The following is a 109,315-nucleotide window of genomic DNA, read 5'->3' as shown; positions in this document are numbered from 1 at the left end:
GGCGGAAGAAAAATCCACACGGGCAGCACGGATCGCCTTTTCGCGGAATCCACCGCGCCAACACTGGATCCGACCCAAACCCATCTCAGGGCTGGCCAGTCGATTCAACACTGGAATCCTAATAGCCCTTTTTTTTGGTCCGGCTTCGCGACAAGGCACAAGCTACCGCCGGAGGCGCAGACCTAGGATAATCAGCGGCCTGTCCTGCTTCCGTTGCCCGCCCATGCCCGCGCCCGCGTTCGTCACCACCGCCCTGCCCTACGCCAACGGCCATCTGCACCTTGGCCATCTGGTGGGCTACGTGCAGGCCGACATCTGGGTACGGGCACGACGGATGGCCGGAGGTACCGTCCACTTCGTCTGCGCCGATGACGCCCACGGCACCCCGATCATGCTGGCGGCCGAAAAGGCCGGCACCAGCCCCGAGGACTTCATCCGCGGCATGCAGGCCAGCCACGAGACTGACTTCGCCGACTTCGGTGTCCATTTCGACCACTATCACTCGACCCATTCGGACGAGAATCGCGAGCTGGCCAGCCTCATCTACCTCCGCCTGCGCGACGGCAGCCACGGCCCGAAGGCGATCGCCCGGCGCTCGATCCAGCAGCTGTTCGATCCCGAACGGCAGATGTTCCTTCCCGACCGCTATATCAAGGGCGAGTGCCCGAACTGCGGCACCGCCGACCAGTACGGCGACAACTGCGAGGCCTGCGGCAAAGCCTATTCGCCAACCGAGCTCAAGAACCCGCGCTCGGTGGTTTCCGGCGCCGTACCCGAGCTGCGCGACTCGGAGCACTACTTCTTCGAACTCGGAAAATTCGAGGTCTTCCTCCGCGAGTGGATGGCGGGCGACGTCGCCCATTCCTCGGTGAAAGCCAAGCTGGGCGAGTGGCTCGAGGACGGTCTGCGCGACTGGGACATCAGCCGCGACGCGCCCTACTTCGGCTTCCCCATTCCGGACGCACCCGGCAAATTCTTCTACGTGTGGCTGGATGCTCCCATCGGCTACCTGGCCAGCTTCAAGGCCTACTGCGACCGGGGTGGCGCCGACTTCGACACCTTCACCGACGCCGCGCATAATGCCGCTGGCGAGACCGAGATGCATCATTTCCTCGGCAAGGACATCATCAACTTCCACGGTCTGTTCTGGCCGGCGATGCTGCACGGGGCCGGCCTGCGCACGCCGACCGCGCTGCACGTCAACGGCTACCTCACCGTCAACGGCGCCAAGATGAGCAAGTCGCGCGGCACCTTCGTGCAGGCGCGTACCTACCTCGACAGCGGACTCAATCCCGAGCACCTGCGCTACTACTTCGCGGTCAAGACCGGCGCCGGCGTGGTCGACCTCGACCTCAACCTTGACGATTTCGTGGCGCGGGTGAACGCCGACCTGGTCGGCAAGTTCGTCAACATCGCCAGCCGCTGCGCCGGCTTCATCTCAAAGCGCTTCGACGGCCGCCTTGCCGAGCAGCTGCCCGACCCGGCGATGTATGCGCGCTTCGTCGAGGGCGTGCGCGAGGTCGCCGCCAGCTATGCCCGTGACGAGTATGGCCAGGCGATGCGCCAGGTGATGGCGTTGGCTGACGAAGCCAATCGCTACATCGACGAGCGCAAGCCCTGGGTGATCGCCAAGCAAGAGGGCGCCGACGCCGAGCTCCAGGCGGTGTGCTCGCAGGGCCTGAACCTGTTCCGCCTGTTGGCGGCGGCGCTCAAGCCGGTGCTGCCCGCCACCGTGGCTCGCGCCGAATCCTTCCTGCAGGCGCCGGTGACGCGCTGGGAAGATATCGCGGCGCCACTCACCGCCCACGCCATCGCTCCGTTCCAGGCCCTGATGACCCGTATCGACCCCAAGCAGATCGAAGCCATGACCGAAGCCAGCAAGGAAGACCTCAAGCCCGCCACCGCGCCTGAAGGAGGGCCTGTAGGAGGGCCTTCAGGCCCGAAGATTCTGGCGAAGAGCTTCGGGCCTGAAGGCCCTCCTACAGGGGTCGTGGCGGCTGGGGCGGCGACGATTGGCATCGAGGACTTTGCCAAGCTCGACCTGCGCATCGGCAAGGTGCTTGAGTGCGGCTTCGTCGAGGGCTCGGACAAGCTGCTGCGCTTCTTGCTCGACGCCGGTGAGCTTGGCCAGCGCCAGATTTTCTCGGGCATCCGTGCCAGCTACGCTGAGCCCGACCAGCTGGTAGGCCGCTCGGTGGTCTTCATAGCCAACCTGGCGCCGCGCAAGATGCGGTTTGGCATGAGCGAAGGCATGATCCTGTCCGCCGGCTTCGACGGTGGTGCGCTCGCCCTGCTCGACGCCGACGCCGCGGCCGCGCCCGGCATGCCGGTCCGTTAGCCGCGCGATGGAAGACATCGCCCTGCTGATGGTCGGCGCGGTCTTCGTCAACAACTTCGTCCTCGTGAAGTTCCTGGGGCTGTGCCCGTTCATGGGCGTCTCGCGCCGGCTCGACGCCGCCTACGGCATGGCCCTGGCCACCGGCTTCGTGCTTACGCTCTCGGCGGCGCTGGCCTGGGTGGTCCATCACTGGATCCTGCTGCCGCTGGGGCTGGAGTACCTGCGCACGCTCGGCTTCATCCTGGTGATCGCCGCCGTGGTGCAGTTCACCGAGATCGTGATGAACCGGCAGAGCCCGCGCCTGTACCGCGTGCTGGGCCTCTACCTGCCGCTGATCACGACCAACTGCGCGGTGCTGGGTGTGGCGCTGCTCAACGTCCAGGCGCGGCATACGCTGCTGGAGTCCGTGCTGTACGGTTTCGGCGCGGCGCTGGGTTTCGGCCTGGTGCTGGTGCTGTTCTCGGCCATGCGCGAACGGCTGGAGGCGGCGGACGTGCCTGCCGCCTGGCGCGGCGCGCCGATCGCGCTGACGACGGCTGGCCTGATGTCCTTGGCCTTCATGGGCTTCTCCGGCCTGGTGCCGGCTTGAGATGATGGCGACCTGGCTGGTGGTCGTGGCGCTGGCGGCGGCGCTCGGCGCGGTGCTGGGCTGGGCCGCGGTGCGGTTCCGGGTGCAGGGCGACCCCATGGTCGAGCGCATCGACTCACTGCTGCCGCAGACCCAATGCGGCCAGTGCGGTTTCCCCGGCTGCCGGCCTTACGCGCGCGCCATCGCCTCGGGCGAGGCCGACATCAACCAGTGCCCGCCGGGTGGCGAGGCCGGCGTGCGGGCGCTCGCCGAGCTGTTGGGCCGAGAGCCCAAAGCGATCAACCCGGCGTTCGGAAGCACGAAGCCGCCGCTGTTGGCTCGGGTGATCGAGGCCGACTGCATCGGCTGCACCAAGTGCATCCTGGCCTGCCCGGTGGATGCCATCGTCGGGGCGCCCAAGCGCATGCACACCGTCATCGCCGAGCTATGCACCGGCTGCGAGCTTTGCCTGCCGCCCTGCCCGGTCGACTGCATCGAGCTGGTGCCGCCGACACCGCGGCCCGGCGAATTCCGCTGGCCCCGGCCGGCCTGAATTAAAAACGCCTCAGAGGCGTTCGACGGTGTAGCCGGCGTCGCGCAGCATGCTCACCACGCCATCCTCGCCCAGCAAATGCATCGCACCCACCACGACGAGGGTGTCGTCGCTGGTTTCGCTATCAAGCATGGCGCGGATGCGGGGCAGCCAGGCGCGGTTGCGGGCGACGTTCATTCGCTCGTAGAGCTCCGGGTAGTCGCGCTTCATCTCGCCACCGGACATCGCGTACAGACCGTCGGCATCGCCCGCGCGCCACAGCGCATGCATGCGGTTGATGTCCTGCTCAAGGGCGCCGATGTCGTCGAGCGAATCACGCAGCGACTGCAGCTGTTCCGTCGGGCTGAGACTGTCGAACATGGCGAACTGCTGGTCGGCCGTTTCCAGCGCACCCACCGCCTTCCCGTCGGCCACCGCGCGCTCAGCGAAGTGTTTGTCCAGGCCCAAGGAAGCGTCCAGCCCGGCAGCCTGCATTTCGGTGATGGCGATCACCAAACCGATGAACCATGTGTCGAGGCTCTGGAAGCCGTCGAGCGCCATGCCGCGGCGCCCGGCGTATTCGACCAACTGCGCCCAGGTCTCGGCGGGCAGCGCCGATTGAAGGGTCTGGCCGTCCGAACGCTGGGCCGCCAGCGCCATTTTCTGCCCCGACGCCGGATCATTCATCTCTTGGGGCGACAGTTCGAACACCACCCGCTCGGCATCCTCGAGCGCGGCGTAGGCTTTGGGCGAAAGCGGATAGTCGCCGGCCTTGAGCAAGTGGAAGGAGCCGAGCAGATAGACGACGTTGTCGTCGTCGCTGACTTTCCAAAGCAGCGGCTTGGGCGGTTCGGCGAAGGCACAGCCGGCGACTGCGGCCAGCAAAAGGACGGCGAGGAAACGGATCGGCATGGCGGTACGGGCTCTGTCTGGGTCGGGCTTATTCGGGGAAGGGCAGCGGCTTCAATTCGCCGGCTTCGACGCGCAGATCCAGGCGGTTCTCCGGCAATGGCATCGGGCAGGTCGAGTAGGGGGTGAAGGCGCAGGGCGGATTGTAGGCCTTGTTGAAGTCCAGCACGGTGGTGCCGTCAGCCCCCGCCGGATCGGCGTAGACCATGCGCGAAGCCGCATAGGTCTCGTGGCCGCTGGTGCGGTCGGCGAAGGCGAAGAACAATCGGCCATCGCCTTCGTCCACCGCTTCCATCCGGAACGACTTGCCGTCCTTCTCAAAGCTCAGCGTGCCGGGATTGGCCATGGGCTCGATCATGCCCAGGACGTTGATGATCTCGACCGTCTGGCCGGGCGGATGTGCCTCGAAGCGGGCGACGATGCGCATGTCCGGATTGATGTCGAAGTAAGCCAAACCGGGGAAGCGCGTGCGGGTGGGGGCGAACGCGTTGCGCACGCGCAGGCCATAGCGGTCGGCGCGCTTGATCAGCACGAAACTGGCATCGCCCTTGTTGAAGGCCACCGTGGTGGCCGGGCCCGGCACATCCGACGCCAACGACACCAGGGCCACGGCCTCAGGGGCAACGCCGTCAATCAGCACCTCGGCCTCGGCGCCGGGATGGAGCTTGAGCGTGGCGACGCCGTCACGGCGCAGCGTCAGCATGCCCAACTGCTTGGGTCCCACGGCGAGCCGGGTGCCGTTGTCCGAGGCCGAGCCCACGTAGGTGGAGCCCGCCGTAAGCCAGTGCAGGCCGACCAGCGACAGCCAACCGTCGGGGCGCTTGAGCGCGGCAAGACGTTGGTCGCGCCAGGCCAGGATCTCGCCTTCGTAGGCCAGCTTCTCAGCCCGGGCCGCGCGCTCCTCGTTGCGCGACTCGGTCGCCTCGTCGGCGCCACCCCCGCAGCCGGCCAGCATCGCCAGCCCTCCGACCCACAGCATCGTTCGCAGCTTCATCAGCGCCCCCTCAGGAATAAACGGTCGAGTTCGGATTTACTCAGCTGCACCCAGGTCGGGCGGCCGTGGTTGCACTGTCCACTGCGTTCCGTGGATTCCATGTCACGCAGTAGCGCATTCATTTCCGGAAGGGTCAGACGCCGGTTCGCACGAACCGAGGTATGACAGGCCAGCGTCGACAGAAGTTCATTGCGCGCCTCCTCGAGCTTGCGGCTGCTGCCGTGCTCGCGCAGGTCCGACAGCACGTCCAGCACCAGCGCCTTGGGGTCCAGGTCGGCCAACAAGGTGGGCACGCTGCGCACGCTGAGCGACTGCGGCCCGGCGCGGCGAAGTTCGAAGCCGTAGCCGGCCAACGTGTCGGCGTGCTGTTCGGCGATGTCCGCCTCGCGCTCGGACACCGCCAGCGACAGCGGCACCAGCAGCGGCTGGGAACGGATGCCTTCGCCGTCCCGCGCGGACTTGAGCCGCTCGTAGGTGATGCGTTCGTGCGCCGCGTGCATATCCACCAGCACCAGGCCGTATTCGTTCTCGGCCAGCACGAACACGCCGTGCAGCTGCGCCAAGGCATAGCCGAGCGGCGGCGCCTCGGCCTCGTTCGCGGCCGGCATCGGCGAGCCCTGGCTCGCGCCACCGCCAGAGGCACCGTAGAGCGCTGAATAGCCCGCCAGTGTGTCGCGCACCGGCAAGCCCAGGCCGCCCTGCGCCGGCGGCTGCCAGCCCATCCCGAGGCCGGGCACCGCCATCGCTTCGCCGGTCGCGCTGGCCAGGCCCGCGCGCGTGGACGCCAGCGCCTCGTGCAGCGTGCGGTAGATGAACTCGTGCACCAGGCGCTGCTCGCGGAAGCGTACTTCGTGCTTGGCCGGATGCACGTTGACGTCCACCTGGCGCGGATCACACTCCAGGAACAGCACGAAGGCCGGATAGCGGCCGTGGAAAAGTACGTCGGCGTAGGCCTGGCGAACGGCGTGTGCCACCGTGCGATCGCGGACCGCGCGGCCGTTCACGTAGAAATACTGCTGGTCGGCGCTCGAGCGCGCGGCGGTCGGCAGCCCGACCCAGCCCCACAAGCGCAGACCGGCGCCGGCATGTTCAACCTGCAGACACTGCGCAGTGAAGTCCTCGCCCAACGCCTCGGCAACGCGCCGGACGTGGTCACCGGCGTCGCGCGCCGGCTTGTAGTGGCGCGAAAGGCGACCGTTGTGGCTAATCCGCAGTTCCACCTGCGGTCGCGCCAGGGCCAGGGAACGCAGCCACTCCTCGATATGCCCCAGCTCCGTGCGCTCGGCGCGCAGGAACTTGCGGCGGGCCGGCACATTGAAGAACAGGTCGCGCACTTCCACCGTGGTGCCGGTCGAATGCGGATGTGGCTGCGGCGGCGCGAACTTTCCGCCATCCACCTCCAGCCGCAGCCCGTGCGCCTGGGCCGCCGTCCGGGAGCTGATCGCGAACCGACTGACCGAGGCGATCGAAGGCAGCGCCTCGCCGCGGAAGCCAAGCGTAGCCACTTCTTCGAGGTCGTCGAGCGAGCTGATCTTGCTGGTGGCGTGACGCGAGATCGCCAGCGCCAGCTCGTCCGCAGGAATGCCGCCGCCGTCGTCGCGGATCCGGATCAGGCGAATGCCGCCTTCCTCGAGGTCAACATCTACCCGGAGCGCGCCGGCGTCGAGCGCGTTCTCGACCAGTTCCTTGACCACGGAGGCCGGACGCTCGACGACTTCACCGGCGGCGATCTGATTGACGAGGGTATCGGGGAGCTGCTGGATCGGCACGGCGGGCCTCAAGGAAACGAGGCTCGATGATACCAGCGGCGGCGCGCCTTACTCGGGCGCCGAGGCCAGGGTGGGCGGCACCGGAATAGTCAGGCGCTCGCCGATGCGGACGGTGTCGCCGCTGAGCCGGTTGGCGGCGCGGATGCTACTCATCGGCACCCCGTGCCGGGCCGCGATCAGGCTAAGGGTCTCGCCGCGGCTGACCACGTGCTGGCGGTTGCCGCCGAACTGGCCCTGACGCGCCGCATACCAGGTGCCGGGGGGCGCCTGGTCGGCGAAGTAGGTGCGCACGCCGCTGTGGATGGCATCAGCCATGCGCTTGCGGTAGGCGGGGTCGCTGAGCTTGGTTTCTTCGCCCGGATTGGAGATGAAGCCGGTTTCAACCAGCATCGAGGGCACGTCGGGCGAACGCAGCACCACGAAATTGGCGCGCTCGATCTGCGGCTTGTGGGTCTTGCCGAAGGCCTTGAGCGAGGACAATACCTGGCTGGCGACGTCGTCGGAGACGCGCATGGTGGCGTTCTGCGAGAGATCGAGCAGCACCGCCGCGAGATTCTTGTCGCGGGCATCGAGTTCAACGCCACCGACCAGGTCGGCCGCGTTTTCCTGGTCGGCCAGCCAGCGCGCGGCCTCGGACGAGGCGCCACGCAGGGACAACACATAGACCGAGGCGCCGCTGGCCGACTTGTTGTGGGCCGCGTCGGCGTGAATGGAGATAAACAGGTCCGCCTGCGCTTCGCGGGCGATCATGTAGCGCTGGTCGAGGGGAATGAACACGTCGCGATCGCGCACCAGGAACGCACGCATGCCGGGGTCGGCATCAATCTTGGCGGCGAGCTCGCGCGCCATCGCCAGGGTGATGTCTTTTTCGTACTTGCGGGTCGGCCCGATGGCGCCCGGATCCTTGCCGCCGTGCCCGGCATCAATCGCGATCACCAGCTTGCGGTCGCCGGTGCCGATGACGTCCTGCAGCGTGCGCGCGGGCGCCGGCCTGCCGGCGACGGTGTCGCCTTCGTCGCGCAGGTCGAGCACCAGGCGCGAGCCGCTTCCGACATGCTCGATGCGGGTGCGCGGCTTGACGGCGCGGGCCAGGTCCAGCACTACCCGCAGGTCGCCTTCAGCCGGCTGGCCGGTACGAACGCCCGCCACCACGCCATTGGGCGCCGGCGGCCGATAGCCAGCGCCAAGCGTCGTGCCCGACAGGTCGAGCACCAGGCGATCGGGGTTGGCGAGCGTAAACACCTTGTAGTCCACGGCGCCGGTGAGGTCGACCACGGCATGCGTGCCGGCCTCGTCCTCGACGACTTTCATGCCGTCCACCCTCGCTGCCTGCGCGCTAAACGCGGCCAGGCCGAGCAGGGCCGGGACAAAGAGGGCAAGGGCGGGAATGCGACGCATGAGCAGGATTCAACCACCGTCCCGCGGGAATAGCAAGAAAATCCTTTTTAAATCCGGGGCCTGCCGCACCTTCCTGCAAATCTGGTCAGAAGACGCCCGGAGACGCCGTCAGGACGGCAGTCTTGCCAACCAGGCCTTGCCCTCGGGGCTCTCGGCGACCCCGTGCAGTCGGCGTCCCGCGCCGTCCACCGCCAGCTGCAGGCGCAGGTCCGGCGGCGGCAGCCCGCCCAGACCGCGCTCGGGCCACTCCACCAGCCACAGGCCGGCTTCCGCGGACAGCTCGTCCAGGCCCAGGAAGTCCAGCTCGGCGGCGCCGGCCAGCCGGTACAGGTCAAGGTGCGCAGCCTCCCCGCCCGGCACCGGATAGCGTTCGACCAGGGTATAGGTGGGGCTTCGGATCGCGCCCTGCACGCCCAGGGCGCGCAGCAGGGCCCGGGCCAGGGTTGACTTTCCGGCGCCCAGGTCACCCTCCAGGAACACCACCGCGCGCACCGGCCGGGTAGCCGCCAGTTCGGCGCCCAGGGTCTCGGTCGCGCCGGCATCGGCGAGGAAACGATCAAGGCCCATCAGGGGTTCGCCATCCGTCGCAGGTGCGGGAACAGGTCCGAAGGCAGCAGGCCGCGCTCGCCACCGACCCGCGCCGCCGCATCCGCCGCTGCCGAGTGCAGCAGCGCGCCCGCCACCGCGGCCTGGTACAGCGGCAATCCCTGGGCCACCAAGGCCGCGATCACGCCCGAGAGCACATCGCCCATGCCGCCGGTGGCCATGCCCGGATTGCCGGCGTCGATCACCGCAGCGGTCTCGCCGGGCGCCGCCACGACGGTACCTGCACCCTTGAGCACCACCGCGCAGCCATAGCGCTGAGCCAAGGCCTCGGCGGCGGCGAAGCGGTCAGCCTGCACAGCCCCTTTATCAGTTCCCAGCAACCGCGCCGCCTCGCCCGGATGCGGGGTGATGATGGCCTGGGGCACCTCTACCGGCCCCGCGGCGAGCAGGTTCAAGGCATCGGCGTCGAGCACCAGCGGTTTGCCGGACGCCAGCGCCTCGCCGAACAGCGCCCTGCCCCAGTCGCCCTGCCCCAGCCCCGGCCCCACGGCCAGCACCGAGGCGCGCGCCAGCAGCGGACGCAGGGCATCGACGTCTTCCACCGCATGCGTCATCGCCTCCGGCCGGGCGGCCACCAGCGCGGAGACCCCGGACCGTCGGGTCGCGACGCTGGCCAGGCCGACGCCGGTGCGCAGCGCACCTTCCGCACAAAGCCGCACCGCGCCGCCCATGCCCTCCTCGCCGCCGATGCAGAGCACGTGGCCATGCTCGCCCTTGTGGGCATTGGCGTGACGCGGCGCCAGCCAGCGCGCCAGCCCTTCCGGCCGGCACAGCAAAGCGGCCGGCGCGAAATCGTCGAATGCGCCGATCTTGAGGTCCAGGCGGTCTAGCAGCACCTCGCCGTCGAAGTCGCGGGCCATGCCCGTGTGCAGGCCGCGCTTGGCGGCGATGAAGCACAAGGTCACGGTCGCCCGAACCGCGATGCCGGCGGCATGCCCGGTATCGGCATCCAGCCCCGACGGCACATCCAGCGACAGCACCGGCACCCGCGCCGCGTTGATGCGTTCGATCATGGCCTGCGCCGCGTCCGCCGGCGGCCGGGTCAGGCCAATGCCGAACAGCGCGTCCACCCAGACCTCGACGTCGGGCAGCATGCCGTCGAAGACCGCGACGCGACCGCCGGCAGCCCGCCAATCCGCCAAGGCCTGCCTGGCCTGGCCACTGCGCGGGCCGGCGCCAGGCGGGGCCACCACCTGCACCTGCAGCCCCGCCGCCTGCGCCATCCGCGCCACGACATAGCCATCGCCACCGTTGTTGCCCGGTCCACAGGCCACGCCCAGCGTGCGGGCATGGGGCCAACGCTGCTGCACCACCCGCCACGCAGCGGCGCCCGCGCGGCACATCAGCTCGTAGGGCGGGACGCCCAGCTCGCTGGACGCCAGCGCGTCCATCTCCCGTACCTGGGACGTCCGGTAAAGCGGCAACTGTTCGCTCATGCGGAGATTCTATACTTGCGGCGATGCCGGACCTCGCCGCCCTCACCGATCGAATCAAGACCTGGAGCCAGGAACTGGGTTTCCAGCAGCTGGGCATCGCCGGGATTTCCTTGGGCGAGGACGCCGCGCACCTGCAGCGCTGGCTGGATGAGGGCCTGCACGGCCGAATGGAATACATGGCCCGCCACGGCGACAAGCGCGCCCGCCCGGCGGAGCTGGTGCCGGGTACCCTGCGGGTGCTGTCGGTGCGCATGGACTACGGCACCGGCGACGATGCCGCGGCCTGGGACACGATCGCCGACGGCACGCGTGCCTACGTCGCCCGCTACGCGCTGGGTCGCGATTATCACAAGGTGATGCGCAATCGGCTGCAGAAACTGGCCGATCGAATCGCTACCGATATCGGGCCTTTCGGCTACCGCGCATTTGTGGATTCAGCGCCGGTGCTCGAACGCGCACTGGCGCGCGACGCCGGACTGGGCTGGATCGGCAAACACAGCTGCCTGATCAACCGCGACGCCGGCAGCTGGTTCTTCCTTGGTGAAATCCTCACCGACCTGCCGCTGCCCGTGGACGCGCCCGCCAGCGCCCACTGCGGCACCTGCAGCCGCTGCATCACCGTTTGCCCGACCGACGCGATCATTGCGCCCTATCGCGTGGACGCACGCCGCTGCATCAGCTACCTGACGATCGAGCTCAAGGAATCAATCCCGGAGGAACTGCGGCCGCTGGTGGGCAACCGCATCTTCGGCTGCGACGACTGCCAGCTGGCCTGCCCCTGGAACAAGTTCGCGGTGCGGCACGAACAGCCGGATTTCCAACCGCGCCACAGCCTGGACGAGGCCGGCCTGGCCGAACTCTTCGCCTGGGATGAAGCCAGCTTCCTGCAGCGCACGGAGGGCTCGGCGATCCGCCGCACCGGGCACGCCGGCTGGCTTCGCAACATCGCGGTGGCGCTGGGCAACGCCCCGACCACGCCGGCGGTGATGGCGGCACTGGCGTCGCGCCGGGATGATCCCGACCCCATGGTGCGTGAGCACGTGGCCTGGGCGCTGGCCCAGCACCCGAAACCGGTCAGCGGCGCGCGCGGATCTCGCCCAGCAGTCCCTGGGTAATCGCGTCCCCGGCCTGGACCGCGTCGTCCGACAAGGCCGGCAACAATTCACCCGCGATGCGCTTGCCCAGCTCCACGCCCCACTGGTCGAAGGCGTTGATGCCCCAGAGCACCGACTGTACGTAGACGCTGTGCTCATAAAGCGCCAACAGCGCACCCAGCGAGTGCGGACTGAGCTCGTCAAGTAGCAGCAGGGTCGAGGGCCGGCCGCCGGGATAGCCCTTCTGCGCATCGTCAGACGGCCAGCCGGTGCCCAGCGCTTCGATCTGCGCCAGCAGGTTGGCCAACAGCACCTCGTGGTGGTGACCGTGCAGGTGCGCAGGCCGCACCACGCCCAGGAAGTCCGCCGGCACCGTTTCGGTGCCCTGGTGAAGCGCCTGGAAAAAGCTGTGCTGGACATTGGTGCCAGCCCCGCCAAACAGCACCGGCACCGTTGCCGCCAGCACCGGACTGCCGTCGTGGCGTACCGATTTGCCCAAGCTTTCCATGACCAACTGCTGCAGGAAGGACGGCAGCAGACTCAAGCGTTGGTCATAGGGAAGTACGGCGTTGCTGGACAGGCCCAGCCCGTTGCGGTTCCAGACGCCGACCAGGGCGTGCCAGACCGCGAGGTTGTGCTCAGGCGGCGCCGTCAACACGTGTTCGTCGAGCATGGCGGCGCCGGCCAGCAGCTGGGCGAAGCGCTCGCGGCCAATCGCCAGCTGCACCCCGAAACCCACCGCCGACCACAGCGAATAACGACCACCCACCCAATCCCACATCGGCAGCACGCGCTCGGGCGGGATGCCAAAGGCCTCGGCCCGGGCGATGTTGGCGCTCACGGCGAACAAGCGCTGCGAGCCCCCCATCCAGTCGCGCAACAGCGCGCCATTGAGCAGGGTTTCCTGGGTGCCGAAACTCTTCGACACCAGGATGCCGGCGGTGCGCGCAGGGTCCAGCCCGCGCAGCAGGTGCTGGGCGGCGCTGCCGTCGATATTGGTGAGGAAGTGGACCCGGAAACGACCGGCGTGGAAATCGCGAAGCGCGTCCACCGCGAGACGCGGCCCCAGGTCGGAACCGCCGATGCCGACACTGACGATGTCGGTGACGTCGCTGGCTTCCAGCGCGGCGTGCAGCGCGTCCATGCGTTCGCGCGCCGCCAGCGCCAAGGCGCGCGCCTCGCGTGCGGCGTCGGATCGGCCCAGGTCACTGCGCAAGGCCGTGTGCAGGGCCGGGCGCGCCTCCGAACTATTGACCAGCTCGCCCTCCACCAGCGCGCGGAACGCAGCCGGCAGATCGGCGTCGCGGGCCAGGGAGAACAGCGCATCGCGGGCTTCTGCATCCAGCCGCTGGCGCGCGAAACTGGCGTACAGTGGGCCGACCCGAAGCGCGAATTCAGTCGCCCGCGCCGCGTCGGCGGGCAGCAGCGGCGCCGCGCTGATGCGCTGGGCCTGGCGCTGCAGCGCCTGCCAGTGCGAAGGCTCGAGCAGGCGCCGCTCAGTCACCGTCGAACTCGAGGTTGTCGATCAACCGGGTACGTCCCAAGCGTGCCGCGATCAGGGCCACCAGCCCTAGCTCGTCGGGTGATTTCGCGCGCGTGAGATCCTCGCGTCGCACCTCGGCGTAGTCGACGATGAAGCCGGCGGCTTCGAGCCGGGTCACCGCCTCGTCCTCGATGCCGCTGATCGGAAGGCCCTGGCGCGCGGCGTCGCGCATGAAGCACAAGGTCTGGTGGATGCGGGTCGCCGTCTGCCGTTCCTGACCCTGCAGATATTGGTTACGCGAACTCATGGCCAGGCCATCGGCCTCGCGCAGCGTCGGCGCCGGGATGATCTCCACCGGGAAACTCATCTCCCGCACCATGTAGCGAATCACCTGCAGTTGCTGGTAGTCCTTGCGTCCGAACACCGCCAGATCGGGCTGCACCATGTTCAGCAGCCGCGCCACGACCTGCGCCACGCCGTTGAAATGACCGGGCCGGTGCGCGCCGCAGAGAATGTCGGTGATGCCAGGCACGTGCATTTGCACGCAGCCCATGGTGCCGTACGGATACATCTGCTCGACCGAGGGCAGGAACAGCGCGTCGCAGCCGGTAGCTGCCAGGCCCTCGATATCGCTGTCTGGCGTGCGCGGATAGCGCGCGTAGTCCTCGTTCGGCCCGAACTGCGTAGGGTTGACGAAGATGCTCGATACGGTGCGGTCGGCATGCTCGCGCGCCAGCGCCACCAGCGCGTGGTGGCCGGCGTGCAGGTTGCCCATGGTGGGCACGAAGCCAACGCTGGCGCCCTCGCGCCGCCATTGACGTACCTGCGCGCGCAGCGCGGCCAGCGTGGCGTGGGTTTGCATCGGCTCAGTATCCGTGTTCGGCGCTGGGGAAGCTGCCGTCGCGCACGGCCTCGGCATAGGCCTGGAAGGCACCCAGCACCGAACCACCGGCGGCGAGGAAGTCTTTTACGAAGCGCGGGCGGCGGTGGCCGCTGTTCATGCCAAGCAGGTCGTGCAGCACCAGTATCTGGCCGTCGCAGGACGGGCCGGCACCAATGCCGATGGTGGGAATGGCCACGGCGGCGGTGATCTCGGCGGCCAACGCCGAGGGCACGCATTCGAGCACCAGCAGGTCCGCGCCTGCTTCGGCCACGGCTTTCGCATCGGCCAGCAGCTTTTTCGCCGCCGAGGCTTCCTTGCCCTGGACGCGATAGCCGCCCAGGCGCAGCACCGACTGCGGCGTCAGGCCCAAGTGGGCGCAGACGGGGATTTCCCGCTCGGCCAGGAAGCGGATGACCGGAAGCTTCGGGCCCGCGCCCTCGAGTTTGACCATCTGCGCACCGACCTGAAGGCAGCGGGTGGCGGCATCAAGTGCACGCTCCGGGGTCGCGTCGGCCTGGAACGGCAGATCGGCGACCAGGAAGGCAGTCGCCAGGCCGCGGGCGACGCAGGCGACGTGGTAAACGATGTCGTCAACGCTAACCGGCAGCGTGCTGTCGTGGCCCTGGCAAACCATGCCCAGTGAATCGCCCACCAGCACCAGGTCGATGCCGGCAGCGTCAACGCTGCGGGCGAAGCTGGCGTCGTAGGCGGTGATGGAGACGATGCGCCGGCCTTCGGCCTTCATCTTGCGCAGCGCCGGCACGGTCAGGCGCGGCCGCGCGGGAGCATGGGGGTCGTTCGCATACATGGCGTTGGCCCGGGGGAAGTTGAGCCTAAGGTATCGCTTCGATACCCGAGACATCCACCGCGGCGAGCAGCGTCGCCACCTCGCCCCGCCCCGGGATGACCAAGTCCGGGGCGATCTCGGCCAGCGGCACCAGTACGAAGGCGCGCTCGTGCAGGTGCGGATGCGGCAGCGTCAGGCCCGGCTCGTCGATCACCGCGTCGCCATAGGTCAGCAGGTCGAGGTCGATCGTCCGCGGCCCCCAGCGTTCGGCCTCACTGCGCACGCGGCCGAAGCGCGCCTCGATCTCAAGCAGCGACGCGAGCAGCACCGGCGCCGTGATGCGCGTACGCAGCTCGACCACGGCATTGAGGAAGGGCGGCTGGTCAGTCTTGCCCCAGGCCGGCGTACGGTAAAAGGCGGACTGTCGCTGGATGGTGGTTTGCGGCAAGGCGTCCACCGCCCACAGTGCCTCGACCAGGGTGGTCTCGACATCGCCCTCGTTGCCGCCCAAGGCGACGAAGGCGCGAATCGGGTCGTCAGGCCTCACTCGCCGCCGCCCTCGGCCGGCTTGCGCCGGCGCCGACGACGCTTCTTGGGCCCCGCTGCGTCGCCCTCGGCATCGGCATCCGGGGCCAGTTCGGCAGGGTCGCGCTCACGACGCGCGGACTTGGGGTCCAGTCGCTCGGCCAGCTGCTCGGGGGCCTGGACCTGGGCCTCGCGCCAGAACGCGACATCGGCCGCCAGCTCCGGCGCAGCGTCGGCGCGCAGTTCCAGGAAGTCGAACGCGGCGCGGAAGCGCGGATGCGACAGCAGCCGGAATACCCGCTTGCGCACGCGCTGGGCAAAGCGCGGCTGCAGCAGCCAGATCTCCTGCATTGGCAGCGAGAACCGGCGCGGCAGCGCGATGCGCTGGGCCTGATGCAGGGTCACGCGGTCGGCCGCGCGCTGCTGGGCCACCAGCGGGTCGACGCCCGCCTTCTGCAGCACCGCCAGCTCGCGGCAGTAGGCCGGCCACAGCAGGGCGGCGAACAGGAAGGCCGGCGTCACCGGCTTGTCCTGGGCGACGCGCTCGTCGGTGTTGCGCAGCGCCTGAAGGAGCATCTTGCGCAGCGCGCCGCTGCGGTTGGTGTCGATGGCCACGGCGGTTTCGGGGAAGAGCGCCGGAAGCAGGCCGTGGTTCTCCAGCAGCATGAAGCTGGACTCGGCATGGCCGGCCATGAACATCTTCAGGCATTCATCGAACAAGCGCGCGGGCGGCGCCGCAGACAGCAGCGGCGCCAGCTCCGGGATTGGCGCGGCGGCGTCGGGCGCGATCGCGAAACCAAGCTTGGCCGCCAGGCGGGCGGCGCGCAGCATGCGCACCGGGTCTTCGCGGTAGCGTTCGACGGGGTCGCCGATCAGGCGCAGTACGCGGTCCAGGCAATCCTGGTAGCCGCCGCAGTAGTCGCGCACCGAGAAGTCCTCGATGGCGTAGTAGAGCGCATTCGCAGTGAAGTCACGGCGGACCGCATCGTCCTCGATGGTGCCGTAGACGTTGTCGCGCAGCAGCCGGCCACCGTCCTCGGTTTCGCGACCGCCGCTGCCATCGTCAATATTGGCGCGGAAGGTGGCGACCTCGATGATTTCGCGCCCGAACACCACGTGCGCAAGCCGGAACCTGCGGCCGATCAATCGGCAGTTGCGGAATAGCGACTTCACCTGTTCCGGCGTGGCGTCGGTGGCGACGTCGAAGTCCTTGGGGTGCCCGCCGACCAGAAGGTCGCGGACGGCGCCGCCGACCAAGTAGCCCTGGAAGCCATTTTCGCGCAGCTTGTAGAGCACGCGCAGCGCGTTGGGACTGATGTCCCTGCGGGAGATGCCGTGCTCGGCGCGCGGCACGATCAATGGAGTCAGTGAAGTGGCGATGCGCTTTTCCATTTGGGTCGAGGCGGCGCGGGGTCCGTGCGCGGCGGCTTGGGGAACGAGGCGGGAAACAGCTTCCCGACACCGGTAAAGCCCGGTATACTAACGCCCGTTGCATTGCTTCGCCATCCGCGCTCCCTTCGTCTAGTGGCCTAGGACACGGCCCTCTCAAGGCTGGAACAGGGGTTCGAGTCCCCTAGGGAGCGCCACTCTTCAGAAGGCCCGGCCATGCCGGGCCTTCGGTTTTTCCGGCCCCGGCGCCTTCGCCGTGCTGGGCCTCATCGGCCGCTGCCGCTAGAATCAGACCCTTCGTACCGCCTCCGAGTCCTGGCCATGCCCTTTGTCGTCATCGAGAACTGCATCAAGTGCAAGTACACCGACTGCGTCGAGGTGTGCCCGGTTGACTGTTTCCACGAAGGCCCCAACTTTCTGGTCATCGACCCCGAGGAGTGCATCGACTGCACCCTGTGCGAGCCCGAGTGCCCGGCCAAGGCGATCTACCCCGAGGACGACGTGCCGGCCGGCCAGGAGGGTTTCATTCCCCTCAACGCCGAGCTCGCCAAGGCCTGGCCGGTAATCACGACGCGCCAGGACCCCTTGCCTGAGGCCGCCGAATGGGACGGCAAGCCCGGCAAGCTCGATCACCTCGAGCGCTGAGCAAGACCCGGCGGGGGCGTGCCAGACGGATGACTGCCTACTCCCTCATCGGGGAGAGGCAACAAAAAAAGGGCCGGCGAAGATTCCCGCGCAATGCGGGAATTTTCGCCGGCCCCTTTTTTTTAAAACTCAGCCCAGCTTTTCGCGCAGCAGGGTCAGCAGCTCGGCGGGGGCACCGGTGGTGATCGGCTGGCCGTTGGCGCCCAGGGCGACGACCCGGGTACCCGAGGCGGCGGGTTCGGCGCGCAGCAGGAACACGACCCGGCGGTAGCTCACTTCATAGCTGTTGAGCAGCTTGGCGCGATCGGCAATGGTTACGCCCGGGATATCAGCCAGCGACTCGCCGATCCGGCGCCAGGTATTGTCGGCGCTGTCGGCCAGGGTGAATTCGGGGATCCCGGTCACGCCCGACGGGGGCAGGTCATCGGCCGGCGCGGCGGCACCGCCCAGGGTGCTCGGCGGCACGTCGGACACGAGCAGGCCGCCGTTGCCGGTGGCGTCGGGCACCACCACGGCGGTGCCCATCGAGGGGGCGTCCAGGCCGGGCGGCACTTCCAGCGGCTTGCCCTGCTGGCTGTTCTTGTACGCGGCGTCCACCCCGAGCTTGCTGCGGGTCCAGGCGCAGCCGGACTGGGAAACCAGGGCCACGACCAGGGCAGCGAACAGCAGCGGGCGAAGGGAAAGCTTGGACACGGTCATGCGGAATCTCCTGAAGGGCGCTGCGGACAGTCTGTGGCAGGCGCCAATGGTAAGCGGTTCAGGCCAGTTCCTGCTCGACCTGGCGGCATAGCGCGAACATCTGGTCGGCCAAGGCGGCGTGCGGCGCGGACAAAGGCTGCAGCGGCAGGCGCAGACCGTGGCCGACGCCCTGGCGGGCCAGCAAGGCCTTGACCGGAATCGGGTTGGACTCGATGCCCGTGAAGTCATAAAGAGGCTGCAGGCGCTGATCGAGCGCGTGGGCGGCGTCACCCTCGCCCGCCGCGGCCAGGGCACACAGGCGGGCAAACGCCCGCGGCACGACGTTCGAAGCGACCGAGATCACGCCGTCGGCACCGCCCAAGAGGGCGCGCAAGAAGGTCGGGTCGTCACCGCTCAGCAGGGAGAAGTCGTTGCCTGCCAGCGGGTAGAGAGCCTCCCAGCGGGCTTCGTCACCACGCGCTTCCTTCAGGCCGATGATGCCGGGGTGGCGACAAAGGCGCGCTACCGTTTCTGGCAGCAGGTCGCAGCCGGTCCGGCCAGGCACGTTGTAAAGGACGACCGGCAGCCCGCCCTGGGCAGCGACCGCTTCGTAGTGCGCGACCAGGCCGTCCTGGGTCGGCCGCACGTACGGCGGCGTGACCACCAGGGCGGCGTCGGCACCGCCGTCGCGGGCCAGACGGGTTTGGGCGATGGTCTTGGCGGTATTGGACTGCCCGGTGCCAGCCAGAACCTGCATGTGGCTGCCGACCCGCGCGACCGCTGTGCGCAGCAGGGTCATGTATTCATCGTCGGTAAGCGCGGCCGCCTCGCCGGTGGAGCCCGCCACGACGATGCCGCGGCTGCCGCCCTCGCGCTGAGCGTCGAGTAGCCGCGCCCAGGCGTCGAGGTCAAGGTCGCCTGCGGCGGTGAACGGGGTCGCCAAGGCGGTGATGCTGCCTGAAAGGTGCAATGGATGGGCCTTGCCGGGAAGTGGGTCGATGTTACTTGCGGGTGCAAAGCAGCGGCAAGTATGCTGGCTGGGACACTTTCGCGCACGTTCATCCGCGCCGCCACGGAACACCGAATTGACCGACCCTGCCGCACGCCCGACCGCCAACGAGAACTACCTGCTGATCAGCGCCTACACCACGCATCCGCAGTCGCCTCTGTTGGCCGTCACCCGCCGCATTTCCGACAGCGGCTGCAACATGGTCGACGCTCGGCTTTCCACGGTCGGCCGCGACGTTTCGGTGGCTGCGCTGGCCGTGGGTTCCTGGGACGCCGTGGCCAAGCTCGAGGCCATGCTCACGCGGCTCGAGCGCGAGGAAGGTTACAAACTGGTCTGGTATCGCACCGGCCCCAAGGCCCTGCAGTCGAACCTGCTGCCCTACATCGTCGAAGTGGTCGCGGCCGACAAGCCCGGCATCCTGTTCCAGCTCGCCGACTTCTTCGACCGTCAGGGCATCACCATCGAAAGCCTGCACAGCTCGCGCTATCGGGCAATGCAGACCGGCGCCGACATGTTTTCGGCCCAGGTCACCATCGGCATTCCTTCGAACATGCACATCGCCGCGCTGCGCGACGACTTCCTCGAGTTCTGCGACCACCTGAACCTCGATGCCATCATGGACCCCATGAAGTTCTGAGGAAATGAATGATGGACACCGGTGACCGCGTCAGCGACCTCCCGATCACCCTGGGCAAGGGCGGTAGCGCCAATCTCGCCGACTACCGCGGCCAGTGGCTGGTGCTCTACTTCTATCCCAAGGACAACACCCCGGGCTGCACGACGGAAGGCATCGACTTCAACGCCCTGTATCCGAAGTTCCGCCGGCTCAAGGCCGAAATCCTGGGCCTGTCGCGCGACTCGGTGAAATCGCACCAGAACTTCTGCACCAAGCACGGCTTCGCGTTCGACCTGGTCTCCGATGCTGACGAGGCCGTTTGTAATGCCTTCGGCGTCATCAAGGAAAAGAACATGTACGGCCGCAAGGTGATGGGCATCGAGCGCAGCACCTTTCTGATCGATCCCGACGGACGCATCGCCGAAAGCTGGCGCGGCGTGAAGGTCCCCGGCCACGCCGAGGCTGTTCTGGAAGCGCTGAAAAAGGCTACCAAGCCCAAGTGAGCCACCCCCGAGCAAACCCGCACCGCCGTCTCGCCCCGCGAGCCTCGGCGGCGCGTCGCTGTGCCGCGCATGGATGCGCGGAATTCGCCAGCCAAGACGATGCTGACGCCACTGTGTCCCTTCCCAACATGAGAACCCCATGACGAGAAGCAAGCGGATTTACGTTCTGGACACCAACGTGCTGATGCACGACCCGACAGCGCTATTCAAGTTCGAAGAGCACGACGTCTTCATACCAATGATGGTCCTGGAGGAACTCGACAACGGTAAGAAAGGCCATAGCGAGGCCAGTCGCAACGCGCGCCAGGTCAGTCGCTTCCTCAACGAAATCATCGAAGAACACGGCAACGGCAACACCATCGACGACGGCGTAAAACTGGTCCAGCCCAAGGGTCTGCAGCTGCGCGCAACCGAAAGCATTGGCCGGCTGCTGTTCCAGCTCAAGCCCGTTGAGGTCGGCAAGCGCTTCGGCACGGTGATGCCCGACAACCAGATCCTTGGCTCGATCCTGCAGCTGATCGAGGACCATCCCGGCGTGCCGGTGGTGCTGGTTTCCAAGGACATCAACCTTCGCATCAAGGCCTCGATCTGCGGCGTCAGGGCCGAGGACTACGAAAACGACCGCGCGATCGATGACTTCAACCTGCTCTTCACCGGCGCCACCGAGCTGCCGGTTGATTTCTGGGACCAACACGAGGGCAGCCTGCGCAGCTGGACCGAAAAGGGCCGCACCTTTTACGAAGTGCGCCGGCGTGATGACGATGGCTGGTACCCAAACCAGTTCCTGTACATGCCCGGCGCCGATGAAGTGGAAATGAAGGTCGCCCGCCTGGACGACGAGCGAGCGGTGCTGCAAATCGTCGACGACTTCCGCGCACCCCAGCATCAGGTCTGGGGTATCAATGCCCGGAACCGCGAGCAGAACTTCGCCTTCAACGCGCTGATGGACCCGGAGATTGACTTCGTCACCCTGCTGGGCACCGCCGGCACCGGCAAGACCCTTCTGGCCCTGGCCGCGGGCCTGACCCAGACCATGGACATCCAGCGCTACCGCGAAATCATCATGACCCGCGCGACCGTCAGCGTCGGCGAGGACATCGGCTTCCTGCCCGGCACCGAAGAAGAAAAGATGACGCCATGGATGGGCGCGCTCACCGACAACCTCGAAGTGCTGACCCACACCGAGGACCACGGCAACTGGGGACGCGGCGCCACCAACGAACTGCTGGCGAGCCGCATCAAGATCCGCTCGATGAACTTCATGCGTGGCCGCACCTTCCTCAGCCGTTGGGTCATCGTCGATGAAGCGCAGAACCTAACGCCCAAGCAGATGAAGACCCTGATCACCCGCGCCGGCCCCGGCACCAAGATCATCTGCATGGGAAACGTCGAGCAGATCGACACGCCCTACCTCACCGAAACCACCTCGGGCCTCACCTACGCCGTGGATCGCTTCAAGAACTGGGCCCACAGCGCGCACATCACGCTGCGTCGCGGCGAGCGTTCGCGCCTGGCCGACTACGCGTCGGAAGTGCTCTGAGGCCATGGCCGAGCGACTGGCCACCTGGGTATGGGTCGGGGCTTCGGCCCTGGCCCTGGTCGCCGGCATGGTCAACGTGGTGGGCTACCTCGGCTTCGAACACCAGGCCATCACCCACCTCACGGGAAACACCAGCCTGCTGGGTGCCGCTCTGGCCAAGGGAAACCTGGGCGCCGCCGGGCAACTGGCGGCGATGCTGCTGGCGTTCGTCGCGGGTGCCGCACTCAGCGGCCTGTTGATCCAGGACAGCGTGCTGCGCCTCGGCCGGCGCTATGGTGTGGCGCTGACGATCGAAGCGGTGCTGTTGGCCGCGGCCGTACCGCTATTCAGCCGCGGCAGTTTCGCCGGCCCGGTGCTGGCGGCGGTTGCGATCGGCCTCCAGAACGCCATGGCGACCACGTACAGCGGCGCGATCATCCGAACTTCCCACATCAGCGGCATGTTCACCGACCTCGGCATCACGCTGGGCCACGCGCTTCGCGGCTTGCCGGTGGCCCGCCGTCGCCTGTGGCTGTGCCTGGTCATCATCACCAGTTTCCTGATCGGCGGTATCGCCGGCGCCTTCGCGTTTTCCGCTATCGACTACCGCGCGCTGTACCTACCCGCCGTGCTTACTGGCACCACCGGCTTGGTCTATGCGCTCTGGAAACAGCGAATGATGCAGCGCGCCCGCTGATATATTCGATGTCGCGACGTTCCCCGCTCACCTGCCACAGCGCCTTGGTCCCCTACGCATGCCCCAACTACGCCCGATCTCCGTACTGACCATCGCCGGCTCCGACAGCGGCGGCGGGGCCGGCATCCAGGCCGACCTCAAGACCTTCGCCGCGCATGGCCTCCACGGCCTCAGCGCGATCGCGGCGCTGACGGCGCAGCACACGCGCGCGGTGACGGCGGTGCACGTGCCGCCGCCTGAGTTCCTGCGCGCGCAGATAGACGCCTGCTTCACCGACTTCCATATCGGCGCCGTGAAGTTGGGCATGCTGGCCAGCACCGAAGTCATCCACTGCGTAGCCGATGCACTCGAGACGCACCGGCCGGCCTATATCGTGCTCGATCCCGTCATGGTCGCCACCTCCGGCGCCAAACTGCTGGCCGAGGATGCGCTGGACGCACTGCGTACCCGGCTGCTGCCGCTGGCGACCGTGGTCACGCCCAATATTCCGGAAGCCGAGCTGCTGCTCGGCCGCCGCATCGCGACCGACGACGAAGCCGAGGCGGCGCTGGCGCAAATGCTGGCCGAAGGCGCCAGCGCGGTCCTGCTCAAGGGTGGCCACCTCCCCGGCGACGGCGAGATGACCGACCGCTACGGCCACGGCCATGCCCGGGCCGTTTTCACCAACCCGCGCCTGCCCTTGGAAGGTCACGGCACCGGCTGCACCCTGGCCTCGGCGATTGCGGCCAATCTGTGCCTTGGCCTGAACCTGCGCGAAGCCTGCGCCGACGCCACCGACTACGTTCACGGCGCACTGCGCCACGCGTATCGGCCCGGGCATTCACCGGTGGCGGTGCTGCAGCACTTCTGGCGCCTGCGGGGCGATATCACGCCCTGACCCGGCGGGGCGCTGGCGTCGTTCAGGCGGCCTAGGTAGCATCGGCGTATTCCCACGCACCGGAGCCAGGCATGCGCAGCGGCAATCCCGCCTTGAACCAGAACACCTTCCTCGACGTTTCCAGCGGCCAGCTGGTCTCGGGGGCAGGCGGCAACACCATGTCGCTCAACGGCACGGTCAACAAAACCGGCTTCCTGCTGCTGCTGCTGGTGGCCACGGCCGCCTACACCTGGAGCCTGTTCACCCCCGAAAACCCGGGCGCAATGATGCCCTGGCTGCTGGTCGGCGGCATCGGCGGCTTCATCGTCGCCATCGTCACGGTGTTCAAGAAGACCTGGGCGCCGGTCACCGCGCCGCTCTACGCCGCGCTCGAAGGCCTGTTCGTCGGCGGCATCTCGGCCATGTTCGAAGCCAGCTTCCCGGGCATCGTCATGCAGGCCGTGATGCTGACCATGGGCGTGCTGGCATCGCTGCTGCTGGCCTACCGCACCGGCCTGATCAAGGCCACCGAGAACTTCAAGCTGGGCGTGGTCGCCGCCACCGGCGGCATAGCCGTGCTCTACCTCGTGAACATCGGTATGCGCATGTTCGGCATGGACGGCATCGGCTTCATCCACGAGTCGAGCTGGATGGGCATTGCCTTCAGCGGCTTCGTAGTCGTGATCGCGGCGCTGAACCTGGTGCTCGACTTCGACTTCATCGAATCGGGCGTGGAAGCCGGCGCACCAAAGTACATGGAGTGGTACGGCGCCTTCGGCCTCACCGTCACCCTGGTGTGGCTGTACCTGGAGATCCTGCGCCTGCTGGCCAAGCTTCAGTCCCGCGACTGACGCCATGCTGAGCCGGCTCATGACCCTGGTGCGCGCGCTGCGCCAGCGCTTGTGGGCCAAGCCGCTGGCCGCCTGCCTGCTGTCCATTCTGGCCGTTGCCTTGGCGGCGGCCCTGGACGGCTATTGGCAACTGAAGAATCCGCCCGAAATAACGGCGGAATCGATCGAGTCCCTGCTCTCCATCATGGCCTCGAGCATGCTCGTGATCGCCATTTTTGCCGCGGGCGCGATGGTTTCGGCGTACGCGTCGACCAGCAATACCGCTTCGCCGCGGGCCTTCCCCTTGGTGCTGGCCGACGACGTTTCCCAGAACGCCTACTCCATGTTCATCGCCGCCTTCATCTTCGGCGTGGTCGGTTTGGTGGCGCTGGAGAACGGCAGCTTCGGGACCGTCGGCCGCTTCGCGCTCTTCCTTGAAACCGGCCTGGTCTTCGTGCTGGTGATCCTGACCTTCGTGCACTGGGTCGACCGCATCGCCCGCCTGGGGCGGCTGGGCAACACCATCGAGCGAGCCGAGGAAGCAGCAACCGACACCATCCGCCGCCGCCGCCAGGATCCCTATCTGGGCGGCGTGCCGGCCACGGGCCTGCCCGACGGCGCCATCGCGGTCACTGCCACCGAGGTCGGCTACATCCGTCGCGTCGACATCGCCGCACTCGACGACTGTGCCCAGGCCCACGGCCTGCTGGTGGAAGTAGTGGCGATGCCAGGCCGCTTCGTCGCCACCGGCCAGGTCCTCCTGCGCGTTCAATCCGGCCCGGCTGCCGCTGATCCCGATGCATTGGCGCACCTGCGCCGCGCCTTCGATATTGGCCACGATCGCGACTTCGACGATGATCCGCGCTTTGCCCTGGTCGTACTTTCGGAGATTGCCGGAAGGGCGCTGTCGCCAGCCATGAACGATCCCGGAACTGCCATCGACGTGGTCGGTCGCCTGGTCCGCGTCTTCGATCAGTGGTGTCGGACGCTGCCGGCCTCCCCTTCGGCGCCGCCGCGCTATCCGCGCGTACAGGTTCCTGAGCTGCCATCCGCGTCGCTGGTGGAAGATGCCTTCACCGCCATTGCGCGCGACGGTGCCGGCTCGATCGAAGTCATGTGCCGCCTGTTCAAGGCACTGGCGGCGATCGCGTCATTCGATGACCGCACTTTGGCCGAAGCGGCCAGGCATCAGGCGCGCGAAGCCTTGGCAATGGCCCAGGCAAAGCTGCCTTTGCCGTCACAGGTGCAGCGAGTCCGCGAACTGGCGAAATTCGCGGCGGACTGAACCATGCCGAGCCAAATCCGCGGACGTCCCAAGGGCCATCGCCCGCGCGCTCCGGAGCGCGCCAGCCGTTTGCCCAAAGGCTGGCTGGGCCTGGTTTCGCTGCTCGCCTTGGTCGCCGGGACGGGGTGGGCCGGACTGCCGGTCCTGGCGGTGGCCTACGCCGGAATGAGCGCCCTCACCTTCGCCGTCTACGCCTTCGACAAGTCCGCGGCAAAGTCCGGGCGGCAACGAACGCCGGAAAGCACCCTGCACATGCTGGCGCTGTTCGGCGGCTGGCCGGGTGCGATGGCCGCGCAGCACTGGCTGCGGCACAAGTCAGTGAAAACCGCTTTCCTCGGCACTTTCTGGGCCACCGTGCTGCTCAACCTTGGCGCGCTTGCCGTCTGGATCGAGCAAAGCCGTGGCTGATCTCGCACTCTTCGATTTCGACGGCACGCTGACGCGCTGCGAAACCTTCCCGCGCTTCGTTCGCAGCATCGTGCCCGCGGAACGGCTGCGCATGGGCCGGCTGCGGCTGGCGCCCTGGGTGCTGGGCTACCGCCTGGGCCTGGTCAGCGGCACGCGCATCCGCGCCGCCGTGGTCGAGCGCGCCCTGAGCGGCATGGATACCGGGCATTTCGAAGCCGCTGCGCGGACCTGGGCCCTGGACACCCTTCCCGGTCTGCTTCGACCAGAGACGCTGACCCGGCTCCGAATACACCGAGACCGCGGCGACACGATACGGGTGGTCACCGGCAACTTCGAGGCCTTGGTCGGGCCCTGGGCCGAGTCCGAAGGTGTTGTGGCGCTCGGCTCACACCTGGAATCCCACGCGGGTCGCCTCACCGGTCGCTACGCCGGGCCACAGTGCGTGCTGGAAGAAAAAGTCGTTCGGATTCGCGCCGAACTCGAGCCGTCCCGGTTCGCCCGCATCCACGCCTATGGCGACACGCCAGAGGACCGCCCGATGCTGCTGTTGGCCGACGTGGCCCACTACCTGCCGCGTGGCTGGCCGAACAGCCTGGCTCCCCACCTGATCGACTGAGGTTCAGCGTGGCTCGCCACGGCCGTGCGACCATGGCGTCGACCGGCGGCACGCGCCGGACTGGGAGCCTGCCATGATCCGCCACCTCGTTCTTGCCACCCTCGGCCTCGCCCTTCTCGGCGGCTGCGCCAGCACCGACAAGCTCATGCTGGGCGAAGCCCGCACGCCCATCGATCCGTCCGAAGTTCGCGTGTACCGCACGCCGCCGCCGGGCGCGATCGACATCGCCGAGATCGACGCCTCCAGCGCGATTGGCTTTGGCACCAAGGGCCAGGACGCGGCCGTCATGGATCGCCTGCGTCAGGAAGCTGCCTCGCTTGGCGCCAACGGCCTGCTGATGCTGGGCCGCGGCAGCGCCCGCTCACCGGTTGGCATGTCCGTGGGCGGCGCCAGCTACGGCAGCCGCAGCGCGGTCGGCGTCGGCGTCGGCATTCCCACCACGCAGAAGAAAGCCACCGCCGTCGCCATCTTCGTACCGCCTTCGGATCAGACCCGCGCGGACGACTGAGCGCACGCGGGAGGTCGCCCGCCGTGCGCCCTCGCACCGCGCTGCTGCTGCTTCTAGCGGCGGTGCCCCTGGCCTACCTGACGCTGTGGCCGGTGCCGATCGAGCCGGTGCCGTGGCAGGCGCCGGCCGACTTGGGCTACCAGGGCGCGCATGCCCGCAACCACCGTCTGGCCCATCTGCGCCACATCGCGCTGGGGGACGACCACGGCCCGGAGCACGTGGCGTTTGGCCCCGATGGCCGGCTTTACGTTGCGCTGGCCAGCGGCGATATCCTTCGCATGGCGGCCGATGGCAGCGCCCGTGACGTGTTCGCCAACACCGGCGGACGCGTGCTCGGCTTTGATTTCGACGCCACGGGCAACCTGATCGCCGCCGACGCTGAGAAGGGCCTGCTCTCGATCTCGCCCAAGGGTGTCATCCACGTGCTGGCCGATACCTTTGAAACGAAGCCCATTGGCTACGCGGATGCCGTTGTGGTGGCCGACGACGGCCGCATCTACTTCAGCGATGCGTCCACTCGTTTTGCGCCGGCGCAGTGGGGCGGCACCTTCGAGGCCAGCGTGCTCGACATTCTCGAGCAGTCCGCGACCGGCCGGGTATTCGCATTCGACCCCTCGCAAGCCAGCCTGCGCCTGGTCGCCCATGGCCTGTCGTTCGCGAACGGGCTGGCGCTGTCGGCCGATGGCGGCTCGCTGCTGGTGGTGGAAACCGGACGCTACCGGGTCTGGCGCATTGATGTCGGCGCCGATGCCCTGGACGTGCGCGACCCGTCGCCGCTCGCCACCGTGCTGCTCGACAATCTGCCGGGCTATCCCGACAACCTGATGCCTGGGCTGGACGGACGGATCTGGCTTGGCTTCACGAAACCCCGCAGCGCCACGGTGGACGCGATGGCCACCTCCCCGTTCCTGCGCAAGCTGACGATGCGGCTGCCTCGCGCACTCTGGCCCGTTCCCCCGGCCTACGGCCACGTGATCGCCTTCAACGAACAAGGCCGCATATTGGCCGACCTGCAGGATCCGTCCGGCGCCTACGCGGAGACCACGTCGGTCACCGAAACCCGCGATCGCCTCTATATCCAGAGCCTGCACGCCGGTACGCTTGGCTGGCTACCCCATCACTGACCGCTGCATCATTCTCTGGAAGCCCCGCATGGCCATGGCCGAATCCGACATCCTGAAGGGATGGATCTACCGCACCAGCCACCTCCAGGAGCGACTGGTCCTGGGCTGGGACCGCGACGGCCGGGTGGTCTATAGCTCCCGCGGCAAAGACCCCGAACGGGAGTTCCAGAACTGCCACGTGCGCATCACCACGGCCAAGTTCGCCCAGCGCGCCATCGGCAAGCTGCGCGAAGTAGAAGATCTCAAGCCGTATATCGTCGCCAACAAGGCCACCACGGTGGTCGTGCGTTAGTTCGCGGCCAGCGTCCGCAGGCCAAGGCGGCGCTGCCGCAGCCTAGGAACGCACTGATTGGCGGAATCCCGTAGCTGGAAGAAGAGCAAAAAAAAGCCCGGACAAGTCCGGGCCTTTTTCATGACTTTAACTAGCCTGTCACGGAGGCGGCGCCTGATCGACCGTCAGCAGCACCGGCAGCGCAACGCTGGGTCGGACCGGGTCATTGCTGTTCACGCAGACGAAGGCCGCGTAGTTGGCAAATGCCAACCCGGACGACGTCAGGGTGACCGTGGTGGCCTGACTGGCACCCGCGGCAAGCGAACCGCTCGCCGGTGCAATCGCACCGATCCACGGGGCGCCGCACGGCACCAGGCCCGTGACCCGCATGTTCAGGCCGGCGAAGGCGGTATTGCTTGCCCAGACACCCGTGTTGGTCGTGCTGACCGTGAGGGACGCGAAGGAACCGTTGCCCGTGTTCGACGCGAACTGTGCCCACCGGTTGGCGAACGTGCCGGTGGTATTGACCACCAGCCAGTAGGTGCCGGGCGGCAGCACCAGGCTCTCACCTGCAGCCACGAGGTCGAGCGAGAGGAAACCACCGGCCGTGTTGACGCCCGCCGAGTTCGCCGCTGCCGTGTAAGACCACACGGCTGCACCGGCGTTGGTGCTCGGGTTGCCCGCCGGGAACCCGGAAGCATCGGGATAGATCGACCACGTCAGGCTATCCGCCGCTCCAGGGAAGGCCGCACCGCTGACCACGAAGCCTTCGGCGCTCAGAGCCGTCACCTGGGTGCTGACCGCGACCTGGAAGTCATCCGCCGCGTATTGCGCATTGTTGCCTGCGGTCAACGGGTTGGTGTACTGGATGCTGCGGTAGCCGCTGTTGACGACACCGCGGTCCGCCCGGGCGATACTCCCCGAAGCCGTACCCGAGCTCACGACGCTGTAGACCAGCGCGGAACCGCCGGTGTTGCCAACGTCGAAGTTGGCGATCCCGTTGTCACCTTCCGTGACGCTGGCCGACACCGAGGCCGGCAAGGAAAGGACCGGCGGTGCGACGGTGACGGCAATCGGCAGCGACAAGGTGCTGTTGATGCCGGTCTGGCCACCGCTCAAGCGCTGGGTCAACACCAGCTGGCCGAAGTTCCAGGCGTTGTCGGCCGGGATGCTGGAGCTGTCGATGGTCACCGTGACGGCGCGAGTAGCGCCGGCCGGCACCCAAATCAGCGCGCTATCGAGCGTGCCGGTCAGGCCGGTCACGCTCAGCGACCAAAGGCCACCAGAGGTGCCGGGATTGCGGAACGTCCGGACGAACTGGCAGCTGCCTGCACAGTTGGCAAACGCCATGCTCGGAAGATTGAGCGTGTGCGTCTGGCCGCCGGTGCCCGGATTGGCGGCGGTGTAGTTCGCCGTCGTCTCGTTGAGCACCAGGCCCGCCTTGATGGCGCGCTCCAGGCGGATGCGGCCCGCACCGCGCGCGAAGGCATTGGCCGGCGTTACTTCGTCCTCAAGATAGACCTCGGTCGTGGCCGTCATCATTAGCGCCGACTTGATTTCGGCCACGGTCCAGCTCGGACGCGCCTGGCGCATCAGGGCAGCGGCGCCGGCATTGTGCGGCGAAGCCATCGAGGTGCCGCTAATCGCACCGATCAAGTCCTCGGAACCGGAAATCGTTTCGCCCGCCAGAACCGCCAGGATATTAACGCCGGGCGCCGTGATGTCGGGCTTGACCAGGTTGAAGGCGCCGGCCGGACCACGCGAACTGAAGGACGCCAGCGCATCGGCGACGTTGGGGAGGCCCACGGCCGGGAACGAGATCTGGGCGGTTGCCGTGCTGGGGTTCGCACCGACGAAGCCGGCCAGGGCATCGCCGTCAGCCTGGGTGACGCTGAACACGGGGATCGTGGTCCCCGGCACCTGCGGCAGGATCACGCCCGCCTGGTTGTTGGCAATGATTACCGCGATCGCGCCCGCCGCTGCCGCGTTGTTTGCCTTCTCGGCGAACGAGCAGGTTCCGCGCCGGATGACCGCGATCGAATCGATCAGCGAATCGGCGACGAAGGGGGACGGGCTGCAGCCATCATTGGCGCTTGCGACACCCGGACTCACCAGCAGCGGGGTGCTGCCCGGCAGGGTGGCGGAGAACTCAACGCCGCCGCTGCCAAGGCTGAGCACCACCGGCTGGAGACCCGCCGGCACCGGCGCGGGGCCCGTGACCTGCATCAGGACGCCAAAGCCGCCGCGACCGTGCTGCGAAGCCGCGGTCGAAGAAGTCCACGGCTCAAGATGGCCCATGGTGTTGGGACCCGGACCGCTGTTGCCGGCCGAGGTAGCCACGAAGATACCGGCATCGGTGGCGCTCAGGAACGCCAGCGAGGTGGCTTCCGCCCAGGGCTGCGCGCCGCCACCAATGGAATAGTTGATGACGTCGGCGCCGTCGGCGACCGCCTGGTTGATGGAAGCCACCGTCGACACGTTCGGGCACAGACCGCTGCCGCTCGTCGTGTTGGTGTAGCAGGCATCGTAGGCAATGAGGTTGGCGCGAGGCGCCACGCCGGAAATACGCAGGGGCGCGCCGCTGAACACGACGTCGCGGCGGTTGCCACCTGCCGTGGAGGCGGTGTGGCTGCCGTGACCGTTGGTGTCGGCGAAGCCAGGCTCTTCCCGGATATTGGCCACGCCGCACTGGTTGCCGGGCGCGCCGCAAACGAAGTCGTAGCCACCGATCAGCTTGTCGTTGCAACGACCTTCGTCGTCGCCTCCGACCTCGCAGGTGCCCAGATAAACGCCGGCACCGAGCGGATTCATATGGACATAGCCGTCAACCGGGTCAACGGCGGCGAACGACGGGCTGCCGAAGTTGATGCCCGAGTCGATCATCGCAATGATGATGCCTTCGCCCTGGACGGGGCTGGCGCCGGACGGCTGGTTGATGGAACCGGCCCACGCGGCCGGCGCACCGATCAGGGCAGGCCCGACTTCGGTGTCAGCCTCGTATTCGCGGTAGCCCTCCACCAGGCGCACGCCCGGGAGCTTGCGGACGCGCAGTGCTTCCTCTGCGGTCATGTCGACGATGATGCCGTTCACCGCATGCTGCATCCGCTGGCGAACCTCGAGCGGGCGGCCGGTGGCGCTGGCCATGCTCTGCTCCAGCTGCATCTGACGACCCTGCAGGTAGCCCAGGTAGTTTTGCGCCTCGATGCTGTTCAGGTCGATCCGATTCTTGCCGGACTTGCCCAGGTAGCGGGGCGGCATCGTGAGACCTGCCCGTCCGCCCTGGTACGTGGCCAGCGAAGGCTCGTCGAACAGCACGATGAAGGTGCCCATCGCGACGGTCTCGCTGGTGCCGGCGACTTCGCGGGTGTCAGGCGCCGCCGCGGGGCGATTGACGCCGCCGCCGACGTTCAAGGCGGGATCGAAGGCGAACCCGCCGCCAGGCAGCTGATTCGGAGGCATCACGCCCAACTGGGGGCGGACGAACTTGCCGCTGCCGGAGGCCGACAGTCGCGCGGCGCTGTCCTGGAATGCTGCCGATTCGCGGCGCGCCGTCGAGGCGCCTGCAGCGACCCTGCCCGTCTGGACGCCAACGAGCGCGTCGCCCGTCATGTCCAGCTGGCTTTGTTCGGAGGATTCGGACCAGCCCTCGCCAATGACTCGATAGGCGGCCGTGCTGGCCGCTGCAACCAACGCCACTACGGCAAAGGTCGCGCCCCACTTCTTCATGTTCGACATGTCTTCCCCCGAAACTGGTCACTTAGCCAATAAAGCAAATTGTCCCGTACGTGCACTCCCTGCACGCCATCCGTTGGGGGATGACCGAGACTTTCCCCGGCGACCAGAACGACGCGTGTCGTCGGTGGCGAGGGCTTTTAGAGTGTAAGCACAAATTCGGGCGCCACTGTGAAATTATTTACGCCGGCCCGGCTGTGTCACTCGCCTCACCTTGGGGGGGATCCGGCCTCAGAACCTGTCGCGGCGGCCCACGGCCCGGGGTCTGGCCCATTGCGCCGTGGGTGGTGAAGGTTCGGAAAGGCCCGGCCCATAAGCCGGAAGGCGCCCAAGGGCGCCTTCCGGTGGGGTTGCCAGGCGAACCGCTCAGCCCAGCGCGCGCGCCGCGATCGCCTTGGCAAAGGACTGCGTGCTGCCGCTACCGCCCAGGTCGGGCGTAAGGCTGTCCTTGGCCTGCATGGTGTCGATGATGGCCTTGCGCAGGCGGGCAGCTTCCTCGACCTTGCCCAAGTGCTCGAGCATCTGGATCGCGCCCAGCAGCAGGGCCACCGGGTTGGCGATGCCCTGCCCGGCAATGTCCGGCGCCGAACCGTGCACGGCTTCGAAGATCGCCGCCTCGGTGCCGATATTGGCGCCCGGGGCCAGGCCCAGGCCGCCGACCAGTCCGGCGCAGAGGTCGGACAGGATGTCGCCGAACAGATTGGTGGTCACGATCACGTCGAACTGCTCGGGACGCATCACCAGCTGCATGCAGGTGTTGTCCACGATCATCTCGTTGCACTGGATGTCGGGGTATTCCGCGGCCACCTGGCGCGCAACCTTGAGGAACAGGCCCGAGGTGGACTTCAGGATGTTCGCCTTGTGCACCACCGTGACCTTCTTGCGGCCGATGCGGCGGGCCATATCGAAGGCGTAGCGGACGATGCGCTCGGAGCCGCGGCGGGTGACGCGCTGGATCAGGGTGGCGGTCTCGCCGTCGGCAGTGAGGTTCTGGCCTTCGCCGATGTAGGCACCCTCGGTGTTCTCGCGCACCGTGATCAGGTCAATGTTCTCGTAGCGCGACTTCGTGTTCGGGAAGCTGATGGCCGGGCGCACGTTCGCATACAGATCGAAACGCTTGCGCAGCTCGACGTTGATCGAGCTGAAGCCCTCGCCCACCGGTGTGGTCAGCGGCGACTTCAGGGCCACGCGGTGGCGATGGATGGCGTCGAGGGTGGCGGCGGGGAGTAGTTCACCGCCCTTTTCATAGGCGCTCAGGCCGGCTTCGACGAAGTCATAGGTGAGGCCGACCTTCAGGGAGTCGAGCACCTGCAGGGTGGCATCCATGATTTCCGGGCCGATGCCGTCGCCACGGATCACCGCGATGGTCTGGGTCATAAGTACTTGTTCTTCCAAGAGGTATCGGCAGCCGGACGGCCGCCAGAGGCGCCGTATTATGCCAGATTCACACGCCCCCCCGGCCACTGGACCTTGGTCGCAGCCCCGCCGCCCTCAATGCTCGTGGTCAGGCGCCGCCGGCGCATGCGCGCCCTGCCCTTCTAGCTGGTCCAGGAAGTCGACCCCGCGCCGCAGGTGCGGGATCACGATCGAGCCACCTACCACCAGGGCCACGCTGAACGCTTCGAAGAGCTCGTCGCGATCCACGCCGGCCTCCTTGCACTGGGCGATGTGGTAGCTGATGCAGTCGTCGCAACGCAGCACCATCGAGGCCACCAGGCCCATCAGCTCCTTGGTCTTGAGGTCGAGCTTGCCGGCCTTGTAGGTCTGCGTGTCGAGCGCGAAGAAGCGCCGCACCACCTGGTTGTCCTGGCCCAGGATGCGCTCGTTCATGCGCTGCCGGAACTCGGTGAACTCCTTGAGGCGATCGTCCTCGCCGGCGCTCACGACTCCGCCTCCAGCAGCGGCTTGAGTCCACCCTTGCGGTCCAGCGCCACCAGGTCGTCATAGCCGCCGACATGGGTATCGCCGATGAAAATCTGCGGCACCGACGTGCGGCGGGCGAGCGACATCATCTTCTCGCGAGCCACCGGGTCGATATCAATGCGCACTTCTTCCCAGCTGGCGCCACGGGACTTCAGGAAATTTTTCGCGGCCACGCAATAGGGGCAGATCGCAGTGGTGTACATCGTGATGTTGGGCACGTCGGTCCTCCGTTGACCGGTCAAGTTTGGGGGCGCCGGCCCGGCAATGCCAGCGGGGGCTCCGCAACGCTGAAGCGCAGCTGCGGCGTTAACTCCTGATTCACGCCCGGCGCCCGGGGCAGCCGGTATCCTCGGGCATCACCCATCCGGAGTCGCCGTGCGCATCCTGCTCCCCGTTGCCGCTCTCAGCCTGGCCCTGTCCCTGGCCTGCAGTGCCCGCGCCCAGAGCACGGCCCTGCCCGACATCGGCTCGTCCGCCGGCGAGGTGATCGATCCGGGCATGGAGGCGCGATACGGCGCCTATACGCTTTACGAGCTGCGCCGCCTGGGCCTGGTGCTCGACGACCCCTTGATCGACGGCTGGCTGCAGGCCATGGGCTACCGTGTGGCCGCCGCCAGCGACACGCCGCAGCAGTCGTTTACCTTCTTCATGATGCGCGACCGCCAGATCAACGCTTTCGCGACGCTGGGCGGGTATGTCGGCATGAACGCCGGCCTCGTGATCACCGCCGAGACCGAGGACGAAGTGGCGGGCGTGATGGCGCATGAGATCGCCCATGTCACCCAGCGCCACGTGCTGCGCGCGGTCGAGCGCGCCCAGAAGGACCAGATGCCGATCATGCTGGCCATGCTCGGCGCGATCGCGCTGTCCCAGGCCGCTGGCGACAGCAGCGTGCGCTCCAGCGGCGGCAGCCAGTCCAGCGACGCCGCCGCCGCGGCCATTGCCGGCGCGATGGCCTTGATGCAGCAGCGCCAGATCGACTACACCCGGTCCAACGAGTCCGAGGCCGACCGCATCGGCATCCAGGCCCTGTCCCGGGCCGGCTATGAACCGGACGGCATGGCCGACTTCTTCGAGCGCATGCAGCGCAACAACCGCGGCAACAGCGGCGGCTACCAGATTCCGGAATACATGCGCAGCCACCCGGTCACGACCACCCGCATCAGCGAAACCCGGGACCGCGCACGCAAGCTCGCCGAGCAGCCTGCCGCCAGCCCGGTGCGTAGCCCCGGCGGCGGCAGCTTGCTGCTGCCGGGACAGTTCAGTCTCGGCGACACCACCCTGCGGGGTGGCAGCGACGCCTTCCCTTGGGCCCGGGAGCGGCTGCGGGCGCTCAGCGCCGACAGTCCCGCCGCCGCCCTGCGCGAATATCGCGCCTTGGCCGGCGCGCCCGGCGCCCGGGTCAGCGATGCTGAGCGCTATGGCCTGGCCCTGGCGCAGCTGCGCGGTGGCTACCCGGCCGAAGCCGAGGCGACGCTTGAGGCGCTGTTGAAGGTGCATCCGGGCCAGCTTTGGCTGGAGCTGGCGCAGGCCGAGGCAGCGTCTATCGGCGGCCGCCACGCATTGGCCGGCGAGCGCTTCGAAGCCCTGGTCAGCCGCCACCCCGACAGCCGCGCCGTCCGCCTGACCTATGCCGACGCCCTTGCCAAGCAGGCGACGCCTGCCTCCGGACGGCGCGCACAGACGGTTTTGCGCCCACTGATGGCCACCAGCGGCGACGACCCCCTGTTCCAGCGCAGCTTCGGCCGCGCCAGCGAACTGGCGGGCGACACCATCCGGGCCGGCGAAGCCTTTGCCGAGACAGCATTTCTCAACGGCCGCGCCGTGGACGCGCTGAACCAGCTCGACGCCCTCAAGCGCCGGGATGACCTGGACTACTACCAGCGCGCCCGGATCGAGGCCAGAATGGCGGCGATCACGCCGATCGTCCTGGAAATGGAGCGTCAGGGCATGCGCCCCGAGCAGCAAGGGCCAGATCGCCAGTAGCCCGGCCACTGTCACCGGTTGGTAACAATAGTTTTATCTACTTGCACTCAGGCCCACCCGGTGACACGTTGACCCTCGTGCAAAAACGCATCCTGATTGTTGAAGACGAACCCGCGATCCGCGACATGGTCGCCTACGCCTTGCGCAAGGCCGACTACGAACCCGTGCACGCCGGCGACGCCCGCGAGGCCCAGCACGCGATCGCCGAGAATGTCCCTGACCTGATCCTGCTTGACTGGATGCTGCCCGGCGCCAGCGGCCTGGAGTTGGCCCGACGCTGGCGCAAAGACGAACTGACCCGAGACGTACCGATCATCATGCTCACCGCACGGGGCGAGGAAAACGACCGGGTCAGCGGCCTCGAGTCGGGCGTGGACGACTACGTGGTCAAGCCGTTCTCGGCCCGGGAGTTGCTGGCGCGCATCCGCGCGGTCATGCGCCGCTCCCGCGGGGACGAAGACGACGGCTCGGTCGTCGTCGCCGGCCTGCGCATCGACGGCGCCGCCCACCGCGTGTTCGCGGGCGATCAGCCGGTGCACGTGGGACCCACCGAGTACCGCATGCTCCATTTCTTCATGACCCACGCCGAGCGCGTGTATTCACGCACCCAACTGCTCGACCACGTCTGGGGCGGGAACGTCTACGTCGAAGAACGGACGGTGGATGTACACATCCGTCGCCTGCGCAAGGCGCTCGAGCCCTACCGGCTCGACGGAATGGTGCAGACCGTGCGCGGCGCCGGCTACCGCTTCTCCGCCGCGGCCGCCTGACGATGGGCGCGCGCGGGGCATGACCGTATCCCTGCTGCTGCAGCTGGCCTGGCGCCAGTCCCTCATCCGCCTGCTGCTCTACTACGGCCTGGCCCTGGCGATCGGCCTGGCGCTGGGCGAGCCCTGGTGGGCCCTGGGCCTGGCCACGGCGGGTTTGGCGATGCGTGCCTACTGGCGCCTGTACCGGGTGCTGCGCTTCCTGGACTGGCGCAAGCAGCTGCGCACGGTTGACGGGCAAGGGCTTTGGGCCGCGCTGGAAACCCTGATCCACCGCCGCCAGACCGAGAACAGGAGCCGCGGCCGTCGCTTGGTCAGGCTGCTGCGCGCCTATCGCCAGGCCGCTACGGCAATGCCCGACGGCGCCCTGATCATCCAACGTCGCGATGGCCGCCTGGTCTGGTTCAACAAGACGGCGCGCCATCTGGTGGGCCTGAACTACCCGCAAAGCCTGGACAGCTCCTTGCTGGACCGGTTCCCGGACCACGCCGGCGTGCGCGAATGGCTGGCTGCCGGCCAGACGGACGAGCCCCTGCTCGACCTGGCCAGCCCCGCCGACCCGATGCTGCGCATCAGTCTGCGGCTGATCCCCTACTCCGCCACCCAGTGGCTGGTGGTGGTGCGCGACGTGACCCAGCTGATGCGGCTTGAACAAATGCGCCGCGACTTCGTCGCCAACGTCTCGCACGAATTGCGCACCCCGCTGACGGTCGTGCACGGCTATCTGGACATGATCGAACCGGAGGAACACCCGGACCTGGCGGTGATGGTCGAAGAAATGCGCCGACAGTCCCAGCGCATGACCCAACTGGTTGAGGACCTGCTCACCCTGTCCCGGCTGGAGGCCCAGAACCACCTGCCAGAAGAACGGCTGGCGATGGCGCCGATGCTGGTCAACCTGCGCCGTGAGGCCGAGGCCCTGAGCCAGGGCCGGCACGAGATCGTGGTCGAGGATCTGGCGGCATGCGATCTCATCGGGTCCACCAAGGACCTGCACAGCGCGTTCTCGAACCTGGTCGGCAACGCCGTGCGCTATACCCCGACCGAGGGCCGCATCCGGATCCGGTTCGAACGCACGCCCGACCGCGGCGCCCGCCTGTCGGTCCACGACAGTGGCCAGGGCATCCCGGCCCAGCACCTGCCGCGGATCACCGAGCGCTTCTACCGCGTGTCCACCAGCCGATCACGCGAATCCGGCGGCACCGGCCTGGGCCTGTCCATCGTCAAGCACGTCCTGAGCCTGCACCAGGCCTCGCTTGAAATCGACAGTGAGGTTGGCCGCGGCAGCTGCTTCGCCTGTGTCTTCGGGCCGGCGCGCGTGCTGGCACGCGAGGACGACGCGGAGGCCTGACGGCCTGGCTTCAGGCCTTCCGGCGTAAACTAGACGACTTGATTCGCGCCCACCCGCATTCGCCAGCCATCGAAGCCACCATGAGTCCAGAATTGCCCGAAACCACCGACCTGCACGCCCCGGAGCTCTACCTCAACCGCGAGTTGTCGCAGCTGGAGTTCAATTTCCGGGTTCTGGCCCAAGCCCAGGACCCTGCCGTGCCGCTGCTCGAGCGGCTGAAGTATCTGTGCATCAGCTGCACCAATTTGGATGAATTCTTCGAGATCCGCGCCGCCACCGTGCGCACCGCGCAGCAGTTCGGCGGACCGCTGCCGCCCGACGGCATCCCGCCGACGCAGGCGCTTGAGCTGATCCACGACAAGGCGGCGGGCCTCGTCGACGAGCAGTATCGGTACTGGAACGAAACAATGCGGCCCGAGCTCAACGCCGCCGGCATCCGCATCCTTGCCCATTCGTCGTGGAATGCCCGGCAGAAGAAATGGCTGCACAAATACTTCCAGGAAGAACTGCTGCCGGTGTTGTCGCCGCTTGGGCTGGATCCGGTCCATCCGTTCCCGCGCATCCTCAACAAGTCGCTGAATGTGGTCGTGGTACTGGAGGGCAAGGACGCCTTCGGACGCAGCGGCGGCATGGCCATCGTGCGCGCGCCCCGCTCGCTGCCGCGCATCATCCAGCTGCCGCCCGAGGTATCCGGCGGCCAGCACGACTTCGTGCTGCTCTCGGCCGTACTCACCGCCTTCGTCGACGACCTGTTTACCGGCATGAAGGTCAAGGGCGCCTACCAGTTCCGGGTCACCCGGAATTCCGAACTGTTCGTGGACGAAGAGGAGGTTGAGAACCTCGCCAGCGCGCTCAAGGACGAACTCGCAAGCCGTGGTTTCCGACCCGCGGTGCGGCTGGAGATCGCCGAACATTGCCCCAAGCCGATCGTCGCCATCCTGCTGCAGAACTTCGGCCTCACCGAGAACGCCGTCTACCGCATCAATGGCCCGGTCAACCTCAACCGCGTCACCCAGGTCTACGACCTGGTGAACCGGCCCGAACTCAAGTTCCGGCCGTTCCGGCAACGGCCCGCCGACCTCGACGAAGACTCGCCCTTCACCACGCTGCGCCAGCGCGACGTACTGCTGCACCATCCCTACCAAAGCTTCCAGTCGGTGCTGGACCTGCTGCAGAACGCCGCCAACGACCCCGACGTGCTGGCGATCAAGCAGACCGTCTACCGCACGGGCAAGGACAGCAAGGTTATCGAACACCTGATCACGGCCGCGCGCAACGGCAAGGACGTGACGGTGGTGGTTGAGCTGCGCGCCCGCTTCGACGAAGAGGCCAACATACGTCTGGCTGACCAGCTGCAGGAAGCCGGCGTGCAGGTGATGTACGGCGTGGTCGGCTTCAAGACCCACGCCAAGATGATGCTGATCGTGCGCCGCGAGGGGAAAAAGCTGCAGCGCTACGTGCATCTGGGCACCGGCAACTACCATGCCGGCACCGCCCGCGTTTACACCGACATCGGGCTGATGACGTCCGACCCTGATATCGCCGCCGACGTGCACGATATCTTCCACCAGCTCTCGGGCCTGGCGCCGAAGATCAAGCTGCGCCGCCTGCTGCAGTCGCCCTTCACCCTGCACGCGGCCCTGATCAAGAAGATCGGCCACGAGGCCGAACTGGCACGCGCCGGAAAGCCCGGCCACATCATCGCCAAGATGAATGCGCTCAACGAACCCAGTGTGATACGCGCCCTGTATGAGGCCTCGCAGGCCGGGGCGAAGATCGACCTGATCGTTCGTGGAGCCTGCTGCCTGCGTCCGGGCGTACCGGGCGTCTCCGAGAACATCCGGGTTCGTTCGGTGATCGGCCGGTTCCTCGAGCACAGCCGCGTGTACTGGTTCGGCAACAACGGCAAGCCCGAGATCTTCTGCTCCAGTGCCGACTGGATGGAGCGCAACCTGCTGCGCCGCGTCGAAACCTGCTTCCCGATCCTGGACCCGGCGCTGGCCGAGCGTGTCCGTGACGAAGAGCTGGCGAACTACCTGGCTGACAACCTCAATGCCTGGGAGCTGCAAGAAGACGGCCGCTACACGCGCGTGTCGCCCGCTGAAGGCGAGATGCCTTATTCTGCCCAGGGCGCGCTACTCGCCCGTCTCTGTGGATGACACCGGATGCCGACTGAAGCCGAGCAGCCCCTGAAGGATGGCGACCTGTTGGCCGCGGTCGACCTGGGCTCGAACAGCTTCCACATGGTCGTGGCCCGCTACCTTCAGGGGCAGCTGCGCATCGTGGACCGCATCAAGGAAACGGTTCGCCTGGCCGAAGGCCTGGACGGGCAAGGCGGGCTGAATCCCGACGTGATGCCCCGTGCGCTGGACTGCCTGGCCCGCTTCGGCCAGCGCATAGACACCATTCCCGCGCATCTCGTTCGCGCCATCGCCACCAATACCGTCCGGTCGCTGCGCATTCCGCAGGCCTTCCTGATGCCCGCGGAAACCGCCCTGGGGCACGGCATCGAAATCGTCGCCGGTCGCGAAGAGGCGCGCCTGATCTACCTTGGCGTCGCCCACGGCAGTCCGCCCTCGGAGGGAAAGCGTCGATTGGTGATGGATATCGGCGGCGGCAGCACGGAATTCATCATCGGCGAAGGCTTTGAGGCGGTTGAACGCGAAAGTCTGCAGATGGGCAGCATCGCCACCACGCGTCGTTTCTTCGGCGACGGCAAGCTTTCGCTCAAGCGCTGGAAGGAAGGCCGCACCGAAATCACCGCCGAGTTCCAGCAGTTCGCCGCGGCCTATCGCCGGCTCGGCTGGCACGATGCGATGGGCTCCTCGGGCACGATCAAGGCGATCTGCGATATTTCGATCGCGCTCAAGATCACCAAGGCTTCGATCACCGCCGACAGCATCACGGCGATCCGGGAGAAGCTGCTTGGCGCCGGCCGCCTCGAAGACATCCGGCTGCCGGGCCTGCCCGACGAGCGCCGGCTGATCATCGCCGGCGGACTGCTGGTGCTCGACGCTGCGTTTTCGGAGCTGGGCATCGAGCGCATGTATGTCAGCGACAATGCGATGCGCGAAGGCGTGCTGTACGACCTGGTGGGTCGCGCCAGCGAGACCGATCCGCGCGAAGCCTCGATCGTGGCGCTTTGCCACCGCTACGGCGTCGACGCGGCGCAGTCGGCGCTGGTCGAAGCGACGGCGCTGCGGCTTTTCGACCAGGTCGAATCCGCCTGGGGCCTGGACGGCGACAACCGCCGCCTGCTTTCCTGGGCTGCGCGCATCCACGAACTGGGCCTGGCGATTGCCCACAGCCAATACCACCAGCGCGGCGCCTACGTGATCGAGCACTCGGATATCGCCGGCTTCTCGCGTACCGAGCAGCAAATACTGGCCGCCCTGGTTCGCAACCAGCGCCGCAGCCTGCACCTTGGCAGCATCGAGAAGCTTCCCGACCGACTGATCCCGAACACGCTGCGCTGCGCCCTGCTGCTGCGCCTGGCGGTGCTCTTGCACCGCAGCCAGGATCGCAATCCGCAGCCGGCCGCCGACGCCACCGCAGACGGCGACACCTTGACGCTGAGCCTGCCAAAACGCTGGCTGGACGGACACCCGCTGACGCGGGCCGACCTGGACACCGAACGCGAGTACCTGCAGGAAGTCGGCCACGCGCTGGTGCTTAAGATCGTCTGACCGAGGGCGCCGCGCGGGGCGTCATGGGGTTGAAACGGGGCGGTCACGCCACTGGCATGTCGCGCCGGCAGTCTGTCGCCATGGACAGACTGCTGCACATCGAACTGGTCACTGAAACCTACCCGCCCGATGTCAACGGCGTCGCCCTGACCGTGCAGTCGCTGGAGCGAGGCCTACGCCGGCAAGGCCACACGGTCGGCATCGTACGGCCACAGCGCGACGACGAAAGCCCGCGTCCCAATGCCGACCTGCTGCTGGTCGAAGGCGCGCCGATCCCGCGCTATCCCGGCCTGCGTTTCGGGCTTCCGGCCGGCAAGCGCCTGGCCGCACGCTGGTCGGCGCAGCGCCCGGACGCGGTCTACATCGCCACCGAGGGTCCGCTGGGATGGTCGGCCCTGCGCGCCTGCCGGCGCCTGGGCATTCCCGTCGCGACCGGCTTCCACACCCGCTTCGATGACTACGTCGGCCGCTACGGCGCCGGGTTCTTAAGCCCCGTGGTTTTCGCCTGGCTGCGCCGCTTCCACAACAAGGCCGACGCCACGCTGGTGCCAACCCGCGAGCTCGAAAGCGACCTGCGCCAGCAGGGCGTCCTGCACGTACACCGGCTGGGCCGCGCGGTGGACACCCGCCAGTTCCACCCGCGATGGCGCGACGACGCGCTGAGGGCGCGCTGGCTGCCCGCCGACGGCGCGCCGGTGGTGCTGCACGTCGGCCGCATCGCGCCCGAAAAGAACCTGCCGCTGGCGGTGCGCAGCTTCCGCGCGCTCGAGGCCAGGCGACCGGGCGCACGCTTTGTCTGGGTCGGCGACGGTCCCGCCCGGGCCGAGCTGCAGGCGGCGAATCCGGATTTCATTTTCGCCGGCATCCAACGCGGCGATGCGCTGGCACGGCACTTCGCCAGCGCCGACCTGTTCTGCTTTCCGAGCCTGTCGGAAACCTTCGGCAACGTGACCCTGGAGGCCATGGCCAGCGGCCTGGCCACGGTCGCGTTCGACTACGGCGCGGCGCGCGAGCACCTTTGCAACGACGGGCACGGCGCCACCGTGGCCTTCGGCGACGAAGCCGACTTCGTCGAGGCGTTCCTCCGCATAGCCCTGCGCGCGGACCTGGCCACGCTGGGCCGGGCGGCGCGCGAGTCCGTGCTGCATCTTGAACCTGACGAGGTCGCGGCCGACTTCGCGGCACTGCTCGGTGCGCTCAGCCAGTGGCGGGAAGCGGCGTGAGCCCGCGCACCCGCCGCCTCGTGCTTCGCGAGGAAGGCTGGTGCCTCGCCGCCAACCAACTCGGCGCGCGGGCCTGGGTGCGGATGTACTTCCGCGCCATCAGCCGCCTCGGCGACGGCGCCTTCTGGTACGCCCTGATGGCGGCGCTGGTGCTGTTCGACGGCTGGCGCGGCCTGGCGGTATCGGCGCAGCTGGCGGCCACTGGCCTGGTCGCGCTGACCCTGTACCGCAAGCTCAAGCGCTGGACCCGCCGCCCGCGCCCTTTCGCCGCCGACGACCGCATCCGCGCATGGGAAGCGCCGCTGGACGAGTTCAGCTTCCCCTCGGGCCACACGCTGCACGCGGTGTCCTTCACGATGGTGGCGCTGGCGCACTATCCGGCGCTGGCCTGGCTGCTGGTGCCTTTCACCGCCAGCATCGCCGTATCGCGCGTGGTGCTCGGCCTGCACTATCCCAGTGACGTACTGGCCGCGTCGGCGATCGCCACGGCGCTCGCCGCCCTCTCCCTCTGGCTGCTTGCCCTACCCCTGTAGGAGGGCCTTCAGGCCCGAAGCTCTTCGCCGAAGAGCTTCGGGCCTGAAGGCCCTCCTACAGCGAGCGGAGGCAGCAGGCCAGGGGATTTACTGACTCACTTCGCCGCCTGCTCGCCGATCCACGCGTCCACGCGCCGCTCGAGCAGGGCCATTGGCATCGATCCTCCCTGCAACACGAGGTCGTGGAACGCGCGTGCATCGAACTTCGGGCCCAGCGCCGCCTGGGCCTTGCCGCGCAGCGCCAGGATCCGGTTCATGCCGACCTTGTAGGCCAGCGCCTGCCCCGGCATCACAAGGTAGCGTTCGATCTCAGCCACCACGTCGGTCTCGGGCATGCCGGTCTTGTCGAGCATGTAGCCGATCGCCTCTTCGCGGGTCCAGCGCTGGTCATGCATGCCGGTGTCCACCACCAGGCGGACGGCGCGGAACATTTCCGCCTGCAGTCGGCCCAGGTTGTCCAAAGGCTTTTCCTGGAAGCCCTGCTCCCACGCCAGGCGCTCGGCATAGAGCGCCCAGCCTTCCGAGAACGCGGTGAAAGGAAGAATCTTCCGGAAAGTCGGCACCCCGGTCAGTTCCTGCTGGATGGCAATCTGGAAATGATGGCCGGGGATGGCCTCGTGGTAGGCCAGGGTGCGCATGCCGAAGCGCGCGACCTCGGCGGTATTGCGCAGGTTGAGGTAGAACACGCCGGGCCGTGACCCGTCGAACGCGGGTGCGTTGTAGTAGGCGCCCGCCGAGGTCTTCTCCCGGAACACGGGCACCCGTTCCACCACGACGCCCGCGCTCGGGCGCACGTTGAACAGGTCGCCGATACCGGCATCGATCTCTTCGATGATGCTCGTGAAGTCGGCCAGGATTGCCTCACGCCCGGCGTCGGTGTCCGGATAGAGCTGGTCCGGGCGCGCGGCGATCAACTGCACGCGGTCGCCGACGCTGCCGCCCACCAGGCCCTCGGCGACCAGGATCGCGTCCATCTCCGCCTCGATGCGCGCCACCTCGGCCAGACCCATGGCGTGGATCTCGGCCGGCGTCATGTCGGTGGTGGTGTTCTGGCGCACCTGCCAGGCGTAGAACGCCTCGCCGTCGGGCAGCGCCCAGACACCGTGGTTGCCGGTGGTCTTGGGCAGCAGCGCATCGTAGTGCGCGATGTAGCGGCCGTGCGCCGGCTGCACGGCCTCGACGATCGCCTTCTCAGCCTCGTCCAGCAGAGACTGGCGGGTGGCGGCGTCAAGCTCGGTCGACGGCACTTTCGCGAGCTTTTCCGCGAACGAGGTGTACAGGATGTTCTGCCGGGCCGGCGCGTCCGCAAAAGCGCGCATCTCGGCTAGCACCTTTTCAACCACGAAGGTCGGCGGAATGATGCCCGCGGCTTCACGGGCCTCGAGGCCCTCGAGCACCTGCGCCGCTACCACCGGCATCTTGCGCAGGCGAGCGAGGTAGTCCTCCGCCTCGCCCACGGACGCGACCGGATGCTGGGTGGCCAGGAAGGTCGGCAACTGGCTCTGGACCCCGAACATCTGGTTCAAGGGGTAGTCGTGCAGGGCGAAGCGCTCGCCTTCGGCCTGCTGTGCGAGGAAGTACTCCAGCATGTCGTAGGACAGTTGGCGCCCGGGGTCGAGCGCCTCGCGATCGTAGGCGCGCAGCGTGGCCAGGTCGTCGGCAAGCTTTTCCTGGAGCTCACGCTGGCGCGCCAGCGAACGATCGCTCAGGTCGTCGCTGAACCAGTCGGCCCAGGCCGGAAGCATGCGCATCGAGCTCAGCAGCTCCGGATCGTCCACCGCGTATTCGATGAAAACGCGCTCGAAGAACCAGTCGATCTTCAAGGGCTTGGCGTACATCGTATGCAGCAAGAGCCCGGTCGCCAGCACCGCGGTGCCCAGCAGCAGCCAGCTCGTCCAACGCATCAGCGCTTTCATCGGCGTCCTCCCCAGTCCAGGCCGGGAACATAGCAGACCTGAGCAGCCGCCCGGTCGCGGGCCCGGGGCGCTAGACTGGCGGCATGAACTATCGCCACGGATTCCACGCCGGCAACCATGCGGACGTGCTCAAGCACCTGATCCTGGTCGCCCTGCTCGACGCGCTCAAGCGCAAGGACGCGCCCTTCTTCGTGGTCGACACCCATGCCGGCCGCGGACGCTACGACTTGGGCGGCCTCCAGGCCAGCCGGACCGGCGAAGCCAAGGCCGGCATCCGCCGGCTGTGGACACACGCGGCCACCCTGCCCAGCCCGCCGCCCGCCCTCGCCCGCTACCTCGCGGCGATAGCCGCAGCCCAGGCGGAGGCCCCGAACACCTACCCCGGCTCGCCCCTGATCATCTCCCAGGCCCTGCGTCCCCAGGATCGCTTCGCCGCCTGCGAGTTGCTGGCCGAGGAGGCGGCGGCGCTGAAGACGCTGCTCGCGCGCGACCCGCACAGCCACGTGCACGCCCGCGACGGCTATTCCGCACTCAAGGCGCTGCTGCCACCGCGCGACGGCGCGACCAAGTTCGCCCGCGCCCTGGTCCTGGTCGATCCGCCCTACGAGGCCCAGGACGAGGAATACCCGCTGATCACCACGGCCGTGGCCGACGCCCTGCTGCGCTTCCCGCAGGGCATCTTCGCCATCTGGTACCCGATCAAGCAGCGGCCCAGCCTGCATCCCTTCTTTCGCAAGGTCGCCACGCTGCCGATGAAATCGGCGCTCACGATTGAGCTGCTGGTGCGCCCCGACGACTCGCCGCTGCGCATGAACGGCAGCGGCATCCTGCTGCTCAATCCACCCTGGCAGATCGAGAAAGATATCGAGCCCGCCCTGAAGCCCCTCGCCCAGTCCATGGGTGAAGCCGGTGCCTCCTGGCGCCTCACCTGGTTGAAACAAGACAAGGCCTGAGCCATGAAAGCGAAGAAAGCCCAGTACAGCGAGCGCGGCCCGGTACCGCAGGACGTCATCGGCGCAGTCGAATTCGAGCTGCCGGCGCTGACCGCCGGCCACGTGCGCGTGGCCGTGCTGGCGGCGCCCATCAATCCTTCCGATGTGCTGACCCTGACCGGCGAGTACGGCATCCTGCCGCCGCTCCCGGCGACTGGCGGCAACGAAGGCGTGGGTCGCGTGCTCACCTGCGGCGAAGGCGTGGACCAGCCCGCCGTGGGCAGCCTGGTGCTGCTGCCGGTGGGCTGCGGCAGCTGGACCACGCACCTCGACCTGCCCGCCAAGCACCTGGTGCAGCTGCCGGCCGACGTGGATCCGGTGCAGCTGTCCATGCTGACCGTGAATCCGCCCACCGCCCTACTGATGCTCACCGAGTTCGTGGACCTCAAGCCCGGCGACTGGGTGATCCAGAACGCGGCCAATTCGGCGGTCGGCGGTTACCTGGTCCAGCTCGCCAAGCTGCGCGGCATCAACACCATCAACGTCGTGCGCCGTGCGTCCGCCATCGCCGCGGTGAAGGCCAGCGGCGCCGAGCACGTGGTGGTGGACGCCGAGGACCTGCCAAAACGCGTGCGCGAAGCCACAGGCGGCGCCCCGGTGAAACTGGCGATCGACTGCGTCGGCGGCGTCAGCACCGAGAACCTGGCGCGCTGCCTCGACGAGGGCGGCACGCTGGTGAACTACGGGGCGATGAGCGGCGAACGCTGCATGATCTCGCCGCGCTATTTCGTCTTTCGCGACATCACGCTGCGCGGTTTCTGGCTGTCGCAGTGGTTCAAACAGGCGACGCCGCAAAAGCGGGCCGAGGTCTTCGGCCACATCGCCGGGCTGATCGCCGAGGGCAAGCTGCAGGCGCGGGTGCAGGCCACCTATGACATCGACCACATCAAGCAGGCCGTGCAGGCCGCCGCCAGTGGCGCCCGCGACGGCAAGATCGTGATCGAACCGCACGGACCACCGCGCGCGGCGATCTGAATTAGCCAGGGAGGGCGCGGCGAAAGCCGCGCCCTCTCCAATTATTACTCGTAGCGCAGGGCCTCGATCGGATCCAGGCTGGCGGCCTTCGAGGCCGGCATGATGCCGAACACCACGCCGACCAGGGCCGAGAAGCCGGCGGCCGCGATGATCACCCACATCGGAACCGACGCATCCGGGAAGCCGGGGATCATACTGGCCACGCCGACGCCGATACCCAGGCCAAGCAGGATGCCGATGATGCCGCCCAGCAGGGCAAGCAGGCCGGCCTCGAGCAGGAACTGCACCAGGATGTCGCGACGGGTGGCGCCAAGCGCCTTGAGGATGCCGATCTCACGGGTCCGCTCAGTCACCGAGACCAGCATGATGTTCATGATGCCGATGCCGCCGACCAGCAGCGAAATACTGACGATGCCGGCCAGCACGGCCGTCACCTGCCCGGTGATCTGCTCAAACTGTTTGACGAAGGAGTCGGCTGCCTGGATGCGGAAATCGTCCTCCTCGTCGGGCTTGAGCCGGTGTGAAATACGGATGGCTCGCTTGGCCCGCTCGCGCAGCGCCTCGACGTCCTCGAGGCCTTCGGCGGTGAAGGAAATGGACATGCGCGGCTGGATATTGTTGCCGGTCATCGCCCGGCCAACGTCGAACGGGATCAGGACCAGGTTGTCCTGACTGAAGCCCAGCAGTTCGCCGCGCTTCTCCATCACGCCCACCACCTTGAACCACTCGGTTCCCAGCAGGATGTATTCCCCCATCGGATTTTCCGGCAGGTCCAGATCTTCGATCAGCTTGTGGCCGACGACCGCGACGCGCCTGCGGCCATTGTCGTCGCTGGCCACGATGAAGCGGCCGCGCTCGGGATACATGCCCCGCACCGCGGTGAAGTCGGCGGTGGTGCCGATGACCTGCGGGCTGGTGACGCGGCCGCGATAGCCCACCGTGCTCGGCACCATCATCGTCGGCACCACCTGGGCAACGCCGGGCACCCGGTAGCGCAAGGTGTCGACGTCATTGAAGCTCAGGCGGTTTTCCTTGCCCACCGACGCGTCTGCGAATGGCGTGTAGGGCTGCAGCGTCAACGCGCTGCCGCCGAGGTCGGCGAACTGGTCGGAAACCGACTTGGAAAAGCCCTGCACCAGGGCCACCACCGCGATCACCGAAGCGGTGCCGATCAGGATGCCCAGCGTGGTCAGGAAGCTGCGCATGCGGTGGGCCATCAGGCTGGTCAGCGCAGCGCGGAAAGCTTCGAGGAAGGCGTACATCAGTGCACCTCGCGGGGGGGATTGAGGCTGTCTTCGACGATCTTGCCGTCGCTGACGCGCAGGGTGCGCCGGCAGTGCGCGGCGATATCGGGTTCGTGCGTGACCACCACCACGGTCTGGCCGCTGCGGTGGACCTCGTCAAACAGCGCCATGATTTCCGCCGAGGTGCGCGAGTCGAGGTTGCCGGTGGGTTCATCGGCCAGCAGGATCGAGGGCTTGCCGACCAGGGCACGGGCGACGGCCACACGCTGGCGCTGGCCACCGGAGAGCTGGTTCGGGCGATGGCCGAGGCGGTTGCCCAAGCCGACCTGCTCCAGCGCTTCCTTCGCACGAAGCATGCGATCGGCGCGCGGGATGCCGCGGTAAACCAGCGGCTGCATCACGTTCTCGAGCACGGTGAGGCGCGGCAGCAGGTGGAAGCTCTGGAACACGAAACCGATTTCCTGGTTGCGCACCTGGGCCAGCTCGTTGTCGTTCATGGTCGAGGTGTCGCGACCATTGAGCACGTAGCTGCCTTCGCTGGGCGTGTCCAGACAGCCGATCAGGTTCATGAGCGTGGACTTGCCCGAGCCGGAGGGCCCGATCAGGGCAACGTACTCGTTGCGGCCGATATGCAGGTCGACGCCGGCAAGGGCCATCAACTCCTCTTCGCCCATGATGTAGCGCTTGACGATGCCGCTCAAACGAATCATCAGGAGCCGGCCTCTTCTTCTTCGCCTTCCTCGCCGGTTTCGCCGTCTGCGTCCGCGTCCTTGGCGTCTTTCTCGGTCACGCGTTCGCCTTCAATCAGACCGCGCAGGAGCTTGGCAGGACCGCTGATGACGCGATCACCGGCAGACAGTCCCGAGGTGATCTCCTCCCAGCGGTCGTCGGACAGACCGACTTCGACCACCACCCGCGTAGCGCGACCGTCCCGATCAACCCAGACGTGCCGGGTGACCTTCTTTTCTTCGTCTACGTCCGTACCCACCGCTTCCACCGGCACCGCCAGCGTGGTGCTGCCGTCGCCCAGGAAGATATCGGCGCGCGCGCTCATGCCCGAGCGCAGGGCCAGATCCGCCGGCGGCGTCAGGATTGCGGTTACAAGGTAAGAGCGCCCCTGGTTCTCAAGCGTAGGCGCCAGGGCCACCTGCTCGATCCGGCCCGTGATCGCGGTATCCAGGAAGGCGGCGGCGAAAACCTCCACCTGCTGCCCCAGGGCGATCTTGGCGATGTCGGTCTCGTCCACCTTCAGGTCGGCCTGGATCGCCGAGGTGTCAGCGATCTTCATCAGCTGGGCGCCGGCGAAGGCGTTGGTCGATGCGATGGCGGTTTCCCCGACCTTGATTGGCAGGGCTACGATCACACCCGCGATCGGCGCGCGGATGTCGGTCTTGGACAGTTGCTCGCGCGCCTCGTCCAGGATCGCGTCGGCGCGACGCAGCGCCTCTTCACTGCTCTGCAGCTCCACGCGCGCCAAATCCCGGCCGTTGCGAAGGTCGTCGAACTCGCTCTGGCCGATCATTTTTTGCGCCACCAACTGCTCGCCACGCGCCAGCCGCTTCTCGGCCAGGGCCAGCGCCAGCCGCTGGCGCTCGATGCTGATGACGGCCTGGCGACGGGTGGCCTGCTCGCGCTCGATCGCGTTGCGGTAGGTCTCCGGGTCCAGCCGCAGCAGCAGTTGGCCCTTCTCCACCGTGTCTCCTTCCTCGACCAGGATCTCGCGCACCTTGGCCACCAGCTCCGAGGTCAGGTTGACCTCATTGCGGTATGCCAGCACGCCGGACGCGAGGATGGTAGGCCGGATCGCCTGCTCGGCAACGATGGAAATCTCCACCTGCTTGCTCGATTCGCCGCGGGTGAGCTTCACCAGCAAAGGAATGGCGAGCACGGCGACGATCACCGCCAGGACGATGTACTTCTTGTTGGGCTTCATTCTTTTATCCGGTGCGAAGGAGCGATCAAAGCGCTGCGAACAGCGCCATCGTGCCGTAGATCACCACGCTGGGCAGCAGCGAGACGAACAGCGCCTGGCCCCAGCCCGTGCGGTACCAGGTCTTCCAGCCAAGCGCGGCCAGGAACCAGACCCAGAAATTGAGCAGGCTGAAGCTACGTGCCAGCGCGGCCCAGGGATGACCGTTCTCGAGCTGCACCAGCAGCGGGTCGACGTTGAGCAGCTGCATCGACTCCAGCGAGGCCTGCGGCGAGCTGGTGTAGATGCCGACGATGGCGATCACGCTGCCCAGGATCATCGGCATCGACGACCAGGCGGCCAGCGCCAGGCCGTGGCGGAAGCTGGTCGCGTTGCCGGCAACCTTGCCCGCCAGCATGTAGTAGAGCGCATACAGCGCGAACACAATGGCCATGGTGATCAGGATGATCGGACCGGTGATGTAGCCCAGGGTGCGGGCGCCCGGCATGAACTGCTTGGCCTGCTCAAGCTCCGCGGCGCTCATGTCGCGGCCGGCGGCCTGCAGCTGGTAGTTCATGTACCAGTCCGGGTCGACGTTGAAGAAATACAGGACCGCAGCCAGCGCGCCGATCACGCCGACCAGCAGCGCCGGCACCAGGAAGCTGGGCTTGTCCTTGAGCTCGGCGAAGACCTTGGCCGGGTCCAGGAAGATATTGATCAGCTGCGACATCGTGTTTCCCCAAGAAATAAGAAGGTTGTGCGGCGATTCCCCGAATCGCCGGTGAATGGTAGGTGAAGAAGCCGACCCCTGTCCCGTGACAAGTGTCCTGTATCGACCCTTGCTATCCAGACCGCCGCAGGAGGCAAAACGTGACCAACCGGGCTGCAGGCCTTCACGCCGCGCAGCATCAAGTTTGGAAAGATCGGGTAGAACGCCCGCGACAGGATCGCCCACATGCCCCGACCGCCGCGCCAGACCGCCCGCGACTACGACCCGCGCGTGATGCAGCTGTTCGACCAGTACGTGCACGGCTTGATTGATCGCCGCGGCTTCCTGCAGGGCGCGTCGGGGCTGGCTTTCAGCGCCAGCGCGGCGGTCGGCCTGCTGGCCTCGCTGAGCCCACGCTTCGCCGAAGCCCGCCAGGTGGCCACCGATGATCCGCGCCTGGACGTCCGCCACGTCGAGTTTGCCTCGGCCAAGGGCTACGGCACCGGCCGCGGCTACCTGGCCCGCCCGGTCCAGGCCGCAGGCGAGCTGCCGACGGTGCTGGTGATCCATGAGAACCGCGGCCTCAACCCGCACATCGAGGACGTCACTCGGCGCCTGGCGCTGGAGGGATACCTGGCTTTCGCGCCCGACGCCCTGTTTCCGCTGGGCGGCTATCCGGGTGACGAGGACGCCGCCCGCGGCCTGTTCCAGCAGTTGGACCAGGCCAAGACCCGCGAGGACATGCTGGCGGCGGCCGCCTTCCTGGCGGGCGTCGCGGGCGGAAACGGTCGCATGGGCGCGATTGGCTTTTGCTACGGCGGCGCCATCGCCAACTTCCTGGCAACGCGCCTGCCCGACCTGCGCGCGGCCGTGCCCTTCTACGGCAGCGCCGCGCCGCTGCCGGACGTGCCGGCGATCCAGGCCGAGCTGCTGGTGGTGCTGGCCTCTGAGGACGAACGCGTCAATGCCGGCTGGCCCGCCTACGAGGCGGCCCTGGAGGCCGCGGGCAAGACCTTCACCCTGCTGCAACCCGCCGACACCCTGCACGGCTTCCATAACGACACCACGCCGCGCTACGCCCCCGAAGCCGCAAAGCTGGCCTGGGAGGCCTCGCTGGCGCTGTTCGCCAGGACCCTCAGCGGCTGAGGCTCCAGGAACGGAGCCGCTATCGTTCCCTATTTGGAACGATAGCTTGTCGTAAAGACGGATTGATGTTGTTTTCATCGAGTAGCACAGTAGCTCCCTCGCCAGGCGCTTCAGCCATCGTCGGTATCCCACCGACCTGGAGCGCCCCAACACGGAGCCCACCATGCGCCAGCTCGCCCTTCTGTCCGGCCGCCTCGGCCTGTCCCTGATCTTCATCGTCTTCGGGCTGCTGGTGCACAGCGCCGAAGGGGGTGCCCGTTGATCGCCCTGCGTCCGGCCGGAGACCGGGGCCACGCCGACCACGGCTGGCTGGACTCCTGGCACAGCTTCTCGTTCGCCGACTACCGCGACCCCGACCACGTGCACTGGGGCCCGCTGCGGGTGATCAACGAAGATCGCGTTGCGCCCGGCCAGGGCTTCGGCACCCACAGCCACCGCGACATGGAAATCATCAGCTACGTCCTCGCCGGCTCCCTGGGCCACAAGGACTCGATGGGCAATGCCGCCAGCATCGTGCCGGGTGAAGTACAGCGGCTCAGCGCCGGCACCGGCATCACCCATTCGGAGTTCAACCACAGCGCCGACGACAGCACGCACTTCCTGCAGATCTGGATCATGCCGAAGCGACTTGGCGTCAGCCCGAGCTACGCGCAGAAAACCTTTGCCGCCGAAGAAAAACGCGGCCGCCTGCGACTGGTGGTCAGCCCCGACGGCGCCGAGGGCTCGCTGTCCATCCATCAGGACGCGCGGATGTTCGTGGGCCTGTTCAACGGCGACGAGAACGCGACGCTGCCGCTGGCGCCCGGCCGGCTGGGCTATGTGCACCTGGTAACAGGAGAGCTTGAGATCAATGGACATCGGCTCCGTAGCGGTGACGCGCTCAAGCTGCGCGACGAGGACGCCGTGCGACTCCGCGCCGGCCAAAATGCGGAAGTGCTGGTGTTCGACCTGCCGCCACTGGACTGAGGCAGTGCCGGGGCGGCGGGCGCGCGCGCGGGCATAATCGGGCAACGATCACACCGGAGTCTGCCGTGTCCCGAGCCGCCCTTCGTCTCTACGTGCCGCTACTGCTGGCCCTGCCCTCGCTCAGCCTGGCCGATGCCGCGCCCGATGTCGCCCGGGTCGCCGAAGCCACCCGCCAGCAGTTCGACATCCCCGGCATCGCGGTCGCCATCGTCAAGGACGGTGAGCCCGTGTTTGCCGGCGGCTTCGGTATGCGCGAAGCGGGCAAGCCGGCGCCGGTAACGGCCGACACCCGCTTCGCCATCGCTTCGCTTACCAAGGCTTACACCTCGGCGGCGCTGTCGATCCTGGCCGACGAGGGCAAGCTGTCGCTGGACGACCGCGTCATCGACCACCTGCCCTGGTTCCAGATGTCGGATGCCTACGTCACCCGCGAGATGCGCCTGCGCGACCTGCTGACCCATCGCAGCGGTCTGGCGCTTGGCGCGGGCGACCTGCTGTTCTGGCCGACCACCGGGCACGACACCCGTGAAATCGTGCGTCGGCTGCGCTATGTGCCGCTGGCCACCAGCTTCCGTGCCGACTACGCCTACGACAACGTGCTCTATGCGGTGGCACAGCTGGTGATCGAGGACGTGTCGGGCCAGTCCTACGGCGAGTTCCTGCGCCAGCGCATCTTCACGCCTCTGGCGATGGCCGACACCGTGGTCAACGCCGACGAACTGCCCGCCGGCGCCGATGTCGCGATCGGGCACGCCAAGTTCGACTTCAGCGAACTGCGTCCGGTGCCGCCGATGACCTGGAGCAACAACCAGGCGGCGGGCGGCATCTATTCGAGCGTCAACGATCTTTCCAAGTGGATGCGGCTGCAGTTGGCCGGCGGGATTATCCAGACCCGGGCCGACGGCACCGAACAGCGGCTGTTCAGCCCCGAACGCCATCGGGCGATGTGGGAGTTGGTGACGCCGATTCGGGTACCGGTGAAGCCGTCGGTGCCGGCGCTGGCGCCGGCGCTGCCGCAGTTCGCGGGCTACGGCGAAGGCTGGTCGATCAGCGAGTATCGCGGGCAAAAACTTGTTTCCCACACCGGTGGCTGGCCCGGCATGGTGTCGCGAATCACCCTGGTGCCCGGCCTCGACCTCGGCGTCGTGGTGCTGACCAACCAAGAGGTTGGCGCGGCCTTCAACACCGTGACTATGGAAGTGCTTGACCACTACCTGCAGGCACCGGACACGGACTGGGTCGCGGCCTACGCCGCGGCGGTGGACAAGTCGCGCGCCGCCGCCGACGAAAAATGGGAAGGCCACCAGCGCGCCCGCATCCGCGGCAGCAAACCGTCGCTTCCGCTGGCGCGGTATGCCGCCACCTATCGTGATCCCTGGTATGGCGACGTCATCGTGGCGCTTGAGGACAAGCGGCTGGTGATGCGCTTCGCCCACACCGCCCAGCTGGTGGGCGTGCTTGAACACTGGCAGCAGGAGACCTTCATCGTGCGCTGGACAGACCGCGCGCTCAACGCCGACGCCTTCGCCACGTTCGACCTCACCCCGGACGCCAGCGTGCGTGAGCTCCGGATGGAGGCCGTGTCCTCGCTTACCGACTTCAGCTTCGACTTCCATCACCTGCGGCTGGCGCCGGTGCGCTGAGGCCGCACACGGAAAGGCCGCCGCCCTGTCTCTGGCGGCGGCCTCGCTGGCGTGCTTCAGCAGACGCGCAGCAGGCCGTGAACGCGCGCGACGGTATAGCTGCCGTCACGGCCATAGCCGCTGCTGCGGCCGTAGCCGGTGCCGAAGTCACGCTCGCGGTAGCGGCTGTACTGCCGCACGGGCGGCGCGACGGCGGCGGCCGCCTGCGGGGGCTGCTCAGCCCGCACAGGAGCATTCGGGAAGAGGCGGTAGAAGTCGGCGAGGGTTTTCATGGCAGCGGCCTGTGAGTTGGTGTGCTGGTAATCTACAACACCACATCAATAGCACCATGGGCCGGAAGTCAGGGGTCGCGAAAAATATTTATTTCTCTTTATAAACCAGCTGCTTACAAAACTTCTCCCGAATCATGCCTGGCCACGCGTGACCGCGCTCAGACGCCCCACGCGCTGCAGAAGCTCCCGCAGTGAGTCCTCCAGCGCATGACCGCGCACCTTGTAGCTCATCAGCCGCAGCCGCTGCTCGGCCTCGGATTCACGACCCAGGCGCTCGGCCATCAGCTCGGCGGCCGTCATCACCACCTGCGGTGCCTGCGGGTGATCCGGGAAGCGCGCCTCGAAGCCGTCGGCCAAGGCCACGGCCAGCTGCGCCTGGCCGGTCCGGGCCGCCTGTGCCACCAGCCGCGCGAGATCATCAGGCAGCGCATGCGAATACGAGGGCAGCAGGGTACGTTGCTCCACCATCACCGCCAGCGCGCGTTTGTCCTGTCCGGTGGCCAGCAGGCGGCTGATGTATTCGCGACCGTGCTCGGCAAGGCCATCCCCGTCATTCAACTGCTGCAGGTACTGACGATAGCGATCGTGCAGGGCGTCAGACGCGCCGCGGCCGCGGAACATGTCCTGCAGGCGACGCGCGGCCGCGGCCAGGTCACCCTGCTCGGCCAGCGTTTCGGCTTCGGCCACCGCCTCGTCCTCCATCGGATTGGCGTAGCGTGCACGCGGCACCGCCGACGCAATGTCCAGGCCAAGGACCTGGTGCTTGGCGTGGATGACATAGCCGAGCAGGTGATAGCCCGCGACCAGCAGGTAAAGGCTGACGAAACTGGCGGGCAGCAGGCCCATGCTCCCGGGCAGCACCCAGTACAAGAGCACCTGCACGAGTACGGACACCAACACCATCAGTGCCAGCACACCGACGGCCCCGAAATACACACCGCCAAGGCGGGAGATCAGCGGAAACCAGGCCAATGGATTGAGGGCGTGCCCCAGGTTGTCGTCCACCGCCAGCAGCAACACGGCCGCAGGCAGGAACAATACGGCGAACCCGAGCAGGTACAGCGAAAACACCGGATTTCCCCACAGGGCGATCGCCTGGATCGGAAGGAAAACCACCAGCATGAGCATGATCTGGTTCAGCGCCGCGCCGTCGGTCGCCATCATGTCTTCCGCACCCATGGGTTCGAAGCGACCCTGCATGGTGTTCACCAGCGCCTCGACCGCGAGCTTGAAGCCCATCACCCAGAACCCGAGTTCGAACACCAGCCCGAGCAGGCTGGGAAGATGGGACAGCAAGCGCAGCAGGCATAGCGCAGCGATCATCCAAAGCATGGACTTGTGCGCGGGATAGGCCAGGATCGCCGGCAAGCGTTCGGATACGGGCTGGATCGGCGGCGCGTGGGTGGCCATGGTTTTCAGGACTCGGGGCATCGATAGCCCGAGCCTAGTGGCTCACTCGCGCCGACGTCAAAGCAGGGACGGCGGGAATGCGACCCGGGTGAACCCTGCCCCGGACACCACGGCCCCGGACACCACGGCCCCGGGCCGCCGCGAAGGCGGTGCCGGGGCGATCGATTACGGCGCTTTGGCGCGGGGCGTCCAGACGATGTTGATCGACGTCAGGGTATCGGTGCGCTCGAGGCCTGCCGGCGCTTCGGTGTTGTGGCGGGCCTGGAAGGCGGCCTTGAGCGCCAGGGTCTTGTTGATGCTCACGGCGATGCCGATGTCATTCTGCGCGAAGGTGTTGTCCGCCGTCGCCTCGACCAGAAGGGTGTTGAAGAACCGGGTCGAATCGGTGATCTGGTGCTGGTAGTCGGCATAGCCGCGCAGCAGGGCGTCGGTTTCTTCGCCGCCGCCATCGGCAAGCCGCGCATGGCGGATACCGGGACCGCCTTCGAGCTGGAAGCTACGGCCTTCTTCCTTCACCAGCCAGGCACCATAGTTGAGCGCCAGGGTCGACTGCTGCTCGAAGGCCGAGAAGTCGTCGCGCTCGAAACGCGCGGCGAAGCCCAGATACTGGCGCTCGGCCAACAGACGCGCGGTCTTGCCGCCCAGCTCGAAGCGGTTCGCGGTCAATGCGTCGTCGGACTCGGCTCGCAGCGCGGCCAGGAAGTATTCGTGGGTCCAGAGTGCATCTTCGCCCTTGAGCGAGAACTTGCCGTTGGCGCTGGTGGTGTCCGAGTTGCCGGTGGTGTTGACGACGCCGAGTTCGGCATTCGGGGTCCAGTCGGCGGAGACGGGTGCAGCAAGCGCCAGCAGCGCCAGCGGCAGGAGGGAACGGATCATGGAGTGGGAGCCTGAAGGTGGTTAGACCCAGTATTAAAACGCGGCCTTCATGAACCTCGCGATAAGGCGCTGGCGTCGACCCGTTCAGTCGACCTGCTGCATCTTCCAGTTGCCCCGGCCCGCCGCCTTGGCCGCGTACATCGCCTGGTCCGCGGCCAGCATCAGCTGCTTGGTGTCGGCCAGGCCGCCGCTGAAGCCAATGCCGATACTGGTACCGACCCACCGCGACTGGCCCCCGACCTCGATCGGGCGACGCATGTGCTCGAGTAACTTTTCGGCGAAGCCGATGGCGCCCTCGGGAGAAACCACCGCCTCGACCAGAACCGCGAATTCGTCGCCGCCCAGCCTGGCCACCAGGTCACCCCCACGCACGCAGGAAGAGAGACGGCGGCCGAATTCCCGCAATACTTCGTCGCCGGCGGCATGGCCAAGTTCGTCATTGATGGCCTTGAACCGATCGATGTCGATCATCAGCAGGGCCAGCGGCACCTGATGCCGCGTGCTGCGCGCCAGCGCAGCCGCAAGCCGCTCGTCGAAGTAACGTCGGTTGGCCAGCCCGGTCAGGGCATCATTGCGTGCCAGCGTCTTGAGCGCCTGTTCGGCCTCCTTGAGCTGGGTGATGTCGTAGGTAAACGAGAACACGCCCCGCTGTGAGCCGTCCGCACCCAGGTCCGGAACGTAGGTCGTCTGGTAGTGATAGTGCCTGCCGCCGATATCGGCCTCGCCTTCATAGGTGACGCGTTCGCCAGCGAGCGCACGGGCAAGGTGCTCGCTAATTTCGCTGTAGATCGCCTCGCCCCGCACCTCGCGCACGGTCTTGCCCACCAAACCATCTTCGATATAGCCGAACAGTTTGTCGCCAACGGCGTTGGCGAAGGTGTAGCGCTCCTGCTGGTCGACGTGGGCGATCATCGCCGGGACGTTGTCGGTGATCGCGCGCAGCCGGACCTGTGCCGCCTCCAGCGCCTGCTCGTCGCGGACGCGACTGCTGACGTCGCGCCCGGCATAGACCAGCTCGTCGTGACCATCGAGGTCGTGCACGCGACGTACCGCCGCTTCGATCCAGACATAGTGACCGGCGGCATGGCGCGCCCGGTAGCGCAGGGTCTCGGTACCGCCCTCGCGCATCACGCGCGTGAACAGTTCGTCCAGCTGCGCGCGATCGTCGCTATTGACCAGGTCGGGCCGCGGCGACTGCAGTTCTTCGGGCTCCACACCCAGGATCTCCCGCACCGAGGGCGACACATAGCGCCGCTGGCCATCGGGTCCGATCCGCAGCACCAGGTCGCTGGAGTTGTCGGCCAGCGTACGGTACTGCGCCTCTCGGTCCTTGAGCCGAGCCATCGCCTCCGCCAAGCGGACGTGCCCGCGCCTCTGGACCCAGAACACCGCGGCCAGCGACAGCAGCGCGACCATGCCGATCGCCATCAGCAGGTAGCCCAGTCGGTTTGATTGCGCCAGCGCCTCGCTGCGTTCGCGCGCCAACGCAGTTTCGCCTTCGAGCCGCAGGATCTCGTTTTCACGTTCGGCGTACTTCAGACGGGCGCTGAAGTCTTCCGCCGCCTGCGCCCGTTCGGACTGGGCAATGGCGTTTTCCAGGACCAGGAAACGCTGGAATTTCGGCGCCAACTCGGTGCCGCCCGGATCGTAGCGAAGCAACACGCCCACCATTTCGCGCAAGACGCGCAGCTCATCGGACTGCAGCTCCAGCATTCGGAAAGAGCGCTGGGCGGCAATCAGTTCGCGTCGCGCGGTATCGCCATCGCCGGCGTCTGCGGCCGCCAGTCCGAGGACTTCGTGCCCGAGGCCGCGCAGTTGGGAATTGCGAAGCTGTTCGGCCATTGCCAGCACGCGCTCGCCGCTCCTGCGCTGGGTCGCGACATCGCCACCGATGCGCGCAATGCGGGCACTTTCGAGATAGAGCTCGGCCTCGAGTTTGGGGTCCTCCAGCTGCTGCGAAATGCGGGCCGCGGCGGCCAAGGCCTCACGCGCCGAATCGACGTCGCCCATCTGGGCCCGGGCACGCGCGAGATTCCTCATCAGGCGCGCCTGCATCGCCAGGCCTTCGCCCTCAGCCAGCACCTGCATGCCGCGGCGGGCGTAGTCCGCGGCGGCCGCGTGCTTGCCCAGGGTGTAACTGAGTGAGGAATACGCCAGCAGCACGTCCGCCAACAGTTCCGGTTGCGGGTTGTCCTTGAGCAGTAGCTCGGCCTCGGCCAGCAGGCGCCCACCGCGGGTGTAGTCCTGCATGGCAATGCGGGCGCGGCTTTCGGCGATCAGGCCGCGCACGGCCAAATGGGGTGCATTGGCCTCCATCGCAGCCCGCCGCGCCTCGATGCCGGCCTCGCGCTGGCAATCCCAGTCGGCGACGACGCGGCAGGCGTTGGCACGCGCCAGTTCGAGCCGGGCCACCTCGCGGATATCGCCGGCCAGCCGGGCACTGATCAAGGCCTGGCCGAGCTCGGCCCGCACCGCCTCGGGTTCAACGAGCGCGCGCAGCTCCAGTGGATGACGATCCAGGGTGTCGCTGAGATCGGAAGCCGGGTCCGGCACCTGGGTCGACGGTGTCGCCGGGGCCGGGCCTGCGAACAGAAGGCAGGCCAACAGCCAAACCCCCGCCAAGACAGGCCGATGCGAACGCGTACCTGCGTGAAAGCGGAAGGAAGTCATCAGCTGACAGCGTACGCCGCCGCAACATCTGGAAACAACCAGCCGTACCATGAACCGCCTCCGGGGGGATTAGAGCAAGCCCCCAGCCCGCACTTGAGACCCTTGCGACCATGACCGCTGCCCGCCGCCGCAATGCCCGGCCCTCGAGGCGCCCCGAGCGCACCGACGCGCTGCGCCTGCCCGACGGGCGCCAGCTCTGGCTGCGGCCGGTGCTGCCGGCCGACCTGGCGCCCATCGCCGGCGGTTTCGAACTGCTCGGCGAGGAAGAGGTGCGCCGTCGCTACCTGCACCCGGTGAAGGCGCTGAGCGCAACCTATCTGCAGCAGCTGGTGTCGCCGCCCCCTGGCGAGGGGTTTGCCGTGGTCGCGGCCGAACCGCTGCCAGCCGGCGAGGCGCTGGTGGGAGCGCTGGCTCGCCTGACCCGTGATCCGGACCGGGAAAGCGCGGAGTTCGCGATCCTGGTCTCGCACTTCGTGGCCGGCCAGGGTTTGGGCCAGGCCCTGATGCTGCGCCTGATCGAATGGGCCCAGGCACAGGGTATCCGCCGCATCTGGGGCGATGTGCTCGATGACAACACCACCATGATCGCCCTGGCTCTCTCGCTGGGCTTTGTCCGCCATGCCAACCCGGACGAGCCGCGCCTGGTGCGCGTCACGCTGGATCTGCCGACCAAAGCAAAGCGCCGGTCTTGACCCATCCACGACTGCCGCCTGCGGTAAACTCCGCGGCCCCATGAAACGACCTCTCCTTCCCTCCGCGCCCCGCCCCAAGGCAGGCCAGCAGCGCGCGCTCTGGCGTGCCCCGGCCAGCGCCAGCGCCATGGCCCTGGGTCTGGCCGAAGCCGCGCGCCAGCACCCAGGCCTGGTCCTGGCAGTCACCCGTGACAGCCACGCCGCCCAGTCCCTCGAGCACGACCTGAAGGTCTTGGCCGGCGACCTGCCGGTGCTGCATTTCGCGGACTGGGAAACCCTGCCCTACGACCTGTTCAGCCCGCACCCGGACATCGTCTCGCAGCGCGTGGCTGCGCTGTACCGCCTGCCCAGTGCGCGCAAGGGCGTGCTGGTGGTACCGGTGGCCTCGCTGATGCAGCGCTTGCCGCCGCCGAGCTGGATCGCCGGCAATACGCTTGATCTGAGTAAAGGCCAGAAGCTCGACTTCGACGTCGAGAAAAGACGCCTGGAGGCCGCCGGCTACCGAAACGTGCCGCAGGTGCTCGACCCCGGCGACTTCGCTGTGCGCGGCGCCTTGCTCGATCTCTACCCGATGGGCGCCGACCTGCCCTATCGCATCGAACTTTTCGATGACGAGATCGACTCGCTGCGCACCTTCGACCCCGACACGCAGCGCTCGGACCACGCGGTGGATACCGTGCGCCTGCTGCCGGCGCGCGAGTTCCCACTCGACGAGGCAAGCACCCGCCGCGTACGCGAAGCCCTGCGTGAACGCTTCGACTTCGACCCGCGCCGCTGTCCGCTCTACCAGGATCTCAAGGAGGGCGGCGCGCCGGCCGGCATCGAGTACTACCTGCCGCTGTTCTTCGACCACACCGCCAGCCTGTTCGACCACTTGGGCGACGACACCCTGGTCGTGCTTGGCGAAGGTGCACCGGAAGCCGCGGTGGCGTTCTGGGCGCAGACCACCGACCGCTGGGAACAGCGCCGCCACGACATCGAGCGGCCCATCCTGGCGCCGGCGGATATCTTCCTGCCGCCCGATGAGCTGCGCACCCGACTCAACCAGGTCGCGCGCATCGAAGTCTGCGCCGAGGGCCACGCCCAGCGCGACAAGGCCGTCGCCATGCCCGAACAGCCGGCACCGTCGCTGGCCTGGAGCCAGAAAGGTGGCGAACCGGGCAGCGCGCTGCACGGCTTCCTGCGCGCCTACCCCGGACGTACCCTGCTGGCCGCCGATTCCGCCGGTCGTCGCGAGGCGCTGATCGAGCTGCTGGCCTCCGCGGACCTGCGGCCGACCGTGGTCGCCAGTTGGGACACCTTCCTCGAAGGCGAAGAACGCTTCGCGATCACCGTGGCCGGGCTCGAGGACGGCTTCGCGCTGGTGGAACCGGCGCTGGCGGTGCTCACCGAGCGCCAGCTCTTCCCCGACCGCGCCGAGCAGAGCCGCCGCCGCAAGCGCGCCACGCGCGATCCGGACACGGTGCTGCGCGATCTGAGCCAGATCACGATGGGCTCGCCGATCGTGCACGAGGACCACGGCGTCGGCCGCTACCAAGGCCTGGTCACCCTCGACAGCGGTGGCGTCACCGGCGAGTTCCTGCAAATCGAATACGCCAAGGGCGACAAACTCTATGTACCGGTCGCCCAGCTCCAGCTGGTCAGCCGCTACTCGGGCGCCTCGCCGGACTTGGCGCCGCTGCATTCGCTGGGCGGCGAGCAGTGGGAGAAAGCCAAGCGCAAGGCCGCCGAGAAAGTGCGCGATGTCGCGGCCGAGCTGCTTGAGATCCAGGCGCGGCGGCACGCCCGCCAGGGCCTGGCGCTGGGGGTCGACCGCGCCATGTACGAACCCTTCGCAGCCACGTTCCCGTTCGAGGAAACGCCCGACCAGCTCGCCGCTATCAACGCCGTCATCGCCGACATCGGCCAGGCCACGCCGATGGATCGCGTGGTCTGCGGCGACGTTGGCTTCGGCAAGACGGAAGTCGCCGTGCGTGCCGCCTTCGTCGCCGCCACGGCCGGCAAGCAGGTCGCGGTGCTGGTGCCGACCACGCTGCTGGCCGAGCAGCATTACCGTAATTTCCGCGACCGCTACGCCGACTGGCCCCTGAAGGTGGAGGTGCTGAGCCGCTTCAAGTCAGCCAAGGAAGTGAAGGCTGCCCTGGCCCAACTGGCCGAGGGAAAGATCGACGTGATCGTCGGCACCCACCGGTTGCTGCAGGCCGACGTGAAGTTCCACGACCTGGGGCTGGTGGTGGTGGACGAGGAGCAGCGCTTCGGCGTGCGCCAGAAGGAGGCCCTGAAGGCGCTTCGCGCCGAGGTGCACCTGCTGACCCTGACCGCCACGCCGATTCCGCGCACCCTGAACATGGCCATGAGCGGCCTGCGCGAACTGTCCATCATTGCCACGCCGCCGGCGCACCGGCTGGCGGTACAGACCGTGGTCACGCCCTGGGACCCGGCCCTGCTGCGCGAGGCCTTCCAGCGTGAACTGGCGCGTGGCGGCCAGGTCTACTTCCTGCACAACGAAGTCGAGACCATCGAGAAGAAAGCGCGCGAGCTGGCGGAACTGGTGCCCGAAGCGCGCATCCGCGTCGCCCACGGCCAGATGCCGGAGCGCGAGCTCGAGCAGGCCATGCTCGATTTCCACCGCCAGCGCTTCAACGTGCTGGTATGCACGACCATCATCGAGTCGGGCATCGACATCCCGAGTGCGAACACGATCATCATCCATCGTGCCGACCGCTTCGGCCTGGCTCAGCTGCACCAGCTGCGCGGTCGCGTCGGCCGTTCGCACCATCGCGCCTACGCCTACCTGGTGGTGCCGGACAAGAAGGCCATGACCGGCGATGCCGGCAAGCGCCTCGAGGCATTGGTATCGCTCGACGAACTGGGCGCCGGCTTCACCCTGGCCACGCACGACCTGGAGATCCGCGGCGCCGGCGAGCTGCTGGGTGAGGACCAGAGCGGGCAGATGGCCGAGATTGGCTTCTCGCTTTACACCGAGCTGCTCGAGCGCGCAGTCAAGTCGATCAAGTCCGGCAAGATCCCCGACTTCGACCCGGCCACGCGCCACGGCGCCGACGTCGAGCTGCACATCCCGGCCCTGATCCCGGAAGACTACCTGCCCGACGTGCATGCCCGGCTGACGCTCTACAAACGCATCGCCGGTGCGCGAGACGAGGACCACTTGAAGGAGCTCCAGGTGGAGATGGTGGACCGCTTCGGCGTGCTGCCGGAGCCGGCCAAGCAGCTGTTCGCGGTGGCGTGGCTCAAGCTCGCCGCTACCCCGCTCGGCATCCGCAAGCTCGAGCTGGGCCCGACCGGTGGCCGGCTGACGTTCATGCCCCAGCCCACCATCGACCCGATGTCGGTGATCCGGATGATCCAGTCCCAGCCCAAGGTCTATGGCATGGACGGACCCGACAAAATCCGCATCCGCATGGAGCTGCCCGACGCCGCCTCGCGCCTGCGCACGGCCAAGGGACTCCTGGCGCTGCTTGGCAAGGGCTGATGGGCCTCGACTGACCGCCTTGGCGCAGCCCGGCTGGGGGGCCAGAATGCCCCCATCCAACCGGGGGACATCAGCATGGACGAGCGCATTCGAAATGGGGCAGTCGTACGGCTCACGGGAGGCGCCCTTGGTGGCGCCATTAACACCCTGGACCTGCTGTGAGCCGGGGGCTGATCGCGCTCGCCTTCACCTTCCTGGCCCTCATGGCGTTCGTGCCCGCGCTCGCCGAGGCTGACGTGCTGGTCGTGGTGGTGCGGCATGCCGAGAAGGCCACCAACGATCCGCGCGACCCGGACCTGGACGCCGCCGGTGAGGCACGCGCCCGATCACTGGCCACCGTCCTGGCGGGCAGTCGCCTCGATGTCGCCTTCACCACGCAGTACAAGCGCACGCGCCAGACCGCAACGCCTGCGGCTGCCGCGGCTGGCATCGCCGTGACGGTGAGGCCAGTAGACGACGACAACGCCGCCACGTATGCCGCCGACCTCGCGCGCGACCTGCGGGCGCTGCCCGCGGGTAGCGTGGCGTTGGTGGTCGGACACAGCAACACCGTGCCCGGCATCGTCGCTGCGCTGGACGGTCGCCCGGAAGCCGCCATGCCGGAAACCGAGTACAACCGGTTTACAACCCTCAGGTTGCGGCCCGATGGCGGCGCCGACACCGTCGTATCTCGCTACTGAGCGCAGCGCACCAATTCCTGTCCACCATCGCTAACGGCGGTGCGCATGCCAGCGCGGACAGCGCGAACCCATGATTGGATTCGAAAGTCGTGCTTAGCCAGCGCTCACACGTAAACGTGAAATTCGCGCTGGCTCTGTCGTTTGTGGTTTGCCACTGTGTGCCGGCCGCAGCTGCCCAACGCGGCCCATCCATCCACACAAGGATCCCCCCAATGATGAAGCTCAAGTCCCTGCTTGCCACGGCATTCATGACCGCCGCCCTGTTTGCGTCGCCGTTGGCCTTCTCGCAGGATGCGAATCCGCCGCCGCCGCCGCCGCGCGCCTGCGATCTCCCGGGCGCCGAAGGCTGCGCTCCGATTGGAGGCAACGTCTGCACCGCCAACGGTTGTTACCAGATGCAGTGCAACGCCGCCGGCTGCGTGCTGGTATTCACCCCGGCCGGCCCCCGGGTTTGGGACAAGGAACGCTGAGCCCAGCCGCTCACCTCCGGTGACGGGCCCGCTCTGCGGGCCCGTTTTTTTTGTGCAACATCCTGTTCCTGCGGCGCGGGTGGTAGCTGGCGGGCGATCGCGGCATGCTGCCCCTCATAGTCCCCGGAGCCCGCCATGACCCTCTCGATCCCACCGCGGGTGCACGACCTCGGCGGCGGCTTCACCGTCAAGCGCCTGCTGCCGCACGCCAAGGCGCGCAGTGTCGGCCCCTTCGTCTTCTTCGACCATATCGGGCCCGCCGAGCTCGGCCCCGACCAGGGCCTGGATGTCCGACCCCATCCGCATATCGGACTGGCGACCGTCACCTATCTCTGGGAAGGCGCGATCCTGCATCGCGACAGCCTGGGCGCGGTGCAGGAGATCAATCCTGGCGACGTGAACTGGATGACCGCCGGTCGCGGCATCGTGCATTCGGAGCGCACACCCGAACGCCTGCGCGGCCAGCCGCAGCGCATGCATGGCCTGCAGACCTGGGTCGCGCTGCCGCAGTCGCATGAGGAGACCGAGCCGTCCTTCGCCCACCATCCGAAGGCATCGCTGCCGGTGCTCGAACGGCCGGGCGTTCGGCTCACCATCGTCGCTGGACATGCCTTCGGGGAACGGGCGCCGGTGGCGGTGCTCATCAACACGCTCTATGTCTCGATCGACCTGAGCCCGGGCGCCAGCCTGGCGATCCCGGCCGAACATCTCGAGCGCGCGCTCTACCCGGTGTCGGGCGAGCTGACGCTAGACGGCGAGCCGCTGCCCCTCGAACACCTGGCCGTGCTTGAGCCCGGCACCGAACCGCTGCTTCGCGCCTCATCGGCCGCGCGCGTCATGCTGCTCGGCGGCTCGCCGCCGGATGGCCATCGCCATGTCTGGTGGAACTTCGTATCCAGCTCGCGTGAACGCATCGAACAGGCCAAGCAGGCCTGGCGCGACGGCGCCATGGGCCAGGTGCCGGGAGAAACCGAAACGATCCCGCTGCCCGATCGCTGACGGGCCAGGCCACGACGCGATCGAGCGAGGCGTCGACGACTTCCGAGCGCCGCCCTTGCCTGGCCGGGCTTAGAACCGCCCGGCCTGGAAATCCTCGAACGCCTGGCGCAGCTCGGCCTGCGTGTTCATCACGAAGGGGCCATGGCGCGCCACCGGCTCGCGCAGCGGTCGGCCGGCGACCAGGATCAGGCGCGTGCCTTCGTCGCGGCCGTGGATCCGCACCTCTTCGCCGGAACCCAGCACCGCCAGCTCCCCCGCCTGCACCAGCGTCGCGTCCTCACCTACGGTGATCGCACCTTCGTAGACATAGGCGAAGGCCGAATAGTCGGTCGGGATGGAATGCTCGAAGCGCGCGCCTGCGTCCAGCCGCAGGTCGAAATAGGTCGGGTCGGTAGCGGGCTGAACAATGGCCCCCGCATGTGCGCCGATGCGGCCGGCGATCAACTTGCCGCGCACGCCAGGCGCCAGCTCGATCTCAGGAAAATGCGCCGGGCCGTACTCCTGGTAGCGCGGCGGCCCCATTTTCTCGGCCGCCGGCAGATTTACCCACAGCTGGAAGCCGCGCATGCGCCCCGCTTCCTGCTCGGGCATCTCGGAGTGGACGATGCCGCGACCGGCGGTCATCCACTGCACGCTGCCGGGCACGAGCACGCCTTCGTTGCCGTGGTTGTCCTTGTGGCGCATGCGCCCGTCGAGCATATAGGTCACGGTCTCGAACCCGCGATGCAGATGCGAAGGAAAGCCGGCCAGATAGTCTTCCGGTCGGTCCGTGCCGAACTCATCGAGCATCAGGAAAGGGTCGAGATCGGGCAGCAGCGGCGTACCAATGACACGTCGCAGCTTCACGCCGGCGCCATCGGAGGCAGGCGTGCCGCGCACGGTGCGGACAACAGGGCGAACGGTGGGCATCGGAAGCTTCCAGTGGCAGCGACGGGTCGCGCTGGGTCAAAGATAGGGATCAGCCTGCGCCTTCACATCCCTGCGGCCCGCAACGCAGGGTTGCATGGTGCCGTAACCCAAGCCGGTCTGGCGTCCTGACTAGGGCGGGAAATACGTTCTCTCCCGGTAGCGCCCCCGCCGCCCGACGTCTCCGCCCATGACCCTGAGCCCTATGCCGACTGCCCGCCGCGCGAGGATCGCCCCGACACTCGCCCCCGCCCCCGTCATCACGGGGCAGTTGCCGACCCTGGCGGCCCCCCGGCTGCAGCTGCGCTGGATACACGACTCGGACCTCGACGATCTTTACGGCGTTCTGTCCGACCCGGACGTCACCCGCTACTGGAGTCACCAGGCGTGGTCCGGCCCGGACGAAGCGCCGATCTATTTCGAGACCCTCCAGCAGGGCTTCCTGCGTGGCGATCTGTTCCAGTGGGGCATCGCCCTGCGCGGTGATGACCGCCTTATCGGCACCGCCACCCTCTGCGACATCGACCTCGTCCAGGGCCGCGCCGAACTGGGATTCGCCCTGGCGCGCGACCACTGGGGCCGACGCTACGGGCGCGAGGCCCTGACCGTGCTGCTGGAGTACGCCTTCGGCACTCTGGGCCTGCGCCGCATCGAGGCCGACGTGGATCCACGCAACCTGCCCTCGCTGCGCACGCTCGAGGGCCTGGGCTTCCTGCGCGAAGGCTACCTGCGCCAGCGCTGGCAGGTCGGCGGCGAATTGCAGGACAGTGTGCTGATGGGCCTGCTGGCCAGCGACTGGCCCGCCGCGCCCTGAGGCCTGCCGCGCCCAAAGCAGCGCGTTGACAGCACCAGGAGCGACGCCGACCATGGTCGTTCACTTCCCGCTGGAGTCCGCGATGTCCCTCCCCCTGCGCCTGAGCCTGATCGCCTCCGCCCTTGTGTTGGCCGCCTGCGGCCGCGGGCCCGACAGTGCCGACACCAACAGCGCTACCGCGCCCACCGCCCCGGCCGGCGAACAGGTGGTTTATGTCTACAACTGGTCCGATTACATCGCCGAAGACACGCTGGCGAACTTCGAGCGCGACACCGGCATTCGCGCCGTGTACGACAACTACGACAGCAACGAAATGCTCGAAGCCAAGCTGCTGGCCGGTGCCTCGGGCTACGACCTGGTCTTCCCGTCGGCCCGACCGTTCGCGCAGCGCCATATCCAGGCCGGGATCTACGGTCCGATCGACCGCGCCAAGCTGGGCAACTACGGCAACCTTGATCCGGACATCCTGGCCGGCCTGGTCGATGTTGACCCGGGCAATGCCCACACCGTGCCCTACATGTGGGGCACGACCGGCCTGGGCATCAATGTCACCAAGGTGCGCGAGATCCTCGGCGAGGATGTCGCGCTGGACTCCTGGGCGCTGCTGTTCGACCCGGCCAACGCCGCCAAGCTCGCGGCCTGCGGCATCAGCGTGCTCGACGACCCGCAGGAGGCCTTCGGCGCCGCCCTGATCTATCGGGGTCGCGACGCCAACGGACTCACCGGCGACGAAACCCAGGTGGTTACCGACACGTTTGCGGCGGTGCGCGAACACATCCGCGCCTTCGACTCCTCCCGCTACATCGACGATCTGGCCAATGGCGACCTGTGCCTGGCCATGGGCTATTCCGGCGACGTGTTCCTGGCCGGCGACCGCGCCGAGGAAGCCGGCAACGGCGTCGAGATCGCCTACATCATTCCCAAGGAAGGCGCCTTGCGCTGGGTTGACCTGATGGCCATTCCCAAGGACGCGCCGCATGCCGACAACGCCCACGCGCTGATCGACTACCTGCTCAAGCCCGAGGTTTCCGCCGGCATCACCAACTACGGGGCCTACGCCAGCCCGAACACGGCGGCCACCGCCCTGGTTGACCCGGACATCAGCGGTGACCCGGGCATCTACCCGCCGGCCGAGGTCGAGGCCAAGCTGGTCGACCCGATCACCTTCGATGCCGAAGTCACCCGTGAGAGGGTGCGCGCCTGGACCTCGATCAAGACCGGCCGCTGAGGCAGCACGGGCCGAACCGCCTCGTTCAGCGCATCGAACGGGGCGGGATGGCGCGCGATACGCGCCGGGAGTAAACGTAGACAGTCGCCGGCGGCACGTTCCACCAGGTGAAGCTGCCGCGGCGCGCGTTGAGGTCCAGGGCCTCGACGACTTCCTTCGCCACCGGATTGGCCGGCCCGTAGGTGAACTGGATGAATCGACCCTGCGGCTGCAGGCATTCAAATGCCGCACCCAGGATGGCCTGCTGCGTGGCCTTGGGCATCGACAGCAGGCCCAGGCCGGAAATGATCGCATCGGCGGGCGCGGCCGGGCCGAAGCCACGGGCCAGGGCCAGCTCGGCCAGGTCGCGGGCATCGGCGCAGGCAACCTGCACCTCGGGAAAATGCTTCTGCAGGTGCTGGTGCAACTCTTCGTTGAGTTCGAGCACCAGCAGGTCGGCCGGCGCGACGCCGTGATTGAGCAAGGCCTGCGTGAAAACCCCGGTGCCCCCACCCAACTCGATGACACGCTGCGCGCCGCGCGGCAACTCGGACATCATCTGGCGCGCCAGCTGCGGGCTGGAGGGCGAGATCGCCGCGACCCCGAGCGGGTTCTTCAGCCACTGGCGAAAGAAGGTCCAGCCGTGGGGAGTGCTATTCGAGCCGGGTCGGGTCATGACCCAAGCATAATGCGGTCAGCGATGTTTCGCCCGGGTTAAGTGCCTCCGGCCAAGACTGACCCTGCTTCCGCCTGCAAGGACCTGCCATGACGCGCCTGCTGACCCTCCCCGCCGCCCTGCTGCTTCTGGCTGCCTGCACCGACGGCGGCGGCACCCGATCGCCCGACGCCAGCCGCGGGCCGGCCTGCATCGACCCGAACGCCGTACGCACCTGGCACAACCTCGACGGCGAGGTGATCTACGTGGACACCGGCCGCCACAAGTACCGGGTAGACCTGATGGAAAACTGCCGCGAGCTCGGCAATGGCGGCCGCATGGGTCTGCGCGGCGACAGCATCACCGGCCGCGTCTGCGGCAAGTTCGGCGACCTGGTGGTGTTGCCGCACACCAGCTGCCGGATCAGCCGGGTCAGCCGTATCGACGAAGACGCCTACGCCCTCGCGATCGGCGCCCGGGTGGATCAGGACGAGGACAGCTCGCGCTGAGGCCTCAGGCCCGGCGCAGTTCCCAGCAGCGGTGGATGCGTGGGTTGCGCTCGAAATCCGGATCGATCGTCTTCGCGCTGATTTCCACGCAGCTGGCGAACTCCGCCACCCCGGCCTCGTCCAGGCGGAAGCGACGATAGTTGTTCGAGAACAGCAGCAGCCCGCCCGGCGCCAGCCGCGCCACGCAGGCGCGCAGCAAGCGCAGATGGTCGCGTTGGGTATCGAAGTCCTCGGCCCGCGCCGAATTCGAGAAGGTCGGCGGGTCGCAGAAAATAAGGTCGTACTCGCCGCGGTCGGCCAGCAGCCAGGCCATGGCGTCGGCCTGTACCAGCTGGTGCTTGCGTCCGGAGGCCTGATTGAGCGCAAGGTTGCGGCCGGCCCATTCCAGATACGTGCCGGACAAATCCACGCTGGTGGTGCTCGCCGCACCGCCCACCGCCGCATGCACGCTGGCGGCGCCGGTGTAGGCAAACAGATTGAGCATGCGCTTGCCGGCCGATTCACGGCCGATGCGCAGGCGCACCGGGCGATGGTCCAGGAACAGGCCGGTATCCAGATAGTCAAACAGGTTCACCAACAGCGTCGCCTGCCCTTCGCGCACCGCCACGAATTCGTCGCGACGGTCCATGCGTCCGTATTTGCTGCCGCCCTTGCCGCGGGCACGGGTCTTGATCGACACCTGCGCCGAAGGCACCGCGAATACCTCCCGGACCGCGTCCAGCAGCTCGCCAAAACGACGGCGGCTGTCGGCCTCGGGAATGGTCGAGGGCGCCTCGTATTCCTGCACGTGCACGAAGCAGCGCTGTTCGCCTGCGGCCTCCTGGTAGACGTCCACGGCCGCCGAGTATTCCGGCAGGTCGGCGTCGTAGGCACGCCAGGCCGCCACGCCCTCGCGTTCACGCCAGGACTTGAAGCGCTTGAGGTTCTTGCGCAGCCGGTTGGCGACCATCTGTGCGCCGTCCGACAGCGGCTTGGCTTCACGCGGCGCGCGCGCCGGCGGCTGCACGGGGTCGCTGACCAGCAGCGCGCATTCAAGCGCACCGTTGAAGAACGCGTAGCGCTTGGCGGCGCGCAGGCCGGTCGCTAGGGCCAACTCGTCGGAGCCGCACAGCAGGACCGCGCGCCAGTCGGGCACGGCGCCGCGCAGGGCGTCGCCCAGTTCGCGATACAGCGCGGCATCGGCGGCCAGGCGCGCGTCGTAGGGCGGATTGCATACCACCAGCCCGCGCTCGGGGCCGGGCGCCTTGAGTGCGCCGATCGCCGCGCGATCGAAGCGGATCAGCTCGGCCAGGCCGGCGCGATCGGCATTGGCCACCGCGGAATGCAGGGCCGCGGGATCCAGATCGGCGCCGAAAAACACCGGCCGCAGTGCCGCCCGCCCGGCGTTGGCGCGTTCACGCGCCTCGGCCTCGATGCCCTGCCACAGCGCTTCGTCGAAGCCGCGCCAACGCGTCGGCAGCGCACCCTGCAGGCGATGCAGGCCCGGCGCGACGTCGGCGGCCATCAGCGCGCCTTCGATCAGCAGGGTGCCGCTGCCGCACATCGGGTCGAGCAAGGCACCGCCGTCCGCGTACAGCTTGGGCCAATGCCCGCGCAACAGCATGGCGGCGGCCAGGTTTTCCTTCAGCGGGGCCTCGCCCTGCGACTGACGCCAGCCCCGGCGATGCATCGGTCCACCGCCCAGGTCAACCGAGACGATCGCTTTGCCCTTGCGAACCACCAGGCTGATCCGCAGGTCCGGTGCCTCGGTGTCCACCGACGGTCGCACGCCGTGCGCGGCGCGCATGCGGTCAACCACGGCGTCCTTGGCGCGCTGCGCGGCATAGCGCTCGTGCGTGAGCGCCGGCCCGGAGACATGGGCGTCAAACGCCAGCGTTCCCTCGGGATCCAGGTGCGCCGGCCAGTCAATGGCGTGCACGCCTTGGTAGAGATCGTTTTCATTGGCGCAGTCGAATTCGGCCAGCGGCCACAGCACCCGGCTGGCCAGGCGCGAATGCATCACTGCGCGGTAAGCCGCTTCCGGTTCACCTTCGGCGTTGGCGCCGGCGAGCGCCGCGGTGGATTTGGCGGCGCCCAGCGCGACCAGCTCGTCGGCGAGCAGGTATTCCAGACCCTTGGCGCAGGCAACGAAGAATTTCATGAGGCAAGCACCTGCAGGAAGCGACCGAACTCTTCGGCACAGAACTCAACGTGAGCGGCCAGTCGATGACTGTCGGGCACCAGCACCAGCGTGTCCTGGCGTCGCTGTGCCCAACGCACGACGTCCAGGGCCGGGATCAACTCGTCCTCCCAGCCGTGCACGATACGGGTTGGCACCATCGCCGCCTGCAGTTGATGCGGCGCGACGTCGAGTTCGATCGGCGGCGCCATCAGGAACAGGCCGGCCACCGGCAGCTCGCGCGAAACACGTGCGGATATGAAGGCGCCCATGCTCGAACCGGCCAGCACCAGCGGTTTGCGCGTGCACAGGTGGGCACGCGCGGCGAGCCGCCGGATCCGGCCCTCGACGTCGCCCAGCGGACCCAGCTTGTCGAGGTCGAGGTAGTCGGGCCGCTCGTGGGTCCAGCCGAGCTCGCGCGCCACCCGGCCCAGCGCGCTGGCCTTGCTCGCATCCGGCCCGCTTTCGAGGCCGTGGGAAATGATGACGTGGCCAGTCACGACGCCGCGTCCGCCGCCAGGGGTTCGACCGCGTCGCCGAGCCCGAAGCTGCCCGAGCTTAGGACGCGGGCACATAGCCCGCCGTGTTGGCGCATGGCGTTGTAGCCACCTGGGCCGAGCGCCGCCTCCATGCGCGAACAGGGATCGCAGTCGGCGGTGCCCTCGAACACCGCGCTGCCGATCCGGAACCGGCGACCCTTCAAGGCCACCACCGGCAGTCCGGACACGACCACGTTGCGCCGCAGGGTCGCGGGCTGAAGCTCGGCCAGGTCGCAAAGGGCCGCCACCACCGGCAGGTGTTCGGCTTGAATCAGAGTAATGCCGCGCTTGCCGCTGCCGCTTTTGTAGCGATCGCCCACCAGGCCTTTGCCGGCGACGACCTCGACCCGGGGCACGGGGACCATGGCCACGTCGCGGGCCGGCCGAAGGCCGATCCATTGAACCTGGCCGGGGCGCGGCAGCGTGGCCATCAGGGCGCCAAGCGCAGAATCGGCGGGAAAAGGCATCAGGGAAGGCTCCGGAATGGGCGCGATGTTAGCATGCGGCCATGACCGACCAGCCCTCCACGGCCGCAGAAATCAAGCTCTGGCCGCTGCCTTACGCGCCCCGACTGGCGACGCGCGCGCTGTCCCACGTCGACCTGGTCGTCATCCACTGCACTGAACTTCCCGACCTCGACAAAGCGCGCGAATACGGCGAGCGCGTGCTGTACGACACCGGCACCGGCAACAGCGGCCACTACTACATTGATCGCGACGGCAGCCTGCACGGCTTCGTGCCGCCCGAACGCGTCGCCCACCACACCCGCGGCTACAACGAGCGTTCGATCGGCATCGAACTGGTGAACGCCGGCCGCTATCCAGACTGGCTCGACTCACGCCGCCAGGCCATGGACGAACCCTATACCGATGCCCAGATGGACGCGCTGGTGGCACTGTTGGCTCAGCTGATGGCAAACCTGCCCGCGCTGGAGTTCATCGCCGGCCACGAGGACCTGGACCAGACCCGCGTGGTTTCGAGCGACAGCCTCGAAGCCCTGGTGTTCCGCAAGCGCGACCCAGGCCCCCGCTTCCCCTGGTCGCGGGTGCTCGATGCGGTGCCTTTGGTCCGGATCCGTCCCTGAGTCGGGGTCCGGGCTCCCCGGCGGCTATAATCGCCGGCTGAATCCCGGAGTTGCCATGACCGCATCCGTCGCCGCCGAACTGGTCGACCTGCTTCGCCTCGAACGCCTCGAGGACAACCTGTTCCGCGGCCAGAGCCGCGACATCGGCACCAAGTACGTCTTCGGCGGCCAGGTGCTGGGGCAGGCGCTGTCCGCGGCCCAGCAGACGCTGGACGGCAATCGCCACGTGCACTCGATCCACGCCTACTTCCTGCGTGCCGGCGACGTCGAGCACCCGATCGTCTACGACGTCGATCGCTCGCGCGACGGCAACAGCTTCTCGGTGCGGCGCGTTACCGCCATCCAGCACGGCAAGCCGATCTTCGTGTTCGCGTCCTCGTTCCAGGAACCCGAACCCGGCCACGAGCACCAGCTTTCGATGCCGGAAGTGCCGCGGCCCGAGGACATCGAGCCGCTGCCGGCGCCCACGCCTGAACAGCTCGCGCAGCTGCCGCCTAAGGCACAGCGCTGGCTTTCGCGCATGGGCCCGTTTGAAATCCGTCCGGTCTACCCGCGCGACGAACTGCGGCCGCCCAAACGCCCGCCCTTCCAACAGGTCTGGTTCAAGCTCAACGGTGAGGTCGGCGATTCACCGGTGCTGCATCAGGCCCTGCTGGCCTACGCGTCCGACTTCCACCTGCTCGGCACCGCCACCTTCCCGCACGGCATCAGCTACTACCAGCCGAACGTGCAGATGGCCTCGCTCGACCATGCCATGTGGTTCCACCGCCCCTGTCGCGCCGACGACTGGTTGCTCTATTCCATCGACAGCCCCAGCGCCCAGGGCGCGCGCGGCCTGTCCCGCGGTCAGATCTACACGCGTGACGGACGGCTGGTCGTATCCACTGCGCAGGAGGGACTGATCCGCGTCCTGCCCGAAACCCAGGAGGCACGCTGATGCGCCAGATATTCACGTCCGTACGACTGGAAAACGTCGAGCGCGTTGAAGCCATGCTCAACAGCGCCGGCATCGAGACCAAGGTCAGCCAGGGCCGCAGCTGGAAGGGCGTGAGCCGCCGCGAGTTCAGCTACAGCGCGAAGAACCACGACCCCAGCCAGCAGCCATCGCTGTGGGTTCTCAAGCCCGATGACTTCAAGCAAGCCCGTGAAATCCTCCACGCCGGCGGCTTGCTCGAGGCCACGCGTGATGCCAGCTACCTGCCCGAACACCTGAACTTCCGCGACCCCGCCACGCAGGGAACCGCGGCCCGGATGTCGCGGGTCCGCATGGCGCTGTTGTTCATCGTCGTGATCGTGGGTGGCGGACTGCTGTTGCGCGCGCTTCTGGCGTGATGAAAGCGTGTTGGCGATGTCTTGAGGGGCATCCCACCGCGTGACATTATCGGGGCAGTCCCTGTGCCCCGGAGTCACCCGCGCATGCGCAACGTCCTGCTTCCCAGCCTGTCCCTGGCGATCGCGCTCGCGATCATTCCGAGTTCGCCGCCGCTGGCAGCCACCGACGGCAAGGGCGGCGCGCGCCTGTTCAAGCTCGGTGAGCGCGTGGAGTACGACGGTCTGCTGCGCATGCGCCCGCTGTCGTTCGACACCAAAAGCCTCGAGCGCGCCAGCGCACCCGGCGCGCGCCTGCTGCTGCCGGACGCGGAGGGCGGCGAGCTCGAGTTCGAATACCTGTCGCACACCGACCACGGCAACGGCATCGTCACCTGGCATGGCCGTCGTCCCGGCGACAGCCCCGGCTTTGAAGCCGTGCTCACGTTTGGCGGCAATGCGGTATTTGGCCAGGCACCCCGCGCCGACGGCAGCCTGCTGCACTTCGAGACCGTGGGTGGCCAGCCGCGCCTGATGGAAGACCTGGCGGTGGACGAAGGCCAGCGTTCCAACCTGCAGGTGGACGACATGGTGTTCCCGGATACCGCCGAGCTGCTGGCGGCGCAGAAGGCGTATGTCCCGCAGCCGGGGGCAAGCACCCAGGCCAATCCCAACCAGGTTGATATCCTGCTGGCCTACACGCCTGGCCTGGCCGCCTACATCGGCGGCGATCTCGAGACGCGCGTACTGCTGCAGAACCGCATCGCGCTCGGTAACCAGTCCCTGGCCAATGCCGGCATAGCGGCCAATTTCCGGCTGGTGGCGACACCGCGCATCGATTATCCCGACACCGGCTCGAACAGCGACACGCTGGACCGGATGCGCACTTGGAATGGTCCGAATGCACACCCGATCGGCCCCCAGCTCAACACGCTGCGGCATCGCCACGGCGCCGACCTGGTCGGCCTGGTACGTCGCTTCCTCGACGAGGAGTCCGGCAGCTGCGGCGTGGGCTACGTCAACGGCGGCAACAACCGCGCCTCCAGCATTCCGTTCGCGCAGAACACCGGCTACTTCAACGCCAACCACGGCAGTGATGGAGGCTTCTTCTGCCTGGCTACCACCATCGCCCACGAGATCGGCCACAACCTTGGCCAGGCGCATGACATCGAAACCAGCAACAACAACCGCACGGGTGCCCACACCTACGCCCATGGCTATCGCGTCACCCCCGCGGGACAGAATGGCTTCAGCACGGTGATGGCCTACGGCACGGGCCGCCAGCGCGCCGCCAACGTTTACTCGACCCCGCTGGCCTCCATCCCGGAATGCGACAACCTGCCCTGCGGGCTGGTGGACGCCGATGCCGCCCGCAGCCTCACCGAGACCATCCCGATGGTCGCCGCGTGGATGAAGCCGGCCGACGAGGATGCTCGCCAGATCGTCAGCAATCGTGGCTACCTCGATATTCCCTTCTCCGGCCTGCCGGCCCTGACCAATGCCCGCTGGGTCATCAGCAGCGCCAGCGTGGCCGGCAACTTCCGGGTGACTGGCCCGACCCGCGCGGCGCCGGGCGCCAACCTGGTCGCACGCCTGGCCTGGGATGGCCTGCAGGCCCCGGCGGTCACCACGTTCACCGTGCAGGTGCAGGTGCAGTCCTCACCGGGCATCGTGGTCGCGACCCGCCAGATGCAGCTGAGCCTGCGCGACATCATGCCGGCGCCCCTGGTGCTGGGTGACAACGCGCCGGTGACGATGGCGGTGCCGGCCTGGGGCTCTTCCCGCGACTTCAATGAAAGCCGGCTGCATTTTGTGCTGCCACCGCATGCCAACACGGCGCGGGTGCGGGTGGTTTCCACGGCGGACATCGACCTCTACGCGACCCCCGCGGCGCCGCGCGCCATCGCCACCCAGTCACTGATCGGCGCCGGCCTCAATCGCAACGCCGTAGCGGTCAGCGATACCGGCAGCGCGACCACCAAGGAAATCGTCATCACCCGCAGCCTGGGCGCCGTGGGCGCGGAGCGCTGGACGATTGGCCTCGGCCGCGCCAGCAGTGGCAGCCTCAACTACGCCAACGCCACGGTGTCCGCGCGAATCGACACCCAGTCGGCGGCACCGGCCTTCCAGAGCGGCCAGTACTACAACCCGCTGCGTCCGGGCCACGGCATCTTCCTGGACTTCGCCGGAAACCAGTGGATTTCGGTCTGGTACACCTATCTCGATGACGGCACGCCGACCTGGTACTACAGCCAGGCGGCGGCACCCGGGCCCAGCGGCGTGTGGAACGCGCCGATCTTCCGCATCGGCTGGAACGGCAGCAACGGTACCGAGACCCAGATCGGCAACCTGGTGGTAACGCCGGTGTCGGTCAACGAAATGGAGTTCTCCTACAACATCGACGGCGAGGCCGGCAGCGAACCGATGGCGCGACTGGGCGGCAGCACCGGCTGCCCGGTCCTGGCGGGCCAACCGCTCGACGCCACCGGTCACTGGTACTCGCCCAGCCTCCCCGGCTTCGGCTACAGCGCCCAGTTCGAAGTGGACCAGGAGGTCTACACGTCCTACATGTATGACGGCCAGGGCATCGCCCGCTGGCTCATCGGCAACAAGACCTGGCCGGAAGCTGGCGCAAGCCTGCCGATCGGTCAGCTGACCGGCTTCTGCCCCACCTGCGGCGTCATGCCGGTGGTCCCGGTGGCCGTCGGCCAGCTCACCCGCTCCTTCGGCGTCAACCAGGACGGCCGTCGCGGCCTGACCCAGATCGGCGTCACGGCAACGTTCGTGCCGCCGCTCACCGGCAGCTGGAACGAGTCGCGCGCCACCGACCTGCTGGCGCTCCGGAAGAACTGCCTCTGATGCCGGCCCGGCGCGACGGTCACATCCGTCGCGCCGACGCGTCCCTGGGTTTGAATTCCCCAGGAGTGCGCCATGAGTACCGACATCCTCGATTCCCTGATTGATACCCATCTTCCGGCCGCCGCCCGCGGCGACCGGGATACTTACGGCCGCATCGTGGCGGGCTGCCAGTCCACCGTAACCCCACTATGGGCTGAGGCCCGGAACGCGAAAGCCCCGCCTGGGCGGGGCTTTCGGGATCTAGGCCAGGCCGAACCTACATCGTGTGGGTCGGCTTGTCGGCTTCGAGCGTGCCGGCCAGGAAGGTCTCGATCTTGCCCTTCACCGCATCGGCTTCGGCGGTCTCGGCGAACTGCACGCCGATACCGGCACCGCGGTTGCCCTGCGCCCCGGCGGGCGTGATCCAGACCACCTTGCCGGCCACCGGCAAACGATCTTTTTCTTCCATCAGCGACAGCAGGATGAACACCTCGTCGCCCAGGGCGTAACGCTTCGCGGTCGGCACGAAGATGCCGCCGCCTTTCACGAACGGCATGTAGGCGTTATAGAGCGCCGCCTTGTCCTTGATCGCCAGGGAAAGGATGCCCTGCCTTGCGCCTGCACCACCCATCATCGCCGAGCTCCCTGCATTGCCGTGTCTTTGAACATGCTACGCCATTCCACCAGCAGACCGGCCAGCGCCAGGTCGTGTCGGAGCGCCGGCAGCGAAAGTTGTGCGCGGGCGCGATTGATGGCGTCGAACCAGGTCGCCAGCTTCTGGATTTCCGCCGGCAGGGTCAAGCCGGAGGCGCCGGTGGCGCCCAGGTGACGGGCCAGGCCGTCGAGCACCAGTTCGGCCGCGAAGCGCATGCGCAGCTCGGCCTGGCCGTCTGCCAGCCAGCGCTGGGCTAGCGCCACCGGTGCCTGCCGACCGGCGGCCAGGCCGTTGAGTTCGGTCTGCACTTCGGCCCTAAGCGCCATGCCACCCTGCTCCAGCCACTCCGCCGCCACGCCCGGATGACCCCGAGCCGCCTCCAGCGCTGCGCTCAGGCGCTCCCCGTCGTGGCCCTGGGCGCGCAGCCAGGCTTCGGCCTCGGCGCGCGGCGGCGGTCGGAAGACCAGCTGCTGGCAGCGGCTGCGGATGGTGGCCGGCAGCCGGCCCGCATGGTCGGTAACCAGCAGCAGATAGCGCGAACGCGAAGGTTCCTCGAGCGTTTTTAGCAGCGCGTTGGACGCGTTGATATTCATCGCGTGCGCGGGCGTGATCAGCGCGACCTGGGCACCCCCCATCTGCGGCGTCAGCGAGAACCAATGACCCAGCGAGCGCATCTGTTCCACGACGATTTCACTGCGCAGCTTGTCGCCCTTGTCGTTGGGAATAAAGCTGACGAGTTTAAAATCAGGGTGGGTGCCCGCCGACATCAGCTGGCAGCCGCGGCATCGGCCGCAGGCCAGGCCCTGTGCATCGGGGCGGGTGCAGAGCAGTCGCGCCGCTAGGTGCTCGGCCACCGCGAGCTTGCCCATCCGCGCCGCGCCGTCGAACAGTAGCGCGTGTCCCAGCCGCCCCTCAGCGTACGCGGCCAGCGCGCCATCGAGCGCACGCTGCTGCCAGGGCGCGAGCGCGCTCACCTCGCCTGCCCCAACCAGTGGCCGAGCAGCGATTGCACGCTGTCGCGCACCGCCTGCACCGGCTGGCTGGCGTCGACCACGCGGAACCGCCCGGGCTCGGCAGCAGCGCGCGCCAGGTACGTGGCGCGCACGCGCTCGAAGAAATCCTCGCGCTCTCGCTCGATCCGGTCAGGATCACCGCCGCGGGCACGGGCACGGGCCAGACCCTGGGCAACGCCCACGTCGAGCAGCAGCGTCAGGTCCGGCCTGATTCCCGCGGCCCAGCGCTCCAGTTCGGCGATGCAGCCCATGTCCAGACCACGGCCGCCGCCCTGGTAGGCGAAGCTGGCGTCGGTGAAACGATCGGCCACAACTACGGCGCCACGCTCCAGGGCTGGCTGGATCACCTGCCGCACCAGCTGCGCGCGCGAAGCGAACATCAGCAGCAGTTCGGCCTCGGCGGCGAGGTGGTTGCCGGGATCGAGCAGCAGCGCACGGATCGCCTCGCCCTCGGGCGTGCCGCCGGGTTCGCGGGTGAGCACGACCTCGCGACCGGTGGCGGCCAGCGCTTCGCGCAGCGCGGTGATGACCGTGGACTTGCCCGCGCCCTCCCCGCCTTCGATGCTGATGAACAGACCGGGCGTGTTCATTGGCAGCGCTTTCGCTGGTGGCAGTTGACCGCGCGGTTGTGCTCGACAAGCGTTGCCGAGAACACGTGACTGCCGTCGCCGCGCGAAACGAAGTACAGCGTGTTGCCTTCGGACGGATTGGCCGCCGCCATCAGCGCCTCCCGGCCCGGCATGGCAATCGGCGTAGGCGGCAGGCCGGCGCGGGTGTAGGTGTTGTAGGGCGTGTCGGTGGTCAGGTCGCTGCGGCGGATATTGCCGGCATAGCGGCTGCCCATGCCGTAGATCACGGTCGGATCCGTCTGCAGCCGCATACCCAGCTTGAGCCGGCGGCTGAACACACCCGCGATCTCGGGGCGCTCGGAGGCCTTGCCGGTTTCCTTCTCGATGATCGAGGCCAGCACCAGCAGTTGTTCGGGCGTCTCGATCGGAATGCCGGCGGCGCGCGCCTCCCAGGCATCGGCCACCGCCTTGTCCATCGCCAGCGCGGCGCGGCGGAGCAGGTCGATGTCGCTGGCGCCGCGGGTGTAGTGATACGTCTCGGGCAGGAAACGACCCTCGGGATGCTGGCCGGCGCGCTCGAGCGCAGCCATCACGGCCTCGTCGTCCAGCTCGGGCAGGGTCTGCACCATCACTGACTCATTGGCCATCGCGGCGCGCAGCTCGCGGAAGCTCCAGCCCTCGACCAGGGTAAATCGGTGCTGGATCACCTTGCCGCTTTCAATGCGGGTCAGCAGCTGGCGCGGCGTGATGCCGTGGCGGATGCTGTAGTCGCCGACCTGAAGCCGAGCGATCACCTGCATCTCGTGCGCCAGCGCCTTCCACTCCAGGTCGTGGCCTTCGGCCACGCCAAGTTCGCGCAGCTTGCCCAGGATGTCCTGGAAGCCGTCACCGCGCTCGACCACCAGGATGCGCTCGGCACCCGCCAGCGCGATCGGCGTATCGGCGAAGCCCTGATAGCGCTGCCACAGCCAGCCGCCAACGGCGACGATGGCCAGCAGCGCCAGCGCGAACGCCGCTTTCAGGACACGATGCGAGGACTGCTTCTTCGCCAAAACCTAGCTCCCTTGGAATGCCGGCTCAGCCCGGCCCAGTTGGCGCTGGAGGATCTCCAGTGCCGGGTGCGGTGCCCAGGCGTGGTGAGCCAGGCGACCGACGGGCAGGATACCCCGCACCGCATTGCACAGGAAAAGCGACTCGGCGTTTTCAATGTCCGCCGGCCACAGCTCGGCCTCTTCGGCGTCGGGTGCATTCGCCAGCACCCAGCCGCGGGCGATGCCGGCGACGCCGCACTCGTCCAGCTTCGGCGTCAGCCAGCGGCCCTTGATGCGCGCGAAGAGGTTCGCGGCCGTGGCGCAGGCCACGCGCCCGGCGCTGTCGAGCAGCAGGCCCTCGTGGATCGCGTCGTCGCACCATTCCGCACGCGCCAGCACCTGCTCGAGCCGGTTGAGGTGCTTGATGCCCGCCAGCGCCGGCTGGAGCGCCATGCGCAGGCTGCACCAGCGCAGCACCAGCGGACCTTCGGATGCCGGCGCTAGCGGGTGCCAGGAAAGCACCAGGGTCGGCGCCATGGCCTCCCCTATGCGATAGCCGCGGCTGCCGGCGCCGCGCGTCAGGATCACCTTCAGCACCCCGGACGGGGCCTGGCCGGCCAGCAGCGCGTCCACTTCAGCGGCCAACCAGCGCGGGTCTGGCGCGGGCAGGCCGAGTCGCTTGGCGCCTTCGGCCAGACGCAGCCAGTGCGCGCGCCACCAGACCGGTCGCCGCGCATGCACGCGGATCGTTTCGAACAGACCGTCGCCGTAGGCGAGGCCGCGATCAGCCGGGTCCAGTGCGGTCACACGCGCCTGGCCGCGATACACCCTGGCGTCGGGCGCGTTCACCCGACGGCTCCGAGGGCACGCAGCAAGCCGCGGGCCTTGGCGCGGGTTTCCTCGAGCTCGTGTCCGGCGTCGGAGTCGACCACGATGCCGGCCCCCGTGCGGAACTGCAGCTCGCGACCCTGCAGCCAGGCGCTGCGAATCAGGATGTTGAGGTCAAGGTCACCGTTGCGGCCCAGGTAGCCCAGCGCGCCGGTGTAAACGCCGCGACCCTCGCCTTCGAGCTCGGCGATGATCTGCATGCAGCGCACCTTGGGCGCGCCGGTGATGGTGCCGCCCGGGAAGACCGCGCGGATCACGTCAGCCGGCGTCACGCCCTCGCGCAGTTCGCCGCCGACGTTGGACACGATGTGATGGACGTGGGCGTAGCTTTCCACGCTCATCAACTCGTCCACGCGTACCGTGCCCGGACGGCAGACGCGGCCCAGGTCGTTGCGCTCCAGGTCGATCAGCATCACGTGCTCGGCGCGCTCCTTGGGATTGCCGACCAGGTCGCGGATTCGGGCGGCGTCGTCGTCGCCGGGGAAGCGTGGCCGGGTGCCGGCGATCGGCCGGGTTTCGGCGCGACCGCCGCGCACCGACACCAGCCGCTCGGGCGAGGAGCTGAGCAGTGCGGCATCGCCCCAGCGCAGCAGCCCGGCAAACGGCGCCGGATTGGCCTCGCGCAGGCGGGCATAGACATCGGCGGGATCGGGAGCCTGCGCGAAGCCGGCGCGCCAGGCTCGCGAGAGGTTGACCTGGAACACGTCACCCGCGCACAGGTAGTCGTGGATGCGGGCGACGCCGGCCAGGAAACGTTCGGGGGCATCCTCGAACAGCTCCGGCGGCGCGAAACCCGCGGCATCCGGCGCGCGACCGAGCTCCGGCAGGTCCAGCAAGGCCTCGGCGCCCGGCTCGCACACCGCCAGGCAGCGGCCGTTGCCGCGGTCACGCAGCACGGCCGCCGGACAGCGCAGCGCGAGCGCGACCGGCAGCGGCCCCGGCGCCGGCGGCAGCGACAGGCTGGGCTCGATCTGGGCCGCCAGTTCATAGGCCAGGAAAATCGCCCAGCCGCCCTGGAAGGGCAGCCTGTCGTCGTTGCCCGGCAGCGCGGCGGCGCGCCAGTCAGCGTCTAGTGCCGAGAGGAAATCACCGGCTACCGGCCGACCGTCCAGGCGCCGGGTTGTGCCGTCGGCGTCGAGTCGAAGCCCCTCGCCCGTCGTGGCCAGCAGCAGGTCCCAGCGCGAGAGCGCGTTGCCGCCCGCCACGCTTTCGAGCAGCAGCGGGAAACGCGCGGGATCGGCCGACTGCAGGCGCAGCAGGTCGGCGCCTGGCGGCAGTTCGCGGATCAGCATCGCGGGACTGCCCGGCGCAGGCTCAGAGCCTGCGGAAAACCAGGGTGCCGTTGGTGCCGCCGAAACCGAAACCATTCGAGACCGCCACGTCCACCTGCTTCTGGCGGGCGGTGTTGGCCACGTAGTCGAGGTCGCAGCCTTCGCCCGGGTTGTCGAGATTGATCGTGGGCGGGATCACGCCGGTGTGCAGGGCCATCACCGAGAACACGGCTTCAACGCCACCGGCGGCACCCAGCAGGTGGCCGGTCATGGACTTGGTCGAGCTGACCATCATGTCGCGGGCGTGGTCGCCGAAGGCGGCCTTGATCGCCAGCGTCTCGCCGAGGTCGCCCAGGGGTGTGGAGGTGCCATGGGCGTTGAGATAGCCCACCTGGTCGGCATTGATGCCGGCGTCCCTCATGGCGGCGCGCATGCAGCGTGCCGCGCCGTCGCCGTTCTCGCTCGGGGCGGTCATGTGGAAGGCGTCGGAGCTGGCGCCGAAACCGGCGAGCTCGCAATAGATGCGGGCTCCGCGGGCCTTGGCGTGCTCGTATTCCTCGAGGATCAGGATGCCGGCGCCGTCACCGAGCACGAAGCCGTCGCGGTCCCGGTCCCAGGGTCGCGACGCGCGCGTCGGGTCGTCGTTGCGGGTGGACATCGCCTTCATCGAGCAAAAACCGCCGACCGACGTTGGCGTGCAGCCGTGCTCGGCGCCGCCGGCGACCATGATGTCGGCGTCGCCGTACTGGATCATGCGCATGGCGATGCCGATGGAATGGTTGGCGGTGGCGCAGGCCGAAACCGCCGAGAAGTTGGGGCCCTTGAGGCCCTTCATGATCGTCAGCTGGCCCGGCAGCATGTTGATGATGGTGCTGGGCACGTAGAAGGGAGAAACCTTGCGCGGACCGCCTTCGTGCAGGGTGATCGCGGTTTCCTCGATGCCGCGCACGCCGCCGATGCCGGCGCCGATGATGGCGCCGATGCGCTCGGCATTGGCTTCCGTGACCTCCAGCTCGGCGTCGTCCATGGCCTGGAAGCAGGCGGCGAGGCCGTAGTGGATGAAGGTATCCATCTTCTTGACGTCTTTAGGCGGCAGGAAGGACTTGGCGTCGAACTCGCGCACCTCGCCGGCGATGCGCGTGGCATAGGCGGAGGCGTCGAAATGGGTGATGGGGCCAATGCCGCTACGGCCGGCCTGGATGCTGTCCCAGCTCGAGGCCAGGGAATTGCCGATGGGCGAGACGATGCCCATGCCGGTAACGACGACGCGACGATGACTCATGGCGAAACTCCGCATGGATTCAGGGTGCGCGGCCGGGCCGCACATGCGCCGGCGTATCCGCCGGGTGCCGCAAACGCGCAGGGCCGCGCAAGCGCGGCCCTGGCGTCGTCAACGCTAAGGCACTCAGGCCTTGACGTGGGCCTTGATGTAATCGATGGCCTGCTGGACCGAGGTGATCTTCTCAGCCTCTTCGTCCGGAATCTCGCACTCGAACTCTTCCTCGAGGGCCATGACCAGCTCCACGGTATCGAGCGAGTCGGCGCCGAGGTCGTCCACGAACGAGGCGTTCACGGTGACTTCCTCTTCTTTCCGCCCCAACTGCTCGATGACGATTTTCTTGACGCGTTCTTCGATGCTGCTCATGAATCTTCTCCTCCCGGAGCGTGTGTTTTCGGGCGCATTGTAATGAAAAACAAAGCCGCGGCGGGCGCCGGTCGCGCCGCGGTCGGGATGCTATGGCTGGATTCTATCGCAAATCCAGCCATGACAAGGGGTTAGGGCATGTACATGCCGCCGTTGACGTGCAGGGTTTCGCCGGTGATGTAGGCCGCCGCCGGACCCGCCAGGAAGGCCACCGCCCGGGCGATGTCTTCCGGCTCGCCCAGCCGCCCCAGGGCGATCTGGCCTACCAGCGCCTCGCGCGAGGCCTCGGGCAGGTCCTTGGTCATGTCGGTCTGGATGAAGCCGGGCGCGACCACGTTGACGGTGACGCCGCGACTGCCGATTTCCTTGGCCAGGGATTTACTGAACGCGATGATGCCGGCCTTGGCTGCCGCGTAGTTGGCCTGGCCGGCGTTGCCGGTGACGCCGATGACCGAGGCGATGTTGACGATACGTCCCTTGCGCGCCTTCATCATGCCGCGCATCACCGCCTTGGAGGTGCGGAACACCGAGCTGAGGTTGGTGTCGAGGATGGCCTGCCAGTCCTCTTCCTTCATGCGCATGAGCAGGTTGTCGCGGGTGATGCCGGCGTTGTTGACCAGAATGGAAATGGGTCCAAAGGTCTTGCCGATTTCATCGAGCACCGCCTCGACATCCTCAGCGCTGGCGACGTCGAGCCTGCGCCCGGCACCGCCCTGCCCGGCCAGCCGTTCGCCGATGGCGGCGGCGCCGGCGTCGGTGGTCGCGGTGCCGATGACGGTCGCGCCCAGCGCGGCCAGCTCGGCGGCGATCGCCGCGCCGATGCCGCGGCTCGCGCCGGTCACCAGCGCTATTTCACCCTTGAGTACTTCGGACATCGTTGATTCTCCGGAACTTCGAATAAGGAGTCTGGGACGACTCAGTGCGACCATTCCGCCAGGGCGGCGTCGAAATCGGCGGGCATGCCCAGCGGGCGGGCGTCGAGCGACTTGTCGATGCGCTTGCTCAGGCCGGCGAGCACCTTGCCGGGGCCGCACTCGGCTACCCGGGTAGCGCCCAGCCTGGCGAGCGACTGCACGCAGTCTGTCCAGCGCACGGGCAAGTACAGCTGGCGCACCAGCGCATCGCGGATCGCCTGCACGTCCTCGTGCACTTCGCCGTCGACGTTCTGCACGACCGGCAGGCGCGGCTCGCGCCAGGTCATGCCGGTCATCACTTCGCCTAGGCGATTGGCGGCTTCGCGCATCAACGGGGTGTGCGAAGGCACAGAAACCGCCAGCTTCACCAGCTTGCGCACGCCCAGGGCGGTCAGGGCAGCCATCGCGCGGTCCACCGCTGCAGCGTGGCCGCCGATGACGATCTGTCCGGGCGAATTGTAGTTGGCCGGAACCACCACCTCGTCGCCGCTCGCCTGGCGGCAGGCTTCGGCGACCTGCTCGTCCTCGGCACCCAGCACCGCCGCCATCGCGCCGATGCCCGCCGGCACCGCCAGCTGCATCAGGCGACCGCGCTCGCGCACCAGGCGTGCGCCGTCGGCCAGGTCAATCACGCCGGCGGCCACCAGGGCGGCGTACTCGCCGAGGCTGTGGCCGGCAAGCAGCGCCGGGCGCGGACCACCCGCGGCCTCCCAGGCGCGCCAGGTCGCGACGCCGGCGGCCAGCAGCGCGGGCTGGGTGAATTCGGTTTGGTTGAGCTGGGCTTCGGGGCCCTGCTGCGACAGCGCCCAGAGGTCCAGGCCGGCACCCTCCGAGGCTTCGTCAAAGCTTGCGCGCACGACCGAATGCGCCGCCGCCAGATCGGCCAGCATGCCGAGCGACTGCGACCCCTGTCCGGGGAAAACGAAAGCAAGCGTCTGGCTCATCCAGGGCAGTCCGGTGGTCGTTGGCCGGCCATGATAAGCGAGCCGGGTCACCGGGCGTCTGTACCGAAGCGTAGGGTGAGCCGGCGGCTTCGCGCCGTCTCACCGGAACCGCATCAGTAGCGGATGAGCGCCGAACCCCAGGTGAAGCCGCCGCCGAAGGCCTCGAGCAGCATCAGCTGGCCGCGCTGGATCTTGCCCGAGCGCACGGCCTCGTCCAGCGCCAACGGCACCGAACCGGCCGAGGTGTTGCCGTGCTTGTGCACGGTGACGATGACGCGGTCCATCGGCATGTCCAGACGCTTGGCCGTGGCTTCAATGATGCGCAGATTGGCCTGGTGCGGAATCAGCCAGTCGAGGTCCGACTTCTGCAGACCGTTGGCGGACAGGGTTTCGTCGACCACCGCATCGAGTGCCTTGACGGCATGCTTGAACACTTCGTTGCCCGACATCAGGACGCGTACGCCGGCGTTCTTTTCTTCCGGCTTGAAGCCGACCGAGACACCGACCGGGTTGTAGAGCAGCTCTTTCTTGCCGCCGTCGGCGTGCAGGTGGGTCGACAGGATGCCGGCTTCGCTGTCGGCCTTGAGCACGACCGCACCGGCGCCGTCGCCGAACAGCACGCAGGTGTTGCGGTCGGACCAGTCGAGCATGCGGGTCAGCGTTTCGGCGCCTACCACCAGCACCGTCTTGGCGTTGCCGGCACGAATGAAGTTGTCGGCCACGCTGAGCGCGTAGATGAAGCCCGAGCAAGCGGCATTGACGTCGAACGCCGCGCAGCCGTTGGCGCCCAGGCGATGCTGCAGCAGGCAGGCGGTGGACGGGAAGATCAGGTCGGGCGTGGTGGTGCCGACGACGATCATGTCGAGGTCGGCGGCGGTTACGCCGGCGGCTTCCATCGCGGCGATGGCGGCGCGCTGGGCCAGGTCGCAGGTGGTCTCGCCCTCGGCGGCCACGTGGCGCTGGCGGATGCCGGTGCGGCTGGCAATCCACTCGTCACTGGTTTCGACGAACTGCTCGAGATCCTTGTTGGTCAGGATCTTCTCCGGCAGGCCACTGCCGGTGCCGGCGATACGCGAGAAAACAGCCATCCTTATCCCCTCTGGCTCAGGCCAGCACAAAAGCACGCGGCGGGACCAGGCCCGCCGCGTTCAGCATACGTCCAATCGCTTCGAAAGCGACCGGGATCGGTCGGCCCGCCAGACAGCGGGCCCCGGGATCAGTCTTCGGAAACCGCCGACGACTTCACTTCGATGACCTTCTTGCCACGGTAGTAGCCGTCCTTGGTCACGTGGTGACGGATGTGCGTCTCACCCGAGGTCGCGTCGGTGGACAGCAGCTTGGCGCTGAGGGCGTCGTGCGAGCGGCGCTGGCCGCGGCGGGACGGGGTGACGCGGGATTTCTGGACGGCCATGGTCTATCTCCAACTACTTCTTGTGTGCCTTCAACGCGGCGAGCGCGGCGAAAGGGTTCGGTTTTTCTTCTACCTCGACGTGGGCGGGCCATTCGGCCGAAACCTCCGTCGAGCGCGGATCTATGGGTACCACCGGGATGGCGAGGATCAGTTCGTCCTCGACCAACTCGGCCGGGTGCATCTCGCCGCCAACATCGAGCAGGAACGGCTCCATGTCTTCCGGCAGCGCCGACTCCAGCGCTTCGTCGGTCAACAGGCCCAGGCGCTGGAACACCGAGACCGGGTGCACGAAGCGCTCGAGCGTCCGCTGGCAAAGAAGCGGCAGCTCAGCCTCGATGCGCAGCTCGACAAAAGGCAGGTCGAGGACGGCATCGCGGCCGAATTCCATCTCGTAGCGGCAGTCGCCTTCGGCATCTGCCAGACCGTCACGCAGCCGGGTCATCCCCGACAGCGGCAGGCGGCCTTCGAAACGACGCTTGGCCGAGACCATGCGCCAAGCATCAAGCACGGGAGGCAGGGGCACGGACATAAGCGCGAAATAATAGGCCCCGGGCGGCGGCATGTCAAACCTAAAGCCTTTGCGAAAACAGGGGTTTGCCGCCCTCGCGGGCGCTGGTGCAGACTGCCGGCTGTCGTTCGGAAGCCGCACATGCCCAATTTCGTCGTCCTGGCCGGCCTGGCCTTCCTGGCCTTGGCCCTGCCCCTGACCTGGTGGCTGCTGCGCAGCCGCCGCCGCGACCGCGCCCTGCACCGCCTGCTCGACCTGGCCGACGAGATGCAGGCGCTGCTGGATCGGAGCCAGAAGCAGATGCTGGCCATGCAGGCCGTGGTGGGGCGGGTTCCGGCCGATATCGCTGCCGTGGCCCACGCCTCGCTCGACCGCAGCCTGCCGATCCGGGACGCCAAGCGCGACATCCTGCAGCACCGGCTCTGGATCCAGAAGCACAGCGCCACGGCCAGCCAGGCCGAGCTCGACACCGCCTGCGGCGCGCTGGAGCGGGCCCGGGCCAAGCTCTCGGTTCAGCTGACTGAACTCGAACGCGCCGGCGCCGACCTGGCCGCCGCCACCGAAGCCACCGCCGAGGCTGCGCGCCGCGAACCGCCGGCCCTGCGCCGGGACGCCGGCCAGCCATGACGCCGCTGGTGCTGGCATCGACCTCGCGCTATCGCCGCGAACTGCTCGAGCGCCTGGGCCTGCCCTTCACTGTCGCCCGGCCGGACGTGGACGAGACACCGCAAGCGAACGAAGCGCCCGCCACCCTCGCCCGCCGCCTGGCCGAGGCCAAGGCCTGGGACGTGGCCAGGCACCATCCCGGCGCCTGGGTGTTGGGCTCGGACCAGGTCGCCGACCGGGATGGCCTGCCCCTGGGCAAGCCCGGCGACCGCGACACGGCCAGGCGCCAGCTGGCCGCCGCGTCTGGGCGCGAGGTCCTGTTCCACACCGCGTTCTGCCTGGTGCGCGACGACGCGCCCGCCCTGGCCGGCCTGGACCTGACCCGGGTGCGGTTCCGGGACCTCGAAGAAGATGAAATCCTGCGCTACCTCGACGCTGAACAGCCCTTCGACTGCGCCGGCAGCTTCAAGTGCGAGGGTCTGGGCATCAGCCTGTTCGAAGCCATCGAAAACCAGGACCCGACCGCCCTGGTCGGGCTGCCCCTGATCGCCGTCGCCCAAGCCCTTCGCAGCGCCGGTTACCGGCTGCCCTGATCGGCGATGCGGACCCGCTGGGCCGGCCAGACTTCGATGCTACCGTCCCGGCCGTGCAGCGACAGGCCCAGCCAGTGCTCGCCCGGCGGCAAGCGGTCGGCGGGCAGCCTCACCCGAAAGCCGACCCGCGCGTCCTCGTCAGCCAGCCCCCAGTAGTCCAGCACGTCCGGCCGCGCGATCGTGGGACTGACGCTGGCGATGACCGCATCGTCCAGGGTCACGTCCACACGCGCGACGCCACCGCCGGGCTTGAGCGCCCAACCACTCACCTCGGCATCCACCAGCGCGCCACCCGGCAGCGGCGAATCGATCCAGGCCAGCGCCGGCAGCGCGCAGCCCTCGGCGCCGGGCAGCATCCGGAACAACAGGAAGCGTTTGCGCCCCTGGTCCACGTTCAGCACCTCGGCGGGTGGCAAGGCGACGGCGCGCGCGCACAGTTCCCGATAGCCCTGCAGACGCTGTTTCAGCGGGCGCGCAGTGTCTTCCACCACCAGCAAGACCGGCGCGACGCCCCAGTCCGCGCGCCCGGCGCTGAGCAGCCCCCAGTCCCGCAGCTGCACCGCCCGACCGTGCTTGGCGTTGAGCGGATGCTCGAGCACGACCACGTCACCGCGATCGAGCGCGAACGCCAGTTGGGCACCCAGCATGAAGTTGTCCGCCACCAACACGGTGTCGTCCGGCATCCGCGCCAGGGCATGGTCTACGTGCCGTGTGATCTCCGCCCAGCCGGAAAAATTGTCGGCATAGGCCGGCCCGGTTGCCAGCCAGGCGCGGCCCTCGACGCGCGCCACCGTGACCAGATAGGCGAAGGCCAGCACCAGCCCCGCCAGCGTGGTCGCGAACAGCGCACGCCGCGTGCCGCGGGACCAGCCCGCCAGCACCGCCGGCGCCACGCAGGCCAGCAGCAGCCAGCCCGGCAGCGGCCAGTGGAAGCTCACCCGATCGGTATCGGCCACGAAGCCCAGCAGGAAGTAGCCGGGCACCGCCACCGCGGCCATGCCCAGCACGAAGCGCCAGGGCACGCCATCGTCGGCATCGCGCCGGCGCCAGGCCAGTACCAGGGTCGCCAGCAGCAGCACGAACAGCAGCGGCGTCAACATCAGCGCCTGCACCAGTGGCCACCACAACCCCTCGGACTGCAGCTGCCAGGGATGCCGGTCCACGAACTGGAAGCCGAGTCCGGCGCCGGCATGCGCCAGGTTCCAGGCCATCAGCGGCCACCAGGCCGAGGCCCCCACGGCCAGCGCAAACCAAAGCGACGGTTCGCGCAGCAGGGCCCGGCCGCGCGGATCCATCAGCAGACCTACGGCGCCGGCTACGACCACCAGCGCGAAGCGGTAGTGCGACAGCGCACCCAGGGCCAGCCCCAGCGCCAACTGAAGTGCCGCCGGCCAAGAGGCGCGCTGCAGCATCCGCGCAAAGGCGTCCACGCACACCAGGGTGGCAAACAGCATCGGCACATCCGGAAGCGCCAGCACGCCCATCAGCCCCGACAGCGGCATCAGCAGCGCAATCAAGCCCGCCTGCCAGCCCGCGGCGGCGCCGAACCAGCGTCGCGCGATCACCACCACCAGCCAGGGCAGCGCCGCGCCCAGCAGCAGGAAGGGCGCCCGCATCGCCAGCGGCTCCATGCCGCCGACCGCGGTGCCGCATCGGATCAGCCAGGCGGTGAGTCCGGGCAAATCCGAATAGGCCCAGGCCAAACGCCGCGACTCGAGGGCATAGAAGGCTTCGTCGCCGAAGGGCAGCAGCGACAGCGCCAGCCAGAACTTGGCCAGCAACAGCAGCGCCCACGCCGCGATGAACTTCACGCGCACGGAACTCAGGGCCATGCCAGCATCCGGGGAGTTATCCTTCTGAACAGATACGGAGCCAACGCAATCCATGCACGCGCAGCCCACCGACGCCAACATCCTAACCGACGCCACGCGCCAGGCCCTGGGCGATGCGCTGGCCCAAGTGAACCGACTGGTGCTGGGCAAGCCGCGCGAAGTGAGCCTGGCCTTCACGACCCTGCTGGCCGGCGGCCACCTGCTGATTGAAGACCTGCCCGGCTTGGGCAAGACCACCCTGGCGCGCGCGATGGCGGCGACCCTGGGCCTGGACTTCCAGCGCATGCAGTTCACTTCCGACCTGCTGCCCTCGGACATTCTCGGCGTGTCGATCTTCGACCAGACCGCGCGCGAGTTCCGCTTTCACCCGGGTCCGGTATTCACCCAGCTGCTGCTGGCCGACGAAATCAACCGCGCGCCGCCGCGCACGCAGAGCGCCCTGCTCGAGGCGATGGCCGAACACCAGGTCACGGTGGACGGCACCTGCCACGTACTGCCGCAGCCTTTCTTCGTGGTCGCCACCCAGAATCCGGTGGACCTGGCGGGCACCTTCCCGCTGCCGGATTCGCAAATGGACCGTTTCCTGATCCGGCTCAAGTTGGGCTATCCCGACGCCGACGCCGAGCGCGAAATGCTGGCGGGCGAAGACCGACGCGACCTGATTTCGCAGAGCCTGCCGCTGCTGGGCAGTGACCAACTGCTGTCGCTGCGCGCGGCCGTCGAACAGCTGCACGCCAGCCCGGCGCTGGTGAACTACGTACAGGCCTTGCTGCAGGAAAGCCGCCGGCATCCGGGCGTGCAGGTCGGCCTGTCGCCGCGTGCCGGCCTCGGCCTGCTGCGCGGCGCGCGTGCCCACGCCCTGCTCGATGGCCGCAGCCACGTGCTGCCCGAGGACGTGCAGGCACTGTTCGCGCAGGTTGCCGCGCACCGCCTGGTGCCCGAGTCGGAGGCGGAGGGACGCGACGCACTGGCCGACAGCATCCTGCGCACGGTGGCGGTGGACTGAATCCGGTGGCGCGGCCCTTGGACCTCGTTGAACGACTCAGCGAGCGGCTGGCCCGGCTGCCGCTGGTGCGGCCGCGCCAAGCGGAATCGCTGCCGGCGCAAATCGACCGTCGCCGCGTTTACATCCTGCCTACCGGCTTCGGCCTGTTTCTGGCCGTGATGCTGCTGACCATGCTGGTGGGTGGCCTGAACTACAACAACAACCCGGCCCTGCTGCTCGCCTTTGTAGTGATGGCGGTGGTGCACAACAGTCTCGTGCATGCGCATCTGACGCTGTCCGGAATCCGACTGATCGCCCTGCACGCCGAGCCCGTCCACGCGGGCCGACGAATCCGCCTGCGCTTCGCCTTCGACGCCGCCGGCCAGCGCCGCCGTCCCGGCCTGGAGCTGCGTGCCGGCGAAGATGAAGCCTTCTTCGACCTGATGCCCGGCGAGCGCACCGAAGTCGTGCTCTCGCTGCCCACGGACCGGCGCGGCTGGCTGCCGCTGGATCGCGTGCGTCTTTGCACCGTGCGGCCGTTCGGGCTGGCGCGGGCCTGGAGCTGGCTGCGGCCCAACACCCGGCTACTGGTGTACCCGACCCCCGAAGCGAAGGCCGTGCCCCTGCCGGACCTGGGCGGCGACGGCCAGGCCACGCGCGCGCGCAGCCACGGCGAGCAGCCGCACCAGCTGCGCGACTATCGCTTCGGCGACACCCTGCGCCAGGTGGCGTGGAAGACGTCGGCGCGCATGGATCGCCTGCTGGTGCGCGAATACGAGTCCACGGCCCGCAGCGAGATCGAGCTCGACTGGTACAGCCTCGCCCAACTCGACCCCGAGGCACGCATCCGCCGCCTGACCCGCTGGGTGCTCGAGGCCGAGCGCCAGGACCGTCGCTTCAGCCTGCGCCTGCCCAAGGCGCGGCTAGGCCCGGCATCCGGCCCCGAACACCGCCATGCCTGCCTGCGCGCCCTGGCGCTGCTGCCCCATGGCTGAGCGCATGCCCCCCCGCGTACGGCGCTGGTGCATGGCGGCCGCCATGGCCTGCCTGCTGCCGCTGCTGCTGCAGGTACGGCTTGAACTCGCGCTGGGCCTGGTGGCATTGGCGGCCGTGGGCATCGCCGTGCCGCGGCAGTGGCCGGCGGCCCTGCGCATGTTGCTGGTGCTGCTGGTCATCGGCTACGTGCTGGTCAGCCACGGCTTCAGCATCGGCCGGGACACCGGCTGTGCCCTGCTGGCGGCGATGCTGGTGCTGAAGATCTTCGAAACCCGCGATCTGCGCGATGCGCGCAGCCTGCTGGGGTTCTCGCTGTTCGCTCCGTTCGCCGCCTTCCTGCAGGACCAGGGGCCGCTGTCGATGGCGCTGGCCCTCCCTGCCATAGGCCTGATGCTGCTGTCGCTGTCGGTGCTGGCCGAACACCGCCCGGGCGCGCCGGTGCCGGCCTTCAACCGACGCCGCGTCGGGCTCGCCGCGGCCGCGATCGGCATGTCGCTGCCGCTGGCGCTGGCCGGGTTCTGGCTGTTCCCCCGACTGGGCAGCCCGCTCTGGGGCATGCCCGAAAACGCGGTCGGCCGCAGCGGACTCAGCGACCAGATGACGCCGGACCAATGGGTCGAAATGTTTGCCGACGGCAAGCCGGCGCTGCGGGTCCGCTTCCTTGACGGCGAACCGCAGCGCAGCGAGATGTACTGGCGGGCCCAGGTACTTTGGGAGTTCGACGGCCGCACCTGGAGCCGCGGCAATGTCCGCGTGGCGAGCCAGGCGCCGTCGATCCAGCCGCGTTCGCCGGCCCTGCGCTATCAGGTCTCGATGGAGCCGACCGATCGCCGCTACCTGCCCATGCTCGATACGCCATTGGCGGCGCCGCCCGACAGCGAGCTCGGCAGCGACCTGACGGTACGCCCGGTGCGCCCGGTCAGCAGCCTGCTGCGCTACGACGCCACCGCGGTGTTGCGCGCCGACGTCGGCGACCCGCTCGCGCCGCTCGAGGCACGCGCGGCCCTGTCGCTGCCCGCGGACCTGAACCCGCGCACGCGCGCGCTGGCGGCGCAGTGGCGCGCGGAGGCTGCCGGCGACGACGAGGCGGTGGTGCGCCGCGCCCTGGCCTGGATCGGCGAGGAGTTCAGCTACAGCCTCAACGTGCTGCCCAGCGGGCGTGATGCGGTGGACGACTTCCTGTTCGAAACCCGGGTCGGCTTTTGCCAGCATTTCAGCTCGGCCTTCGCCACCCTGATGCGCGGTGCCGGCATCCCCAGCCGCGTGGTGATCGGCTATGCCGGCGGCTACCGCAACCGCTACGGCGACTACTGGGTAGTGCGCGGCATGGATGCGCACGCCTGGAATGAAGTCTGGCTGGACGGCCGCGGCTGGGTTCGAGTGGACCCGACGGCTGCCGTGGCGCCATCGCGCATCCTGGACACCGTCGAGGACCTGGCCCGCGCCGAGTCGCTCTTGCCCGAGACCTTCTCGCCGCTGCGGGACATGGGCGACTGGATGCGTCGGGGCTGGAACGACTTCGTGCTCGGCTTCAACGCCGCGCGCCAGGCCAGCCTGCTGCGTCCGCTGGGCATCGACCAGGCCAGCACCGGCCAACTGGGCGCGGCCTTCGCGATCGGCGCCGGCCTCGCCCTGGCCCTGACCCTGTGGGTATTGATGCGGGGCCGTCCGACGCCGCGCCACCCGGTGGACGCCGCCTGGCTGGCGTTGGTGCGGCGGCTGCGCCGCGCCGGCATCATCAAGGCCGCGCACGAGCCGCCACTTAGCTTCGGCGCACGACTGGCGGCCGTGCTGCCGGCGCAGGCCACGGCGATCAGCATGCTCAGCCGGCGTTACGCCGACTGGCGCTACGCTCCGGGCGGATTAGCCTCCGCCGACGAGGCGCAGCTCGCCCGCGACCTGCTCGCCTTCCGGCCCACCGCGCCACGCCAGGGAGCCACACCATGAATCGAATGCTGATTGTCGCCGGCGTGCTGCTGTTGTCCGGCTGCGTCACGGCGCCCAAGCCGCTGCAGGGCGACTACGCCGCCGCGACCCCGCGCGAGGCCCAGCAGTCTGATCTGAGCGGGCAGCGCGTGCGCTGGGGTGGCCGCCTGCTCGAGGTCGAACGCTTCGAAGCCCACACCTGCTTCCTGATGGTCGGCGAGCCGCTGGGCGAAGACGCCCGGCCGTATGCGCGCAGCCAGGGCCAGGGCCGTTTCCTGGCCTGCCGCGCGGGCAGCTACGATCCCGCCGTGTTTGCACCGGGCCGCTCGATCACCTTCACGGGCACGCTGGCCGGCAGCGACGTGCACGAAATCGCCGGCGGCTTCCGCCTGCCGCTGCTCGAAGCGGACGTGGTCTACCTGTGGCCGGAGCCGGTCGGCGCCGCCCGGGTTCGTCCCGCGTCGCCTTACACCTGGTAGCGCCGGCTCAACCGGGCGGCCAGGCCATCGGGCGGCCGCCCAGCAGGTGCAGGTGGATGTGGAACACGGTCTGGCCGCCGTCGCCGTTGCAGTTCATCACCACGCGGTAGCCATCCTCGGCGAAGCCCTCGCGCTTGGCATAGGCGGCCGCCGCCATCGCCAGGCGGCCGACCACCGCTTCGTCACCCGCGCCCAGATCGTTGAGCGTCGCCACCGGCTGCTTGGGTATGAACAACACATGCACCGGCGCCTGCGGATGGATGTCGCGGAAGCCCAGCACGTGTTCGTCCTCGAAGACGATGTCGGCGGGAATCTCGCGCGCGATGATCTTGTCGAAAATCGTGGCCATGGCGGTGTCCTTCAGAACGGAATTTCGGTGCGCGACCCGAAGGCGTGCGCCAGCGTGCCGCGGTCGACGTATTCCAGTTCGCCACCAATGGGTACGCCGTGCGCGAGACGACTGGGCCGCACGTTCGCCTGCCGGGCCAACTGGGCCAGGTAGTGCGCGGTGGCTTCGCCCTCGACGGTGGGATTGGTGGCGATGATCAGCTCGCGGGCTTCGCCGCTGGCCAGTCGCTCGGCCAGCTTGTCCAGGCCCAGTTCGCGCGGACCAATGCCGTCGAGCGGCGACAGCCGCCCCTGCAGCACGAAGTAGAGCCCGCGATAGCCGGTGGCCTGCTCGATCACCAGCCGGTCGGCCGGTGATTCGATGGCGCACAGCAGGCTGCGGTCACGCGAACTGCTGGCGCAGATCGGGCACAGCGGCGTTTCGCTGAAGTCGCGACAGGACTCGCAGTGGCCGACGCGCTCGACCGCCTCGGCCAGGGCGCCGGCAAGCCGCAGGCCGCCTTCGCGATCGCGTTCCAGCAAGTGATAGGCCATGCGCTGGGCGGATTTCTGCCCGACGCCCGGCAGGCAGCGCAAGGCCTCGATCAACTGTTCGAGCAGGGGCGAGGCGCTCATGCGGAAACGGTCAGAACATCCCCGGCAGCTTCATGCCCGGCGGGATCGGCATGCCGGCGGTAGCGGCGGACATGCGCTTCTGGCTTTCTTCGTTGGCCTTGTTCACGGCGTCGTTGAAAGCCGCGGCGATCAGGTCTTCGGCCATCTCCGGGTCGGCGAACACCGACGGGTCGATGCGCACGCTGCGGCACTCCATCTTGCCGCTCAGGGTGACCTTGACGACGCCGCCGCCGGACTGGCCCTGCACCTCGATGGTGGCCAGTTCGTCCTGGGCCTTCTTGAGGTTGTCCTGCATGCGCTGGGCCTGCTGCATGAGTTGGGCGATGTTGCCTCGCATGGTGTGTTCCTTCTGCTCAGTGGTCGTCCAGGGGACGGATGGATTCGGTAAGTACCGTGGCGCCCTGCTGAACCAGGTGGCTGACCACCGGGTCCGAACGGAAGGCGGTCTCGGCATCGGACTGCCGCTGACCACGTTCGCGCTCGGTGCGCGCGTGCAGGGTGTCGCCGGCGCTGGCGCTGGCGCGGGCGGATTCGAAGCGGATCTGCGGCGGCGCGCCGAGGGGCCCGGCCAAGGCCTGGGCCAACTGGCGTACCAGTCCATCGCTGCGCAGGTGATCGAAACTATCCGGCAGCGACAGCTGCAGCACGCCGTCGGCATGGCCACAGAAGGCGCTGTGGGCCGCCAGTTCGCGCACCGGCCCTTTCAGGCCGACGCTGGCGATCAGGGCCAGCCAGTCCTCGACATGGGCGAGGACGCCGCCAGCGACGACAGCGGCTGTCGGTGCTGCGGGTGCAGGCTGCGGCACGGGCGCTGCAGGCGCTGCGGCGGCCTGTGGGGAAGACTCCGGCGCGGCGCGCGGCGGCGGCGCAGCCATCGGCGAGACCCCGCCTGCGGGCTTTGCCGCGGGCCGGGAACCCGCGGCGGACGGGGTCGGTGCCGCCGCAGGCGCCACGCGCGCGGGACCCGGCTGCACGCCAGCCTGGTCGGCAGGACGGAAGGCCAGCATCCGCAGCAGCGACATTTCAAAGCCCGTGCGCGGGCTCGGCGCGAGGCCGAGGTCGCGACGGCCGGTGACGGCCATCTGGTACCAAAGCTGCACCAGCTCGGGCGAGAGGCGTCCGGCAAGGGCCGCAACGTCAACGCGACCAGCGGGCGCCACGGCTCCCGGTACCAGCTGCTGCAGCTGGATCTGATGCAGGGCGGTGGCCAGGTCCTCGAGCACGTGGCCGAAGTCCGGTGAATAGGCCGCCAAGGCTTCAATACGGGCCATGAGCACCGCACCGTCGGAATCCGCCAGCGCATCGAGCACGGCGCCAACCTGGGCGCGGTCGACCGTGCCAAGCATCGCGGTGACGGCTTCCTCGCCCAGCTGGCCGCCGGTATAGGCGATGGCCTGGTCGAGCAGGGACAGACCGTCGCGCAGGCTGCCGTCGGCGGCGCGGGCCAGCAGCTCGACGGCACCGGCCTCGGCCGGAATGTTCTCGGCGGCCAGGATGCGGGTGATCTGGCCACCGATCTGGGCCTCGTCAAGGCGCCGCAGGTTGAACTGAAGGCAGCGCGACAGCACCGTGACCGGCAGCTTCTGCGGATCGGTGGTGGCGAGCAGGAACTTGACGTGTTCGGGCGGCTCTTCCAGCGTCTTGAGCAGCGCGTTGAAGGCGCTCTTGGACAGCATGTGCACTTCGTCGATCAGGTAGACCTTGGTCTTGCCCCGTGACGGCATGTACTGGGCGTTGTCGATCAGCTCGCGGACGTCGTCCACGCCGGTGTTGCTGGCGGCGTCGATCTCGAGCAGGTCAACGTAGCGGCCGGCGTCAATGTCGCGGCAGGCCGCGCATTCGCCGCAGGGCTCGGCGCTGCTGCCGCGCTCGCAGTTGAGCGACTTGGCGAAGATACGGGCGATGGTGGTCTTGCCGACGCCACGCGTGCCGGTGAACAGGAAGGCGTGGTGGACCTTGCCGCTTTCCAGGGCATTGCTGAGCGCGCGCACCACATGTTCCTGCCCCACGAGTTCAGAGAAGCGCCGGGGGCGCCATTTTCGGGCGAGTACAAGGTAGGACATGCGGGGGCTCACGAGGGGTCGGGACCGGCCTGACCATTGTGCCAACCCCCCCGCCCCCCGGCCAGCAGGAATCACCGTGCTTGTCGCCGCCCCCGGCGACAGGTATTCTTTCCGGCTTGTTTCAGGCGGTTATCTCTGCGGAGAGATGTCCGAGCGGTTGAAGGAGCACGCCTGGAAAGTGTGTAAACGGCTAAACCCCGTTTCGAGGGTTCGAATCCCTCTCTCTCCGCCATTCTTCAAACGGCGCGCCCGTGGCGCGCCGTTCGCTTCAATGGTGGCCCCGTCGGCCCCCCGCGACGCTAGTCCGAAAACTCCGCCAGGGCCGGAAGGCAGCAACGGTATTGGATGACGCGGGCGCCGGGGTAAGCCGGCGGGGACACCGCCCCCGGGCGCAGCCCCTCAAATCTCTGGATGCAGCCAGTCAGCCGCGCCCGAGACGTAGCGTTCGCGTTTCCAGATGGGGACCCGGGTCTTCACTTCGTCGATGATCCAGCGGCAGGCGTCGAAGGCCGGGCCGCGGTGGCCGGCGCTGACGCCGACCCAGACCGCCAGGTCGCCGATCGCCAGTTCGCCCGTGCGGTGCACGCAGGCCGCAGCGGTGATGTCGAAGCGCTGCAGCGCCTCGGCGAGGATACCCTCGCCCTCCGACTCCGCCAGCAGCTGGTAAGACTCGTAGAACAGCCCCTGCACCGCGCGACCGTCGTTGTGGTCGCGCACCCAGCCCTCGAAACTGGCGTACGCACCGGCGCGGTCGTCGAGCAGGCCCGACCGAAGTGGCGCGATTTCGAAAACCTCGGTGGCGATAGTGAAGCGCTTCATCCGCCCGATACCGGCGGAATGAAGGCGATCTCGCAGCCGTCGCCCACCCGCGCATCCCAGGCCGCGAACGCACCGTCCACGGCGACCCGCAGCTTTTCCGCCGGTAACGCGAAGCCATGCCGCGCGCGAAGTTCGGCGTAGAGCGCAGGCAGCGACGCCGGAACCGGCAGAGTCTCGCTGTCGCAGCCGGCGGCGTCGCGCAGGCTGGCGAAATACAGCACGGTCACGCTCATGCCCGGGCTCCGCCGAAGTCGCGCTTGCCGCCGCGCTTGGCCAGCACTTTCGCCGGCCCGATCACGATCGCATGCGACAAGGCCTTGCACATGTCGTACACCACCAGCGCCGCCACGGTGGCGCCGGTGAGCGCCTCCATCTCGACGCCCGTGCGGTGGCTGGTGCGCACGCCGCATTCAATGCGCAGCACCGACTCACCGGCCCAGGCCACGTCAAAACGACAGCCCTCGATCGGCAGCGGATGACAGAACGGCACCAGCTCGTGCGTACGCTTGACCGCCATGGTGCCGGCGATGATCGCCGTATCCACCACCGCGCCCTTGGCCGTGGCCATGCCGGCCTTGCGCAGCGCCGCGGCCACGGCGGCGGGAAAGCGCACGCGGCACTCGGCGACCGCCTCGCGCGCGGTGACCGCCTTGGCCGAGATATCCACCATCGCCGGCCGCCCAGCTTGATCCACGTGGGTGAGTTTTCGCGTCGCCATGTCAGCCGCCTATGAAGAACATTTCGATTTTCTTGCGCTCCGGTGCCGAGGCCCGCAGCTCGCTGTAGCGATCGGCGCGCTGGCGCCAAAGCTCAGTCAGGTGCGCAGCCAACGCGTCCTCGCCGCGACCGATGTGCTCGCGCAGCGGCTGGCCCTGGGTCGCGAACAAACAGGTGAAAAGCTGTCCGTCGGCCGACAGCCGGGCGCGGTGGCAGTCGCCGCAGAACGGCGCGCTGACCGAGCTGACAAAGCCCAGCTCACCCTGCCCGTCCACGTAGCGATGCCGCGAGGCGACTTCACCGCGATAGGTTGCCCCCACCGGCAGCAGCGGCCAGCGCGCGGCGATGCGGTCGCGCAGCTCGGCCGAGGGCAGTACGCCCTCGCGCTTCCAGCCGTTGCAGCTGCCCACGTCCATGTACTCGATGAAGCGCAGCACATGCGGCGTTCCGCGGAAATGCCCGGCCAGCGCCAAGGCCTGGTCTTCGTTGACGCCGCGCTGGATGACGCAATTGATCTTCAAGCGCGGGAAGCCGGCCGCCTCGGCCGCGGCGATTCCCGCCAGCACGTCGTCCAGCTTGCCGCGGCCGCCGGAGAGCGCGGTGAACTGCGCGGGGTCCAACGAATCCAGGCTCACCGTCAGCCGGTGCAGGCCAGCTTCACGGAAAGCTTTTGCCTGGGATGCCAGCAGCGAGCCATTGGTCGTCAGCGCCAGATCCTCGACGCCGGGAATGGCCGCCAGTCGCGCCACCAGCGTGGGCAGCCCCTTGCGCAGCAGCGGCTCGCCGCCGGTGAGACGCAGCTTGCTTACGCCCAGCCGCACGAAGGCGCGCACCGCCGTCTCGATCTCGTCGAAGTCGAGTCGCCGGGCGCGATCGAGCGCCGTTTCCTCCGGCGTCAGGCCTTCGGGCATGCAGTAAGGGCAGCGGTAGTTGCAGGTTTCAATCACCGACACGCGCAGGTCGTGCAGGGGCCGGCCCAGGCCGTCGCGCGGCAGCAGGTCGCCGGGTGCCGTCACGGCGTCGGGTCGGCCAAGGCCAGCACGTCGCCGGCGCGGGCCACCTGGTGCCCGCGCGCGCGCAGTGCCTCGGCATCAGCCTCGGAGGCGTAGTGATAGAGAACGCAGCGCGACAGCAGCGCGGGCGCGTACTCACGTTCCAGGTCGTCGATACCGCTGTGCGAAGGGTTGCCGTGCAGCGCACAGTCGTGCGCCACCTGCTCGCCGGACGCGGCGAACTTCGCCAGCATTTCCGGAATCGGCCGGGTGTCGCCGCTCCAGACCACGCTGCCGGGCAGGCGCAGGCCGAAGGCGGTGTCAGGAAAGTGGTGGCGCACCGGGAACACGTCGTACCACTGCCCGGCATGCCAGAAGCCGCGCGTCACCGGCACCAGATGGAAGGCATCCCACCAATTCGCGTCGCCCTCGGCAATCACGCCGGGGTAGTCGGCCAGGCGCGACTGCAGGTGCGGCAGCACCCCCACCGGCACGTAGAGCCTTACCTTGCCGCAGCGTGCAGGGTCGAAAAATGTGGCGAAGAAAAGCCGCTCCAGCCCGGCGATATGATCCATATGCGCATGGGTGATGAACAGCGCATCGGGAAGCCCGCCAAAGGCCTGCTGGTAGGCGGTCAGGGCCTCCTGGCCGCAGTCGATCATCAGCACCGGCGCCTTGTCCTTGAGCAGGACGCCCGAGGCGGAACCCAGCTGCGCCGCCGCCTGCGAATTGCCTACGCCGAGAAAATGAAGCGACCAACTCATGGGGCGATTCCTTGGTAAGCGGCCTGTAGCCGCGCGAATCCGGGACGCCAGCGTTCGTCGCCCTTCGACAGTTTGGCCAGCGAGCGCGCGAGGCGGCGCAGGTTGGCCTGGCACCACGCGCCAGGCGCGCGACGACGCCCGCGATCGAAATCGATCAGCCAGGCATCGTTGCTCGCATCAATCAGGATGTTGTGGGCATTGAGGTCGGCGTGATCGATACCGGCCGCATGGAAGCGCGCCAGCATCGCGCCGACCGTCTCCCAGGGCGCCGCATCGGCGTCATCGCCCAGCCACAGCGCCAGCGCACGTACCGCCGGGATGCGCTCCACCAGCAGCGCCGCGCGATAGCCCAGGCCGCGGCGCCAGTAGGCGGCCGCCAGCGGCGCCGGCACCGGCAGGCCTTCGCCGTGCATGGCGGCCAGCAGCCGGAATTCGGCCACGCTGCGTACGGCGCCTTCGCCGCGCCACAGGTAGGTGGCACGGCTCAAGCGCGCCGCCAGGCCACCTCGACGGTAGTGCCTGAGCACCGCCTCACCGAAGTCAGCACCGACGAACCAAGCCGCGCCGCGGCCGCCGGCCTGGACCGGCTGGGCCCGTTCGCCGTAGTGCGCAGCATCGAACAGCGCCGGCGCGGCTTGCTGCACCCGCGCCGGGTCGAACACAATCGTGCCCTGCCCGCGCGCGTCGCGGAAAGGCTGCTGGCGCTCAAGGGCGGCGACGGTCACTTCCATTCGAGGCCAGTTTAACCAATGCCCGTGAACAACGCGCCGCGATCCCTCTGCCTGCTGCGGCTCTCGGCCCTGGGTGACGCCACCCACGCCCTGGCCCTGGTGCGCCAACTCCAGCACGCCTGGCCCGAGCTGCCGATCACCTGGATCCTCGGAAAAGCTGAAGCGAAGCTGCTCGCAGGCCTGGACGGTGTCGAACTCATCGAGTTCGACAAGAAGGCCGGCCTGACGGCCTATCGCGACCTGCGCACGACCCTGGCCGGTCGCCGCTTCGACGTGCTGCTCAATCTTCAGCTGGCGCTGCGGGCCGGCCTGGCCTCGACCGCCGTCAAGGCCGATCGCCGCATCGGCTACGACCGCGGCCGCAGCAAGGAAGGCCATTCGCTGTTTATCAGCGAACGCATCCCGGCCGGCGGCCAGCACGTCCTCGATGCCTTCCTGCAGTTCCTGCAGCCACTCGGACTGGCGCGCCAGCCGGTGCAGTGGCGCCTGCCCGTGCCCGCGGCTGCGCAGGCCTGGGCCGCCGAGCAGCTGCCCGGCGACCAGGCCACTCTTTTGATTTCGCCCTGCTCGAGCCATGCGCTGCGCAACTGGCGGCCCGAACGCTACGCGGCGGTGGCGGACCATGCCGCATCGCAGGGCTGGCGGGTAGTGATCTGCGGTGGCCGCAGCACGCTGGAGCGGGACACCGCCGACGCCATCCTCAGCGCCATGCAATCCCCGGCACGGGACCTGGTCGGCAAGGACACCTTCAAGCAGCTGCTGGCCCTGCTGGGGCGCGCGACGCTGGTGATGTCGCCCGACTCCGGCCCCGCGCACATGGCCAACGCCATGGGCACCGCCGTGCTGGGCCTGCATGCCTGCACCGATGCCGAACGCTCTGGCCCCTACTCGGACCGGCGCTGGACGGTGAACCGCTACGCCGAGGCCGCGGAAAAATTCATGGGCAAGCCGGCTAGCCGCCTGGCCTGGGGCCGCCGGATCGAATTCCCGGGCGTGATGGACCTGGTGACCGTGGACGACGTGATCGCGCGCTTCGAGGCCTTTCGCCTCGAACGCGGCGCCTGACTCAGGGCGTGCTGCCGGCCCGGTAGTCCTGGTAGCTTTTTTCCTCGACGTAGGACGAGCCCAGCGCCAGGTTGATGTCTTTCTTGATGCGCGCGCGCTCGTCGTTCTCGAAGTAGACCGCGCGCGCCAGGCGCACGAACTCCGCGTCGAAGGACTGCGCCTTTTCCTTGAGCCGGATGTCATCCTCGATCACCCACAGCCGCTCGTTCACTGCCTTGAGGTCGGCGCGCAGCGCGGCGACGTCGGTGGCGGCCGCCGGATGCGCAGCCCACGTGGCATCAAGCGCCGCGAGCTCCTTGCGCACATTGGCCAGCTTGGCGGGGTCGGACATGCGCTCGGACTTGATCTGCAGGATCGCGATCTTGTCGAGCAGTTCGCCGAAGGAGACAGGAACGAGGATTTCGGACATGGGCTGGGAATCCGTGGGACAGGCCATCATCTTACCCGCCCTGTAGGAGGGCCTTCAGGCCCGAAGCTTTTCGCCCCCTGTAGGAGGGCCTTCAGGCCCGAAGCTTTTCGCCCCCTGTAGGAGGGCCTTCAGGCCCGAAGCTTTTCGCGCAAAAGCTTCGGGCCTGAAGGCCCTCCTACAGGGTTGGAAACAACAAGGCCCCGGAATCCGGGGCCTTGTCTGGGTATGGCGGAGAGGGTGGGATTCGAACCCACGGTTGGCTCACACCAACGCCTGATTTCGAGTGTGCTGTTGTTGCCGCCCTAAACCCTTGACTTGCATGGCTTTACAGCCCCAGAATGTGCGGTAAGTTATTGTTCCGATTGAGCTTTTTGGTGCACGGACGGTACAGTCGTGGTGCACCGGGGTTGCAAGCCCGGTGTACGAAAAACCGTACACAAGTCGTACACCACCGTACACAGGGGGCCGTCATGGCAAAGTTCAAGCTCACAGAAAGCTACATCAAGGCGTTGCCGCTACCGGCTGCGCACCACACGCTGCACCAGGACACGGAGGCACGCGGCCTTGCGGTCCGCATAACCCGTACCGGGGCGCGCTCGTTCCTGTTCTGCTATTCGTTTGACGGCCAAGAACGCCGCATGTCGCTGGGTCTTTGGGCACCGCCTGTCTCCAATAGGCTGGGAACTGCGGCCACCCGCAAACCCGGCGGATCTCTGGAGTGGGCACGGCAAGAGGTCGCACGGCTGCGCCTTATGGTGCAGGCAGGCCATGACCCCATGGAGCAGAAGCAGAGCGCGCGCGCCGTGCGGGATGCCGCGCGGCAGCAGGCAGCCAAAGAAATCAACGTGGCCTCACTGGGCGCGCGATACATAGCGGAATGGGCGAAGCCGCGGAAACGTAGTTGGCAGGAGGACGAGCGCCGGCTGAACGCCTACGTGGTACCGGCGTGGGGAAGCAGGAAGGTCAAGGACATCACCCGTGCGGATGTGAGCGCGCTGGTGTCCCCAGTGGCCACAGGGGACAACGCCCGACCAGCCGAGGCAGGCGCGCGGCTGGCGCTAGTGCGTAAGCTGTTCTCTTTCGCCTTGGATCAGGGAATCATCGACGCGCACCCCTGCCTGCGCATGAAGTCGCCAGGCGGTAAGCCCGCCCCCCGAACGAGGGCGCTGACCACGGCGAGGGAACTGCGCATTCTCTGGCGCATTACTGAACCGGGCAGCGTGTGGACAAATGAGCCTGCAAACGGGCGACGCTTGTACAAAATTCGGGACCGCCGGTTCACACAGGTGCAAGCTGACGCGCTCCGGCTGGTGTTGCTAACTGGTGCGCGGGCCAGCGAAGTCACAGACCTGCCTTGGGTAGAAATCGACCTTGACGCGGCAACTTGGGTACTACCGCCGGCGCGTAGCAAGAACAAGCGCATGAACCTCGTGCCGCTGGTGCCTGCTGCTGTGGCCATGCTGCGCCGGCGGCGGGATGAATGCCCGGGAGAGTACGTGTTCCCCGCCATACGCCGCCCGCATCTCACTGACGCCGACCTTAGCCGACCCCTAAAAGGGGTGTGTTCACGGTTGGCGGCATTCGGTGTGTCCATGGCTCCGTTTACGCCCCACGACCTCCGCAGGACGGTAGAAACAGGAATGGCTGCTGCCAGAGTTCCGAAGGAGTACCGGGACAGGGTGTTAAACCACGTAGACGGCAGCGTGGGCGGCATGCATTACAACATGCATGATTATGAAGATGAGAAGCGTGGCGCGCTCGAAGCCTGGTCAAGGAGGCTCGAAGCAATGCTGACCGGGGAAGCGTCTAACGTGGTGCCGCTGCGGAGAATTGGCTAATGGTCGACATGTCCCGAAAGAACGGCCAGCCGCTGAACGCGGAGGCAATACGGCGGTGGCTGCGGCGCAAGCACCACACGCTCCTAACCACAGTGCATGACCACAAGCGACGTCCATACGAAGCAAGTCAGGCAGCAGCCTCCTTGCTTCGATGGTACGCGCATCACGAGTCACTTGAAGACCCCGCTGCGCAGGCGGAAGTGGAACGTGGAATGAAGCGAATCCTCTTGGAGACGGCACAATCGGGTCTGACGAAAGATGGTCGACGCTGGGTTAGCCCGCTGGACTACTTTGAAGTCGAGAGAAGAGTTCACCCGGGACGACCCGCTCAGGACGTAATGCAGAAGCGCGTCGAAGTACGGCGGGCCTATGGCGACTCGCTAAAATGGGAAGGCTTCTTGAGCTTCTTGACGACAGCGGACAAAAAAACGCTTCCCGTAGCGAAGAGGCCGGAGAACATCCAGAAGACAATGGAATGGGGTGTGGCCTACATTCGAAGCCTCTACGGAAAGGACATCTCGGAGGAAACCGCAGAAGCATGGCTTCGCGAATCCTTTGAGGAACTCCCATGGGACATGCCCGATCAGCCTATACGTTGGTAGTCCTATTGCGTACGAATTACGGCGGTGCGTTTTGGTAACTAATAGGTGCACCTTGTGAATCGGTGCACCTCATGCAAAACCCCAGCCGCGACCTCCTATTCGACTACCTCCCCGTGCCAGCGGCCGCTCGCGCGCTGCACGTACATCCTCATACCCTCAAGCGCTGGCGCTGGCGAAGCTACGGCCCCCAACCCGTAAAGGTGGGCGGCAGGCTGTTCTATAGGGTAAGCGATATTGAGGGCTGGCTGGCCTCGCTTGGCGAAGGCGGACGGGCCACCGCATGAGGATGCCGAAAAGTGAGTCGCTCCCAGAGTCGTTCGGAGTCGTGGAGTTCGACTTTACTGAGGAACAGGAAAGCGCTGAGGCAGATACGTCTGCCGTGCCTCCTGACGCCAGTCCGCTGCATCCGCCGCCCGGCCTCGTAGGCGAGCTCGCCACCTACTTCTTCGGCAGCGCGCGATATCCAATGAAGGAGGGCGCGCTGCTAGCAGCACTTGGCCTAATGGCCGGCATCGCAGGGCGCCATTTCAACTTCGATGGCACCGGCCTCAACCTATACCTGCTGCTGCTGGCAGAGAGCGGGCGCGGCAAGGAAGACATGCGAGGGGGAATTGACCGCGTGCTTTCCGCTATCCGTCCCAATATCGCATTGGTAGATGAATTCGTCGGCCCTGACAGCTTCGCAAGCGGGCAGGCCCTTGTCCGGGCGCTCGACAAGAATAGGGGATTCCTCTCTATCCAAAGCGAGTTCGGACTGCGAATTAAGCAACTCAATGACGTGCGTGCAAACGACTCTATGGTCGTGTTGAAACGTGTAATGCTCGACCTCTACGCCAAATCTGGCTGGAACAGCGTGCTGCGACCAACGGTGTATTCAGACAGCGAAAAGAACACTCGCCTAATCCAAGCCCCGTGTGTATCGATCCTCGGTGAGTCTACGCCAGGCCATGTCTACGACAATCTCTCGTTTCGGGACGTTGAAGACGGATTACTGCCGCGCTGTCTAATTCTCGAATGCGATGACCAGCGACCACGTGCCAACCCGGCAGCAGGTGCACCGCCATCAAATGAGTTGACCCAAAATGTCCGAACTCTTGTGGCCACCAGCCTCACAATGCGGCAGAACAATACGGTTCAGGAGGTGGCGGTCACGCCGGGTGCCGCTCTCGCCTTACAGGCGGTACAGGATTGGCTGGACGATGCATACAACAGCACAAGCCAGGAACCCCACGAACGCGCGCTGTGGAACCGGGCCGCGCTCAATATACGTCGCATTGCCGCCCTGCTCGCCGTTGGCTGCATGCCACCAAACGGGACGCCCATTATTGAAGAAACGCATGTGGACTGGGCAGAAGATTTTGTGGAGTGCTGTGTGGAAGGCTTGGCCGATAAGTTCCGCCAGGGGTTCTACCCCGTTTCCGCGGACGGTTTGATTAAGGTCTGAAACTCCCGATCACGCCGGGCAACTCTACGACGCATTCGCGGATTGTGGAACCGCTCCAGGTAGTCGAACAGGTCGGCACGCGCTT

General features: G+C 67.9%; 108 protein-coding genes, 2 tRNA genes, 1 other RNA gene and 1 pseudogene. 55 read left to right on the top strand and 57 right to left on the bottom strand.

Annotated elements, in window-relative coordinates:
• Positions 1 to 223: 223 nt before the first annotated feature.
• Genes metG through rsxB form a run of 3 tightly spaced genes read left to right on the top strand, consistent with a single transcriptional unit; the run spans position 224 to position 3,459 of the window.
• Complete coding sequence (metG, locus tag ACYVGY_RS12650) at positions 224 to 2,338, top strand: methionine--tRNA ligase (protein ID WP_460457849.1); 2,115 nt, start codon at positions 224 to 226, stop codon at positions 2,336 to 2,338.
• Positions 2,339 to 2,345: 7 nt separating this feature from the next.
• On the top strand, positions 2,346 to 2,927 hold the full coding sequence (rsxA, locus tag ACYVGY_RS12645) for an electron transport complex subunit RsxA (RefSeq protein WP_460457848.1): 582 nt from the start codon (positions 2,346 to 2,348) through the stop codon (positions 2,925 to 2,927).
• A 4-nt stretch (positions 2,928 to 2,931) separates the two neighbouring features.
• Positions 2,932 to 3,459 (top strand): electron transport complex subunit RsxB, encoded by a 528-nt coding sequence (rsxB, locus tag ACYVGY_RS12640; protein WP_460457847.1) that lies wholly within the window; start codon positions 2,932 to 2,934, stop codon positions 3,457 to 3,459.
• 12 nt (positions 3,460 to 3,471) lie between these two features.
• On the opposite strand, the gene ACYVGY_RS12635 is transcribed toward rsxB, so the two are convergent.
• The 6 genes from ACYVGY_RS12635 to ACYVGY_RS12610 all read right to left on the bottom strand — a co-directional run bounded on the left by ACYVGY_RS12635 (position 3,472) and on the right by ACYVGY_RS12610 (position 10,550).
• Positions 3,472 to 4,350, bottom strand: coding sequence for a TraB/GumN family protein (locus tag ACYVGY_RS12635; protein ID WP_460457846.1), 879 nt, complete (start codon positions 4,348 to 4,350; stop codon positions 3,472 to 3,474).
• A 28-nt stretch (positions 4,351 to 4,378) separates the two neighbouring features.
• Positions 4,379 to 5,341, bottom strand: coding sequence for a DUF1684 domain-containing protein (locus ACYVGY_RS12630; RefSeq protein ID WP_460457845.1), 963 nt, complete (start codon positions 5,339 to 5,341; stop codon positions 4,379 to 4,381).
• On the bottom strand, positions 5,341 to 7,110 hold the full coding sequence (gene mutL / locus ACYVGY_RS12625; RefSeq protein ID WP_460457844.1) for a DNA mismatch repair endonuclease MutL: 1,770 nt from the start codon (positions 7,108 to 7,110) through the stop codon (positions 5,341 to 5,343). Before mutL ends, ACYVGY_RS12630 begins: the two co-directional genes overlap by 1 nt.
• A gap of 48 nt (positions 7,111 to 7,158) precedes the next feature.
• Entirely contained in the window at positions 7,159 to 8,508 is a 1,350-nt protein-coding gene (locus ACYVGY_RS12620; RefSeq protein WP_460457843.1) for an N-acetylmuramoyl-L-alanine amidase, read from the bottom strand.
• Positions 8,509 to 8,616: 108 nt separating this feature from the next.
• Positions 8,617 to 9,075 carry a tRNA (adenosine(37)-N6)-threonylcarbamoyltransferase complex ATPase subunit type 1 TsaE gene (tsaE, locus tag ACYVGY_RS12615; RefSeq protein WP_460457842.1) on the bottom strand — a complete coding sequence of 153 codons (459 nt, stop codon included), beginning with the start codon at positions 9,073 to 9,075 and terminating at the stop codon, positions 8,617 to 8,619.
• On the bottom strand, positions 9,075 to 10,550 hold the full coding sequence (locus ACYVGY_RS12610) for an NAD(P)H-hydrate dehydratase (protein WP_460457841.1): 1,476 nt from the start codon (positions 10,548 to 10,550) through the stop codon (positions 9,075 to 9,077). Before ACYVGY_RS12610 ends, tsaE begins: the two co-directional genes overlap by 1 nt.
• 23 nt (positions 10,551 to 10,573) lie before the next feature.
• On the opposite strand from ACYVGY_RS12610, the gene queG reads away from it, so the two are divergent.
• Positions 10,574 to 11,665 (top strand): tRNA epoxyqueuosine(34) reductase QueG, encoded by a 1,092-nt coding sequence (gene queG / locus ACYVGY_RS12605; protein WP_460457840.1) that lies wholly within the window; start codon positions 10,574 to 10,576, stop codon positions 11,663 to 11,665.
• Here queG and pgi read toward each other — a convergent pair.
• The 5 genes from pgi to pcnB are packed head-to-tail and all read right to left on the bottom strand — an operon-like array spanning position 11,625 to position 16,714.
• Entirely contained in the window at positions 11,625 to 13,133 is a 1,509-nt protein-coding gene (gene pgi, locus ACYVGY_RS12600; protein WP_460457857.1) for a glucose-6-phosphate isomerase, read from the bottom strand. The two genes, queG and pgi, sit on opposite strands and share 41 nt — an antisense overlap.
• 7 nt (positions 13,134 to 13,140) lie before the next feature.
• Positions 13,141 to 13,989 carry a pantoate--beta-alanine ligase gene (panC, locus tag ACYVGY_RS12595; protein WP_460457839.1) on the bottom strand — a complete coding sequence of 283 codons (849 nt, stop codon included), beginning with the start codon at positions 13,987 to 13,989 and terminating at the stop codon, positions 13,141 to 13,143.
• Between the two features lie 4 nt (positions 13,990 to 13,993).
• A complete protein-coding gene (gene panB / locus ACYVGY_RS12590) occupies positions 13,994 to 14,818 on the bottom strand; it encodes a 3-methyl-2-oxobutanoate hydroxymethyltransferase (protein ID WP_460457838.1) in 825 nt (274 codons plus the stop codon).
• A 25-nt stretch (positions 14,819 to 14,843) separates the two neighbouring features.
• A complete protein-coding gene (folK, locus tag ACYVGY_RS12585) occupies positions 14,844 to 15,344 on the bottom strand; it encodes a 2-amino-4-hydroxy-6-hydroxymethyldihydropteridine diphosphokinase (protein WP_460457837.1) in 501 nt (166 codons plus the stop codon).
• A complete protein-coding gene (pcnB, locus tag ACYVGY_RS12580) occupies positions 15,341 to 16,714 on the bottom strand; it encodes a polynucleotide adenylyltransferase PcnB (RefSeq protein WP_460457836.1) in 1,374 nt (457 codons plus the stop codon). Before pcnB ends, folK begins: the two co-directional genes overlap by 4 nt.
• A gap of 118 nt (positions 16,715 to 16,832) precedes the next feature.
• On the opposite strand from pcnB, the gene ACYVGY_RS12575 reads away from it, so the two are divergent.
• Positions 16,833 to 16,908, top strand: a tRNA-Glu gene (locus ACYVGY_RS12575).
• 124 nt (positions 16,909 to 17,032) lie between these two features.
• Positions 17,033 to 17,356, top strand: a complete 324-nt coding sequence (fdxA, locus tag ACYVGY_RS12570) for a ferredoxin FdxA (RefSeq protein WP_460457835.1) — start codon at positions 17,033 to 17,035, stop codon at positions 17,354 to 17,356.
• A gap of 129 nt (positions 17,357 to 17,485) precedes the next feature.
• On the opposite strand, the gene ACYVGY_RS12565 is transcribed toward fdxA, so the two are convergent.
• Entirely contained in the window at positions 17,486 to 18,055 is a 570-nt protein-coding gene (locus ACYVGY_RS12565) for a hypothetical protein (RefSeq protein ID WP_460457834.1), read from the bottom strand.
• A 58-nt stretch (positions 18,056 to 18,113) separates the two neighbouring features.
• A complete protein-coding gene (dapA, locus tag ACYVGY_RS12560; RefSeq protein WP_460457833.1) occupies positions 18,114 to 19,004 on the bottom strand; it encodes a 4-hydroxy-tetrahydrodipicolinate synthase in 891 nt (296 codons plus the stop codon).
• Between the two features lie 115 nt (positions 19,005 to 19,119).
• Between dapA and ACYVGY_RS12555 the strand changes: the two genes are divergently transcribed.
• From ACYVGY_RS12555 to ACYVGY_RS12500, 12 genes are all read left to right on the top strand, one after another.
• On the top strand, positions 19,120 to 19,680 hold the full coding sequence (locus ACYVGY_RS12555) for a glycine cleavage system transcriptional repressor (RefSeq protein ID WP_460457832.1): 561 nt from the start codon (positions 19,120 to 19,122) through the stop codon (positions 19,678 to 19,680).
• 11 nt (positions 19,681 to 19,691) lie between these two features.
• Complete coding sequence (locus tag ACYVGY_RS12550) at positions 19,692 to 20,162, top strand: peroxiredoxin (RefSeq protein WP_460457831.1); 471 nt, start codon at positions 19,692 to 19,694, stop codon at positions 20,160 to 20,162.
• Between the two features lie 139 nt (positions 20,163 to 20,301).
• Positions 20,302 to 21,702, top strand: coding sequence for a PhoH family protein (locus ACYVGY_RS12545; protein ID WP_460457830.1), 1,401 nt, complete (start codon positions 20,302 to 20,304; stop codon positions 21,700 to 21,702).
• 4 nt (positions 21,703 to 21,706) lie between these two features.
• Positions 21,707 to 22,378, top strand: a complete 672-nt coding sequence (locus ACYVGY_RS12540; RefSeq protein ID WP_460457829.1) for a YoaK family protein — start codon at positions 21,707 to 21,709, stop codon at positions 22,376 to 22,378.
• A 58-nt stretch (positions 22,379 to 22,436) separates the two neighbouring features.
• Positions 22,437 to 23,255: a bifunctional hydroxymethylpyrimidine kinase/phosphomethylpyrimidine kinase gene (gene thiD, locus ACYVGY_RS12535; protein ID WP_460457828.1), complete on the top strand. Its 819-nt coding sequence runs from the start codon at positions 22,437 to 22,439 to the stop codon at positions 23,253 to 23,255.
• A gap of 71 nt (positions 23,256 to 23,326) precedes the next feature.
• On the top strand, positions 23,327 to 24,085 hold the full coding sequence (locus ACYVGY_RS12530; protein WP_460457827.1) for a Bax inhibitor-1/YccA family protein: 759 nt from the start codon (positions 23,327 to 23,329) through the stop codon (positions 24,083 to 24,085).
• 4 nt (positions 24,086 to 24,089) lie between these two features.
• Entirely contained in the window at positions 24,090 to 25,349 is a 1,260-nt protein-coding gene (locus ACYVGY_RS12525; RefSeq protein ID WP_460457826.1) for a DUF2254 domain-containing protein, read from the top strand.
• A gap of 3 nt (positions 25,350 to 25,352) precedes the next feature.
• The gene (locus ACYVGY_RS12520; RefSeq protein WP_460457825.1) at positions 25,353 to 25,757 is read left to right on the top strand and encodes a DUF1294 domain-containing protein; all 405 of its coding nucleotides are present in this window, start codon (positions 25,353 to 25,355) and stop codon (positions 25,755 to 25,757) included.
• On the top strand, positions 25,750 to 26,373 hold the full coding sequence (locus ACYVGY_RS12515) for an HAD family hydrolase (protein WP_460457824.1): 624 nt from the start codon (positions 25,750 to 25,752) through the stop codon (positions 26,371 to 26,373). Before ACYVGY_RS12520 ends, ACYVGY_RS12515 begins: the two co-directional genes overlap by 8 nt.
• A 73-nt stretch (positions 26,374 to 26,446) precedes the next feature.
• On the top strand, positions 26,447 to 26,881 hold the full coding sequence (locus ACYVGY_RS12510) for a hypothetical protein (protein WP_460457823.1): 435 nt from the start codon (positions 26,447 to 26,449) through the stop codon (positions 26,879 to 26,881).
• A gap of 23 nt (positions 26,882 to 26,904) precedes the next feature.
• Positions 26,905 to 28,005: an SMP-30/gluconolactonase/LRE family protein gene (locus tag ACYVGY_RS12505; RefSeq protein WP_460457822.1), complete on the top strand. Its 1,101-nt coding sequence runs from the start codon at positions 26,905 to 26,907 to the stop codon at positions 28,003 to 28,005.
• 28 nt (positions 28,006 to 28,033) lie between these two features.
• On the top strand, positions 28,034 to 28,297 hold the full coding sequence (locus ACYVGY_RS12500; protein WP_460457821.1) for a hypothetical protein: 264 nt from the start codon (positions 28,034 to 28,036) through the stop codon (positions 28,295 to 28,297).
• Between the two features lie 138 nt (positions 28,298 to 28,435).
• On the opposite strand, the gene ACYVGY_RS12495 is transcribed toward ACYVGY_RS12500, so the two are convergent.
• From ACYVGY_RS12495 to grxC, 4 genes are all read right to left on the bottom strand, one after another.
• Complete coding sequence (locus ACYVGY_RS12495) at positions 28,436 to 31,735, bottom strand: S8 family serine peptidase (protein WP_460457856.1); 3,300 nt, start codon at positions 31,733 to 31,735, stop codon at positions 28,436 to 28,438.
• A 639-nt stretch (positions 31,736 to 32,374) separates the two neighbouring features.
• Entirely contained in the window at positions 32,375 to 33,385 is a 1,011-nt protein-coding gene (locus tag ACYVGY_RS12490) for an isocitrate dehydrogenase (protein WP_460457820.1), read from the bottom strand.
• A gap of 114 nt (positions 33,386 to 33,499) precedes the next feature.
• Positions 33,500 to 33,838, bottom strand: a complete 339-nt coding sequence (locus tag ACYVGY_RS12485; RefSeq protein ID WP_460457855.1) for a carboxymuconolactone decarboxylase family protein — start codon at positions 33,836 to 33,838, stop codon at positions 33,500 to 33,502.
• 50 nt (positions 33,839 to 33,888) lie between these two features.
• Positions 33,889 to 34,134: a glutaredoxin 3 gene (gene grxC / locus ACYVGY_RS12480; RefSeq protein ID WP_460457854.1), complete on the bottom strand. Its 246-nt coding sequence runs from the start codon at positions 34,132 to 34,134 to the stop codon at positions 33,889 to 33,891.
• A gap of 172 nt (positions 34,135 to 34,306) precedes the next feature.
• Between grxC and ACYVGY_RS12475 the strand changes: the two genes are divergently transcribed.
• The 7 genes from ACYVGY_RS12475 to ACYVGY_RS12445 all read left to right on the top strand — a co-directional run bounded on the left by ACYVGY_RS12475 (position 34,307) and on the right by ACYVGY_RS12445 (position 43,477).
• Positions 34,307 to 35,917 (top strand): M48 family metalloprotease, encoded by a 1,611-nt coding sequence (locus ACYVGY_RS12475; RefSeq protein ID WP_460457819.1) that lies wholly within the window; start codon positions 34,307 to 34,309, stop codon positions 35,915 to 35,917.
• Positions 35,918 to 35,994: 77 nt separating this feature from the next.
• Positions 35,995 to 36,687, top strand: a complete 693-nt coding sequence (gene phoB, locus ACYVGY_RS12470) for a phosphate regulon transcriptional regulator PhoB (protein ID WP_460457853.1) — start codon at positions 35,995 to 35,997, stop codon at positions 36,685 to 36,687.
• 19 nt (positions 36,688 to 36,706) lie between these two features.
• Positions 36,707 to 38,035 (top strand): phosphate regulon sensor histidine kinase PhoR, encoded by a 1,329-nt coding sequence (gene phoR, locus ACYVGY_RS12465; RefSeq protein WP_460457818.1) that lies wholly within the window; start codon positions 36,707 to 36,709, stop codon positions 38,033 to 38,035.
• 80 nt (positions 38,036 to 38,115) lie between these two features.
• Positions 38,116 to 40,194 (top strand): polyphosphate kinase 1, encoded by a 2,079-nt coding sequence (gene ppk1, locus ACYVGY_RS12460; protein WP_460457817.1) that lies wholly within the window; start codon positions 38,116 to 38,118, stop codon positions 40,192 to 40,194.
• Between the two features lie 6 nt (positions 40,195 to 40,200).
• Entirely contained in the window at positions 40,201 to 41,721 is a 1,521-nt protein-coding gene (locus ACYVGY_RS12455; RefSeq protein WP_460457816.1) for a Ppx/GppA phosphatase family protein, read from the top strand.
• 92 nt (positions 41,722 to 41,813) lie between these two features.
• On the top strand, positions 41,814 to 42,944 hold the full coding sequence (locus ACYVGY_RS12450) for a glycosyltransferase family 4 protein (protein WP_460457852.1): 1,131 nt from the start codon (positions 41,814 to 41,816) through the stop codon (positions 42,942 to 42,944).
• Positions 42,941 to 43,477: a phosphatase PAP2 family protein gene (locus ACYVGY_RS12445; RefSeq protein ID WP_460457815.1), complete on the top strand. Its 537-nt coding sequence runs from the start codon at positions 42,941 to 42,943 to the stop codon at positions 43,475 to 43,477. The genes ACYVGY_RS12450 and ACYVGY_RS12445 overlap by 4 nt, the downstream gene beginning before the upstream one ends.
• Before the next feature lie 95 nt (positions 43,478 to 43,572).
• Here the strand turns inward: ACYVGY_RS12445 and ACYVGY_RS12440 are convergent, their stop codons facing one another.
• Entirely contained in the window at positions 43,573 to 45,393 is a 1,821-nt protein-coding gene (locus ACYVGY_RS12440; RefSeq protein ID WP_460457814.1) for a DUF885 domain-containing protein, read from the bottom strand.
• A gap of 83 nt (positions 45,394 to 45,476) precedes the next feature.
• On the opposite strand from ACYVGY_RS12440, the gene ACYVGY_RS12435 reads away from it, so the two are divergent.
• Complete coding sequence (locus tag ACYVGY_RS12435) at positions 45,477 to 46,346, top strand: 23S rRNA (adenine(2030)-N(6))-methyltransferase RlmJ (RefSeq protein ID WP_460457813.1); 870 nt, start codon at positions 45,477 to 45,479, stop codon at positions 46,344 to 46,346.
• Between the two features lie 3 nt (positions 46,347 to 46,349).
• On the top strand, positions 46,350 to 47,360 hold the full coding sequence (locus ACYVGY_RS12430) for a zinc-dependent alcohol dehydrogenase family protein (RefSeq protein ID WP_460457812.1): 1,011 nt from the start codon (positions 46,350 to 46,352) through the stop codon (positions 47,358 to 47,360).
• A gap of 44 nt (positions 47,361 to 47,404) precedes the next feature.
• Here the strand turns inward: ACYVGY_RS12430 and ACYVGY_RS12425 are convergent, their stop codons facing one another.
• Genes ACYVGY_RS12425 through ACYVGY_RS12410 form a run of 4 tightly spaced genes read right to left on the bottom strand, consistent with a single transcriptional unit; the run spans position 47,405 to position 51,243 of the window.
• Positions 47,405 to 48,622 (bottom strand): ABC transporter permease, encoded by a 1,218-nt coding sequence (locus ACYVGY_RS12425; protein WP_460457811.1) that lies wholly within the window; start codon positions 48,620 to 48,622, stop codon positions 47,405 to 47,407.
• Positions 48,622 to 49,314, bottom strand: coding sequence for an ABC transporter ATP-binding protein (locus ACYVGY_RS12420; RefSeq protein ID WP_460457810.1), 693 nt, complete (start codon positions 49,312 to 49,314; stop codon positions 48,622 to 48,624). Before ACYVGY_RS12420 ends, ACYVGY_RS12425 begins: the two co-directional genes overlap by 1 nt.
• The gene (locus ACYVGY_RS12415) at positions 49,314 to 50,537 is read right to left on the bottom strand and encodes an efflux RND transporter periplasmic adaptor subunit (RefSeq protein ID WP_460457809.1); all 1,224 of its coding nucleotides are present in this window, start codon (positions 50,535 to 50,537) and stop codon (positions 49,314 to 49,316) included. Before ACYVGY_RS12415 ends, ACYVGY_RS12420 begins: the two co-directional genes overlap by 1 nt.
• Before the next feature lie 25 nt (positions 50,538 to 50,562).
• Positions 50,563 to 51,243 (bottom strand): YIP1 family protein, encoded by a 681-nt coding sequence (locus tag ACYVGY_RS12410; protein ID WP_460457808.1) that lies wholly within the window; start codon positions 51,241 to 51,243, stop codon positions 50,563 to 50,565.
• A gap of 225 nt (positions 51,244 to 51,468) precedes the next feature.
• On the opposite strand from ACYVGY_RS12410, the gene ACYVGY_RS12405 reads away from it, so the two are divergent.
• From ACYVGY_RS12405 to ACYVGY_RS12395, 3 genes are all read left to right on the top strand, one after another.
• Positions 51,469 to 52,368 (top strand): dienelactone hydrolase family protein, encoded by a 900-nt coding sequence (locus ACYVGY_RS12405; RefSeq protein ID WP_460457807.1) that lies wholly within the window; start codon positions 51,469 to 51,471, stop codon positions 52,366 to 52,368.
• A 258-nt stretch (positions 52,369 to 52,626) separates the two neighbouring features.
• Positions 52,627 to 53,334, top strand: a complete 708-nt coding sequence (locus ACYVGY_RS12400) for a pirin family protein (RefSeq protein ID WP_460457806.1) — start codon at positions 52,627 to 52,629, stop codon at positions 53,332 to 53,334.
• Positions 53,335 to 53,435: 101 nt separating this feature from the next.
• Entirely contained in the window at positions 53,436 to 54,977 is a 1,542-nt protein-coding gene (locus tag ACYVGY_RS12395; protein WP_460457851.1) for a serine hydrolase, read from the top strand.
• A gap of 56 nt (positions 54,978 to 55,033) precedes the next feature.
• Here the strand turns inward: ACYVGY_RS12395 and ACYVGY_RS12390 are convergent, their stop codons facing one another.
• The 4 genes from ACYVGY_RS12390 to ACYVGY_RS12375 all read right to left on the bottom strand — a co-directional run bounded on the left by ACYVGY_RS12390 (position 55,034) and on the right by ACYVGY_RS12375 (position 60,139).
• The gene (locus ACYVGY_RS12390; protein WP_460457805.1) at positions 55,034 to 55,249 is read right to left on the bottom strand and encodes a hypothetical protein; all 216 of its coding nucleotides are present in this window, start codon (positions 55,247 to 55,249) and stop codon (positions 55,034 to 55,036) included.
• Between the two features lie 132 nt (positions 55,250 to 55,381).
• Positions 55,382 to 56,680 carry a hypothetical protein gene (locus ACYVGY_RS12385; RefSeq protein WP_460457804.1) on the bottom strand — a complete coding sequence of 433 codons (1,299 nt, stop codon included), beginning with the start codon at positions 56,678 to 56,680 and terminating at the stop codon, positions 55,382 to 55,384.
• A 144-nt stretch (positions 56,681 to 56,824) separates the two neighbouring features.
• Complete coding sequence (locus tag ACYVGY_RS12380) at positions 56,825 to 57,535, bottom strand: DUF481 domain-containing protein (protein ID WP_460457803.1); 711 nt, start codon at positions 57,533 to 57,535, stop codon at positions 56,825 to 56,827.
• 84 nt (positions 57,536 to 57,619) lie between these two features.
• Positions 57,620 to 60,139 carry a diguanylate cyclase domain-containing protein gene (locus tag ACYVGY_RS12375; RefSeq protein WP_460457802.1) on the bottom strand — a complete coding sequence of 840 codons (2,520 nt, stop codon included), beginning with the start codon at positions 60,137 to 60,139 and terminating at the stop codon, positions 57,620 to 57,622.
• Between the two features lie 176 nt (positions 60,140 to 60,315).
• Here ACYVGY_RS12375 and ACYVGY_RS12370 point away from each other — a divergent pair, with 176 nt between their 5' ends.
• From ACYVGY_RS12370 to ACYVGY_RS12350, 5 genes are all read left to right on the top strand, one after another.
• Positions 60,316 to 60,897 carry a GNAT family N-acetyltransferase gene (locus ACYVGY_RS12370; protein WP_460457801.1) on the top strand — a complete coding sequence of 194 codons (582 nt, stop codon included), beginning with the start codon at positions 60,316 to 60,318 and terminating at the stop codon, positions 60,895 to 60,897.
• Positions 60,898 to 60,937: 40 nt separating this feature from the next.
• Entirely contained in the window at positions 60,938 to 64,390 is a 3,453-nt protein-coding gene (gene mfd / locus ACYVGY_RS12365) for a transcription-repair coupling factor (RefSeq protein ID WP_460457800.1), read from the top strand.
• A gap of 158 nt (positions 64,391 to 64,548) precedes the next feature.
• Positions 64,549 to 65,070 (top strand): histidine phosphatase family protein, encoded by a 522-nt coding sequence (locus ACYVGY_RS12360; RefSeq protein ID WP_460457799.1) that lies wholly within the window; start codon positions 64,549 to 64,551, stop codon positions 65,068 to 65,070.
• 215 nt (positions 65,071 to 65,285) lie between these two features.
• Positions 65,286 to 65,540: a hypothetical protein gene (locus ACYVGY_RS12355; RefSeq protein ID WP_460457798.1), complete on the top strand. Its 255-nt coding sequence runs from the start codon at positions 65,286 to 65,288 to the stop codon at positions 65,538 to 65,540.
• A 135-nt stretch (positions 65,541 to 65,675) separates the two neighbouring features.
• On the top strand, positions 65,676 to 66,539 hold the full coding sequence (locus ACYVGY_RS12350; RefSeq protein ID WP_460457797.1) for a pirin family protein: 864 nt from the start codon (positions 65,676 to 65,678) through the stop codon (positions 66,537 to 66,539).
• 69 nt (positions 66,540 to 66,608) lie between these two features.
• Here the strand turns inward: ACYVGY_RS12350 and ACYVGY_RS12345 are convergent, their stop codons facing one another.
• Positions 66,609 to 67,448: a pirin family protein gene (locus ACYVGY_RS12345; RefSeq protein WP_460457796.1), complete on the bottom strand. Its 840-nt coding sequence runs from the start codon at positions 67,446 to 67,448 to the stop codon at positions 66,609 to 66,611.
• 187 nt (positions 67,449 to 67,635) lie between these two features.
• On the opposite strand from ACYVGY_RS12345, the gene ACYVGY_RS12340 reads away from it, so the two are divergent.
• The gene (locus ACYVGY_RS12340) at positions 67,636 to 68,259 is read left to right on the top strand and encodes a GNAT family N-acetyltransferase (protein WP_460457795.1); all 624 of its coding nucleotides are present in this window, start codon (positions 67,636 to 67,638) and stop codon (positions 68,257 to 68,259) included.
• An 82-nt stretch (positions 68,260 to 68,341) separates the two neighbouring features.
• Positions 68,342 to 69,487, top strand: coding sequence for a polyamine ABC transporter substrate-binding protein (locus ACYVGY_RS12335; RefSeq protein ID WP_460457794.1), 1,146 nt, complete (start codon positions 68,342 to 68,344; stop codon positions 69,485 to 69,487).
• Positions 69,488 to 69,512: 25 nt separating this feature from the next.
• Here ACYVGY_RS12335 and ACYVGY_RS12330 read toward each other — a convergent pair whose 3' ends face one another.
• Entirely contained in the window at positions 69,513 to 70,142 is a 630-nt protein-coding gene (locus tag ACYVGY_RS12330; protein WP_460457793.1) for a class I SAM-dependent methyltransferase, read from the bottom strand.
• An 89-nt stretch (positions 70,143 to 70,231) separates the two neighbouring features.
• Between ACYVGY_RS12330 and ACYVGY_RS12325 the strand changes: the two genes are divergently transcribed.
• Positions 70,232 to 70,630 carry a DUF6491 family protein gene (locus ACYVGY_RS12325; protein ID WP_460457792.1) on the top strand — a complete coding sequence of 133 codons (399 nt, stop codon included), beginning with the start codon at positions 70,232 to 70,234 and terminating at the stop codon, positions 70,628 to 70,630.
• Positions 70,631 to 70,634: 4 nt separating this feature from the next.
• Here ACYVGY_RS12325 and rlmKL read toward each other — a convergent pair whose 3' ends face one another.
• The 3 genes from rlmKL to ACYVGY_RS12310 are packed head-to-tail and all read right to left on the bottom strand — an operon-like array spanning position 70,635 to position 73,794.
• Positions 70,635 to 72,770 carry a bifunctional 23S rRNA (guanine(2069)-N(7))-methyltransferase RlmK/23S rRNA (guanine(2445)-N(2))-methyltransferase RlmL gene (gene rlmKL, locus ACYVGY_RS12320; protein WP_460457791.1) on the bottom strand — a complete coding sequence of 712 codons (2,136 nt, stop codon included), beginning with the start codon at positions 72,768 to 72,770 and terminating at the stop codon, positions 70,635 to 70,637.
• On the bottom strand, positions 72,767 to 73,288 hold the full coding sequence (locus tag ACYVGY_RS12315) for an alpha/beta hydrolase (protein ID WP_460457790.1): 522 nt from the start codon (positions 73,286 to 73,288) through the stop codon (positions 72,767 to 72,769). The genes rlmKL and ACYVGY_RS12315 overlap by 4 nt, the downstream gene beginning before the upstream one ends.
• Complete coding sequence (locus ACYVGY_RS12310; protein WP_460457789.1) at positions 73,285 to 73,794, bottom strand: MOSC domain-containing protein; 510 nt, start codon at positions 73,792 to 73,794, stop codon at positions 73,285 to 73,287. Before ACYVGY_RS12310 ends, ACYVGY_RS12315 begins: the two co-directional genes overlap by 4 nt.
• 41 nt (positions 73,795 to 73,835) lie before the next feature.
• Between ACYVGY_RS12310 and ACYVGY_RS12305 the strand changes: the two genes are divergently transcribed.
• The 4 genes from ACYVGY_RS12305 to ACYVGY_RS12290 all read left to right on the top strand — a co-directional run bounded on the left by ACYVGY_RS12305 (position 73,836) and on the right by ACYVGY_RS12290 (position 78,578).
• Complete coding sequence (locus tag ACYVGY_RS12305; protein ID WP_460457788.1) at positions 73,836 to 74,411, top strand: N-acetylmuramoyl-L-alanine amidase; 576 nt, start codon at positions 73,836 to 73,838, stop codon at positions 74,409 to 74,411.
• 55 nt (positions 74,412 to 74,466) lie between these two features.
• The gene (gene tesB, locus ACYVGY_RS12300; protein WP_460457787.1) at positions 74,467 to 75,348 is read left to right on the top strand and encodes an acyl-CoA thioesterase II; all 882 of its coding nucleotides are present in this window, start codon (positions 74,467 to 74,469) and stop codon (positions 75,346 to 75,348) included.
• Positions 75,348 to 75,743, top strand: coding sequence for a hypothetical protein (locus tag ACYVGY_RS12295; protein WP_460457786.1), 396 nt, complete (start codon positions 75,348 to 75,350; stop codon positions 75,741 to 75,743). Before tesB ends, ACYVGY_RS12295 begins: the two co-directional genes overlap by 1 nt.
• An 84-nt stretch (positions 75,744 to 75,827) precedes the next feature.
• On the top strand, positions 75,828 to 78,578 hold the full coding sequence (locus ACYVGY_RS12290) for a M12 family metallo-peptidase (RefSeq protein WP_460457785.1): 2,751 nt from the start codon (positions 75,828 to 75,830) through the stop codon (positions 78,576 to 78,578).
• Positions 78,579 to 78,834: 256 nt separating this feature from the next.
• Here the strand turns inward: ACYVGY_RS12290 and ACYVGY_RS12285 are convergent, their stop codons facing one another.
• From ACYVGY_RS12285 to ACYVGY_RS12225, 13 genes are all read right to left on the bottom strand, one after another.
• A complete protein-coding gene (locus tag ACYVGY_RS12285) occupies positions 78,835 to 79,188 on the bottom strand; it encodes a PilZ domain-containing protein (RefSeq protein WP_460457850.1) in 354 nt (117 codons plus the stop codon).
• On the bottom strand, positions 79,188 to 80,186 hold the full coding sequence (locus tag ACYVGY_RS12280; protein ID WP_460457784.1) for a DNA polymerase III subunit delta': 999 nt from the start codon (positions 80,184 to 80,186) through the stop codon (positions 79,188 to 79,190). The genes ACYVGY_RS12285 and ACYVGY_RS12280 overlap by 1 nt, the downstream gene beginning before the upstream one ends.
• A complete protein-coding gene (gene tmk, locus ACYVGY_RS12275; RefSeq protein ID WP_460457783.1) occupies positions 80,183 to 80,815 on the bottom strand; it encodes a dTMP kinase in 633 nt (210 codons plus the stop codon). The genes ACYVGY_RS12280 and tmk overlap by 4 nt, the downstream gene beginning before the upstream one ends.
• Positions 80,812 to 81,846: an endolytic transglycosylase MltG gene (gene mltG / locus ACYVGY_RS12270; RefSeq protein ID WP_460457782.1), complete on the bottom strand. Its 1,035-nt coding sequence runs from the start codon at positions 81,844 to 81,846 to the stop codon at positions 80,812 to 80,814. The genes tmk and mltG overlap by 4 nt, the downstream gene beginning before the upstream one ends.
• 3 nt (positions 81,847 to 81,849) lie before the next feature.
• Entirely contained in the window at positions 81,850 to 82,674 is an 825-nt protein-coding gene (gene pabC, locus ACYVGY_RS12265) for an aminodeoxychorismate lyase (protein ID WP_460457781.1), read from the bottom strand.
• Positions 82,671 to 84,005 carry an aminodeoxychorismate synthase component I gene (locus ACYVGY_RS12260; RefSeq protein ID WP_460457780.1) on the bottom strand — a complete coding sequence of 445 codons (1,335 nt, stop codon included), beginning with the start codon at positions 84,003 to 84,005 and terminating at the stop codon, positions 82,671 to 82,673. Before ACYVGY_RS12260 ends, pabC begins: the two co-directional genes overlap by 4 nt.
• Before the next feature lie 22 nt (positions 84,006 to 84,027).
• On the bottom strand, positions 84,028 to 85,266 hold the full coding sequence (gene fabF / locus ACYVGY_RS12255; RefSeq protein ID WP_460457779.1) for a beta-ketoacyl-ACP synthase II: 1,239 nt from the start codon (positions 85,264 to 85,266) through the stop codon (positions 84,028 to 84,030).
• Between the two features lie 123 nt (positions 85,267 to 85,389).
• On the bottom strand, positions 85,390 to 85,629 hold the full coding sequence (gene acpP, locus ACYVGY_RS12250) for an acyl carrier protein (protein WP_460457778.1): 240 nt from the start codon (positions 85,627 to 85,629) through the stop codon (positions 85,390 to 85,392).
• Positions 85,630 to 85,760: 131 nt separating this feature from the next.
• Entirely contained in the window at positions 85,761 to 86,504 is a 744-nt protein-coding gene (gene fabG / locus ACYVGY_RS12245) for a 3-oxoacyl-ACP reductase FabG (RefSeq protein WP_460457777.1), read from the bottom strand.
• A 41-nt stretch (positions 86,505 to 86,545) separates the two neighbouring features.
• Positions 86,546 to 87,487, bottom strand: a complete 942-nt coding sequence (gene fabD / locus ACYVGY_RS12240) for an ACP S-malonyltransferase (protein WP_460457776.1) — start codon at positions 87,485 to 87,487, stop codon at positions 86,546 to 86,548.
• 113 nt (positions 87,488 to 87,600) lie between these two features.
• A complete protein-coding gene (locus tag ACYVGY_RS12235) occupies positions 87,601 to 88,575 on the bottom strand; it encodes a beta-ketoacyl-ACP synthase III (RefSeq protein ID WP_460457775.1) in 975 nt (324 codons plus the stop codon).
• Positions 88,576 to 88,703: 128 nt separating this feature from the next.
• Positions 88,704 to 88,898, bottom strand: coding sequence for a 50S ribosomal protein L32 (gene rpmF, locus ACYVGY_RS12230; RefSeq protein ID WP_460457774.1), 195 nt, complete (start codon positions 88,896 to 88,898; stop codon positions 88,704 to 88,706).
• 13 nt (positions 88,899 to 88,911) lie between these two features.
• The gene (locus ACYVGY_RS12225) at positions 88,912 to 89,427 is read right to left on the bottom strand and encodes a YceD family protein (RefSeq protein ID WP_460457773.1); all 516 of its coding nucleotides are present in this window, start codon (positions 89,425 to 89,427) and stop codon (positions 88,912 to 88,914) included.
• 120 nt (positions 89,428 to 89,547) lie between these two features.
• On the opposite strand from ACYVGY_RS12225, the gene ACYVGY_RS12220 reads away from it, so the two are divergent.
• Together ACYVGY_RS12220 and ACYVGY_RS12215 are read left to right on the top strand one after the other, a co-directional pair.
• Positions 89,548 to 90,033, top strand: a complete 486-nt coding sequence (locus ACYVGY_RS12220) for a hypothetical protein (protein WP_460457772.1) — start codon at positions 89,548 to 89,550, stop codon at positions 90,031 to 90,033.
• Positions 90,030 to 90,605 (top strand): Maf family protein, encoded by a 576-nt coding sequence (locus ACYVGY_RS12215; protein WP_460457771.1) that lies wholly within the window; start codon positions 90,030 to 90,032, stop codon positions 90,603 to 90,605. The genes ACYVGY_RS12220 and ACYVGY_RS12215 overlap by 4 nt, the downstream gene beginning before the upstream one ends.
• On the opposite strand, the gene ACYVGY_RS12210 is transcribed toward ACYVGY_RS12215, so the two are convergent.
• On the bottom strand, positions 90,590 to 92,437 hold the full coding sequence (locus ACYVGY_RS12210; RefSeq protein WP_460457770.1) for an ArnT family glycosyltransferase: 1,848 nt from the start codon (positions 92,435 to 92,437) through the stop codon (positions 90,590 to 90,592). The two genes, ACYVGY_RS12215 and ACYVGY_RS12210, sit on opposite strands and share 16 nt — an antisense overlap.
• Before the next feature lie 52 nt (positions 92,438 to 92,489).
• Between ACYVGY_RS12210 and ACYVGY_RS12205 the strand changes: the two genes are divergently transcribed.
• From ACYVGY_RS12205 to ACYVGY_RS12190, 4 genes are read left to right on the top strand one after another with little or no spacing between them, the layout of a single operon-like run.
• Positions 92,490 to 93,443 (top strand): AAA family ATPase, encoded by a 954-nt coding sequence (locus tag ACYVGY_RS12205; RefSeq protein WP_460457769.1) that lies wholly within the window; start codon positions 92,490 to 92,492, stop codon positions 93,441 to 93,443.
• A 17-nt stretch (positions 93,444 to 93,460) separates the two neighbouring features.
• Positions 93,461 to 94,417, top strand: coding sequence for a DUF58 domain-containing protein (locus tag ACYVGY_RS12200; RefSeq protein WP_460457768.1), 957 nt, complete (start codon positions 93,461 to 93,463; stop codon positions 94,415 to 94,417).
• 4 nt (positions 94,418 to 94,421) lie between these two features.
• A complete protein-coding gene (locus ACYVGY_RS12195; RefSeq protein ID WP_460457767.1) occupies positions 94,422 to 96,365 on the top strand; it encodes a transglutaminase TgpA family protein in 1,944 nt (647 codons plus the stop codon).
• Positions 96,362 to 96,823: a Slp family lipoprotein gene (locus ACYVGY_RS12190; RefSeq protein ID WP_460457766.1), complete on the top strand. Its 462-nt coding sequence runs from the start codon at positions 96,362 to 96,364 to the stop codon at positions 96,821 to 96,823. The genes ACYVGY_RS12195 and ACYVGY_RS12190 overlap by 4 nt, the downstream gene beginning before the upstream one ends.
• A gap of 7 nt (positions 96,824 to 96,830) precedes the next feature.
• On the opposite strand, the gene ACYVGY_RS12185 is transcribed toward ACYVGY_RS12190, so the two are convergent.
• From ACYVGY_RS12185 to dnaX, 4 genes are read right to left on the bottom strand one after another with little or no spacing between them, the layout of a single operon-like run.
• The gene (locus ACYVGY_RS12185; protein ID WP_460457765.1) at positions 96,831 to 97,172 is read right to left on the bottom strand and encodes a histidine triad nucleotide-binding protein; all 342 of its coding nucleotides are present in this window, start codon (positions 97,170 to 97,172) and stop codon (positions 96,831 to 96,833) included.
• A gap of 11 nt (positions 97,173 to 97,183) precedes the next feature.
• A complete protein-coding gene (gene recR, locus ACYVGY_RS12180) occupies positions 97,184 to 97,786 on the bottom strand; it encodes a recombination mediator RecR (RefSeq protein WP_460457764.1) in 603 nt (200 codons plus the stop codon).
• A 10-nt stretch (positions 97,787 to 97,796) separates the two neighbouring features.
• Positions 97,797 to 98,123 (bottom strand): YbaB/EbfC family nucleoid-associated protein, encoded by a 327-nt coding sequence (locus ACYVGY_RS12175; RefSeq protein WP_460457763.1) that lies wholly within the window; start codon positions 98,121 to 98,123, stop codon positions 97,797 to 97,799.
• Positions 98,124 to 98,139: 16 nt separating this feature from the next.
• The gene (gene dnaX, locus ACYVGY_RS12170) at positions 98,140 to 99,849 is read right to left on the bottom strand and encodes a DNA polymerase III subunit gamma/tau (protein WP_460457762.1); all 1,710 of its coding nucleotides are present in this window, start codon (positions 99,847 to 99,849) and stop codon (positions 98,140 to 98,142) included.
• A 139-nt stretch (positions 99,850 to 99,988) separates the two neighbouring features.
• Here dnaX and ACYVGY_RS12165 point away from each other — a divergent pair.
• A tRNA-Ser gene (locus tag ACYVGY_RS12165) sits at positions 99,989 to 100,081 on the top strand.
• A 48-nt stretch (positions 100,082 to 100,129) separates the two neighbouring features.
• Positions 100,130 to 100,226: signal recognition particle sRNA small type (gene ffs, locus ACYVGY_RS12160), an RNA gene on the top strand.
• A 22-nt stretch (positions 100,227 to 100,248) separates the two neighbouring features.
• Here the strand turns inward: ffs and ACYVGY_RS12155 are convergent.
• The 6 genes from ACYVGY_RS12155 to ACYVGY_RS12130 are packed head-to-tail and all read right to left on the bottom strand — an operon-like array spanning position 100,249 to position 103,866.
• Positions 100,249 to 100,668, bottom strand: a complete 420-nt coding sequence (locus ACYVGY_RS12155; RefSeq protein WP_460457761.1) for a molybdenum cofactor biosynthesis protein MoaE — start codon at positions 100,666 to 100,668, stop codon at positions 100,249 to 100,251.
• Positions 100,665 to 100,901 (bottom strand): MoaD/ThiS family protein, encoded by a 237-nt coding sequence (locus ACYVGY_RS12150; protein ID WP_460457760.1) that lies wholly within the window; start codon positions 100,899 to 100,901, stop codon positions 100,665 to 100,667. Before ACYVGY_RS12150 ends, ACYVGY_RS12155 begins: the two co-directional genes overlap by 4 nt.
• A complete protein-coding gene (gene moaC, locus ACYVGY_RS12145) occupies positions 100,898 to 101,386 on the bottom strand; it encodes a cyclic pyranopterin monophosphate synthase MoaC (RefSeq protein ID WP_460457759.1) in 489 nt (162 codons plus the stop codon). Before moaC ends, ACYVGY_RS12150 begins: the two co-directional genes overlap by 4 nt.
• Before the next feature lies 1 nt (position 101,387).
• Positions 101,388 to 102,401 carry a GTP 3',8-cyclase MoaA gene (gene moaA / locus ACYVGY_RS12140; protein WP_460457758.1) on the bottom strand — a complete coding sequence of 338 codons (1,014 nt, stop codon included), beginning with the start codon at positions 102,399 to 102,401 and terminating at the stop codon, positions 101,388 to 101,390.
• A complete protein-coding gene (locus ACYVGY_RS12135; protein WP_460457757.1) occupies positions 102,398 to 103,141 on the bottom strand; it encodes an MBL fold metallo-hydrolase in 744 nt (247 codons plus the stop codon). The genes moaA and ACYVGY_RS12135 overlap by 4 nt, the downstream gene beginning before the upstream one ends.
• Positions 103,138 to 103,866, bottom strand: coding sequence for a 3-deoxy-D-manno-octulosonic acid kinase (locus ACYVGY_RS12130; RefSeq protein WP_460457756.1), 729 nt, complete (start codon positions 103,864 to 103,866; stop codon positions 103,138 to 103,140). The genes ACYVGY_RS12135 and ACYVGY_RS12130 overlap by 4 nt, the downstream gene beginning before the upstream one ends.
• Before the next feature lie 24 nt (positions 103,867 to 103,890).
• On the opposite strand from ACYVGY_RS12130, the gene ACYVGY_RS12125 reads away from it, so the two are divergent.
• Positions 103,891 to 104,937 (top strand): glycosyltransferase family 9 protein, encoded by a 1,047-nt coding sequence (locus ACYVGY_RS12125; protein ID WP_460457755.1) that lies wholly within the window; start codon positions 103,891 to 103,893, stop codon positions 104,935 to 104,937.
• A 1-nt stretch (position 104,938) separates the two neighbouring features.
• Here ACYVGY_RS12125 and ACYVGY_RS12120 read toward each other — a convergent pair whose 3' ends face one another.
• Complete coding sequence (locus tag ACYVGY_RS12120) at positions 104,939 to 105,346, bottom strand: DUF6165 family protein (protein ID WP_460457754.1); 408 nt, start codon at positions 105,344 to 105,346, stop codon at positions 104,939 to 104,941.
• Between the two features lie 470 nt (positions 105,347 to 105,816).
• On the opposite strand from ACYVGY_RS12120, the gene ACYVGY_RS12115 reads away from it, so the two are divergent.
• The 4 genes from ACYVGY_RS12115 (at position 105,817) to ACYVGY_RS12100 (ending at position 109,230) form a co-directional block, all read left to right on the top strand.
• Positions 105,817 to 107,184, top strand: a complete 1,368-nt coding sequence (locus tag ACYVGY_RS12115; RefSeq protein WP_460457753.1) for a tyrosine-type recombinase/integrase — start codon at positions 105,817 to 105,819, stop codon at positions 107,182 to 107,184.
• Positions 107,185 to 107,396: 212 nt separating this feature from the next.
• The gene (locus tag ACYVGY_RS12110; protein ID WP_460457752.1) at positions 107,397 to 107,786 is read left to right on the top strand and encodes a hypothetical protein; all 390 of its coding nucleotides are present in this window, start codon (positions 107,397 to 107,399) and stop codon (positions 107,784 to 107,786) included.
• A 71-nt stretch (positions 107,787 to 107,857) separates the two neighbouring features.
• Entirely contained in the window at positions 107,858 to 108,070 is a 213-nt protein-coding gene (locus ACYVGY_RS12105; protein ID WP_460457751.1) for a helix-turn-helix transcriptional regulator, read from the top strand.
• A gap of 41 nt (positions 108,071 to 108,111) precedes the next feature.
• On the top strand, positions 108,112 to 109,230 hold the full coding sequence (locus ACYVGY_RS12100; protein WP_460457750.1) for a DUF3987 domain-containing protein: 1,119 nt from the start codon (positions 108,112 to 108,114) through the stop codon (positions 109,228 to 109,230).
• Here ACYVGY_RS12100 and ACYVGY_RS12095 read toward each other — a convergent pair.
• Positions 109,194 to 109,315: pseudogene (locus ACYVGY_RS12095) on the bottom strand (IS3 family transposase); the annotation flags it as partial. The gene ACYVGY_RS12100 and the pseudogene ACYVGY_RS12095 overlap by 37 nt on opposite strands.

The sequence above is a fragment of the Arenimonas alkanexedens genome, from assembly GCF_054781355.1.
The sequence above is the reverse complement of the archived record's forward strand: the minus strand, read 5'-3'. Positions and strand labels throughout refer to the sequence as shown.

What these genes read in the sequence shown, in the direction of transcription:
- fabG (WP_460457777.1), bottom strand. Translation starts at nt 86,504, where the DNA reads ATGTCCGAAGTACTCAAGGGTGAAATAGCGCTGGTGACCGGCGCGAGC.
- ACYVGY_RS12425 (WP_460457811.1), bottom strand. Translation starts at nt 48,622, where the DNA reads ATGTACGCCTTCCTCGAAGCTTTCCGCGCTGCGCTGACCAGCCTGATG.
- ACYVGY_RS12390 (WP_460457805.1), bottom strand. Translation starts at nt 55,249, where the DNA reads ATGAAAACCCTCGCCGACTTCTACCGCCTCTTCCCGAATGCTCCTGTG.
- ACYVGY_RS12410 (WP_460457808.1), bottom strand. Translation starts at nt 51,243, where the DNA reads ATGTCGCAGCTGATCAATATCTTCCTGGACCCGGCCAAGGTCTTCGCC.
- ACYVGY_RS12530 (WP_460457827.1), top strand. Translation starts at nt 23,327, where the DNA reads ATGCGCAGCGGCAATCCCGCCTTGAACCAGAACACCTTCCTCGACGTT.
- ACYVGY_RS12330 (WP_460457793.1), bottom strand. Translation starts at nt 70,142, where the DNA reads ATGACCCGACCCGGCTCGAATAGCACTCCCCACGGCTGGACCTTCTTT.
- ACYVGY_RS12635 (WP_460457846.1), bottom strand. Translation starts at nt 4,350, where the DNA reads ATGCCGATCCGTTTCCTCGCCGTCCTTTTGCTGGCCGCAGTCGCCGGC.
- mfd (WP_460457800.1), top strand. Translation starts at nt 60,938, where the DNA reads ATGAAACGACCTCTCCTTCCCTCCGCGCCCCGCCCCAAGGCAGGCCAG.
- ACYVGY_RS12310 (WP_460457789.1), bottom strand. Translation starts at nt 73,794, where the DNA reads ATGCCTTTTCCCGCCGATTCTGCGCTTGGCGCCCTGATGGCCACGCTG.
- ACYVGY_RS12185 (WP_460457765.1), bottom strand. Translation starts at nt 97,172, where the DNA reads ATGGCCACGATTTTCGACAAGATCATCGCGCGCGAGATTCCCGCCGAC.
- ACYVGY_RS12440 (WP_460457814.1), bottom strand. Translation starts at nt 45,393, where the DNA reads ATGAAAGCGCTGATGCGTTGGACGAGCTGGCTGCTGCTGGGCACCGCG.
- rpmF (WP_460457774.1), bottom strand. Translation starts at nt 88,898, where the DNA reads ATGGCCGTCCAGAAATCCCGCGTCACCCCGTCCCGCCGCGGCCAGCGC.
- ACYVGY_RS12370 (WP_460457801.1), top strand. Translation starts at nt 60,316, where the DNA reads ATGACCGCTGCCCGCCGCCGCAATGCCCGGCCCTCGAGGCGCCCCGAG.
- ACYVGY_RS12485 (WP_460457855.1), bottom strand. Translation starts at nt 33,838, where the DNA reads ATGAACGAGCGCATCCTGGGCCAGGACAACCAGGTGGTGCGGCGCTTC.
- rlmKL (WP_460457791.1), bottom strand. Translation starts at nt 72,770, where the DNA reads ATGAAATTCTTCGTTGCCTGCGCCAAGGGTCTGGAATACCTGCTCGCC.
- ACYVGY_RS12540 (WP_460457829.1), top strand. Translation starts at nt 21,707, where the DNA reads ATGGCCGAGCGACTGGCCACCTGGGTATGGGTCGGGGCTTCGGCCCTG.
- ACYVGY_RS12120 (WP_460457754.1), bottom strand. Translation starts at nt 105,346, where the DNA reads ATGTCCGAAATCCTCGTTCCTGTCTCCTTCGGCGAACTGCTCGACAAG.
- ACYVGY_RS12235 (WP_460457775.1), bottom strand. Translation starts at nt 88,575, where the DNA reads ATGGCTGTTTTCTCGCGTATCGCCGGCACCGGCAGTGGCCTGCCGGAG.
- ACYVGY_RS12415 (WP_460457809.1), bottom strand. Translation starts at nt 50,537, where the DNA reads ATGAAGCCCAACAAGAAGTACATCGTCCTGGCGGTGATCGTCGCCGTG.
- ACYVGY_RS12150 (WP_460457760.1), bottom strand. Translation starts at nt 100,901, where the DNA reads ATGAGCGTGACCGTGCTGTATTTCGCCAGCCTGCGCGACGCCGCCGGC.
- rsxB (WP_460457847.1), top strand. Translation starts at nt 2,932, where the DNA reads ATGGCGACCTGGCTGGTGGTCGTGGCGCTGGCGGCGGCGCTCGGCGCG.
- ACYVGY_RS12305 (WP_460457788.1), top strand. Translation starts at nt 73,836, where the DNA reads ATGACCGACCAGCCCTCCACGGCCGCAGAAATCAAGCTCTGGCCGCTG.
- fabF (WP_460457779.1), bottom strand. Translation starts at nt 85,266, where the DNA reads ATGAGTCATCGTCGCGTCGTCGTTACCGGCATGGGCATCGTCTCGCCC.
- ACYVGY_RS12135 (WP_460457757.1), bottom strand. Translation starts at nt 103,141, where the DNA reads ATGAGTTGGTCGCTTCATTTTCTCGGCGTAGGCAATTCGCAGGCGGCG.
- panC (WP_460457839.1), bottom strand. Translation starts at nt 13,989, where the DNA reads ATGCAAACCCACGCCACGCTGGCCGCGCTGCGCGCGCAGGTACGTCAA.
- ACYVGY_RS12115 (WP_460457753.1), top strand. Translation starts at nt 105,817, where the DNA reads ATGGCAAAGTTCAAGCTCACAGAAAGCTACATCAAGGCGTTGCCGCTA.
- tsaE (WP_460457842.1), bottom strand. Translation starts at nt 9,075, where the DNA reads ATGGGCCTTGATCGTTTCCTCGCCGATGCCGGCGCGACCGAGACCCTG.
- ACYVGY_RS12210 (WP_460457770.1), bottom strand. Translation starts at nt 92,437, where the DNA reads ATGGCCCTGAGTTCCGTGCGCGTGAAGTTCATCGCGGCGTGGGCGCTG.
- ACYVGY_RS12525 (WP_460457826.1), top strand. Translation starts at nt 24,090, where the DNA reads ATGCTGAGCCGGCTCATGACCCTGGTGCGCGCGCTGCGCCAGCGCTTG.
- metG (WP_460457849.1), top strand. Translation starts at nt 224, where the DNA reads ATGCCCGCGCCCGCGTTCGTCACCACCGCCCTGCCCTACGCCAACGGC.
- ACYVGY_RS12610 (WP_460457841.1), bottom strand. Translation starts at nt 10,550, where the DNA reads ATGAGCGAACAGTTGCCGCTTTACCGGACGTCCCAGGTACGGGAGATG.
- panB (WP_460457838.1), bottom strand. Translation starts at nt 14,818, where the DNA reads ATGTATGCGAACGACCCCCATGCTCCCGCGCGGCCGCGCCTGACCGTG.
- ACYVGY_RS12355 (WP_460457798.1), top strand. Translation starts at nt 65,286, where the DNA reads ATGAAGCTCAAGTCCCTGCTTGCCACGGCATTCATGACCGCCGCCCTG.
- ACYVGY_RS12420 (WP_460457810.1), bottom strand. Translation starts at nt 49,314, where the DNA reads ATGATTCGTTTGAGCGGCATCGTCAAGCGCTACATCATGGGCGAAGAG.
- ACYVGY_RS12290 (WP_460457785.1), top strand. Translation starts at nt 75,828, where the DNA reads ATGCGCAACGTCCTGCTTCCCAGCCTGTCCCTGGCGATCGCGCTCGCG.
- grxC (WP_460457854.1), bottom strand. Translation starts at nt 34,134, where the DNA reads ATGTACACCACTGCGATCTGCCCCTATTGCGTGGCCGCGAAAAATTTC.
- rsxA (WP_460457848.1), top strand. Translation starts at nt 2,346, where the DNA reads ATGGAAGACATCGCCCTGCTGATGGTCGGCGCGGTCTTCGTCAACAAC.
- ACYVGY_RS12345 (WP_460457796.1), bottom strand. Translation starts at nt 67,448, where the DNA reads ATGCCCACCGTTCGCCCTGTTGTCCGCACCGTGCGCGGCACGCCTGCC.
- ACYVGY_RS12380 (WP_460457803.1), bottom strand. Translation starts at nt 57,535, where the DNA reads ATGATCCGTTCCCTCCTGCCGCTGGCGCTGCTGGCGCTTGCTGCACCC.
- ACYVGY_RS12260 (WP_460457780.1), bottom strand. Translation starts at nt 84,005, where the DNA reads ATGCTGATCCGCGAACTGCCGCCAGGCGCCGACCTGCTGCGCCTGCAG.
- ACYVGY_RS12220 (WP_460457772.1), top strand. Translation starts at nt 89,548, where the DNA reads ATGCCCAATTTCGTCGTCCTGGCCGGCCTGGCCTTCCTGGCCTTGGCC.
- pcnB (WP_460457836.1), bottom strand. Translation starts at nt 16,714, where the DNA reads ATGGAAAAGCGCATCGCCACTTCACTGACTCCATTGATCGTGCCGCGC.
- phoR (WP_460457818.1), top strand. Translation starts at nt 36,707, where the DNA reads ATGACCGTATCCCTGCTGCTGCAGCTGGCCTGGCGCCAGTCCCTCATC.
- ACYVGY_RS12495 (WP_460457856.1), bottom strand. Translation starts at nt 31,735, where the DNA reads ATGCCTCCGAATCAGCTGCCTGGCGGCGGGTTCGCCTTCGATCCCGCC.
- ACYVGY_RS12620 (WP_460457843.1), bottom strand. Translation starts at nt 8,508, where the DNA reads ATGCGTCGCATTCCCGCCCTTGCCCTCTTTGTCCCGGCCCTGCTCGGC.
- ACYVGY_RS12510 (WP_460457823.1), top strand. Translation starts at nt 26,447, where the DNA reads ATGATCCGCCACCTCGTTCTTGCCACCCTCGGCCTCGCCCTTCTCGGC.
- ACYVGY_RS12225 (WP_460457773.1), bottom strand. Translation starts at nt 89,427, where the DNA reads ATGTCCGTGCCCCTGCCTCCCGTGCTTGATGCTTGGCGCATGGTCTCG.
- thiD (WP_460457828.1), top strand. Translation starts at nt 22,437, where the DNA reads ATGCCCCAACTACGCCCGATCTCCGTACTGACCATCGCCGGCTCCGAC.
- ACYVGY_RS12155 (WP_460457761.1), bottom strand. Translation starts at nt 100,668, where the DNA reads ATGAAGCGCTTCACTATCGCCACCGAGGTTTTCGAAATCGCGCCACTT.
- ACYVGY_RS12455 (WP_460457816.1), top strand. Translation starts at nt 40,201, where the DNA reads ATGCCGACTGAAGCCGAGCAGCCCCTGAAGGATGGCGACCTGTTGGCC.
- ACYVGY_RS12285 (WP_460457850.1), bottom strand. Translation starts at nt 79,188, where the DNA reads ATGGGTGGTGCAGGCGCAAGGCAGGGCATCCTTTCCCTGGCGATCAAG.
- ACYVGY_RS12435 (WP_460457813.1), top strand. Translation starts at nt 45,477, where the DNA reads ATGAACTATCGCCACGGATTCCACGCCGGCAACCATGCGGACGTGCTC.
- ACYVGY_RS12550 (WP_460457831.1), top strand. Translation starts at nt 19,692, where the DNA reads ATGGACACCGGTGACCGCGTCAGCGACCTCCCGATCACCCTGGGCAAG.
- recR (WP_460457764.1), bottom strand. Translation starts at nt 97,786, where the DNA reads ATGAGCGCCTCGCCCCTGCTCGAACAGTTGATCGAGGCCTTGCGCTGC.
- tmk (WP_460457783.1), bottom strand. Translation starts at nt 80,815, where the DNA reads ATGAACACGCCCGGTCTGTTCATCAGCATCGAAGGCGGGGAGGGCGCG.
- ACYVGY_RS12205 (WP_460457769.1), top strand. Translation starts at nt 92,490, where the DNA reads ATGCACGCGCAGCCCACCGACGCCAACATCCTAACCGACGCCACGCGC.
- moaC (WP_460457759.1), bottom strand. Translation starts at nt 101,386, where the DNA reads ATGGCGACGCGAAAACTCACCCACGTGGATCAAGCTGGGCGGCCGGCG.
- ACYVGY_RS12110 (WP_460457752.1), top strand. Translation starts at nt 107,397, where the DNA reads ATGAAGCGAATCCTCTTGGAGACGGCACAATCGGGTCTGACGAAAGAT.
- ACYVGY_RS12190 (WP_460457766.1), top strand. Translation starts at nt 96,362, where the DNA reads ATGAATCGAATGCTGATTGTCGCCGGCGTGCTGCTGTTGTCCGGCTGC.
- ACYVGY_RS12350 (WP_460457797.1), top strand. Translation starts at nt 65,676, where the DNA reads ATGACCCTCTCGATCCCACCGCGGGTGCACGACCTCGGCGGCGGCTTC.
- ACYVGY_RS12405 (WP_460457807.1), top strand. Translation starts at nt 51,469, where the DNA reads ATGCCCCGACCGCCGCGCCAGACCGCCCGCGACTACGACCCGCGCGTG.
- ACYVGY_RS12335 (WP_460457794.1), top strand. Translation starts at nt 68,342, where the DNA reads ATGTCCCTCCCCCTGCGCCTGAGCCTGATCGCCTCCGCCCTTGTGTTG.
- ACYVGY_RS12105 (WP_460457751.1), top strand. Translation starts at nt 107,858, where the DNA reads ATGCAAAACCCCAGCCGCGACCTCCTATTCGACTACCTCCCCGTGCCA.
- ppk1 (WP_460457817.1), top strand. Translation starts at nt 38,116, where the DNA reads ATGAGTCCAGAATTGCCCGAAACCACCGACCTGCACGCCCCGGAGCTC.
- ACYVGY_RS12490 (WP_460457820.1), bottom strand. Translation starts at nt 33,385, where the DNA reads ATGACCCAGACCATCGCGGTGATCCGTGGCGACGGCATCGGCCCGGAA.
- ACYVGY_RS12125 (WP_460457755.1), top strand. Translation starts at nt 103,891, where the DNA reads ATGCCCGTGAACAACGCGCCGCGATCCCTCTGCCTGCTGCGGCTCTCG.
- fabD (WP_460457776.1), bottom strand. Translation starts at nt 87,487, where the DNA reads ATGAGCCAGACGCTTGCTTTCGTTTTCCCCGGACAGGGGTCGCAGTCG.
- ACYVGY_RS12565 (WP_460457834.1), bottom strand. Translation starts at nt 18,055, where the DNA reads ATGACCGTGTCCAAGCTTTCCCTTCGCCCGCTGCTGTTCGCTGCCCTG.
- ACYVGY_RS12295 (WP_460457786.1), top strand. Translation starts at nt 75,348, where the DNA reads ATGCGCCAGATATTCACGTCCGTACGACTGGAAAACGTCGAGCGCGTT.
- ACYVGY_RS12500 (WP_460457821.1), top strand. Translation starts at nt 28,034, where the DNA reads ATGGCCATGGCCGAATCCGACATCCTGAAGGGATGGATCTACCGCACC.
- queG (WP_460457840.1), top strand. Translation starts at nt 10,574, where the DNA reads ATGCCGGACCTCGCCGCCCTCACCGATCGAATCAAGACCTGGAGCCAG.
- tesB (WP_460457787.1), top strand. Translation starts at nt 74,467, where the DNA reads ATGACCGCATCCGTCGCCGCCGAACTGGTCGACCTGCTTCGCCTCGAA.
- ACYVGY_RS12340 (WP_460457795.1), top strand. Translation starts at nt 67,636, where the DNA reads ATGACCCTGAGCCCTATGCCGACTGCCCGCCGCGCGAGGATCGCCCCG.
- ACYVGY_RS12630 (WP_460457845.1), bottom strand. Translation starts at nt 5,341, where the DNA reads ATGAAGCTGCGAACGATGCTGTGGGTCGGAGGGCTGGCGATGCTGGCC.
- ACYVGY_RS12215 (WP_460457771.1), top strand. Translation starts at nt 90,030, where the DNA reads ATGACGCCGCTGGTGCTGGCATCGACCTCGCGCTATCGCCGCGAACTG.
- ACYVGY_RS12175 (WP_460457763.1), bottom strand. Translation starts at nt 98,123, where the DNA reads ATGCGAGGCAACATCGCCCAACTCATGCAGCAGGCCCAGCGCATGCAG.
- dnaX (WP_460457762.1), bottom strand. Translation starts at nt 99,849, where the DNA reads ATGTCCTACCTTGTACTCGCCCGAAAATGGCGCCCCCGGCGCTTCTCT.
- fdxA (WP_460457835.1), top strand. Translation starts at nt 17,033, where the DNA reads ATGCCCTTTGTCGTCATCGAGAACTGCATCAAGTGCAAGTACACCGAC.
- ACYVGY_RS12385 (WP_460457804.1), bottom strand. Translation starts at nt 56,680, where the DNA reads ATGCCCCGAGTCCTGAAAACCATGGCCACCCACGCGCCGCCGATCCAG.
- acpP (WP_460457778.1), bottom strand. Translation starts at nt 85,629, where the DNA reads ATGAGCAGCATCGAAGAACGCGTCAAGAAAATCGTCATCGAGCAGTTG.
- ACYVGY_RS12520 (WP_460457825.1), top strand. Translation starts at nt 25,353, where the DNA reads ATGCCGAGCCAAATCCGCGGACGTCCCAAGGGCCATCGCCCGCGCGCT.
- ACYVGY_RS12325 (WP_460457792.1), top strand. Translation starts at nt 70,232, where the DNA reads ATGACGCGCCTGCTGACCCTCCCCGCCGCCCTGCTGCTTCTGGCTGCC.
- ACYVGY_RS12195 (WP_460457767.1), top strand. Translation starts at nt 94,422, where the DNA reads ATGCCCCCCCGCGTACGGCGCTGGTGCATGGCGGCCGCCATGGCCTGC.
- ACYVGY_RS12430 (WP_460457812.1), top strand. Translation starts at nt 46,350, where the DNA reads ATGAAAGCGAAGAAAGCCCAGTACAGCGAGCGCGGCCCGGTACCGCAG.
- ACYVGY_RS12545 (WP_460457830.1), top strand. Translation starts at nt 20,302, where the DNA reads ATGACGAGAAGCAAGCGGATTTACGTTCTGGACACCAACGTGCTGATG.